The organism is Armatimonadota bacterium (genome assembly GCA_031460175.1).
Classification (GTDB): Bacteria; Sysuimicrobiota; Sysuimicrobiia; order Sysuimicrobiales; family Sysuimicrobiaceae; genus Sysuimicrobium; species Sysuimicrobium tengchongense.
The window spans coordinates 282,847-395,114 of sequence record JAVKGW010000001.1 but is presented as its reverse complement, the minus strand read 5'-3'; the positions used below and the strand labels follow the sequence as shown (position 1 = coordinate 395,114).

The 112,268-nt window shown below is 69.7% G+C and carries 114 protein-coding genes, 1 tRNA gene and 1 other RNA gene (1 of these 116 running past the window's edge); 54 read left to right on the top strand and 62 right to left on the bottom strand.

Going from position 1 to position 112,268, the window contains the following annotated elements:
* Window positions 1-57: 57 nt before the first annotated feature.
* Window positions 58-960 carry a type II CAAX endopeptidase family protein gene (locus tag QN206_02000; GenBank protein MDR7613580.1) on the top strand — a complete coding sequence of 301 codons (903 nt, stop codon included), beginning with the start codon at window positions 58-60 and terminating at the stop codon, window positions 958-960.
* Between the two features lie 5 nt (window positions 961-965).
* On the opposite strand, the gene ffs is transcribed toward QN206_02000, so the two are convergent.
* The 4 genes from ffs to QN206_01980 form a co-directional block, all read right to left on the bottom strand.
* An RNA gene (ffs, locus tag QN206_01995) (signal recognition particle sRNA large type) lies at window positions 966-1,234 on the bottom strand.
* Window positions 1,235-1,271: 37 nt separating this feature from the next.
* Window positions 1,272-2,252 (bottom strand): DUF402 domain-containing protein, encoded by a 981-nt coding sequence (locus QN206_01990; GenBank protein MDR7613579.1) that lies wholly within the window; start codon window positions 2,250-2,252, stop codon window positions 1,272-1,274.
* Window positions 2,191-3,231, bottom strand: a complete 1,041-nt coding sequence (gene rtcA / locus QN206_01985) for an RNA 3'-terminal phosphate cyclase (GenBank protein ID MDR7613578.1) — start codon at window positions 3,229-3,231, stop codon at window positions 2,191-2,193. The genes QN206_01990 and rtcA overlap by 62 nt, the downstream gene beginning before the upstream one ends.
* An 81-nt stretch (window positions 3,232-3,312) precedes the next feature.
* Window positions 3,313-3,408 (bottom strand) — tRNA-Ser (locus QN206_01980).
* A 186-nt stretch (window positions 3,409-3,594) separates the two neighbouring features.
* Here QN206_01980 and QN206_01975 point away from each other — a divergent pair.
* The 9 genes from QN206_01975 to QN206_01935 are packed head-to-tail and all read left to right on the top strand — an operon-like array spanning window position 3,595 to window position 12,719.
* Window positions 3,595-4,974 (top strand): MmgE/PrpD family protein, encoded by a 1,380-nt coding sequence (locus tag QN206_01975; GenBank protein ID MDR7613577.1) that lies wholly within the window; start codon window positions 3,595-3,597, stop codon window positions 4,972-4,974.
* Window positions 4,975-4,981: 7 nt separating this feature from the next.
* Window positions 4,982-5,875, top strand: coding sequence for a methylisocitrate lyase (gene prpB / locus QN206_01970; protein MDR7613576.1), 894 nt, complete (start codon window positions 4,982-4,984; stop codon window positions 5,873-5,875).
* A complete protein-coding gene (locus QN206_01965) occupies window positions 5,872-7,020 on the top strand; it encodes a citrate/2-methylcitrate synthase (protein ID MDR7613575.1) in 1,149 nt (382 codons plus the stop codon). The genes prpB and QN206_01965 overlap by 4 nt, the downstream gene beginning before the upstream one ends.
* 24 nt (window positions 7,021-7,044) lie before the next feature.
* The gene (locus QN206_01960) at window positions 7,045-8,133 is read left to right on the top strand and encodes a D-alanine--D-alanine ligase family protein (protein ID MDR7613574.1); all 1,089 of its coding nucleotides are present in this window, start codon (window positions 7,045-7,047) and stop codon (window positions 8,131-8,133) included.
* Window positions 8,130-8,984, top strand: coding sequence for a diaminopimelate epimerase (dapF, locus tag QN206_01955; protein ID MDR7613573.1), 855 nt, complete (start codon window positions 8,130-8,132; stop codon window positions 8,982-8,984). Before QN206_01960 ends, dapF begins: the two co-directional genes overlap by 4 nt.
* Window positions 8,981-9,796: an HAD-IIA family hydrolase gene (locus QN206_01950; protein MDR7613572.1), complete on the top strand. Its 816-nt coding sequence runs from the start codon at window positions 8,981-8,983 to the stop codon at window positions 9,794-9,796. The genes dapF and QN206_01950 overlap by 4 nt, the downstream gene beginning before the upstream one ends.
* Window positions 9,797-9,815: 19 nt before the next feature.
* The gene (locus QN206_01945; GenBank protein MDR7613571.1) at window positions 9,816-11,075 is read left to right on the top strand and encodes an alkaline phosphatase family protein; all 1,260 of its coding nucleotides are present in this window, start codon (window positions 9,816-9,818) and stop codon (window positions 11,073-11,075) included.
* A gap of 16 nt (window positions 11,076-11,091) precedes the next feature.
* Complete coding sequence (locus tag QN206_01940; protein ID MDR7613570.1) at window positions 11,092-11,760, top strand: lysophospholipid acyltransferase family protein; 669 nt, start codon at window positions 11,092-11,094, stop codon at window positions 11,758-11,760.
* Window positions 11,757-12,719 carry a TIGR01777 family oxidoreductase gene (locus QN206_01935; GenBank protein MDR7613569.1) on the top strand — a complete coding sequence of 321 codons (963 nt, stop codon included), beginning with the start codon at window positions 11,757-11,759 and terminating at the stop codon, window positions 12,717-12,719. The genes QN206_01940 and QN206_01935 overlap by 4 nt, the downstream gene beginning before the upstream one ends.
* Here QN206_01935 and QN206_01930 read toward each other — a convergent pair.
* The 4 genes from QN206_01930 to QN206_01915 are packed head-to-tail and all read right to left on the bottom strand — an operon-like array spanning window position 12,716 to window position 15,163.
* The gene (locus QN206_01930; GenBank protein ID MDR7613568.1) at window positions 12,716-13,771 is read right to left on the bottom strand and encodes a hypothetical protein; all 1,056 of its coding nucleotides are present in this window, start codon (window positions 13,769-13,771) and stop codon (window positions 12,716-12,718) included. The two genes, QN206_01935 and QN206_01930, sit on opposite strands and share 4 nt — an antisense overlap.
* A complete protein-coding gene (locus tag QN206_01925; protein ID MDR7613567.1) occupies window positions 13,759-14,205 on the bottom strand; it encodes a zf-HC2 domain-containing protein in 447 nt (148 codons plus the stop codon). Before QN206_01925 ends, QN206_01930 begins: the two co-directional genes overlap by 13 nt.
* Window positions 14,202-14,765, bottom strand: coding sequence for a sigma-70 family RNA polymerase sigma factor (locus QN206_01920; protein ID MDR7613566.1), 564 nt, complete (start codon window positions 14,763-14,765; stop codon window positions 14,202-14,204). The genes QN206_01925 and QN206_01920 overlap by 4 nt, the downstream gene beginning before the upstream one ends.
* 14 nt (window positions 14,766-14,779) lie before the next feature.
* Window positions 14,780-15,163: a hypothetical protein gene (locus QN206_01915; protein ID MDR7613565.1), complete on the bottom strand. Its 384-nt coding sequence runs from the start codon at window positions 15,161-15,163 to the stop codon at window positions 14,780-14,782.
* A 120-nt stretch (window positions 15,164-15,283) separates the two neighbouring features.
* On the opposite strand from QN206_01915, the gene tatA reads away from it, so the two are divergent.
* Window positions 15,284-15,460, top strand: a complete 177-nt coding sequence (gene tatA, locus QN206_01910; protein MDR7613564.1) for a twin-arginine translocase TatA/TatE family subunit — start codon at window positions 15,284-15,286, stop codon at window positions 15,458-15,460.
* Here the strand turns inward: tatA and QN206_01905 are convergent.
* From QN206_01905 to QN206_01895, 3 genes are read right to left on the bottom strand one after another with little or no spacing between them, the layout of a single operon-like run.
* Window positions 15,433-16,749, bottom strand: coding sequence for a nitrate/sulfonate/bicarbonate ABC transporter ATP-binding protein (locus tag QN206_01905; GenBank protein ID MDR7613563.1), 1,317 nt, complete (start codon window positions 16,747-16,749; stop codon window positions 15,433-15,435). The two genes, tatA and QN206_01905, sit on opposite strands and share 28 nt — an antisense overlap.
* A gap of 12 nt (window positions 16,750-16,761) precedes the next feature.
* Complete coding sequence (locus tag QN206_01900; GenBank protein ID MDR7613562.1) at window positions 16,762-18,483, bottom strand: ABC transporter permease subunit; 1,722 nt, start codon at window positions 18,481-18,483, stop codon at window positions 16,762-16,764.
* Between the two features lie 30 nt (window positions 18,484-18,513).
* On the bottom strand, window positions 18,514-19,056 hold the full coding sequence (locus QN206_01895; GenBank protein MDR7613561.1) for a DUF1003 domain-containing protein: 543 nt from the start codon (window positions 19,054-19,056) through the stop codon (window positions 18,514-18,516).
* Between the two features lie 334 nt (window positions 19,057-19,390).
* On the opposite strand from QN206_01895, the gene QN206_01890 reads away from it, so the two are divergent.
* Window positions 19,391-20,527 carry a YncE family protein gene (locus QN206_01890; protein ID MDR7613560.1) on the top strand — a complete coding sequence of 379 codons (1,137 nt, stop codon included), beginning with the start codon at window positions 19,391-19,393 and terminating at the stop codon, window positions 20,525-20,527.
* 179 nt (window positions 20,528-20,706) lie between these two features.
* Entirely contained in the window at window positions 20,707-21,771 is a 1,065-nt protein-coding gene (locus QN206_01885) for an AI-2E family transporter (protein MDR7613559.1), read from the top strand.
* A 26-nt stretch (window positions 21,772-21,797) separates the two neighbouring features.
* On the opposite strand, the gene QN206_01880 is transcribed toward QN206_01885, so the two are convergent.
* The 20 genes from QN206_01880 to QN206_01785 all read right to left on the bottom strand — a co-directional run bounded on the left by QN206_01880 (window position 21,798) and on the right by QN206_01785 (window position 36,964).
* Entirely contained in the window at window positions 21,798-23,864 is a 2,067-nt protein-coding gene (locus tag QN206_01880; protein ID MDR7613558.1) for an HD domain-containing phosphohydrolase, read from the bottom strand.
* A gap of 423 nt (window positions 23,865-24,287) precedes the next feature.
* The gene (locus QN206_01875) at window positions 24,288-24,599 is read right to left on the bottom strand and encodes a hypothetical protein (GenBank protein ID MDR7613557.1); all 312 of its coding nucleotides are present in this window, start codon (window positions 24,597-24,599) and stop codon (window positions 24,288-24,290) included.
* Between the two features lie 3 nt (window positions 24,600-24,602).
* Window positions 24,603-24,980, bottom strand: coding sequence for a flagellar export chaperone FliS (fliS, locus tag QN206_01870; protein MDR7613556.1), 378 nt, complete (start codon window positions 24,978-24,980; stop codon window positions 24,603-24,605).
* Complete coding sequence (fliD, locus tag QN206_01865; GenBank protein ID MDR7613555.1) at window positions 24,977-26,317, bottom strand: flagellar filament capping protein FliD; 1,341 nt, start codon at window positions 26,315-26,317, stop codon at window positions 24,977-24,979. The genes fliS and fliD overlap by 4 nt, the downstream gene beginning before the upstream one ends.
* A gap of 12 nt (window positions 26,318-26,329) precedes the next feature.
* Window positions 26,330-26,617 carry a flagellar protein FlaG gene (locus QN206_01860; GenBank protein ID MDR7613554.1) on the bottom strand — a complete coding sequence of 96 codons (288 nt, stop codon included), beginning with the start codon at window positions 26,615-26,617 and terminating at the stop codon, window positions 26,330-26,332.
* Window positions 26,618-26,677: 60 nt separating this feature from the next.
* Window positions 26,678-27,850, bottom strand: a complete 1,173-nt coding sequence (locus QN206_01855; protein MDR7613553.1) for a flagellin — start codon at window positions 27,848-27,850, stop codon at window positions 26,678-26,680.
* Window positions 27,851-28,032: 182 nt separating this feature from the next.
* Window positions 28,033-28,266: a carbon storage regulator CsrA gene (gene csrA, locus QN206_01850; protein ID MDR7613552.1), complete on the bottom strand. Its 234-nt coding sequence runs from the start codon at window positions 28,264-28,266 to the stop codon at window positions 28,033-28,035.
* 8 nt (window positions 28,267-28,274) lie between these two features.
* A complete protein-coding gene (gene fliW, locus QN206_01845) occupies window positions 28,275-28,697 on the bottom strand; it encodes a flagellar assembly protein FliW (protein ID MDR7613551.1) in 423 nt (140 codons plus the stop codon).
* Between the two features lie 2 nt (window positions 28,698-28,699).
* Complete coding sequence (gene flgL, locus QN206_01840; GenBank protein ID MDR7613550.1) at window positions 28,700-29,566, bottom strand: flagellar hook-associated protein FlgL; 867 nt, start codon at window positions 29,564-29,566, stop codon at window positions 28,700-28,702.
* Window positions 29,566-30,942: a flagellar hook-associated protein FlgK gene (gene flgK / locus QN206_01835; protein ID MDR7613549.1), complete on the bottom strand. Its 1,377-nt coding sequence runs from the start codon at window positions 30,940-30,942 to the stop codon at window positions 29,566-29,568. The genes flgL and flgK overlap by 1 nt, the downstream gene beginning before the upstream one ends.
* 9 nt (window positions 30,943-30,951) lie before the next feature.
* Window positions 30,952-31,410: a flagellar protein FlgN gene (locus QN206_01830; protein MDR7613548.1), complete on the bottom strand. Its 459-nt coding sequence runs from the start codon at window positions 31,408-31,410 to the stop codon at window positions 30,952-30,954.
* Window positions 31,394-31,657, bottom strand: coding sequence for a hypothetical protein (locus QN206_01825; protein ID MDR7613547.1), 264 nt, complete (start codon window positions 31,655-31,657; stop codon window positions 31,394-31,396). The genes QN206_01830 and QN206_01825 overlap by 17 nt, the downstream gene beginning before the upstream one ends.
* A gap of 61 nt (window positions 31,658-31,718) precedes the next feature.
* Window positions 31,719-32,135: a hypothetical protein gene (locus QN206_01820; GenBank protein ID MDR7613546.1), complete on the bottom strand. Its 417-nt coding sequence runs from the start codon at window positions 32,133-32,135 to the stop codon at window positions 31,719-31,721.
* On the bottom strand, window positions 32,132-32,395 hold the full coding sequence (locus QN206_01815) for a rod-binding protein (GenBank protein ID MDR7613545.1): 264 nt from the start codon (window positions 32,393-32,395) through the stop codon (window positions 32,132-32,134). Before QN206_01815 ends, QN206_01820 begins: the two co-directional genes overlap by 4 nt.
* Complete coding sequence (locus QN206_01810) at window positions 32,395-33,507, bottom strand: flagellar basal body P-ring protein FlgI (protein ID MDR7613544.1); 1,113 nt, start codon at window positions 33,505-33,507, stop codon at window positions 32,395-32,397. The genes QN206_01815 and QN206_01810 overlap by 1 nt, the downstream gene beginning before the upstream one ends.
* A 9-nt stretch (window positions 33,508-33,516) precedes the next feature.
* Window positions 33,517-34,134, bottom strand: coding sequence for a flagellar basal body L-ring protein FlgH (locus QN206_01805; protein MDR7613543.1), 618 nt, complete (start codon window positions 34,132-34,134; stop codon window positions 33,517-33,519).
* Window positions 34,097-34,597, bottom strand: coding sequence for a flagella basal body P-ring formation protein FlgA (locus QN206_01800; protein ID MDR7613542.1), 501 nt, complete (start codon window positions 34,595-34,597; stop codon window positions 34,097-34,099). The genes QN206_01805 and QN206_01800 overlap by 38 nt, the downstream gene beginning before the upstream one ends.
* 2 nt (window positions 34,598-34,599) lie before the next feature.
* Window positions 34,600-35,388: a flagellar basal-body rod protein FlgG gene (gene flgG / locus QN206_01795; protein ID MDR7613541.1), complete on the bottom strand. Its 789-nt coding sequence runs from the start codon at window positions 35,386-35,388 to the stop codon at window positions 34,600-34,602.
* Between the two features lie 14 nt (window positions 35,389-35,402).
* Entirely contained in the window at window positions 35,403-36,110 is a 708-nt protein-coding gene (locus tag QN206_01790) for a flagellar basal body rod C-terminal domain-containing protein (GenBank protein MDR7613540.1), read from the bottom strand.
* Between the two features lie 62 nt (window positions 36,111-36,172).
* Window positions 36,173-36,964 carry a J domain-containing protein gene (locus QN206_01785; GenBank protein ID MDR7613539.1) on the bottom strand — a complete coding sequence of 264 codons (792 nt, stop codon included), beginning with the start codon at window positions 36,962-36,964 and terminating at the stop codon, window positions 36,173-36,175.
* A gap of 106 nt (window positions 36,965-37,070) precedes the next feature.
* Between QN206_01785 and trxB the strand changes: the two genes are divergently transcribed.
* Entirely contained in the window at window positions 37,071-37,994 is a 924-nt protein-coding gene (trxB, locus tag QN206_01780) for a thioredoxin-disulfide reductase (protein MDR7613538.1), read from the top strand.
* Between the two features lie 29 nt (window positions 37,995-38,023).
* A complete protein-coding gene (locus tag QN206_01775) occupies window positions 38,024-38,332 on the top strand; it encodes a DUF4282 domain-containing protein (protein MDR7613537.1) in 309 nt (102 codons plus the stop codon).
* A 4-nt stretch (window positions 38,333-38,336) separates the two neighbouring features.
* Here the strand turns inward: QN206_01775 and trxA are convergent, their stop codons facing one another.
* Window positions 38,337-38,675: a thioredoxin gene (gene trxA, locus QN206_01770; GenBank protein ID MDR7613536.1), complete on the bottom strand. Its 339-nt coding sequence runs from the start codon at window positions 38,673-38,675 to the stop codon at window positions 38,337-38,339.
* Window positions 38,676-38,789: 114 nt separating this feature from the next.
* On the opposite strand from trxA, the gene QN206_01765 reads away from it, so the two are divergent.
* The 4 genes from QN206_01765 to QN206_01750 all read left to right on the top strand — a co-directional run bounded on the left by QN206_01765 (window position 38,790) and on the right by QN206_01750 (window position 45,101).
* Window positions 38,790-39,905, top strand: a complete 1,116-nt coding sequence (locus QN206_01765; GenBank protein MDR7613535.1) for a site-2 protease family protein — start codon at window positions 38,790-38,792, stop codon at window positions 39,903-39,905.
* A gap of 249 nt (window positions 39,906-40,154) precedes the next feature.
* Window positions 40,155-41,195 (top strand): TAXI family TRAP transporter solute-binding subunit, encoded by a 1,041-nt coding sequence (locus QN206_01760; GenBank protein ID MDR7613534.1) that lies wholly within the window; start codon window positions 40,155-40,157, stop codon window positions 41,193-41,195.
* 1,033 nt (window positions 41,196-42,228) lie between these two features.
* Complete coding sequence (locus QN206_01755; protein MDR7613533.1) at window positions 42,229-43,086, top strand: amidohydrolase family protein; 858 nt, start codon at window positions 42,229-42,231, stop codon at window positions 43,084-43,086.
* Window positions 43,087-43,142: 56 nt separating this feature from the next.
* On the top strand, window positions 43,143-45,101 hold the full coding sequence (locus QN206_01750) for a TRAP transporter fused permease subunit (protein ID MDR7613532.1): 1,959 nt from the start codon (window positions 43,143-43,145) through the stop codon (window positions 45,099-45,101).
* A 51-nt stretch (window positions 45,102-45,152) separates the two neighbouring features.
* Here QN206_01750 and QN206_01745 read toward each other — a convergent pair whose 3' ends face one another.
* From QN206_01745 to QN206_01715, 7 genes are all read right to left on the bottom strand, one after another.
* Window positions 45,153-45,662, bottom strand: coding sequence for a tetratricopeptide repeat protein (locus tag QN206_01745; protein ID MDR7613531.1), 510 nt, complete (start codon window positions 45,660-45,662; stop codon window positions 45,153-45,155).
* 7 nt (window positions 45,663-45,669) lie between these two features.
* Window positions 45,670-46,938, bottom strand: a complete 1,269-nt coding sequence (gene serS, locus QN206_01740) for a serine--tRNA ligase (GenBank protein ID MDR7613530.1) — start codon at window positions 46,936-46,938, stop codon at window positions 45,670-45,672.
* A gap of 9 nt (window positions 46,939-46,947) precedes the next feature.
* Complete coding sequence (gene serA / locus QN206_01735) at window positions 46,948-48,534, bottom strand: phosphoglycerate dehydrogenase (GenBank protein MDR7613529.1); 1,587 nt, start codon at window positions 48,532-48,534, stop codon at window positions 46,948-46,950.
* Between the two features lie 2 nt (window positions 48,535-48,536).
* Window positions 48,537-49,688, bottom strand: coding sequence for an alanine--glyoxylate aminotransferase family protein (locus tag QN206_01730; GenBank protein ID MDR7613528.1), 1,152 nt, complete (start codon window positions 49,686-49,688; stop codon window positions 48,537-48,539).
* A 370-nt stretch (window positions 49,689-50,058) separates the two neighbouring features.
* Complete coding sequence (locus QN206_01725; GenBank protein ID MDR7613527.1) at window positions 50,059-51,033, bottom strand: kelch repeat-containing protein; 975 nt, start codon at window positions 51,031-51,033, stop codon at window positions 50,059-50,061.
* A gap of 46 nt (window positions 51,034-51,079) precedes the next feature.
* The gene (locus QN206_01720; protein ID MDR7613526.1) at window positions 51,080-51,493 is read right to left on the bottom strand and encodes an archease; all 414 of its coding nucleotides are present in this window, start codon (window positions 51,491-51,493) and stop codon (window positions 51,080-51,082) included.
* The gene (locus QN206_01715) at window positions 51,494-52,426 is read right to left on the bottom strand and encodes a LysR family transcriptional regulator (GenBank protein ID MDR7613525.1); all 933 of its coding nucleotides are present in this window, start codon (window positions 52,424-52,426) and stop codon (window positions 51,494-51,496) included. It abuts the gene before it with no gap.
* A 111-nt stretch (window positions 52,427-52,537) separates the two neighbouring features.
* Between QN206_01715 and selD the strand changes: the two genes are divergently transcribed.
* The 3 genes from selD to QN206_01700 all read left to right on the top strand — a co-directional run bounded on the left by selD (window position 52,538) and on the right by QN206_01700 (window position 54,815).
* Entirely contained in the window at window positions 52,538-53,587 is a 1,050-nt protein-coding gene (gene selD, locus QN206_01710; protein MDR7613524.1) for a selenide, water dikinase SelD, read from the top strand.
* Between the two features lie 155 nt (window positions 53,588-53,742).
* Window positions 53,743-54,009: a hypothetical protein gene (locus tag QN206_01705; GenBank protein MDR7613523.1), complete on the top strand. Its 267-nt coding sequence runs from the start codon at window positions 53,743-53,745 to the stop codon at window positions 54,007-54,009.
* Complete coding sequence (locus QN206_01700) at window positions 53,973-54,815, top strand: ParB/RepB/Spo0J family partition protein (protein MDR7613522.1); 843 nt, start codon at window positions 53,973-53,975, stop codon at window positions 54,813-54,815. Before QN206_01705 ends, QN206_01700 begins: the two co-directional genes overlap by 37 nt.
* Here the strand turns inward: QN206_01700 and QN206_01695 are convergent.
* On the bottom strand, window positions 54,812-56,245 hold the full coding sequence (locus tag QN206_01695; protein ID MDR7613521.1) for a BON domain-containing protein: 1,434 nt from the start codon (window positions 56,243-56,245) through the stop codon (window positions 54,812-54,814). The genes QN206_01700 and QN206_01695 overlap by 4 nt on opposite strands.
* Window positions 56,246-56,289: 44 nt before the next feature.
* On the opposite strand from QN206_01695, the gene QN206_01690 reads away from it, so the two are divergent.
* The gene (locus QN206_01690) at window positions 56,290-57,147 is read left to right on the top strand and encodes a hypothetical protein (GenBank protein ID MDR7613520.1); all 858 of its coding nucleotides are present in this window, start codon (window positions 56,290-56,292) and stop codon (window positions 57,145-57,147) included.
* A gap of 2 nt (window positions 57,148-57,149) precedes the next feature.
* Here the strand turns inward: QN206_01690 and QN206_01685 are convergent, their stop codons facing one another.
* Both QN206_01685 and rsgA read right to left on the bottom strand, forming a co-directional pair.
* Entirely contained in the window at window positions 57,150-57,794 is a 645-nt protein-coding gene (locus tag QN206_01685) for a histidine phosphatase family protein (protein ID MDR7613519.1), read from the bottom strand.
* Window positions 57,791-58,708 (bottom strand): ribosome small subunit-dependent GTPase A, encoded by a 918-nt coding sequence (rsgA, locus tag QN206_01680; GenBank protein ID MDR7613518.1) that lies wholly within the window; start codon window positions 58,706-58,708, stop codon window positions 57,791-57,793. The genes QN206_01685 and rsgA overlap by 4 nt, the downstream gene beginning before the upstream one ends.
* 163 nt (window positions 58,709-58,871) lie before the next feature.
* Here rsgA and QN206_01675 point away from each other — a divergent pair, with 163 nt between their 5' ends.
* The gene (locus QN206_01675) at window positions 58,872-59,792 is read left to right on the top strand and encodes an ABC transporter ATP-binding protein (GenBank protein MDR7613517.1); all 921 of its coding nucleotides are present in this window, start codon (window positions 58,872-58,874) and stop codon (window positions 59,790-59,792) included.
* Entirely contained in the window at window positions 59,792-60,553 is a 762-nt protein-coding gene (locus tag QN206_01670) for an ABC transporter permease (protein MDR7613516.1), read from the top strand. The genes QN206_01675 and QN206_01670 overlap by 1 nt, the downstream gene beginning before the upstream one ends.
* 347 nt (window positions 60,554-60,900) lie before the next feature.
* Here QN206_01670 and QN206_01665 read toward each other — a convergent pair whose 3' ends face one another.
* Window positions 60,901-61,881: a site-specific DNA-methyltransferase gene (locus tag QN206_01665; protein MDR7613515.1), complete on the bottom strand. Its 981-nt coding sequence runs from the start codon at window positions 61,879-61,881 to the stop codon at window positions 60,901-60,903.
* Window positions 61,882-61,983: 102 nt separating this feature from the next.
* On the opposite strand from QN206_01665, the gene QN206_01660 reads away from it, so the two are divergent.
* Window positions 61,984-63,231 (top strand): FAD-dependent oxidoreductase, encoded by a 1,248-nt coding sequence (locus tag QN206_01660; GenBank protein MDR7613514.1) that lies wholly within the window; start codon window positions 61,984-61,986, stop codon window positions 63,229-63,231.
* A gap of 3 nt (window positions 63,232-63,234) precedes the next feature.
* Here QN206_01660 and QN206_01655 read toward each other — a convergent pair whose 3' ends face one another.
* From QN206_01655 to QN206_01600, 12 genes are all read right to left on the bottom strand, one after another.
* Window positions 63,235-63,492, bottom strand: coding sequence for a hypothetical protein (locus QN206_01655; GenBank protein ID MDR7613513.1), 258 nt, complete (start codon window positions 63,490-63,492; stop codon window positions 63,235-63,237).
* Between the two features lie 69 nt (window positions 63,493-63,561).
* Entirely contained in the window at window positions 63,562-64,017 is a 456-nt protein-coding gene (locus QN206_01650; GenBank protein ID MDR7613512.1) for a DinB family protein, read from the bottom strand.
* Between the two features lie 150 nt (window positions 64,018-64,167).
* A complete protein-coding gene (locus QN206_01645) occupies window positions 64,168-64,455 on the bottom strand; it encodes an HU family DNA-binding protein (GenBank protein ID MDR7613511.1) in 288 nt (95 codons plus the stop codon).
* 94 nt (window positions 64,456-64,549) lie between these two features.
* On the bottom strand, window positions 64,550-66,979 hold the full coding sequence (gene gyrA / locus QN206_01640) for a DNA gyrase subunit A (protein MDR7613510.1): 2,430 nt from the start codon (window positions 66,977-66,979) through the stop codon (window positions 64,550-64,552).
* A gap of 16 nt (window positions 66,980-66,995) precedes the next feature.
* Complete coding sequence (gene gyrB, locus QN206_01635; GenBank protein ID MDR7613509.1) at window positions 66,996-68,891, bottom strand: DNA topoisomerase (ATP-hydrolyzing) subunit B; 1,896 nt, start codon at window positions 68,889-68,891, stop codon at window positions 66,996-66,998.
* A gap of 119 nt (window positions 68,892-69,010) precedes the next feature.
* Window positions 69,011-69,268, bottom strand: coding sequence for a DUF370 domain-containing protein (locus QN206_01630; protein MDR7613508.1), 258 nt, complete (start codon window positions 69,266-69,268; stop codon window positions 69,011-69,013).
* A gap of 11 nt (window positions 69,269-69,279) precedes the next feature.
* Window positions 69,280-69,573 carry a DciA family protein gene (locus QN206_01625; GenBank protein MDR7613507.1) on the bottom strand — a complete coding sequence of 98 codons (294 nt, stop codon included), beginning with the start codon at window positions 69,571-69,573 and terminating at the stop codon, window positions 69,280-69,282.
* Entirely contained in the window at window positions 69,570-70,625 is a 1,056-nt protein-coding gene (locus tag QN206_01620; GenBank protein ID MDR7613506.1) for a DNA replication/repair protein RecF, read from the bottom strand. Before QN206_01620 ends, QN206_01625 begins: the two co-directional genes overlap by 4 nt.
* The gene (locus tag QN206_01615; GenBank protein ID MDR7613505.1) at window positions 70,597-70,830 is read right to left on the bottom strand and encodes an RNA-binding S4 domain-containing protein; all 234 of its coding nucleotides are present in this window, start codon (window positions 70,828-70,830) and stop codon (window positions 70,597-70,599) included. Before QN206_01615 ends, QN206_01620 begins: the two co-directional genes overlap by 29 nt.
* Before the next feature lie 13 nt (window positions 70,831-70,843).
* Window positions 70,844-71,950 (bottom strand): DNA polymerase III subunit beta, encoded by a 1,107-nt coding sequence (dnaN, locus tag QN206_01610; protein MDR7613504.1) that lies wholly within the window; start codon window positions 71,948-71,950, stop codon window positions 70,844-70,846.
* A gap of 216 nt (window positions 71,951-72,166) precedes the next feature.
* Window positions 72,167-73,531 carry a chromosomal replication initiator protein DnaA gene (gene dnaA, locus QN206_01605; GenBank protein ID MDR7613503.1) on the bottom strand — a complete coding sequence of 455 codons (1,365 nt, stop codon included), beginning with the start codon at window positions 73,529-73,531 and terminating at the stop codon, window positions 72,167-72,169.
* Window positions 73,528-74,310, bottom strand: coding sequence for an ATP-binding protein (locus tag QN206_01600; GenBank protein ID MDR7613502.1), 783 nt, complete (start codon window positions 74,308-74,310; stop codon window positions 73,528-73,530). Before QN206_01600 ends, dnaA begins: the two co-directional genes overlap by 4 nt.
* A 468-nt stretch (window positions 74,311-74,778) precedes the next feature.
* Here QN206_01600 and rpmH point away from each other — a divergent pair, with 468 nt between their 5' ends.
* From rpmH to QN206_01550, 10 genes are read left to right on the top strand one after another with little or no spacing between them, the layout of a single operon-like run.
* Entirely contained in the window at window positions 74,779-74,913 is a 135-nt protein-coding gene (rpmH, locus tag QN206_01595; protein MDR7613501.1) for a 50S ribosomal protein L34, read from the top strand.
* Entirely contained in the window at window positions 74,910-75,293 is a 384-nt protein-coding gene (gene rnpA / locus QN206_01590; GenBank protein ID MDR7613500.1) for a ribonuclease P protein component, read from the top strand. The genes rpmH and rnpA overlap by 4 nt, the downstream gene beginning before the upstream one ends.
* Window positions 75,284-75,502, top strand: a complete 219-nt coding sequence (yidD, locus tag QN206_01585) for a membrane protein insertion efficiency factor YidD (protein ID MDR7613499.1) — start codon at window positions 75,284-75,286, stop codon at window positions 75,500-75,502. Before rnpA ends, yidD begins: the two co-directional genes overlap by 10 nt.
* A 20-nt stretch (window positions 75,503-75,522) precedes the next feature.
* Window positions 75,523-76,278: a YidC/Oxa1 family membrane protein insertase gene (locus QN206_01580; protein MDR7613498.1), complete on the top strand. Its 756-nt coding sequence runs from the start codon at window positions 75,523-75,525 to the stop codon at window positions 76,276-76,278.
* The gene (gene jag / locus QN206_01575; protein MDR7613497.1) at window positions 76,275-76,958 is read left to right on the top strand and encodes an RNA-binding cell elongation regulator Jag/EloR; all 684 of its coding nucleotides are present in this window, start codon (window positions 76,275-76,277) and stop codon (window positions 76,956-76,958) included. Before QN206_01580 ends, jag begins: the two co-directional genes overlap by 4 nt.
* Window positions 76,948-77,559 carry a 16S rRNA (guanine(527)-N(7))-methyltransferase RsmG gene (gene rsmG / locus QN206_01570; GenBank protein MDR7613496.1) on the top strand — a complete coding sequence of 204 codons (612 nt, stop codon included), beginning with the start codon at window positions 76,948-76,950 and terminating at the stop codon, window positions 77,557-77,559. Before jag ends, rsmG begins: the two co-directional genes overlap by 11 nt.
* A complete protein-coding gene (locus tag QN206_01565; GenBank protein ID MDR7613495.1) occupies window positions 77,559-78,341 on the top strand; it encodes a ParA family protein in 783 nt (260 codons plus the stop codon). Before rsmG ends, QN206_01565 begins: the two co-directional genes overlap by 1 nt.
* Window positions 78,334-79,194, top strand: coding sequence for a ParB/RepB/Spo0J family partition protein (locus QN206_01560; GenBank protein MDR7613494.1), 861 nt, complete (start codon window positions 78,334-78,336; stop codon window positions 79,192-79,194). The genes QN206_01565 and QN206_01560 overlap by 8 nt, the downstream gene beginning before the upstream one ends.
* A gap of 33 nt (window positions 79,195-79,227) precedes the next feature.
* Window positions 79,228-80,460 (top strand): Xaa-Pro peptidase family protein, encoded by a 1,233-nt coding sequence (locus QN206_01555; protein MDR7613493.1) that lies wholly within the window; start codon window positions 79,228-79,230, stop codon window positions 80,458-80,460.
* On the top strand, window positions 80,457-81,011 hold the full coding sequence (locus tag QN206_01550) for an HDIG domain-containing protein (protein ID MDR7613492.1): 555 nt from the start codon (window positions 80,457-80,459) through the stop codon (window positions 81,009-81,011). The genes QN206_01555 and QN206_01550 overlap by 4 nt, the downstream gene beginning before the upstream one ends.
* A 5-nt stretch (window positions 81,012-81,016) precedes the next feature.
* Here QN206_01550 and QN206_01545 read toward each other — a convergent pair whose 3' ends face one another.
* The 5 genes from QN206_01545 to QN206_01525 form a co-directional block, all read right to left on the bottom strand.
* On the bottom strand, window positions 81,017-82,369 hold the full coding sequence (locus tag QN206_01545) for an ABC transporter substrate-binding protein (protein MDR7613491.1): 1,353 nt from the start codon (window positions 82,367-82,369) through the stop codon (window positions 81,017-81,019).
* A 177-nt stretch (window positions 82,370-82,546) separates the two neighbouring features.
* The gene (locus tag QN206_01540) at window positions 82,547-84,133 is read right to left on the bottom strand and encodes a CocE/NonD family hydrolase (protein ID MDR7613490.1); all 1,587 of its coding nucleotides are present in this window, start codon (window positions 84,131-84,133) and stop codon (window positions 82,547-82,549) included.
* Between the two features lie 19 nt (window positions 84,134-84,152).
* The gene (locus QN206_01535) at window positions 84,153-86,120 is read right to left on the bottom strand and encodes an acetoacetate--CoA ligase (protein MDR7613489.1); all 1,968 of its coding nucleotides are present in this window, start codon (window positions 86,118-86,120) and stop codon (window positions 84,153-84,155) included.
* A 70-nt stretch (window positions 86,121-86,190) separates the two neighbouring features.
* The gene (locus tag QN206_01530) at window positions 86,191-88,329 is read right to left on the bottom strand and encodes a glycosyltransferase (protein ID MDR7613488.1); all 2,139 of its coding nucleotides are present in this window, start codon (window positions 88,327-88,329) and stop codon (window positions 86,191-86,193) included.
* Between the two features lie 49 nt (window positions 88,330-88,378).
* On the bottom strand, window positions 88,379-89,191 hold the full coding sequence (locus QN206_01525; protein MDR7613487.1) for a dihydropteroate synthase: 813 nt from the start codon (window positions 89,189-89,191) through the stop codon (window positions 88,379-88,381).
* 193 nt (window positions 89,192-89,384) lie between these two features.
* On the opposite strand from QN206_01525, the gene QN206_01520 reads away from it, so the two are divergent.
* Entirely contained in the window at window positions 89,385-90,035 is a 651-nt protein-coding gene (locus QN206_01520) for a cobalamin-dependent protein (GenBank protein MDR7613486.1), read from the top strand.
* Window positions 90,035-91,381: a uroporphyrinogen decarboxylase family protein gene (locus QN206_01515; protein ID MDR7613485.1), complete on the top strand. Its 1,347-nt coding sequence runs from the start codon at window positions 90,035-90,037 to the stop codon at window positions 91,379-91,381. Before QN206_01520 ends, QN206_01515 begins: the two co-directional genes overlap by 1 nt.
* Here QN206_01515 and QN206_01510 read toward each other — a convergent pair.
* Window positions 91,378-92,031 carry a hypothetical protein gene (locus QN206_01510; GenBank protein ID MDR7613484.1) on the bottom strand — a complete coding sequence of 218 codons (654 nt, stop codon included), beginning with the start codon at window positions 92,029-92,031 and terminating at the stop codon, window positions 91,378-91,380. The two genes, QN206_01515 and QN206_01510, sit on opposite strands and share 4 nt — an antisense overlap.
* Window positions 92,032-92,138: 107 nt before the next feature.
* Between QN206_01510 and QN206_01505 the strand changes: the two genes are divergently transcribed.
* The 16 genes from QN206_01505 (at window position 92,139) to cpaB (ending at window position 111,097) form a co-directional block, all read left to right on the top strand.
* Window positions 92,139-93,992, top strand: coding sequence for an ASKHA domain-containing protein (locus tag QN206_01505; GenBank protein MDR7613483.1), 1,854 nt, complete (start codon window positions 92,139-92,141; stop codon window positions 93,990-93,992).
* A gap of 75 nt (window positions 93,993-94,067) precedes the next feature.
* On the top strand, window positions 94,068-94,913 hold the full coding sequence (locus QN206_01500) for a sulfite exporter TauE/SafE family protein (protein ID MDR7613482.1): 846 nt from the start codon (window positions 94,068-94,070) through the stop codon (window positions 94,911-94,913).
* The gene (locus tag QN206_01495) at window positions 94,914-95,285 is read left to right on the top strand and encodes a DUF1634 domain-containing protein (protein ID MDR7613481.1); all 372 of its coding nucleotides are present in this window, start codon (window positions 94,914-94,916) and stop codon (window positions 95,283-95,285) included.
* A 101-nt stretch (window positions 95,286-95,386) separates the two neighbouring features.
* Window positions 95,387-96,250 carry an MBL fold metallo-hydrolase gene (locus QN206_01490; protein MDR7613480.1) on the top strand — a complete coding sequence of 288 codons (864 nt, stop codon included), beginning with the start codon at window positions 95,387-95,389 and terminating at the stop codon, window positions 96,248-96,250.
* Window positions 96,251-96,335: 85 nt separating this feature from the next.
* Window positions 96,336-96,704 (top strand): hypothetical protein, encoded by a 369-nt coding sequence (locus QN206_01485; protein MDR7613479.1) that lies wholly within the window; start codon window positions 96,336-96,338, stop codon window positions 96,702-96,704.
* Between the two features lie 99 nt (window positions 96,705-96,803).
* Window positions 96,804-98,894 (top strand): methyl-accepting chemotaxis protein, encoded by a 2,091-nt coding sequence (locus tag QN206_01480; GenBank protein ID MDR7613478.1) that lies wholly within the window; start codon window positions 96,804-96,806, stop codon window positions 98,892-98,894.
* 5 nt (window positions 98,895-98,899) lie between these two features.
* Entirely contained in the window at window positions 98,900-100,642 is a 1,743-nt protein-coding gene (locus QN206_01475; protein ID MDR7613477.1) for a methyl-accepting chemotaxis protein, read from the top strand.
* 80 nt (window positions 100,643-100,722) lie between these two features.
* A complete protein-coding gene (locus tag QN206_01470; GenBank protein MDR7613476.1) occupies window positions 100,723-101,904 on the top strand; it encodes a sigma-54 dependent transcriptional regulator in 1,182 nt (393 codons plus the stop codon).
* Window positions 101,905-101,953: 49 nt separating this feature from the next.
* Window positions 101,954-103,327 carry an HD domain-containing protein gene (locus tag QN206_01465; GenBank protein ID MDR7613475.1) on the top strand — a complete coding sequence of 458 codons (1,374 nt, stop codon included), beginning with the start codon at window positions 101,954-101,956 and terminating at the stop codon, window positions 103,325-103,327.
* 5 nt (window positions 103,328-103,332) lie between these two features.
* Window positions 103,333-103,845, top strand: a complete 513-nt coding sequence (locus tag QN206_01460) for a chemotaxis protein CheW (protein ID MDR7613474.1) — start codon at window positions 103,333-103,335, stop codon at window positions 103,843-103,845.
* Window positions 103,832-105,757 (top strand): chemotaxis protein CheA, encoded by a 1,926-nt coding sequence (locus tag QN206_01455; GenBank protein MDR7613473.1) that lies wholly within the window; start codon window positions 103,832-103,834, stop codon window positions 105,755-105,757. Before QN206_01460 ends, QN206_01455 begins: the two co-directional genes overlap by 14 nt.
* Window positions 105,747-106,109 (top strand): response regulator, encoded by a 363-nt coding sequence (locus tag QN206_01450; GenBank protein MDR7613472.1) that lies wholly within the window; start codon window positions 105,747-105,749, stop codon window positions 106,107-106,109. Before QN206_01455 ends, QN206_01450 begins: the two co-directional genes overlap by 11 nt.
* A gap of 12 nt (window positions 106,110-106,121) precedes the next feature.
* Window positions 106,122-107,513, top strand: coding sequence for an RNA polymerase factor sigma-54 (gene rpoN / locus QN206_01445; GenBank protein ID MDR7613471.1), 1,392 nt, complete (start codon window positions 106,122-106,124; stop codon window positions 107,511-107,513).
* A gap of 83 nt (window positions 107,514-107,596) precedes the next feature.
* The gene (locus QN206_01440; GenBank protein MDR7613470.1) at window positions 107,597-108,601 is read left to right on the top strand and encodes an Ig-like domain-containing protein; all 1,005 of its coding nucleotides are present in this window, start codon (window positions 107,597-107,599) and stop codon (window positions 108,599-108,601) included.
* Window positions 108,602-108,611: 10 nt separating this feature from the next.
* Entirely contained in the window at window positions 108,612-110,063 is a 1,452-nt protein-coding gene (locus QN206_01435) for a hypothetical protein (GenBank protein MDR7613469.1), read from the top strand.
* A gap of 38 nt (window positions 110,064-110,101) precedes the next feature.
* Window positions 110,102-111,097 carry a Flp pilus assembly protein CpaB gene (cpaB, locus tag QN206_01430; GenBank protein ID MDR7613468.1) on the top strand — a complete coding sequence of 332 codons (996 nt, stop codon included), beginning with the start codon at window positions 110,102-110,104 and terminating at the stop codon, window positions 111,095-111,097.
* Here the strand turns inward: cpaB and QN206_01425 are convergent.
* On the bottom strand, window positions 111,030-112,268 hold the 3' portion of the coding sequence (locus QN206_01425) for a diguanylate cyclase (protein MDR7613467.1). Its footprint extends 720 nt past the window's final position; only the last 1,239 of its 1,959 coding nucleotides appear in the window; its start codon lies beyond the right edge, outside the window; its stop codon occupies window positions 111,030-111,032. The genes cpaB and QN206_01425 overlap by 68 nt on opposite strands.

Below are 112,268 nucleotides of genomic sequence, written 5' to 3'. Positions count from 1 at the left end.
GAGGCCCCAAACACTGTTATTCTACCTGGAGAACGACCGCGGCTTCCGGGGGCTTTGATGGAGGGGGTTTTCCGGCTGGGCTTCGTGGCCCTCCTCGCGGCGGGAGCGGCCGCGGGGGCGGTGTGGGTGTACCGGGACGGACGGCGGCGGGGCATGGGAACCGCTGCCCTTGCCTGGGCCCTGGCCACGGCCGCACTTTTCCCTGCCCTCTTCCCGATCTACGCCCTCCGCGTCCGGCCCCGCCGCGCGGAGGAGCGGACCTGGGACCTGCTGGAGGTGTTCGGGATCGCCTGCCTCGTGATTGTGGCGCTGCCGCTCCTGGTGAGCCTTACCGGAGGCCTTGCGCTCGACTTCCCGTCCCTGGCGGGGGCGGTGGTGGTGCAGAGCGCGGTGTTCCTCGGTGGCTGCGCGTACGTGGCCCGTGTCCGCTACGATCTTCCCCTCCGGGCCCTGGGGTACGAGGTGGCCCGCTGGCCCGCCCAGCTCCGCACGGGCCTCCTCCTGGCGGCGGCGGTGATCCCCGCGGTGCACTACGTGGTGCAGCCCGCGTCCATATACCTCCTGGGACTTCTCATCGGGCACGACCAAGCGCGGTGGCTCGCGGAGCAGGAGGAGGCCGCCAATCCCATCCTCCAGGCCCTGCCCCCCCTCTCGGATCCCGGCCGGGTGGTGGGGTTCGCGCTCCTGGTGGCGGTCCTGGTGCCCGTGGCGGAGGAGACCTTCTTCCGGGGGTTCGTGTACCCTCCCTTGCGGCGGCACTACGGGGCGCGATCCGCGGCCCTGCTCTCCGCCGCCTTCTTCGCCGCCGTGCACCTTCAGGTGGTGAACTTCCTCCCCATCCTGCTGCTCGGGTGGACCCTAGCGGAGGTGTATGAACGGACGGGCTCCCTCCTCCCGTCCGTGGTGATCCACGCGGCCAACAACCTGGTGGCCCTGGTCTCCGCGTACGCGGGACGGTAGCGCGGCCGTGCACCCGCCCTCGACGGACGCACCCGCGGCGGTTTCCGCAGGGCGCGGCTCCGGCCAGGTGCCCCTGCGGCACACGGGAGGGACTGCTTACCGTTGCTTCCTTCCGGACCTGGCGGGGTTCACAGGCTCCCGTTGCGCAGGACCCAGCCCTCCTCACCGTCCGCGCGGGCCGGAACCCGTAGGCACGCCGCCTCAGGTCGGGATTTCCGCCCCCCTGTGGCGGGTTGGGGGTTACAGGGAACCGCCAGCTCCCCGCCTAGCACGGCCGCGCACCCCAGTATACCACCGGAAAACGGCAGCAGCTAGCGACTCCCCGCGAGCCGGAGGGCGATGTCCTGAGCTTCGTGGAGGGCGAGGTGGGCCAGGGCCCGGGGAAGTACCCCCTGGCGAACCCGGACTTCCAGTTCCTCCGTGTCCACGATCTCCACCCGTCCGTCGGGGAACCGGACCACGTCCACCTCCAGGTCCACGTAGGCGGCGAACTCCGGGTAGATCTCCACGGGCGTGTTCACGTTGTAGATCTCGCCGAACTCCTCTCCCCCCTCCCGGAAATACCGGCGCCGCGTCCACCACGCGCCCTGCTCCAGCTCCACGAGTCCCCAGTCCCCCACGCGTTTTTCCGCGCCCAAGCTGTCGTAGGTGCCGCCGGGGCGGAAGGTGCGGCGCATCACTATCCTGCCCGGCTCCACGCGCTCCACGGTGCCCCGCAGCACCAGGGTACGGGCTCCGGGCTTGCGGTGGTGGATCCGGTACGGAGCGCCGGGGACCAAGCGGTCCCAGATCAGCGCGCGCTCCAGGGCTTGAGCCCGATCCGCGCCTCCACCCAGGGCCTCCGCCTCCCGCAGCCGGCCATCGTCGCAGGTCCGCAACCGGTGGTGTCCGGGGAGGGTCGGGGCGTGACGGGCCCGCACCTGGTCCAGGAACGCCTTCACGGGCGCGGGGAAGTCCACGGTGCAGATCAATCCCTCAAGTCGGGATCTCCTCCGGACCACCACGAGCGGGAGCGCCCGGCGCAGGGCCTGCACCACCGCCCGGGCCGCCTCCGGGGAGCCCATCACGAGGATCCCCTGGCGGTCTCCTTGGTCGCTGATGCGCACCTCCGGCAAAACGGGGTCTTCGGGAAGGCGGAACCGCTGCCGGATGACGGGAGAAGGATCCGCGATGCGGAAGCCGTTCTGCAGCAGCAGGGACGTGAGGGCGGTGGTGTAGATGCCGCGGACCCTAACGCCGATACCCGATCCCCCGGATGCGCACCCGTCGGTGGTCGAGGGAGACCTCCGCATGCGCGATCTCCTGCGCCAGCCACAGGTTGGTGGTCACGTGGTCGGTGACCTCCGGCACGACGAACTCCGTGGTCCCCTCCGCGAGGGCCGCGTACACCACCAGCTGGTCCGCGAGGTGGCGGTCCACGGTCGCACCGCTCCGCAGGTCCAGAAGCAACATCCGGGCCACCTCGTCCGCGATGGCCTCCGAGGGCCGTCCGCTCACCCCCGCACGGTCCGCGCCCAGGCGGCATCCCGTGCTGGTCTCCGCAAAGACCGCGAGCGCGGCTCCCGGCTGGAGGGCCGTGCGGTCGTAGATCACCTCGATCTCCGGCCACAGGCCCGCTCTCCTGAGCTTCGCCGCGCACCGCTCCGCCATCCGCTCGCTCACCCGCCGCTGCTGGAGGTGGGAGGAGAGGGCGATCCCCCAGACCCGGGTGACCTGCCCCTGCTCCAGGAGCCGCAGGGGGCGCAAGGCCCCTTCCACCGGCTCCACCCGCACCTCGAGGATCCCTCCCCCTTTCGGCACGTACCCGGGCCGGAGGATCTCCACTTCTGCCCGGAGGCCCATGCGCCGGAGGGTGGGGAGCACCACGTGCTGCAGGTGGAAGGCGGAGGGCGCGAAGTCCTGAAAGAGCCCCCCTTCGATGCGGAATACGCTGGGTTCTGAGGCGAACGCGGCGACGGGGAGCACCGTCAGGGCCAGCAGGGTGGTGGAGCCCGCGCTCCCGATGTCCCAGTGGTAGCGGCCACCCTCCGGACGCCGCGCCGCGTGGAGGGTGAACTCCCGGGAGCCCACCCGGGCCCCATCGAGCCGTGCCGCGCACAGCTCCGCCACCGCCTCCAGGGCCCGCAGATGTTGGGGGCGCAGGCCCGGCTCTTCCCGCCGGGCCCGGACGTTGGTCACGCGCAGGTCCTGTCCCAGCAGGACCGCGAGCGCCGCGGCGGTGCGCACGATGGTCCCGCTCCCGCTTCGCTGGGCCCCGTCCACCTCCACCATCCCGTCCCCACCATACGGAGGTCCCGGCCCGGAGGCAAACGGAGAGGGGAAACCGCCCTGAAATGCCCCTGTGGCCGTGCCTGGCGGAGGGGGTGGGATTTGAACCCACGAGGCAGGTTTTGGCCTGCCTACGCGCTCTCCAGGCGCGCCGGATCAACCAGGCTCCCGCACCCCTCCACGTCGCATTTCCTAGCATACCAGAGCGGGCCGGGGGGAGGCACCCATGACCGAACTGGCCGCCGAACGGCAAGCCCAGGGCGAGCTCTCAAGAGCAGACCGGCGCCACGGGCGGGCTTCCCCAGGAGAGTCCCGGATCGTACCATAGTCCTGGCCGCACCCACGCAACCCTTGCGGAGGAATTCGGTGTCGGACCGCTACAGCCGCCTCCTGGCAGAATACACCGCATCCGTCCGGTGGGAACGCCTGAGCCCGGAGGTGGTGCACGAGGTGAAGCGCCGGGTGCTCGACAGCCTCGGCGTGGCCCTGGCGGCCTTCGCGGAGGACGCGCCGAAGGCGGCGCGGGCGTACGCCTACGAGCTGTCCACCCCGAACGGCGCCACCCTGTGGGGGACCCCCGTGAAGGCCTCGCCCGGCACGGCGGCGTTCGCCAACGCGGTGATGGTGCGCTACCTGGACTTCAACGACACCTACCTCTCCCGGGAACCCCTCCACCCCAGCGACATGATCCCTGCCCTCTTCGCCCTCGCGGAGTGGCGGAGGTGTCACCCGCGCGATCTCATCGCGGCCATCGCCCTGGCGTACGAGGTGGGGGTGTGCCTGTGCGACGCGGCCAGCCTGCGGGCGCACGGGTGGGATCACGTGAACTACACGGCTCTGGGGACCGCGTGTGGAGCCGCTTACCTCCTCGGGCTGACGCCGCCGCAGACCGAGCACGCCCTGGCCATCACCGCCGTGCCGCACGCGGCCATGCGCCAGACCCGGGCCGGGGAGCTCTCCATGTGGAAGGGCGCGGCGGCGGCAGAGGCCACGCGCAATGCCCTGGAGGCGGCGCTCCTGGCCGCCTGCGGGATGACGGGGCCATCCCGGCCCTTCGAGGGCGAGATGGGGATTTTCGCGCAGCTCCTGCGGGGAGAGCGGTTCGACGAGGCGGCCCTGAGACCCCTTGCCGAGCAGGCACCGCCTTCCCGCATCCGGGACACGTACATCAAGTTCTGGCCTGTGGAGTACCACGCCCAGAGCGCGGTGGACGCGGCCCTGCGGCTGCGGCAGCGGATCCAGGATCCCGCCCGCATCGCCTCCGTCCACATCGAAACCTTCCGGGCCGCCTACGAGATCATCGCCAAGGACCCGGAGAAGTGGGAACCGAAGACGCGGGAGACCGCGGACCACTCCCTCCCCTACATCGTGGCCGTGACCCTGCTGGACGGCGAGGTGAACCGGTCCTCCTTTATCCCGGCCCGGTTCCGGGATCCGGACCTCCGGGCGTTCCTCAAGGACCGGGTGACCCTCCAGGAGGATCCCGCGCTCACCCGTGGCTACCCGGAGGGGATTCCCAACCGCATCACGGTCCGTACCCAGGATGGGGCCACGTACGAGGAGGAGGTGCGGTTCCCCCGGGGGCATGCCCGCAACCCCATGACGGACGAGGAGGTGATGGAGAAGTTCCGCCGGAACGTGGCGGAGGTGTGGACCCCGGCCCAGGCGGAGCGGGTCGCGGAATGGGTGTGGCGGCTAGAGGCCCAGGAGGACCTAGAGGAGCTCGTGCGGCTCCTGTACGTGTGAGGCTTCCATGACGTGGCTGGTGCAACCACCGACCGAGGAGCATCCCGCCCTGCGGCTGCGGGCGCTCCTCAAGACCCGGGAGGTCCTGGCCGTTCCCGGCGTGTTCAACGCGTTGGTGGCGCTCCTCGCACAGAAAGCGGGGTTTGAGGTCCTGTACTTCTCCGGGGCCGCCTACAGCGCAAGCCTCGCCCTCCCGGATCTGGGGCTCGTGACCCTGCCCGAGGTGGTGGAGGCGGTCCGGTGGGTGGTGCGGGCCACGCGGCTTCCCGTGATCGTGGACGCGGATGTGGGCTTCGGGGAGGCCCTGAACGTGGTGCGCACGGTCCGGGAGCTGGAGGCCGTGGGCGCGGCCGCGGTGCAGATCGAGGACCAGGTGATGCCCAAGCGGTGCGGCCACCTCGGCGGCAAGGAGGTGATCCCCGCGGAGGCCATGGCGGAGAAGGTCGCGGCCGCGGTTCAGGCGCGCCGGCATGTCCTGGTCGTGGCCCGCACGGACGCCCGGGCCACCCACGGGCTCGCGGAGGTGATCCGACGGGGCCGGCTGTACGCGGAGGCGGGGGCGGATGTCTTCTTCCCGGAAGCCCTCGAAAGCCCCGAGGAGTTCCGGGCGGTGGCGGAGGCGGTGCAGGTGCCGCTCCTCGCCAACATGACGGAGTTCGGCCGCACCCCGCTCCTCCCGGTGGAGACGTTTCGTCGTCTCGGCTACCGCCTCGTGATCTTCCCCGTGACGGCCTTGCGGGTGGCCATGCGGGCGGTGGAGGCGCTGTTCGAGGACCTGCGGGAGAAAGGCAGCCAGGCGGACTGGATCCCCCGCATGCAGACCCGGCAGGCCCTCTACGAGCTCATCCGGTACGAGGAGTATGAGGCCCTGGATCGCAGGCTGGCCGGAGGTGAAGCATGACGGAGATCCCCTACAGTCCCGGACTGGAAGGCGTCATCGCCACCGTCACCCGGATCAGCTACCTCGACACGGACCACGAGAGGATCCTGGTACGGGGCTACGACCTCATCGAGCTGGCGCGGCACCGCACGTACGTGGACGCCGCCTACCTCCTGTTCTACGGGGAACTGCCCACGCCCGAGCAGGCATCGGAATTCGAGCGGAGGCTCTGCGAGGCGGCGGAGGTCCCGGCAGAGGCGTACCAGATGCTGGCCCTCCTGCCCCGCGCCACCTCCGTGATGGACGCCCTGCGCACCGGGATCTCGTTCCTGGCGGGGTACGAGGACCCCGCGGTCCTGGAGGATCCCAGCCCGCAGGCGAACCGCGAAAAAGGTCTGCGCCTGCTGGCGAAAGCCCCCACCCTCGCGGCGAACGCCTACCGGATCCTGAACGGACAGCAGCCCGTGCGACCGGACCGGGAGGCGGGGTTCGTGGGCGGGTTCCTCCGGATGATCCTGGGGGATCAACCGGATCCCACCGCCCTCCGGGTCTTCGACGCCATCCTCACCTGCTACATCGAGCACGAGATGCCGAACTCCACCTTCGCGGCCCGGGTGATCTCCAGCACCCTATCGGACCTCTACGGCGCGGTGACGGGAGCCGCGGCCTCCCTGAAGGGACCCCTCCACGGGGGGGCCAACGAGGCCGCCATGCACATGCTCCTGGAGATCCTGGAACAGGGTGGGGCCGCCCGGGCGGAGGCGTACGTGATGGAGAGGCTGCAGCGGGGGGCACGCATCATGGGGTTCGGGCATCGGGTGTACATGCGGCGCCACGACCCCCGGGCCGTACTGCTCCAGCGGTATCTCCCGCAGCTCGCGGACCGCCGTCCCGAAGGCCGGGAGCTCGCTGCCATCTACCGCGTCGTGGAGGAGGTCATGGCCCGGGAGAAGGGCATCTACCCCAACGTGGACTACCCCATCGGGCTGTTGCTGTACCTCCTGGGAGTTCCCATCCCCCTGTACACGCCCATCTTCCTCTGCGCCCGGATCGCGGGGCTGGTGGCGCACGTCACCGAACAGCACGAGGACAACCGCCTGTTCCGACCCCGGGTGCGGTACGAGGGACCGTCCTATCGCCCGGTCCCGGCGTCCTCGGGCGTCTAGGGCGCCCTCCCCGGAGGCGGCCGCGTGGCGGAGACGGAACGGATCCGGCTTGGGGTGGTCTACGGGGGGAGGAGCGGGGAGCACGAGGTATCCTGTATCTCCGCCCGCAACGTGATCCGGGCCGCGGATCCCGAGCGCTTCTCCGTGGTGGAGATCTTCATCGGCCGGGACGGTTCCTGGTTCGTGGCGGGCCAGCCCGCGGCCCTTCGGTTGGACCGACCCGGACGGGCGGTCTTCCTGGTACCGGGAGGGGAGGTGGTCTGCGACGTCCTGTTCCCGGTTCTGCATGGCCCGTACGGGGAGGACGGCACGGTTCAAGGGCTGTTCGAGCTTCTGAACGTCCCGTACGTGGGCGCAGACGTGCTGGGATCCGCGGTGGGCATGGACAAAGGGGTGCAGAAGACCCTGCTTCGGGCCGCGGGCCTTCCCGTGGTGGACTTCCAGATGTTCCCCGCGAGCCGGTGGCGGAGGGATCCGGAGGGCGTGCGGCGGAAGATCCGGGAGCGGATCGGCTATCCCTGCTTTGTCAAGCCCACCCGGTTGGGCTCCTCCGTGGGCATCCACCGGGTGGAGGCGGAGGAGGAACTCGGGAAGGCGGTGGAGGACGCCCTCCAGTACGACCTCGCGGTGCTGGTGGAGCGGGCAGTCCCGCAGCCCTTGGAGGTGGAGGTGAGCGTGCTCGGGAACGACGACCCCATCGCATCCGTCCCGGGGGAGATCCGGCCGACCCATGCCTTCTACACGTATGAGGCGAAATACCTGGATCCGCACGGCGCGGAGCTGGTGATCCCCGCGGCCCTCCCGCGGGAGCTCGCGGAGCGCGTACGGCTCCTGGCCCTGGAGGCCTACCGGGTCCTCCAGCTGTGCGGGATGGCCCGGGTGGATTTCCTGGTGGAGCGGGGGGGTGCTGCCTACGTGAGCGAGGTGAACACCATCCCCGGCTTCACCCCCATCAGCATGTACCCGAAGCTGTGGGAGGCTTCCGGGATTCCCTACCGGGAGCTCATCTCGCGGCTCGTGGACCTCGCCCTGGAACGGTGGCGGCAGAAAAGCGCACTGCGGACCACCTACGCGGGCGGAGAGATCCTCGCCCGGAAGGAAGGGATGAGATGAGCCGGTTCGTGAAGGCCCACGCGCTGGGCAACGACTACCTCGTGGTGGAATCCCAGGCCCTCCCCTTCCCCCTCACCCCGGAAGCGATCCGACGGATCTGTGACCGGCACCTCGGCGTGGGCTCGGACGGGATGCTGGTCCACGTGGCCAGCCACCGCGCGGACTTCGGGCTGCGCATCTACAACCCAGACGGCAGCGAGGCGGAGAAGAGCGGGAACGGGCTGCGGATCTTCGCGAAATACCTGTACGACCACGGGTTCACCCGGAGCACCCGCTTCACCGTGGAGACGCCCGGGGGGATCGTCACGTGCGAACTGGAAGTGGTGGGCGGCCGGGTCGGGCAGATCACCGTGGACATGGGCGAGGCGAGCTTCTGGAGCCCCCACATCCCCATGGTGGGTCCTCCCCGGGAGGTGGTGGACGAGCCGGTGGAGGTCGAGGGCGAAGCGGTGCGGATCACCGCCCTGACGGTGGGGAACCCGCACTGCGTGGTGTTCGTGGAGGACCTGGAAGGAGTGGACCTCCGGCGGTTGGGGCCGGCCCTCGAGCGGCACCCCGCGTTCCCCCAACGCACGAACGTGCAGTTCGCGCAGGTGGTGGGCCGGGGCGAGGTGCGGATCCGCATCTGGGAGCGGGGAGCCGGGGAGACCCTGGCCTCCGGATCCAGCGCGTGCGCGGTGGCCGCGGCCTGCGTGCGCTGTGGGTTCACAGGGCGGGACGTGACCGTGGAGATGCCGGGGGGAACTCTGCAGATTCACGTGGGGGAGGGTTTCCTCCTGCGGATGACGGGTCCCGCCACGGAGGTTTACCGGGGCGAGTTCTCCCCGGAGTTCGTGGAGGCGCTGCGGTGAGGAATCCCGTTCCGTGGCTCGGAACCATCCGGGGCGTGGTGCTGGACCTGGACGGGGTGGTGTATCGGGGGGAGACGGTGTTGCCGGGAGCCGCGGAGTTCCTGGATCACCTGCGGCGTCTTGGGCTGCCCTTCGTCTTCGCCACCAACAACGCCACGCAGACCCCGGAGCAGTACGCGGAGCGGTTGCGCCGCATGGGGATCTCCGTGGCACCGGACCGGATCGTAACCTCCGCCCAGGTGGCCGCGGAGTACCTGCGGGCCCGGGCCCGGCCGGGGACCCCGGTGTACGCCATCGGTGGGGAGGGCCTGCGGAGCGCGCTCCGGGAGGCGGAGATGGAGCTCTCGGAGGACCCAGAAGCGGCGGCGTTCGTGGTGGTGGGGCTCGATGTGGAGTTCACCTACCCGAAGCTTCGGGCCGCCTGCCGGGCCATCCGGCGGGGAGCGGAGTTCGTCGCCACCAATCGGGACCCCGTGCTCCCCGTGGGGGAGGAACTGTGGCCGGGCGCGGGGGCCCTCGTGGCCGCCATCGAGGTGGCCACGGGCAAAACCCCCGTGGTGGTGGGCAAACCCGAGCGCCCCCTCTTGGAGGCCGCCCTGCGGCGGCTCGGCGTCCCGGCCGCGGAGGCCCTCATGATCGGGGACCAGGTCGGAACGGACATCGCGGGAGGGGTTCGCATGGGCATGCGGACGGTGCTGGTGCTTTCCGGGGTCTCGCGGGAAACCGGGGAGGGAGGAGCGCCCCCGGACCTCGTGGTGCGTGACCTCCCGGACCTCATCGCCCGATGGCCTAAGCCTGAGAGCCCTCCGTGAGCAGAAGGGGAGGTATACGGTGGCCAAGATCCTCTACGTGATCCTCGACGGACTCGGGGACCGCCCCATCCCCGCGCTCGGAAACCGAACCCCGCTGGAGGCGGCCCACACCCCCCACCTGGATGCCCTGGCCGGACAGGGGCAGCAGGGGCTGGTGGTGACCGTGGGAGAAGGAATCGCGCCGGAGTCGGACGTGGCGGTCTTCGCCGTCCTCGGTTACGACCCCCACCGGTACCATGCGGGGCGGGGAGTGCTGGAGGCCCTGGGGTTGGACCTGCCGTTTCGGGACGGGGATCTCGCCCTCCGCGGGAACTTCGCCACCGCAGAGGGGGACCGCATCGTGGACCGGCGGGTGGGGCGGGATCTCACGAGCGCGGAGGCCCGGGCCCTGGCGGAGGCCGTCCAGCAGGAGGTGCGACTTGAGGGTGCCCGCTTCCGGTTCGCGGCGAGCGTCGGGCACCGGTGCGTGCTCGTGCTCTCGGATCCGGAGATCCGGCTTTCCGCGCAGATCAGCAACACGGATCCCGCCTACGCCCGGGTGGGCGGACTCGGGGTTGCCCGGGCGGTGGCAGGGAACACGGTGGAGACCTGCGTGCCCCTCGTGGATGCCCCGCAGGCCCGGCGGGCGGCGGACCTCGTGAACGAGTTCACCCGGCGCAGCCGCACGGTCCTGGAACGCCATCCCGTAAACCAACGGCGCCGGGCAGAGGGGAAACTTCCGGCCAACCTTATCCTGCTCCGGGACGCGAGCGATCACCTCCCGCGGGTGCCCGGGATCGCGGAGCGGTTCGGGGTACGGCTCGGGTGCTTTGTGGAGATGCCCGTGGAGCGGGGCATCGCCCGGGTGCTCGGGATGGGCGAGGTTCCCGTGCCCCCGAGCCACGGGGACCCCACGATCTACACCGCCTGGGCACAGAAGGCCCTCGAGGCCCTGGCGGACTGGGATGGGTTGTACATCCACCTCAAGGGACCGGACGAGCCCGGGCACGACGGGGACTGGGAGGCCAAGCGCGCGGTGATCGAGCGGATCGACGTCCACTTCTTCGGCCCCCTGCGCCCGGCCCTCCACGGGGCGGTGATCGCGGTCACCGCGGACCACGCCACCCCCTGCCCGGTCCGTGCGCACACGGACGACCCCGTGCCGCTCCTGGTGGTGGGTCCTGGGATCCAGCCGGACGGGGCGGGACCCTTTAGCGAACGCAGCGGGAGCCGCGGAGCCCTCGGTCGGCTCCGAGGGACAGACCTCCTCCCGCTCCTCGTGCGCCTGAGCCGGGGGTGAACCTCCCGCGATCCGCATGACCCCTGGTTACCGCACGGCCTGGTGGGCGGCCCGTGTTCTCCTGTGGGGGATTTTCGGCTTCCGCGTGGCGGGCGGAGAGCACTGCCCCCGCACGGGGCCCGTGCTGGTGGCCGCCAACCATCGGTCGTGGCTGGACCCCATCGTGCTGGGGGCCGCGCTTCCCCGGCAGGCCGTCTTCCTCGGGGCGGAGGACCTCCTGGGGGAGCGGGTCAGCGAGGGATTCGTACCGTGGAAGGGGCTTTTGCGGGTGATCGCACCCCTCGTGCGGTGGTTCGGGATGATCCCCGTGCGCCGCACGGAGGTGGAGCCGGGGGCCTACACCGGCGCCGCCCTCCGCGCGGCGCTGCGGGTCCTGCGGGGAGGCGGGGTTCTCGCGGTGTTCGCGGAAGGGGGCGTCAACCGTACCGGGGAGCCCCTCGCGCCCCTGAAACCGGGGGTGGCCCTGCTGGGGGCCCGCGCGGGAGCCCCCATCCTTCCCGCCTGGATCTTCGGGACCGACCGGGCCCTGCCGCTGGGGGAGGTGATCCCCCGTCTGGCCCCCGTGGGAGTCCGGTTCGGGCCACCGCTCCCTCCGCCCGGGGATCCCTCGGCCGCGGAGGTCTCCGCGGCCCTGGAGCGGCTGCGGGAGGCGCTGCTGGGGCTTCACGCGCAGGGCCCCCCGTGACGGCGGGGGGAATTCCGCGGGGGACGCCGAAGATCAGCCTGAGCATGCGCATCGCCATCACGGGGGCTTCCGGACTGCTGGGTACCGCGCTCGCGGAGCGCTTCCGATCCGCGGGGCACGAAGTGGTGCCCCTGAGCCGTAACCCGCGGATCACCGCGGAAGGCGGCATTTTGTGGGACCCCGCCGGGGGGGTGCTCGACGCGGAACGGCTGGAGGGATGCGAGGCGGTGATCAACCTCGCGGGCGCCCGCATCGCACCGGCCCGCTGGACTCCCGCTTACAAGGCCCTGATCTACAGCAGCCGCGTGGAGGCCACCCGGTTCCTCTGTGAGGCTCTGGCACGCCTGGATCGAAAGCCCCGGGTGCTGCTCTCGGCCTCCGCGGTGGGCTACTACGGCAACCGGGACCCGCGCCAGGTGCTGGACGAGGAAAGCCCTCCCGGGGAAGGGTTTCTCGCCCGGGTGTGCGTGGCGTGGGAGGCGGCCACGGAACCCGCCCGGGCGAGCGGGATCCGCACGGTTCTGATGCGCACGGGCACGGTGCTCACCCTGCGGGGAGGGTTCTTGCCGCCTCTCGTGCGGCTCTTCCGATTGGGGCTCGGGGGACAGATGGGAAACGGGCGGCAGGTCCTGAGCTGGATCGCGCTCCAGGACTACGTGCGAGCGGTGGAGTTCCTCCTGGATCACCCGGACCTCGCCGGACCCGTGAACCTCACGGCCCCGCATCCCGTGACCAACGCGGAGTTCACCTCGACCCTGGCCCGGGTCCTGCGCCGGCCTGCGCCCTTCCGGGCGCCCGCTCCTGCCCTCCGGCTGGCCTTCGGCCGGGAGATGGTGGAAGAGGTCCTGCTGGGCGGGCAGCGGGTGGTTCCACGGCGACTTTTGGAGGTCGGCTTCCGGTTCGATCTCCCGGAGCTTGAGGGTGCCCTCCGGGCTGTCCTGGCGGAACGGAGCCACTAGATCGGGAGACCCAGGGACCGAAGCCAGGCGAGGAGGTGGTCCACAAGCCGTGGACCCGGATCCACCCCTGTGGCCTCCGCGATCCGCAGGAGGGCCTCCGGCGCCAGATCTCCCGTAGCGGTCAGGAGCCATCCCCCGCGCGACCAGTGCACCACCGTCCGGGTCCCCGCCCGCTGCACCCACACCGGCCCGCCCGCCCGCTGCACCATGCGGCTTCCAGCAGCCGGACGTGGGATGCTCCCCCGCCGCTGGTGCACCACGAGCACGCTCAGCCCGTCGGAGTACACCCGCTGGACCATCACTTCCCGCCCCGGCACCAGGAGGTCTACCACGTGATGGAACCCGGGGGGAGGGGGGAAGGTGACCGGCCGGACGCCAAGCCGGGCGGCCAGCTCCTCCTCCCGCACCACGTGCGGGACGGGGTCCACGATGAGCCGGGCGCCCCGCGGAACCGAGAGGTTCCGACGCCAGCCGGGTGGCCGGGGCTCAAAGGTCAGAAAGGCGGTGAGGTCTCCCAGATGTCCATCCGGGGTGAACCGCTCGGACCGCAGGAAGACTCCGGTCTCCAGGTCAATCTCGAACCGGGCGCGGGGACGGTCCGTGAACCTCGGGATCAGTTCCAGGCGCAGGGTAGGCCGGCCCAGCGTCCTGCCTGGACTCGCCCGAATCCGGTAGTTTTCCTGGAGCCAGGCGAGGTGGTCCTCCAAGGGGAAGGCTTCCCAGCGGGGGAGGGTGGAGCGCCGGGCGAGGCCACGTCGAGGATCGTAGGTGAACTGGGTGGTCCCCCGCTGAAAGACCACGAACCGCCCCCGGGCCCCCACCGGACGGTACACGAGCCGGGTCCATCCCACAGGATCCCGCTCCACCCGCACCACCAGGGTCCGCACCGGCCCCGTGTCCCGGGTGACGATGAGCTGCCTCCCGGCGTAGGCCGCCCGGGCCCGGGCCCGCAAGAGCTTTTGCAGCTGGTCGGTGGGATCTGCGGCTCCCGCGGGCGCGGTCAGGAGCAGCGCGGCCGCGGTGGCTCCCAGGACGCGGGCTAGCGATCCCACGGCTCCTCCGGGAAGAGATCCGGGAAGGGGACGGCGAGAAAGGCGTTGAGCGCGGCATCCGCGAGAGGGTGCGTGAGGGTGATCCGGGCGTGGTGCTGGAGGTGCGTGGTCCGATCGATGCCCGGGGGGACGAAGGGCCAGGGGAGGTACAGGAGCAGGGCGAGGGCGGAGGCAGCGAGGAGGACCGGGAGGAGGCGGCGGATCCGTGGCGCCGGGGAGGCCTTTCCTTCAAGCCGCCGGAGGGTGCCGGCCAGGGCCCCAGGGCGTGGGTGGGGTTGCGGTACCTGACGGAGGAGGGCCCGTACGGCCAGAAGATCCTCCACCACCTCCCGGCAGGAGGCACAGACCGCGAGGTGGGCCGCGAGCCGGGTTGCCTCTTCCGCAGAGAGGGCTCCGTCCACGTAGGCGCTCAGCAGGTCTTGCGGGTGTCTCATCCCAGCGCACCTCGCCGGAGGGCGTCCACGTACGGCTTCAGCCACTCCCGGAGGGCAAGCCGGCCCCGGTGAAGCCGACTGCGCACGGTCCCCACCGGACACCGCAGCACCTCCGCGGCCTCCTCGTACGAATAGCCCAACAGGTCCACCAGCACAACCGCGCTGCGGTACTCCGGGGAGAGGGCGTTGAGCGCCCGCTGCACCGGGCCGTCCAGGGTGGCCTCCACCAGGGCCTCCGGATCGGACCAGCTCCCCGCCACCAGGCGACCGGCGGGGAGCTGGTCCAGGGAAAACAGGGACCGCCGCCGCGCGCGACGGACGGCGTCCACGAAGGTATGGTAAACGATGCGCAGGAACCACCGGTCAAACCGGGTGCCCGGCTGGAACCGGTGGAAGGACCGAAAGGCTTCCTCCGCCGCTTGCTGGAGGAGTTCCTCCGCCTGATCGGGGTCTCCGCACAGCCGGTAGACGAAGTGGTAGGCGCGGGGCCAGTGCTCCGCGAGGAGTCGGCCGAACTGCGAGGCCGCATCCTCCGACCTCCCCGCATCCTCCACCGCCACCACGCCTTCCGGTGTCATGGCGACTGCAGGATGGTGACCTGGGTCGCCCGGTAGGCCACGCGCTTCCCTGGGCGCAGGATGGTTCCCAGAACCCGTACGGTCTCCCCGGCCTTGAGCGCCTTCGAACTCGTGGCCTTCCCGGCCTGGGTGAACCTGGTGCGGGCGGTGTACTGGATCTGCAACCGGGCGCCCTTCCGGAGGTTGCCCTGCCGCACCTCCGTCACCGAGAGGGAAAACCCGCCCTTTGAAACGCCCATCACCTTCCCCTCCACCTCAAACGAGGCCGGGGATCCCGAAGACGCCTGCTTCACCGGAGGGGCGCTCGTCGCCCCCCACCCTACCGGTGCAAGGGTCAGGGCCAGCAAGGCGCTGACGAGCAGCACGGTCCAGGTCCGCATGGATCTCCCTCCTTTCTGCGGTGTGATTTCACCCTACAAGCGTCTCTCCGCGTCCTGGGGTTCCCAAGTACGTTGGAACCGATCCAGGACTGCGATACGCTTATAAAGGAGGGGTGCGCGATGGGACTCGGGAGCATCGGAACCGGAGAGCTCGTGGTCATCCTCCTGATCGCCCTGCTGATCTTCGGACCTGCGCGTCTGGCGGACATCGGTCACTCGCTCGGCAAGGCCATCCGGGACTTCCGGAGGAGCCTGCAGGAGGAGGACGATCACGGGACCATGTCCGGCTCCAGGTAGAACTCCCCCGTGGCCTCGTCATAGGCAAAGGCTTCCGCATACCGGCCCCAGTCGATGAGCACGCCCAGCTGGCGGCGGGCTTCCTCCCCGCTGAAGTGCCGCTCCAGGAGGTCCAGGAGGAACTCCGCGGAGATGCGGGGCGGCCGTCGTCGTCGCAGGGTCCCCAGGACCTCCTGGGCGGTCCGTACCCGGCTTAGGAGGGCCTTGCGGAACACCTCCTTCTTGCCCTGCACGGAGGCTTCCGCGAGAGCCCTCCCCTCCTCCGTGAGCACGAGAGCCTCCTCCTCGGAACTCAGAAATCCCAGGAGCTCCGCGGCCTCCACCCCGGGGAGGAGGTCTTCGATGTCCATCCGCAGCTCCGCCGCGAGCTCGGGAAGGTCCACCCGGCCATCCGCGTCGTGTACCCGCTCCACGAGCCCCGTGATGAGCCCCACGGGTGCCGGAGGAAGCCGGGGGATGAGGGGGCGGGCGTGTACCAGCCGCCGCTGGCGGTCCCCGGCGAGTAGCTCGTAGATCTCCTCCACCCGCTGTCGGAACTCCGGGGCTTCCCGATCCCGCCAGTGCGGAAGTTCGGGGCGCACCTCTCCGAGGATGCGGGCGGGAGTGGTGCTCAGGACCACCACCCGGTCGCTGAGGAAGACGGCCTCCTCGATGTTGTGGGTAACCAGGGCCATGGCCCGGGTGGGGATGCGGCGCCCGAGCCACAGCTCCAGGAGGTCCGTGCGGAGGTTTTCGGCGGTGAGGGCATCCAGGGCGGAAAACGGCTCGTCCATCAGGAGCACGTCCGGCTCCGCCACCAGGGCCCGGGCAAAGGCTACCCGCTGCCGCATCCCGCCCGACAGCGCCTTGGGATAGGCGGACTCGAACCCATCCAACCCGATGAGGTCGATGGCCGCAAGCGCCCGGCGCCGCCGCTCGGCAGGAGGCACGCCTTGGGCCCGGAGCCCCAGCTCTACGTTCTCCAGCACCGTCATCCACGGAAAAAGGGCAAACGTCTGGAACACCATGGCGATCCCCGGACGGGGACCGCGCACCACCTCCCCCCGGTAGCGCACCTCTCCCTGGGTGGGCGGAAGCAGCCCGGCCATAACCCGCAGCAGGGTGGACTTGCCGCAGCCGCTCGGCCCTACAATGGCCAGGATCTCCATGTCCCGGAGGGCCAGGGAGATCCGGTCCAGCACCACGGCCCGAGTGCCCCCGGGCCGCTCGAAGGCGATGGTGACCTCCCGAGCCTCCAGCAGGACCACGGGTGGGGGGAGTTGGGCAAGGAAGGCTTCGGGATGCTGCACGGGACATCCTCCTCATACGTGGTAGCGGGTCTCAGCAAGATGCGCCAGCCGCCGCCACACCAGCCGGTTCAGCCCCACCACCACCGCGGCCATGGCCACGGTAGAAGCCGCCAGCAGCGGCATATCGCCTTGCGTGGCTGCGGAGGCGATGAGCGCCCCAAGCCCCGTGGTCCGCAGCGTTCGGCCTCCGAAGGTGATGAACTCCGAGACGATGCTGGCGTTCCAGGCTCCGCCCTGCGCCGAAAGCCCGCCAGTGACAAGGTAGGGAAAGAGGGCGGGAAGGAGAACCTTCCGCCACCACAGCCATCCCCGAAGCCGCAGCACCTGAGCGGCCTCGAGGAGGTCCCGGGGAAGAGCCATGGTTCCGGCGATCACGTTGAAGAGAATGTACCACTGGGTGCCGAGCAGCATCAGGGCCACGGAGGCCACCTCTAGCCCTCCACCAAGCCGCAACAACAGGAGCAGCACCACCGGAAACAGCGCGGTGGCCGGTACGGAGGCGGCCATCTGCGCGAGGGGCTGCACGACGCGGGCCACCCGTGGCCGGAGCCCTACGGTCACCCCCACCGGGATGGCCCACGCGCCGGCGAGGAGAAGGGCGATCGCGACCCGCAGGGTGGTGGCCCCGGCACCCAGCGCGATGTTCTGCCACTGCACCGATGGAACGCGGGCGATCAGCTGCGTCAGCAGAACGGCTCCTCCCGCGGCGAGACCGACGATCAGGACGCCTGCGATGGTCCGGGGCAGAGACCTCCGTCGGGACGGAGACCGAGAGAGCACCGTTTGCGATTCTCCGGGAAAGCGCATGGACCGATCCAGCGCTCCCGTAAGGAGCACCCACAGCCGCGCGTGGACCCATCGCACCACGGTGGAGTGCCGGAGGAGGTCCAGAAACCAGGAGCGGGGCGGGAGCAGGTCCTCGGTGAGTTCCAGTTTAAACTTCTGGCTCCACGCCACCAGCGGCCGCCACACCAGCTGATCCAGGGCAACGATGACCGACAACAGGGCGAGGAGTCCCCAACCCACCGCGCGTAGGTCCCCGCGGCTGCTGGCCTCTGCCAAGTAGCTACCGAGCCCGGGGAGGGTAAAGGAACGATGCACCAGGGTAAAGTTCTCGCACGCCATCAGGAAAAACCACCCACCCGCCCAGGACATCATGCTGTTCCACACAAGTCCGATGGCTGCCGCGGGGAGCTCCAGGCGGGTGAATCGCTGCCACCAGGAGAGTCGCAGCATCCGGGCCGCCTCCAAGAGATCCTCGGGAATCGTCAGGAGAGCGTGATAGAAGTGAAAGGTCATGTTCCAGACCATCCCGGTGAAGAGCAAGAGGACGCTGGCAAGTTCCAGGCCGAGGATGCGGCCCGGAAAGAGGGCGATCATGGCCAGGAGGACCGCGGGCAGAAAAGAGAGCACGGGGATGGACTGGAGGATGTCCAGGACGGGGATCAGGATCCGCTCCGCGGCGGGGTTGCGGGCTGCCGCATAGCCCACGATCAGGGTGAAGACCAGGGAGAGGGTGTAGGCGACGGCCATGCGCAGCAGGGAGAGCCCGGCGTATCCCGGAAGGGCCTGGGGACGCAGGTCGAGGGCCGCCGAGGGGGCCACTTGCCGCAGCTCCGCGGGAGCCAGGGCCACGAGCCCCCACAGCAGGCCGGCGCCCAGCACCAGCACCACGAGGTCCGCGAGGCGGGGTCGTGGCAGGCGCAGCAGCCGGAGAACAAGAAGCCAAGACATCCCACCGCTCCGGGCCCGAAAAAGCGGCCTTCAGGAGAGGATCTGCGGCTCCAAGTGCCGCAGGATCCGGAGGATGAGCTCGTTCTGGTGCTCGATGGCCGCGGTCTGGTGCTCCAGGTGCAGGAGGATCGCCTCCACTTCCCGCTCCGCCTTCTGGTTGATCTCGAAGTCTGCCTCTGCCCGCAGCTCCGCGTGACGGCTGAGCAGGTTCTGACCCACCATGATCAGCGGCATCAGGAGGATCTGGATCATGTTGGAGATGAACAGCCACAGCACGAAGGCAGGGGCCGGATCGAACCGCAGGTGCCTGGGCCCTACGGTGTTCCAGAACAGCCATACGACGGTCCACGTGGCGATGAGGAGGAAGAACCCCGGGCTGCCCACCCGGGTGGTGACCATCAGGGCCAGCCGCTCCAACAGGGTGAAGCTCTGCTGGAACTCCTGGTTCACGTCCCGCACGGGGGGATGGACGTGCTTCCAGTGCGGGACGAGTCGGCGAGCTCCGTCCGCAAGCACGTGCTCCACGAGCTCCACCTCATTCTGAAACCGCCGCAGAAAATCTTCCCAGATCATCACGCACCTCCCGCTGTGTGTCTGAAATCTTACCAGCGCGCAGGGCCTGGGCGAATACGCCAACGTACGCGCGGCCGTAAGTGGGCCCGGGACCACGACGGCACGAGCTGGGGGACCCTGCTGGGCGCCTCCGAGGCCCTGGAGAGAACGATCACGGCTCCTGAAGGTCTGGTACACGAACGAGGAGACGGCCTACCGGAGCCGATGCGCCACGCCCCTCCATCGACTCGGCCCCTGAAACCCGGTACACTTCCGTCCGACGGATAGCCCGGGGGAGCGGCCGTCTTCCTCCTCGGGAACCCGCCGGAGGCTGCGAACGATCGAGGCGCTTGAGATGGAACGGTGGAAACACTGCATACTCTTGGGGGCGGCCCTGCTGCTCGCTGCGGCGTGCAGGCCCATGGTGGGCCCGCCGCCTTCCGGAGCCCGGCCCCATTCTTCGGCAGGGAATCTCACGAGCGTCTATCGCGAAACCACGGCCGTACACCTTCGGCCGGATCTCGCTCAACTTCCTCCGAGGGTGTACGTCCCCAACAGTCTCTCGGATACCGTGAGCGTCATCGATCCCCTCCGGTTCCGGGTGATCGCTACGTTCCCGGTAGGCAAAAGCCCTCAGCACGTCGCCCCCGCCTACGACCTGCGCACCCTCTGGGTGAACAACAACGGCGGAGGGAGCCTCACTCCCATCGATCCGCTCACCGGGCGTCCCGGCCACGCCGTGCCCGTGGAAGATCCCTACAACCTGTACTTCACGCCCGACGGGAGGTTTGCGGTGGTCGTGGCGGAGGCCCTGCGCCGCCTGGATTTCCGGGACCCCCACAGCTGGCGCCTCGTGGAAGCCGTCCGGGTGGATTGTCTTGGCCCCAACCATCTGGACTTCTCCGCGGACGGACGGGTCTTCCTCCTCTCCTGCGAGTTCAGCGGGGACCTGCTTCAGGTGGATACGTCCAGCCGCCGTGTGGTGGCCAGGCGGCATGTGGGCGGCATGCCTCAGGACGTGCGGCTCTCGCCGGATGGCCGCCGGTTCTTCGTGGCGGACATGGTTCAGGACGGCCTCCACGTAGTGGAGGCCCAGACCCTGCGGGAGGTGGCGTTCCTGCGGACGGGGAAAGGGGCACATGGGATCACGGTGGGCCGGGACGGACGGCTCCTGTACGTAGCGAACCGAGGATGGCATACGCCGAACGGGGGGCCGCGCGGTCCTGGGAGCGTATCCGTGGTGGATCCGGTGACCCTGCGGGTCCTCACCACCTGGCCCGTTCCCGGGGGTGGCAGCCCCGATATGGGCAACCTTTCCACCGACGGCCGCGAGCTGTGGCTTAGCGGCCGGTACGACCGAGAGGTCTATGTCTTCGACACCCGCACCGGAACGCTTCTCGCCCGCATCCCGGCGGGGGCTGGACCTCACGGCCTCACCTACTGGCCTCAACCTGGCCGCTATTCTCTTGGTCACACGGGGAACATGCGGTAGCGTGGGAGAAGCGTCCGCCCGCTCCCCCTTCACCGCCAGGGCACGCGCCGGAGCTGCACGGGGACCAGGAATCGCACCCGTGGCCGATGTTCGGGTCTCGAGACGCTTTGGGAAGGCTACACCTGGAAGCAGGACCCCACGGATCCGAGGTACAAATGAGTCCAAATGAGCCGGAGCGAATGCGGGAAGGCGCGGCGGTGCGGTGGAGCCGAGGGGACCGGGTCGTGGACTGGATCGTGGCGACGGGGGCCGCGCTGTGGGGCCTACGCCAGGTCCGATCCGCGGCCCTCGTGCTCCTCGCGGGGGTGCTGGTGGCGGTGGTGCTCGCGCCGGTGGCGGACTGGGCCACCCGGTGGAGTGGAGGCCGGCGGGCCGTCGGCGCGCTGTTCGCGGTGGGGGTGCTGGTGGGCGTGGTGCTCGTTGGCGCCCTGTCCCTTGGCCTTCCGCTCGTGCGGGAGACCTCACGCCTCCTGGCGGCGCTCCCCGAGTACCTGCGGCTGGCCGCCCAGGAGTTGGAGCGGCTTGAGGCGGCCTGGTTCCCCTTCCTGGCCTCCGGAGAGGGCGGAACGGCGCGCGTCTTGACTTCCTTTGCCGTGGGCGTGCTCCAGCAATTGGTGGGCCGGTCCGTGGCGGTAGGGGCCCACGCTTACGTGGTGATCGTGGTACCCTTTCTTGCCTTTTACTTCATGAAGGACACGGAGATCCTGCGCGCTTCCGTACTCCGGCGGCTCCCGACTACCTGGCGGGAGCCGGCCCGCCGCGCGGGCGCGGTCGCCGCCTGGGCCCTGCGCCGGTACCTGGGGGGGTTGGTGGTGATCGCCCTCGTGGGGACCGCCCTGCTGTGGATGGGACTGGTGGCGGTGGGAATGCCCAATGCCTTCGGATGGTCCGTGCTCGTGGGTCTGGCGGAGACCGTACCGTACCTGGGCCCTGCCTTTGGCGTGCTGACGTTGGGCAGCGTGGCCCTCATGCGGGGGGTGGGGACCGCGGTGGTGGTCGTGGGGATCCTGCTCGGGATTCGGGCGGTGATCGACGTGATCCTGGCCCCTCTCGTGCTCCGCAACCTCCTTCGGTTGCACCCCGTGGTGATCCTGGGCGCCATCCTGATGGGCGCGGACCTCTTCGGGCTCGCGGGCGTGTTCCTGGCCGCCCCCCTGGCCACCACCATCGCCATGATGCTGCGGGCCTCCGAACACCCCGATGGGGGATCTCCCACAGGGGAAGGAGGTCCCTCCTTCCCCTGAACCCGCGACCCTCTCCTCGAGTTTTTTCAACTTTTTTCGGTTCCCTCCTCGAGGACCTGGAGGAAGGCTTCCACCACCCTGGGATCGAACTGCCTTCCGGCCTGTTCCCGGAGGTAGGCCACGGCCTGCTCGTGGCTCCACGCCCGGCGGTACGGGCGGTCCGAGGTGAGGGCGTCGTACACATCCACCACCGCGAAGATCCGGGCCGCGAGCGGGATCTCCTCCCCCCGCAGTCCCCGCGGATACCCGCTCCCGTCCCACCGCTCGTGGTGGCCGTAGGGGATCTCCAGGGCTGGCCGCAGGTACTCGATGGGGGAGAGGAGTTCGTACGCGTACTCCGGGTGCCGCCGCATCACCGCCCACTCCTCCTCCGTGAGGGGCCCGGGCTTGAGGAGGATGTGGTCGGGGACCGCGATCTTCCCGATGTCGTGCAGGATGGCGCCCCGGCGGAGATGGACGATCTCGTGCTCCGGCACCCCGAGCTTGCGGGCCACCTGCACCGTGAGGTCCGCCACCCGCTGGGTATGGGCGCCCGTCTCCCGCTCCCGCAGCTCCAGGGCCCGGGCCCACCCCTCGATGGTGGCTTCGTACGCCATCCGCAGTTGGAGGTTAGACCGCTCCAGGTCGTCGAACAGCCGGGCGTTGTCCACCGCGATGGCCGCCTGGCCTGCCAGGGCTTCCAGCATCTCCAGCCAGTCCCCGTCCGCCTCCACCTCCGCCCGGTGGTAGGTCTCCAGAACCCCCAGCACCCTTCCCCGGGAGATCATGGGGGCCGCGTAGTACGCCCGGATCCCTTCCTCCTCGAAGATCCGGCGCCGCAGGGGGTCCTCGGGTCCGGGGAGATCCGCAAAGGTGTAGATGCGGCGCTCCAGGGCCGCCCGGCCGGCGTAGCACCGGCCCACCTTCAGCCGGACCCGTTCCAGGAGGGGGGTGCGGAATCCCCGATGGGCCGCGCACTCCAGCTCCAGCGTGTCGGGGCTCAGCAAGAGCACCGCGGCCGCGTCCACCCCCAGCTGGGCGGTGACCTGCTCCAGGAGCACCTGCATGGTGACCCGGGGGTCGAGGCTCGCGGTGATGGCGAGGTCGATGTTGCGCAGGGCCTGCACCTGCCGCAACCTCCGCGCGGTCTCCTCCGCCGCTCGCCGGATCTCCCGGTCCCGTTGCTCCACAGCCTCGGCCATCTCGTCAAAGGCCTGCCCGAGCACCTCCAACTCCCGCAGGGGGCTTACCAGGGCCGCGCGGGCGGAGAGGTCTCCGGCGCTGATCCGGCGGGCCGCCCGCGCCACCGCCTCCACGTGCCGGCCGATCAGCCTCCGGCTCGCTCCCCAGCCCACGGCCAGGGCGAGCGCCACCGCCAGCCCCAACGCCACCAGGTGGTCCCGGAGAGCGGAGCGGGAGAGGGCGTACGCCTCCGAGGTCCGGATGGCCACCACCGCGTACCCCGCCGGCCCTCCCGCAAGCACCGGGGCAAAGGCCGCCAGGCGGAGCACCCCGTCCGGCCCTGTCCCCTCCACGATCCCGGAAAGTTCCCGTGTGAATCGCCCCCGCACGAGGGGAGCCGAGCGGAGGTCCTGTCCTGTCCATGCCCTGGCCTCCCGGGTGCCCGCCAGCACCACCCCTCGTGGGTCCACGAGAAACGCCACGCCGCCCTCGGGCAGGGGCAGACGGTCCAGGAAAGCGTTGAGCCACCGCAGGTCCACGGCCGCGGCGAGGATGCGCTCGAGGCGACCGCGGCCGTCCACCACGGGATACGCGAAGGTGGCGATGGGCCGCCGCATCACCCGCCCCCACACGAAGCGGCCCGGCACGAACCGGCGGGTCCGCGCCGCCGCCCGGAACCACTCCCGGTCCGCGTAGGAGATCGGGCCCGGGGAAGGGCGCGCACTGCACCGGAGGTTCCCGGAGGGGTCTACCACCACGAGGTTTGCGTAGAGGGGGTGTTCCCGGATCAGACTTCCCAGAAGGTCGGAGCACGCCTTGGAATCGTTTCCGGAAAGAGCGGGGACGTGGGCGAGGCCCGCGAGGAGCTGGCGGGTGGTCTCGGCCACGAGCTCCTTCTCATGGGCCACGAACCGGGCCAGCCGCTCCGCCATGCCGCGGACTTCCTGATCAGCAACTCTGCGTGCATGCAGGGCGTGGAGAAGCCCGATGCCTACGGTGGGAAGAGTTGCCAGAAAGACGAGGAGGGTCAGGCGGGACTGGAGCGTGCGGAACACGGGCCTCATGGGAGCGGACAGAAGAGCTCACCCAGAGTCTGTTGGAGAAGCGGGAGCCGTGCCGCTCCGAAGGTACCCCCCCCCGGGGGGGGGGGGGGGGGGGACGCATATACGAGTGCGGGCCGCCTTCGCATCTCCACCGCCTGCGGCGCCACGTCCATCTTCACCCAAGCCCCCCGCGCCATCCCAGCCGCCTCGTCCGGGATATGCAAGAGGCGTGCCACATGATGGGACCGTCCAGCAGGCTGAGCTCCTGTGTGCGCCTCAGGTCCTGCACTCGGTGTTGTACCGCAGGGCCCGTTAGCCCCGGGTATCCACGAACCGGCTCGTACCCCCCATGAGGATTCGGGCCAGCCGTGCCCGGCGGGCTGCGAGGAGGGCGATGATCCCGTGGTTGATCCGAAGGGCCGCTTCCAGGAGCGGCAGGGCTTCCTCCCGCAACCGTGCGCGTTCCCCAAGGTCCGGCGGGGGGAGGGACTCCACGACCCCCATGAGCTCCTGCCGGCGGCGCAGGCACTCCACGAGGCGCCCGGTATCCCCCTGCTCCGCCGCGGTCGCGGCCCCCTCCGTCCAACGGAGGATCTCCCGGTAGGCCTCGCGGTGAGCTTCCATGGGTCAGTGCACCCCTGTCCGGAGTTTGTGCTCCGCCTGAGCCCACGCCTCCCGCAGCTCCCCGAACCACCCCCGCAGACGCTCGAGCTCCACGGGATCCCGGTTGCGCCGGGCCTCGCCCAGCCGTTCGAAAAGGTACCGGTAGAGGCTCAGGAGCCGCTGCGCGAGCTCGTACCGGAGGTCAAGACAGGCCATGAGCTCCAGCACCACCTGCTCCGCCCGAACCACCGCCTGGTGGGCGGCCGCCTCGTCGCCCGAGCGGTAGGCGCGGATGGCCTCGTCCAGAAACCGCAGGGCGCCGTCGTAGAGCATCACCACGAGCTCGCCGGGCGTGGCGGTGGAGGCGTGCGAAGCTTTGTAGGCGAGCGCGGCGGACCTCATCGGTTGCTTCCTCCCAGATTTCGGATCTGTTGAGCGAGCCAGTCTCCCTGGCTGCGCAGCTGGCCCAGGGCCTTTTCGAGCTCCGTGAACATCCGTACGAGCTGCTCCCGCTTGCGCTCCACCCGGTCCTCCCACCGCGTGATCTGCTGGTCGTAGCCGCGGATGCGGCTGTTCAGGGCGTCGATGGCCAGCCACACGGGCCCGTTCACCTTGGTCAGGTTGTCCGCCACATCCCGCAGCCTGCCGCCCGCGGCCTCCAGGACCCGCCGGGCTTCGGACAGCCGGCCCTGCAGGGCGTCGGCGAGCTTCGACTCGTCCAGGGTGAGCTTCCCGTCCCTTCCCATCCGCACCCCGAGGTCGCTCAGGCGCTTGAGGGCCTGGCCGGTGACCTCGGTGCGCAGGACCGCGTCCGGGAGCTCGGCTTGGATCCGCTGGAGGGTCCCGTCGCCCTGCAGGGCCCCGCGCTGCTTCGTCTCCGGGTTGTACCGCCCGTACTGGGCGAGGCTGTCGGCCACGTCGTTGTAGGCGGCCACGAAGTCCCGCACCGCTTTCTTCACGGCCTCCAGGTCCTGCTCCACGGTCACGGTGACCGTGCCGGTAGCCGCCAGGGCGAGGGTGACCCCGGGCAGCAGGTCCGTGACCACGTTCGAAGGCCTGTGCACGACCACGGCTCCCGCACCGCTGCCCAGCACCACCTCCGCGTCCTGGGCCGGGCTCAGCTCGTGGGGGAAGCTCAGGACCTCGCTTCCGCCCACCAGCCCGCTCGTGTCCACGGAGATGGCACCCGCCGCCCCGGACGTGCGGGAGGTGAGCACGAGCCTGTAGCCGCCGTCCACCTGCATCACCGCCGCGTACACGCCGGCGCCGGAGGCGTTGAGGGCCGCGGCGATCCCGCTCAGGGAGTTCTGACCGTCCGCGATGGCCACGTCCGTGGAAACCCCGTTCACCGTGATGGTGACCGTCCCTGTCCCGAACACCTGAGCGTCCTTGTCCGCATACGTGTCGGTGCTGAGCTGGTGGGTGGATACGAGGTGGTTGACCGTCAGGGTGTACGTCCCGGGGACCGCGCCGACCGCGGCGGAGGCCACGGCCACCTTCGGGTCGCTCGTGGTGGCCTTCGCGGCCTGGTAGGTCGAAGACAGGGCCAGGGCCCCGGCCCGCTCTTCCAGGGTCGTCAGCTTCGTGTTGAGCGTCCGCCAGGCGGAAAGCCTCAGGTTGGCCTCGCTCTTGCGGGCCTCCAGCTTCTGGATCGGCGCCCGCTCGATCTCCAGGAGCTTGTTGATGACCTCCGTGGTGTTCAGGCCCGAGATCAGGCCGTCGATGCTGAAGGTGGACACGCCCCCTGCCTCCTACACCCGCACATCAAAGCCGCCGGACCCCAGCAGGAACTCCACCACTTGACTTGGGGGGATGGTCCGGATGGTCTCCCCGGTGCGCGTGTCGTAGATGCGCACCAGCACCCGGCCCGTGCGGTCGTCCACGATGAACTGTGCGGCCACGTCCAGGGCCGAAGGCGGCGCCTTCGATCGCCCGCTTTCCTGCCCGTTCCCACCCTGGACCTTTCGCTCCTCCGTGGGTTTCGGCTCCGGCCGCTCGGGTTTCCTCGGGCTTCCCGGACCCGGCGGAGGGACCTGCATCCTCACCACCTCCCCGCCCGGGGGCGGGGCCTACCCGGCCCCGCCCCCGAACCCTCCGCGCTACCGCAGCAGCTGCAGGACCACCTGCGGCGCGGCGTTCGCCTGCGCCAGCATGGCGGTGCCGGCCTGCAGCAGGATCTGGTTGCGGGTGAACTGCACCATCTCCTGCGCCATGTCCACGTCCCGGATCCGCGACTCCGCCGCGCTCATGTTCTCCTGCGCCACGCCCAGGCTCGCCACGGTGTGCTCCAGCCGGTTCTGGGCCGCTCCGTACTTCCCCCGCTGCGTGGACACCGTGTTCACGGCCGCGTCCAGAGCCGTCACCAGCGCCTGTGCGTTGGCCACGCTCTGGGTCGTGTTGAAGTTGTCCAACGCGGTGGTCAACCCGAGGGCCGCCACGTCCACCTTCGCGAACGACACGCTGATGGAGTCGCCTGCCGCCGGCCCCACCTGGAAGTTGGCGCTCCCCGACCCTGCGGCCGTCGTGATGGTGTCGTTCGCCGTGTTGGTCAGCGCCGTCACCAAGTTGGCTCCCGTAATCCCGCCGCTTGAGGCCACCGTGATCTTCACGCCCAGCTGGCTGAAGTCCAGGACCTGACTCCCACCCGCGCTGATTCCACTCACGGTGATGGTCTGCGCGACCCCATCCGCCCGGGTCAGGGTGAGGGAGGTGCCGCTGCCCGTCAGCGTGTAGGTGGTTCCAGGCCTGGCCGCACTCACGTCCACTTTGGTCACAAACGCGGACTCCGTGCCGCCCGTGATCGCTAGGTTGTCCCGAAGTTCGCTGGAGGCGTTCAGGGATGTGACCAGGGAGCCGTCCAGCAGCTTCTTGCCGTTGAAGGTGGTCCGGCTACTGACGTTATCGATCTCCGCACGTAGCTGCTGGATCTCCTGGTTGATGGCGGCCCGGTCCTCGTTCGAGAGGGTGTCGTTGGCGGCCTGCAGTGCCAGCTCCCGCATGCGCTGGAGCATGGCGTGGACCTCGTTCAAGGCTCCTTCCGCGGTCTGGATCATGGAGATGCCGTCCTGGGCGTTCCGGATGGCCTGCGCGAGCCCCCGCACCTGGGCCCGCAGCTTCTCCGAGATGGCGAGCCCTGCTGCGTCGTCCGCGGCGCGGTTGATGCGGAAGCCGCTGCTGAGCCTCTCCAGCGACTTGCTCAACGCGTTGTCCGTGGCCACCAGGTTCCGGTGGGCGTTGAGCGCGGCGATGTTCTGATTGATCCTGAGTCCCATGACCTCGTTCCTCCTTGAACTGGGTTTTCCGGGCCTCCCTGCCCGGAGTTTTTGGGTGCCGGCTCAACGGACGGCGGGCCGGCGCCGCCCTTTCGGGTCTTCCTCCTCCACCGTCTCCCCTGCTCTCACCCGCCTTTCCTTCCGCGTCTCCACCTACGGGTATCGGCGGGTGAGGGAGAACCTTAAGGGTCGGGGGCCGCAGCTCGTAGGGCCGTGCGCAGGGCCTCTGGTGCAGTCTGCGCGGCCTCGCGGTTTTCGAGCTGGATCTCCCGGTACACTTCCTCCCGGTGCACGGGGATCCAGCGGGGCGCCTGGATGCCCAACCTCACCTGCCCCCCCTCGATGCCCAGCACCCGGACCTCCACCTCCGCTCCGATGCGGACGGCCTCGTTCAGCTTCCGGGTGAGCACGAGCACAGGACGCCTCAGCCGAGAGGAATGGGCTCGCGCACCGAGTACGAGGCGTGCGCCAGGATCTTCTGGCGGCCGATCCGGGAGGCGGCGTTGATCAGGAGAGGAGCCGCGAGGTTTGCGGTGGCCTGGAGGGGATCTGTGCGCACGGTGATCACCACCAGCACCGCCACCTCCCGGGGATCCGAGACTCCGAGGGTCTCCACGTCTTCCTCCTCCAGGGGGACCTCGTAGTCCACGAAGAGACGGAAGGGATCGGTCACGGGCAACGCCACCTCCGGATCGTCCACCGCCTGCAGCCACAGGAAGGCGCTCCCCTCCTCCCCCAGGAGCACGAACCGCCGACAGTGCGGAAAGCCCGGGATCCCTTCCGGGAAGCGGATCACCCGGTCCTCCGCGACCTCCTGCAGTCCCCAGTGGCGGGTCCGGATCTCCACGACTACCTCAGGAAGTCCACGAGGGAGGGCTGGATCAAGCGCGCACCCGCGGCCAGGGCCGCCCGGTAGACGTTCTCCTCCGTCTGCAACCGAACCACCACCTCCGCGATGTCCACGTCCTCCCGCACGCTCAGCAGTTCTCGCAGCCCGACTTCCAGCTCCTCCATGCGCGACTGCACCACCTCTACCCGGTTCGCCCGGGCACCCAGCTCCGCCAGGGCCGCGAGGAGCTGATCCAGGGCGCCGTCGAGCCCTGAGAGCGTGGCCCGCACCGCATCGTGTTCTCCGGACTCCAGGGCGCTCTGCAGGGCCTCCGCCGCGGAGAGGGCCTGCGAGAAGGCGAGGTCTCCCGGCACCGTGGCCTCGATCTCGATCCCCCGATCCACCTCCCGGCGGACCCGGTCGCTGTTCCCCAGGTAATTCCCGCCCGCGTCGAAGGGCGGCTGGGTGGTGCGGGTGCCGCCGAAGAGGTACTTCCCGGCCACCTGCGTGTTGCCCAACGCCACGAGCTCCTCCCGGAGCTCTCTGACCTCTTTGGCGAGGGCCTGCATGTCCGGGGCCGACAGGGTACCGTTCGCGCCCTGGATCGCGAGCTCCCGGAGCCGGTGCACTCCCTGGACCGCGTCCTGAAGGGCCCGCTGGCCCGCATCGAGGAGGGTCTTGGTGTCCTGGAGGTTGCGGCCGTACTGCTGCACCGCGTTGAGGGCATCCCGCATGCCCAGGACGGGTGGGAGGTTGGGGGGGTCGTCGGAGGGGCGGTGCATGCGCTTGCCGGTGGCGAGCTGCTCCTGAAGCTTCAGGAGCCGCTCCAGGTCCGCGTTCAGGTTGCGCAAAAAGTTCAGGGTGAGGCTATGGAGCGTGACCCGCATCAGCCGCCCACCATCCCCAGCAGGGTCCGGATCATCTCGTCCACGGTCCGCACCATGCGGGCCGCGGCCTCATATGCGTGCTGGTAGCGCAGCATGTTGGTCATCTCCTCATCCAGGGAGACGCCGCTCGTGGCCTCGCGCCGCAGCCGCAGCTGGTCCGTCAGCAGGTCCCGGTAGGCCACCTGGCGGTCCGATTCCTGGGCCCGCACGCCCACTTCCGTCACCAGCATCCGGTAAAGCCCGTCGAGGTCCTCGCTGCCCCGCAGCTGCGCGATCCGGAGGGCGACCCCGCCGTTGCCAGGTTCGCCGTCCCCGGTCCAGGTGCTGGCGGCCGCGATTCTCCGGGGATCCTCCCGGATGGCATCCGCCACCCGGATGGTGCCGGCGTCGGAGCCCTCGAAGAAGGGCCCTCCGGGGAGACCGTCCAGGTCAAACCCGTCGTCGTGCAGGTCGTTCACCCGCTCGATGAGGTTACGGGCCAACTGATCGAGCCGTTCGCGGAGCGTCCCGATGTCCCCGTCCCTCGCCTGCAGCACCGCAGCCAGGGTCCCGCGGCGGACCGCCAGCGCCTCCCCGTCCGGCCACCGGAACCCGTGCACCCCGCCGGGCGGCGGAGGCTCGATTCCGATCTCCGTGGCCCGGCCACCGGGCCCCACGAGCTCCCGCCCCTGCAGGTACACCAGGAGCTCTCCGGTCTCCGTCTCCGTGTAGGTGACGTCCACGAGCTCCTCCAATTCCGCCAGGAGCTGGTCCCGGTGGTCCCGCAGGTCCAGGGCCCGCTGGCCGGAAAGTTCCAGACGGCTGATCTGGGTGTTGAGGTTCGCGAGCTCCCGGCCGATCTGGTTTACGCGTTGGACGTGGCCCGTGGCCACCGCGTCCAGATGCTGGCGGAGTTCCACGAGGCGCTGCGCGGACTGCCGCAGGGCATCCGCCAGCATCTGGGCCTGCTGCGCGAGGGAGGTGCGGGCCGCGAGCGACTCCGGATTCAGGCTCACCTCCTGCCACGCGTTCCAGAACCGGCTCAGAAGCTCTCCGAGGCCGCTGTCGGAAGGCTCCGGGAAGATCGCTTCCACTTGAGACCAGAAGTCCGCCCGGGCCTTCCATTCCGCGGAGCTCTGCTGGGCCCCGCGCAGCTGCCGGTCCAAGAACGCATCCCGGGCCTGCCGGAGGGCCGCCACCCGGACCCCGCCTCCCACCAGGAGGGTGGCCCCGAATCGGGACAGGCCACCGGGAGGCGGCTGGCTACTCAGCACGACCTCCTGCCGCGTGTAGCCCGGGGTGTTCACGTTGGCGATGTTGTGGCCGGTGACGTCCATGGCCTGCTGCTGGGCCGCAAGGGCCCGCCGCAGCAGCTCCAGGGTGGCAAAGGACGTCACGGACCCCTCCTAGACCACCTGGTCCACCCGGAGGCTCACGGGGCCATCGTGGGTGCCCGCGAGCAGGGAAACCACGGTCCGCACGTACTGCAGGTGGGAGGAGATGAGGAGCGCGTTCGCCTTGTTTACGTCCGCGAGTTCCCGCAACAGCTGCGCCAGCACCGCCCGTTGGTGCTCGAACCGCCGGGCCACCTCCGGCGGGCTGAGGCGGGCGAGCTCCGCGAGGGTGAGCTCCCGCACGGGCCGCCCTTCCCGGTCCGCCAGCAGCTCCAGGAGCTGCAGCCGGGCCCGCTCCAGGCTCCGGATCTCCGCGCTCAACCGCTCCTGCTCCGCCACGAGCCTTCCCACGGCCTCCGCATCCCCCCGCACCAGGGCCCGCTGCTCCGCCCGCGCGAGCTCCAGCAGCCTCCGGTGGGCCTCGATCTCCTCGTCCAGCAGCCCGACCACGGTCTCAAACGGATCGTTCATGGCGGCCCCCGGTGGCGGCGCGGAGGATGGCCCGGGCGATGGCGTCCTCCGGGAGGTGGTAGCGGCCCTGGAGGATGGCCTCCCGCAGGGCCTCCAACCGCACCTTCCGGCCATCCACGGTCCGGCCCGGATCCCCGCCCAGCTCCAGCCGGTCCTGGGGCTCCCGGGCGGCCTCCCGCGGACCCGTGCTCTTCGGCCTCCCTCCTCCGGGCGGGACTCCCGGCGGACCTACCGGATGGATCTCCACGTTCTCCTCCGCGCGCGCATCCTTCCGAAAGTCTTATCGGCGCCTCTCCCGCTCCCTTGAGCTACCGCAAGTCGAACCGCTCCGGGACCCTCTCCCTCCGGATCCTCCTCCGCCTGGGGGGTGGCGCGCTCTCCCGCAGCCGCTCCAGGGCCGAGCGCAGCTCACGGAGGGCCACGAGGAACTCCGCGCGGCACCCCGGACAGAGCACGCCCAGAGCGACCCGCCGGCCGCACCGCCGGCACCGCATCTCCGCCTCCGCCACCATGAGCCTCCCCTCCCGGAGCCACCGGAGGATCCGGTCCAGGGGGATGCCCGTCTCTTGGGCGAGCTCCTCCGCGGGGAGCGGACCGTGCTCGTTGAGGTAGGCCCGCAATTGCCGCAGCTGCGCGTGCTCCTCCTCCACGCACGCGGGACACTGCCCCCGCAGCAGGAAGGCCGCCAGCCGGCCGCAGCGGGGGCAGTTCACCGCGGGCATCATCGCCTCCGCAGGGCCTCCTCGAGGATTCGGGCGAGGCCCAGTCCTCCCGCCTGAGCCAAAGCGAGGGCGAAGGACTCGTCCAGCAGCTCCTGCCAGGTGCTCCGGCCCGCGAAGGGCTCGTGCGAACCGAGGCTTTCCGCGGCCCGGCGCATGGTCCGCAGCATGTGGGTGAGCAGCACCGCCTCGAACTCCTGGGTGACCCGCCGGAGCCGCACCAGCTTCTGATCCTCCCCCGTTGCATACACCGGTTCGGCGCGCATCACTGGATCACCAGCTCCCCCTGGAGTGCGCCCGCGGCCTTCAGGGCCTGCAGGATGGCGATCAAATCCCGGGGGGTCACCCCGAGGGCGTTGAGGGCCCGGGCGAGATCCTGCACGGAGTTGGTGCCGGGGATGGGCACCAGAGCTCCGGGCTCCGGGGTCACGGTGACCCGGGTCCGGGGGACCACCCGGGTCTCGCCCCGGGAGAGGGGCGGTGGCTGGGACACCTGAGGCTCGGACTGCACCTCGATGCGCAGGTTGCCGTGGGCGATCACCACGGGCAGGATGCGCACCGCGCCGCCGATCACCACGGTGCCCGTGCGCTCGTTCACCACCACCCGGGCGCTCACGTCTGGCCGCACCCGTAAGGACTCCACCCGGGCCACGAAGGCCGCAAGCCCACCGGGGTAGTCCGGCGGGACGCTCACGTCCACTCGGGCCGCATCCACCGCGGTGGCCAGGTTCCGCCCCAGCCCCCGGTTGATGGCCTCCGCGACCCGCACCGCGGTGGAGAAGTCCGGCTGCAGGAGCACCACGCTCACCACGTGGTTCTCGGCCACGGCGCTCAAAACCGCCCGCTCCACCACGGCTCCGCCCGGCACCCGACCCACGGTGAGGTGGTTGATCTGGGCCTTGCTGCCGCCCGCGCTCTCCCCGGCCCCGCCCACGGCCACCGGGCCCTGGGCCACCGCGTAGACGTTCCCGTCCGCGGCCTGCAGAGGCGTCTGCAGCAGCACCCCGCCCACGAGACTGCGGGCGTCCCCGATGGAGGAGAGGGTGACGTCCAGGCGGTCTCCCTCCCGGGCGAAGGGGGGCAGCTCCGCGGTGGCCATGACCGCGGCCACGTTCCGCACCCGCAGCCGGGAGGGTGGGACCACGATGCCGAGCCGGTTCAGCATGTTGGCCACGGACTGCACGGTGAAAAAGGCCCCGCTCGTGTCCCCGGTGCCCGCGAGCCCCACCACCAGCCCGTAGCCGAAGAGCTGGTTGGCGCGCACTCCGCTCAGCCGCGCGATGTCCTTGATGCGCACCTCCGGCTCCTGCCCGGCCCCCGGAACGCCCAGGGCCACCGCCCCGAGGAGCGCGCACAGCAAAATCCAACCGCGCCGCATAGACCCCTCCTACTCCAGCCAGCTGAACAGGAACCGCAGGAGTGCCCCGAACCCGTCGAGGACCCACTGCAGCGGGTTGTTGCCCGAAAAGGGACGCCGCGGCCCTTCCAGCACGATGCGCACGTCCGAGAGCCGGTCTGAAGGGACGGTGTTGTCGCCCTGGATGTCCACCCGCCGCACGAACCCCGTGATCCGCAACCGATATGGCTCATCCCGCAGCAGAAGTTCCCGCTCTCCCGCGAGCCGCAGCACGCCCTGGGGCAGCACCTCCACCACCCGCAGGGTGATCCGGGCCTGCACGCCCACGGTGCTCCCCACCGCCCGGCTGCTGCTCGCGCCTTGCCCGGATTCGAACCCCGCCGCGGGAAAGAGGCTCAACGCCCCGCTCCCGCCGCCCAGATCCAGGGAGACGGACCGGGAGGTGTTGGTGCGGCTCTGGGTCTGGACGGAGATGCCCTCCGTCACCACCACGGTCACGAGATCCCCCACCGCTCCGGCCCGCGGGTCCGTGAAGAGAGAGGGGCTGTCCGAAGGCCACAGGGAGCGCGCGGAGGCGGGTGCGGCCAGCAGCGCCACGAGGCATGCGATCTCAGAACACCACCGCCACCTGCTCCGCCTGCACCACACGGGCCGCCACCTCCTTCCGCGTGGGAATCACCCGAACCCGGATCACCTGTCCCAGGTCCCCGCTCTCCAGGGCCACGCCGGGCGCGCTTACCCGAACGAGGCCCACCGCGGCCACCACCCGCACCGCGCTCCCCCGACGCACCGCGGCGGACCGGTCCGTGCGTCGCACCACCACCTCCCGGGCCCCCGTGAGGCGGAGGCGGGTGGTGTCAAACCCCGCCTGCGCGAGGGCGTCCAGGATCTCGCGGGCGGAGATCCGCAGGAGTTGTCCGGGCCGGAGGTCTGTGCGCACCACCATCCGCTCCAGAGCCCGCACCATGCGCTCCGGGCCCGAGAGGGCGGCGAGTTCTCCCAGGGTGACCTCCGGGCTTTCCACCACGGCGCTTCCCCGCAACCGCACCGTGACGGTGGCCGGAGGTGTGGCCAGGGCCAGGAGGAGACCTGCAAGGGCGAGGGGCTTCACGGCTACCTCCGCATGTTGTTGGCTTGGGCCATCATCTCGTCCGCGGTGCTCACGACCTTGCTGATGGCCTCATACGCCCGCTGGGCCGCGATCATCCGCACCATCTCCTCCACCACCTGCACGTTGCTGGACTCCAGAAACCCCTGGGCCAGGGTCCCCATCCCCTCCGCGCCGGGCTGGCCCGTAATGGGATCCCCGCTCGCGGGCGTGGGGACGAAGAGGTTGCGGCCGATGGCCTCAAGCCCCGCGGGATTTGCAAACCGCGCCATCTCGATCCGGCCGATCTCCGTGGGTGCGGATTCACCGGGCAGCACCGCGGAGACGATGCCGTTTGCGCTGATGGTGATCTTGGAGGCGCCCGGGGGGATGGTGAGGTTGGGCTCGAGGAGCAGGCCGTCGCTGGTGACGAGCCTCCCCTCCGCGTCCAGCTTGAACGTGCCATCCCGGGTGTAGGCGAGGGTGCCATCGGGGAGCCGAACCTGGAAGAACCCATCGCCCTCGATGGCGAGGTCGAGGGGGTTTCCCGTGTACTGGAAGTCACCCTGGGCGAACAGCCGCTGCACCGCGGAAACGCGGGTTCCGAGCCCCACCTGGGCCGCGGTGGGCACCACCGCGGCGTTATCCGCGGGGGCTCCCGCGGCCCGGAAGCCCAGGGACATGAGGTCCTGGAACTCCGCCCGGGCCTTCTTGAAGCCCGGAGTGCTCACGTTGGCGAGGTTGTGGGCGATCACGTCGATCTCCGCCTGCTTGGCCATCATCCCCGTCGCGGAGGTCCACAGCGCGCGGATCATGTGACATCACCTCCCTATAGGCGCAGGACTTCCGATAACCGGCCCATGGTCTCGTCCGCCACCTGCACGCACTTCGCCGCGGCCTCGTACGCCCGCAGGCCCGCGAGGAGCTGCACGAGCTCCTGGACAGGATTCATCGCGGGCTGCTCCTGGAAGGCCGTGCGCACCGCGCTCGAGACCTCCTGCAGGGATGCGGGCGGCGCCTGGTACAGCGAGGATCCGGCCGGGGAGAGGGAGGCGGTGCGGACCACCCGCAACCGGCCCACCACCCGGCCCTCCACCGCCACGGCTCCGTCGGACCGCACCGTAAAGGCCGCGCTTCCCACCCGGATGGGCCCTTCCCGCCCCTCCACCCGGATCCCCCGAAGGGTGAGGTAGCCCTCCGTGTCCACCCCGAGCCGGCCACTGCTCGCCAGTCGGCCGCCTTCGAGCACCACGAACCCGTCTCCCTCCACCGCGAGGTCCCGGGGATCCCCCGTGGGCACCAGCACTCCGGGCCGCGGATCCACCGCGGCCTGCGGCGCTGGCGGCGCTCCGGCGAGGGAACCGAGCCCGATGCCCGTGTCCCGGCGGTGGAGGACCGCCTCCTGTCCGGGCCGCACAGCCACCACCAGCCGGTGGAAGCCAGAGGTTTGCGCGTTGGCGAGGTTGTGAGCGATCAGGTCCGTCCGCACCTGCTCCGCGGTCATGGCAGCGGCCGCGGATTGCAACACGCGCAGCATGCACACCTCCCGGGCCGGTTGGCTCCGGCCTAAGGGCTTGCAACTTCGGTGCCGCAACCGCGCTAGAGGGGATAGGGCACGAGGGTGAGGGTGGTGTGGTCCGGGGTCCGGGTGACCGATATCAGCCACAACCCGAAGGCCCGGGTCCGGCGGCGGCGTTCCCCCTGATCCAGGTACTCCACCGCCTGGAGAAGCCGGGACACCTCCTTGGGGTCCACGGATCCCCCCGTGACCTCGTTGAGGAGGGTGGTGAGCAGGCCCTCCTCCGAGACGGCCTGCCGGGGGCCGGAGAGCATCCCGCCTCCCACCACGCCCCCCGAACAGACCAGCAGGAGCCACAGCCCGCGGTCCGGCTGGCTGTAGGTGCGGAGCTCCAGTCCTTCCCAGACCCGATCCTCCGTGCGCACGGCGCCTGTGAACCGGAACCGGTAGCCCTGGATGAGGGGGCCCACCTCCACCACCCCCACCTGGGTCCGGCAGAAGGGGGGAGGGGTTTTCCGCGGCGGCCAGGCGCTCAGGGTTCGGAGGGCATCCGTGAGCTCCGCGAGCAGCTCCGCGTGAACCGCGGGGGTCTCCACGGTGGTCGTGACCGTCTGACCTTGACCCGGCAGCTCCGTGCGGATCCCCGCCTCCGCCCGGAACCGGTCGTAGGCCGCCCGTCGGACGGGGTCCGAGAGCACCCGGTAGGCTTCGTTGATGAGCTGGGCCGTCCGCACGTCCCCGCCCAGGTCCGGATGGTGCCGCAGGTCCCGCATGAGCACGTGGTACACCTTCTGGATCACCAGCGGGTGGGCCCGCGGGTGCACCTGCAGCACCTCGTAGTAGTCCACGTCCTTCCGGAACTCCTCTGCCATCCCTTGCCAGGAATCCGTCGGGGAAAGCAAAATTCCTGCCAGTGGGAATCGCCGGGTCCGGCCCGGCGTTTCCGGCGGGTGAACAAACCGCGACGAGGAGGACCCCATGCGGAACGTAATCATCCTGGGGAGCGGGCCTGCGGGGCTCACCGCAGCCATCTACACGGCCCGCGCGAACCTCAAGCCGCTCGTGATCGAGGGGAGCGCCCCGGGGGGACAACTCATGCTCACCACGGAGGTGGAGAACTTCCCGGGCTTCGCGGATCCCATCCTGGGGCCGGAGCTCATGCAGCGGATGCGCCAGCAGGCGGAGCGGGTGGGTGCGGAGTTCGTCCCGGACGACGCGGTGGCCGTGGACTTCTCCCGGCGACCCTTCCGCGTCACCGTGGGGAACGGGGAGACGTACGAGGCCCGGGCGGTCATCGTGGCCACGGGCGCCCGGCCCCGGATGTTGGGATTGCCTTCCGAGCAGGAGTACCTGGGCTACGGAGTTTCCACCTGTGCCACCTGCGACGGCTACTTCTTCCGCGGCAAGCCCGTGCTGGTGGTGGGCGGTGGGGACACGGCCATGGAGGAGGCCCTGTACCTAGCGAACCTGGCAAGCTCCGTCACCGTGGTGCACCGCCGGGCGGAGCTCCGGGCCAGCAAGATCCTGCAGGACCGGGCCTTCCGCAACCCGAAGATCTCCTTCGTCTGGAACCACGTGGTGGAGGAGATCCTGGGGAAGGACGGCCGCGTGACCGGCGTTCGTCTGCGCCACGTGCAGACGGGCGAGACACGGGTGGTGGAGGTGGAGGGGGTCTTCGTGGCCATCGGCCACATCCCGAACACGGAGCTGTTCCGGGACCAGCTGGAGCTGGATGAGGCGGGCTACATCGTGCTCAAGCAGGGCATGATGACCAGCGTGGAGGGGGTGTTCGCCGCGGGGGACGTGCACGACCGGACCTACCGGCAGGCGGTGACGGCCGCGGGTTACGGATGCCAGGCGGCCATCGAGGCGGAGCGTTGGCTCAGCGCTCAGGCGACGTAAGCCCAGACCTCAGCCGAGGAGGCAGAGCAATGCACACGGAACCCCGGGGGTTCTTCGAGGCCCTCTTCGATTTCTCGTTCACCTCCCTCGTCACCACCCGGCTCGTCCGGGTCCTCTACATCCTCACCGTGGTCCTCACGGGCATCTGGAGCCTGCTCTTCCTTCTGGCAGGCCTGGCCCGGGGCGGCGGCGCCGGGTTGTTGAGCCTCGTGCTCGCCCTTCTCGGGTTTCTCGTGGCGGTGACCTATACCCGCGTCCTCCTGGAGGTGCTCGTGGTGATCTTCCGGATCCACGAGCACGTCCAGGAGCTGGCCGCCCGCGGCCGCGCGGGCCAGTAGGGGCCTACACCGCGGCCCCCACCGCGGCCTCGATGCGCCGGCGGAGCTCCGCCTTGGGCATGTAGCCGATGAGCCGGCCGACCATCTCCCCGCCCCGGAAGACACCCAGGGTGGGGATGGACATCACGTTGTACCGGACGGCCAGATTCGGGTTGCGGTCCACATCCACCTTCACGAACTTGATGCGGCCCTCGTACTCCGCCGCGAGTTCCTCCACGATGGGCGCGATCATGCGGCAGGGCCCGCACCACACCGCCCAGAAGTCCACCACCACGGGGATCTCGGACTGCAGCACTTCCTGCTCGAAGGTCGCCTCCGTGACCTCCACCGGCTTTGCGGCCATGCGCGTACCCTCCTGTGCGTGGTTCTACGGCAGAGAACGCGGAATGCCCCGGGAGAATTCCCCCGGGACGGACCCGCGTCGGCTTTCTATCGTACCATAGGGCCGGAGGCCCGGGTGGGCGGATCCATTCGGCTCGGGAAGATCCTGGGGATCACCGTTCAGGTGCATTACACCTGGTTCGTGGCCCTCTGGGCCCTCTCCTTCTCCCTGGCCCGCGGGGTGTTCCCGGAGCAGATCCCGGGGCAACCGCCCGAGACGTACTGGACCATGGGGGTGGTGGGTGCGGTGCTGCTCTTCACCTCCGTGCTGGTGCACGAACTGGGACATGCCCTCGTGGCCCGTCTCTATCAGATCCCCACCCGCAGCATCACCCTCTTCCTCTTCGGAGGAGTGGCCCACATCGCCCGGGAACCGGAGCGGCCCACGCACGAGTTCTCGGTGGCCATCGCGGGACCCGTCACCTCCCTCGGCCTCGCTGGGATCTTCTGGGCGCTCACCCCCCGCGGGGAGCCCGTGCCCGCCACCGCCCTCATGGGGTACCTGGCGTGGGCCAACCTCCTGCTTGCGGCCTTCAACATGCTCCCCGCCTTTCCCCTGGACGGGGGGCGGGTGCTGCGGGCGGTCCTGTGGGCCTTCTACGGATACGAACGGGCCACGAGGATCGTCACCCTTCTGGGGCAGGTCACCGCGGGTGCCTTCATCCTCCTCGGCGTGGTGGGCGTGTTCACGGGCCGCGTGCTCAACGGGCTGTGGCTCATCCTCATCGGGTGGTTCCTGGAGCAGGCGGCCTCCGCCTCCTACCAGCAGGCGGTCCTGCGGAGGATCCTGGGCGGGATCCGGGTGGCGGACATCATGACCCGGGAGGTGCGGGTGATGCCCGCGGAGCTCACCCTGGAGGAGGCGGTACACGACTACTTTCTCCCCCACAAGCACGGCGGATACCCGGTGGTGTACGGAGACCGGCTCGTGGGCATCCTCACCCTCCACGATCTCCGACGGGTGCCCCGGGAGCGGTGGCGCACCGCCCGGGTGCGGGAGGTCATGACGCCCATCGCGCAGGCGAAGGCGGTGCGACCGGATCTCAGCGCCTACGAGGCCCTGGCCCGCATGCTGCAGGACGGGGTGGGACGCCTCCTGGTGCTGGACGAGGGCGGGGAGCTGGTGGGACTGGTGACCCGCAGCGACCTCATGCACCTGATCCGGGTGCGCACGGAGTTGGGCGGAGAGTAAGCACGGCGGAGTCCAATTTCCAGCACTTCCGTTTGCTCCTACGCTTTTAGGGCATCCTTCCCATCTCCGGACCAGCCGGACCGCCTCCTCCCCAGGGCAAGGGGGCCTGCTTCTCGGCATCGTGGACTCCTCTCCGAGGCCGTCCACGAAACCGGGACAAGTCCACTTCCTCTGCTCCCTCTTGACTTGACGGAACCTGTGTGATTGTATATACATTTGTCAAGAAGACAGAAAAAGGGGGAGTCCGCAATGGTTCGGGGTGTGGGCATATTTATAATGTTCGTTGTATCCCTGACGCTTCCCGAAACTCCCTTAGCTCTCGGAGCGCCAAGAAGTCCAGTGACTCTCACCATCGGAACCAATCCACCAGGTACCCTCTTCTACGCCATCGGGAGTGGGATCGCCCGGGTGCTCTCTGACTATGCGGGGGTTCGGGCGGTGGTGCAGCCCTATAGTGGAAGCAGCACCTTCCTTCCTCTTCTAAATTCCGGGGAGCTCCAGCTGGGTGTGGTCAACGCTGTGGATTTAGCCATGGCCTACCGGGGTCCAGACCGCCTCAAGATCGGCGGAAGGAACCCCTATCAGAGTTCTCCGCACCTGCGACTGGTGGTGCGGGGTGGACCGATTTACGTCGTGGAGGGCGTTCGCCGAGATAGCCCCTTCAGGACCATTGCAGATCTTCGTGGGAGACGTGTAACAGGCGTTTACTCTGCACACTTCGCCGTCTGGCTGGATCAGTATGCCCTTTTGACCACCTGCGGTCTAAGCTGGGAGGACGTTCAAGTCGTTCCTGTTTCTACCTCCAATGAAGGATTGGATGCCCTGCTGCAGGGAAGAGCAGAGGCCGCTCCCTACGCACTTGGGAGCGCTCGCTCCTTGGAGATTCACGCTGCCATCGGCCTTCGCGGCCTCTCCGCCTGTTCCGACGAACCAGCCCGCAGGCGCCTTCAGGAGCGGATTTCAGGGTACTACCTTGCCCTGCTCAGGGCCGGCCGCTCTCCCGAAATCACTCAGGACACCTGGGTGGTCGCTAAGGATATCTATCTCGTCACCCACAAGGATCTACCGGAAGAAGTGGCGTACCGAGTAACCAGAACCCTGTGGGAGCAGAACCGCAGGCTGTGGCCCTTGCACTCCTCCTTCGAGGAGTGGGCCACGCGGCGCTACGTGGATCCCGGGGTCACAATCCCCTATCATCCAGGCGCCATCCGCCTGTACCGGGAAAAGGGGGCATGGACCCCACAGATGGAGCAGGCGCAGGCCCGCCTGCTCCAAGAAGTTGCCCGATAAACCAGGAGCCGGGAGGGAAGAGGTCGTGAGCCACCAAGAGGACTACATCGTGGGTCCTCTGGAAGACCTTCCTCTACAAAGAGCCCTCCTGGTCCAAATTGGCGGCCAGCGGATCGGGGTATACCGAATAGGCGAGTCCGTACGGGCTTATGAGAACGTCTGTCCTCACATGGGCGGCCCGGTATGCCAGGGAGAAGTTGTGGAATGGGTAGAGGAAGTGGTGGATCCAGAAGGCCTCGTCATAGAGCAGCGCGTTGTGCCAGGCCGCTGGCACCTGGCTTGTCCCTGGCATGGCCTTGAGTTCGATCTTTCGTCTGGAAAGTGCATCGCAGATCCTCGCCTTCGCTTGCGCCAGTACCCATGCTGGGTAGAGAATGGCGTTGTGTATATCCGTGTAACCCCGGAATAACGGCAATGAAAGAGGAGCACCTCCCCCGCCTTCTCGCACAGCTTCAGGAGCTCTGTCGCGCATGGGAATCCAAGGAGGTTTTTGACTCGTGGGAGGTAGAATTTGCTCAACAAATTTTTGCCTATGCCATGCGTCTGTACCTTTCTGCCGTAGCGCATAGGGCTGAAGACCATGAGGTTCCCCCGCCCCTGCCACTTACCGCCTCCTTCACCGCCACCGATTGTCTTATCGTTGCCAACGAATTGCTTAAATATGCAGATATAGATATTTTTGAACTTGGTCTATTCCGCCAGTATGGTGTGTATTGAGGTGCATGAGGATATGGGTAAAATTCGAACCGCACCACGAGTCTCAGAGGCTTCCCTGCTTGACAACGCGGAACGCGAGGTTCAAGCCCGCCAGTTGCACCGGCTCACCGTTGTGGATGTAGATGCGCATCATTTCGAGCAGGAGTCCTGGCAGGAAATTGCCTCATACGTGGATAGGCCACTTCTGCGTAGGGTCATTCAAGAGCCAGGGAGTCTGGATCAGGTGCTGCCGGGGCAAGTGGGCGTACGACGGTTAGGGGGCCGGATCAAGCGGGATGTTCCGACAGAGCCCGGCGTTGATGCAGAGACACCCCTTGTGCGGAAGGTGGTGTGGGCCAACCGGAAGCTGGGGATCCACTACTGCATTTTGTTCCCGACAGCGATGCTTACCCTAGGTGTCCATCCCTCCACAGAGGTAGAGGTCGCGGTAGCCCGTGCGTATGCACGTTGGATGACAGAGCGAATTCTTCCCGATGGTTACCGATACGGAATCCGCAGTATGCTCTACCTTCCTGTAGGAGACCCGGAAGAAAGTCTTCAAATTGTCGAAGAATTTGCCGGGCGAAAGGGAATTGTAGGCGTCATGATTACCGGGGTGCGCTACACACCCCTTATGCAGCGACATTTCCTAAAGGTGCTGCGGGCCATCGAGGAGCGAGGGCTTCCCGTTGCTCTCCATCCGGTGGCGTACTGGCAGGAACGGGCTTTTGAGCAACTTAACCGTTTTCTTGGGGTGCATGCGCTCGGATTCCCCTTTTACAACATGATTCATATGACGAACATACTCGTCAATGGCCTCCCCGAGCGCTTCCCCGGTCTCCGTTGGATCTTTTTGGAATGCGGTCTTACATACCTCGTTTTTCTCCGGTACCGGCTGGACAGCGAGTATCTCATGCGGGTCTCCGAGGCTCCCCTGCTCAGGAAGCTGCCTAGTCAGTATATGGCAGAATTTTACTACAGCACGCAGCCTTTAGAGATGTTCGAAGACGAGGCAGCCCTGCGATGGGTAGTTGATCGGATTGGAGGCCCCAGCCGGCTTCTATACTCCTCTGATTACCCGCACTGGGATTTTGACCCTCCCTGGCGGATTTGGGACCTTCGGTGCTTCACGGAGGAAGAGAAACGGGCAATTCTTGGAGAGAACGCCTTGCGGGTTTTCCGGCTTACTGAATAACAAAACCTCCAAGGGGCAGCCCGCTAGGAACACGTCTGCGCACAGGTAGAGACCAAATGGGTGAAGGAGAACTCGGACCGGTCCGTCGACTTCAAGGGGTCAGCCGTCGGGTCCAACGGGCGATCCTGGTGGCCATCCCGGTAGCAGGTGTACTGTTCATCTTTCAGGTTCCCTCCTACTTTAAGGTGGCCGTGTTCCGCGAGCAGTACATGGGCCTTGTGCTGGCTCTCAGTCTGGGTGCTACCTTTCTGGGAGTCCCGGCTTCCCCCTCCCAGGCCGGACGTATTCCCTGGTACGACTGGCTTCTCTTCGCTGCTGGCCTTGCCGTAGGCGGTTACGTGGCCGTTTACTTTCCCCTCATCGCAGACCGCCTAGCGGTGCTCAGCCCAGAAAGATGGGCACTGGGCGGGGTGGCGGTGCTCCTCTTCCTGGAGGCCACCCGCCGTCTAGCGGGCCCATCGGTGGCCCTCTTGGGGCTCGCGTTCGTATTGTACGGCCGGTTTGCAGACCTGTTCCCGGAGCCTCTGGCGGGCACGCCCGCCCGGTGGGAGCGTTTGTTTACCTACCTCTACCTGGACCTCAACGGAGTCCTCGGCACTCCGCTCGGAGTGGCATCCACGGTGGTGCTGAGCTTCGTCCTCATGGGACAGGTCCTGGCGGCTACGGGCGGTGCGGCTTTCCTGGGAGACTTCGCTCTGGCGACGGTGGGACGTTTCCGGGGTGGACCCGCGAAGATGGCTGTGGTGGCGTCGTCCTTGTTCGGCAACATCTCGGGAAGTGCGGTGGCCAACGTAGCCGTGGACGGCCCCATCACCATCCCCCTAATGAAGCGGGCAGGCTATCCCCCTCCCGTGGCCGCCGCGGTGGAGGCGGTAGCTTCCACGGGCGGACAGATCATGCCGCCGGTGATGGGGGCTGCGGCCTTCCTCATGGCGGAGTTCCTGGGCATCCGGTACGCGGAGGTGGCGGCCGCGGCCCTTCTGCCTGCACTGCTGTACTACGTGTGCCTGTTTTTCCAGGTAGACCTGGAGGCCGCGAAGCGCGGGTTACGAGGTCTTCCTCCTGACCAGCTCCCGCGGCTGCGAGAGGTCCTCCCACAGGGCAGCGTCTTCGGAGTGGCATTGGGGGCGGTGGTGTTCGGCCTGTACGGGCTGAAGTGGCAGGCGGAGCATGTGGGTGTGGTGGCTGCGGCGCTGGCCGCCCTGGTGGCCGTAGTCCTGAGAGTGCGGGGCTGGAGCGTCCTGGGTGTGCTCGAGCAGACGGGGCGCTCCTTACTGGGCTTGGTGGCGGTTACCGCGGTGGCGGGAATCGTCATCGGGGTGCTGCAGTACACGGGTCTAGGCTTCCGACTGGCCTTACTGCTTACGGAGGTAGCAGGCCGCAACTTGCCTTTGCTCCTGCTGCTCACCGCCGCAGCAGCCATGCTGCTGGGCATGGGTATGCCTACGGTGGCGGTGTACGTGCTCTTGGCTACCCTGGTAGCGCCCGCCCTCGTACAGCTGGGAGTGCCCCCTTTGGCTGCCCACCTGTTCGTCTTTTACTTCGGGATGCTCTCCATGATCACTCCGCCCGTGTGTCTGGCCACGTATACCGCGGCCACAATCGGAGGCTGCAACTTCTGGCAGGCGGGGTGGGCAGGTATGCGTCTTGCAGCGGTATCGTACATAGTGCCCTTCCTGTTCGCCCTGGACCCCGCCCTGATCGGGAAAGCGGATCCCTTGCGGGTAGGGACGGCGTTCGTCACGGCCGCGCTGGGTGCCTACCTTCTGGCGGTAGCCCTGGTGGGCTACTGGTTCGCTCCCTTGGGGCCGGTGGAGCGCTTACTGGTGGCCGTCACCGGTTTGGCGGTGCTCACACCGGAGGGGGGGGCAGGGTGGATGTTCTCCTGGGTTGTGGAGGGCGTTGGGCTGGGAGGAGCGGTGGTGCTGGGACTACGCAGCTGGCGCCGCCGCTTTGAGCCTACGCCCGAGCTGGTCTCCACACTCCCTCCCGGGCAACAACAGGAATTCAGGTAACCATCCCACCGTGCCGCTGGAGGTATTCCTGGACAATGCGTCGGGCGTGGACTAGCCCGTGGCCCGTCGGCCCAGAAAGGCCAGTACGACCAGGAGGACCACGGGAAGGCAACCCGCCCGGCCTTCGGGGCTCTGGGTGCGGGCCATGAGGCGGGTGGCCTGCTTCATGTGCCGCAAAAACGCCCCGTAATCCCCGAGTCGCTTATAGAGGGCCGCGAGGTTCTGGTGGGTCACCCAGTACTCGGGGTCCAGTTCCAGGGCCTTCCGGTAGGCCTGGAGGGCCTCCTCCAGGCGCCCCTGCTCGTGGTAGACGGCCCCCAGGTTGGTGTAGGCGGGCGCGTAGCGGGGATCCAGCTCCACGGCGCGGTGAAAGGCCGCCACGGCCTCCTCGTACCTTCCCTGCTGCGCGAGCGCGGCTCCTAGCTTGCTGTGCGCCCGGGCGGAGCGGGGCTCCTGCGCCACCGCCTCCCGAAGGGCCGCCTCCGCCTCCCGGAGCGCTCCCGCCTCCAGGAGCCGCTCTCCGCGGGCCAGGAGTTCCTCGAATCCTCCCTCCCCACCCATACGGTCTTCAGCGCACCGGGCGCAGGACCTCAAACCCGGTGTAGGGCACCAGGGCCTGTGGGATCCGCACGCTCCCGTCCGGTTGCTGGTAGTTCTCCAGGAGAGCGAGGAGGGTGCGGGTCATGGCGAGGGCGGTGCCGTTTAAGGTGTGGACGTAGTCCGTGCGACCTCCCTCCCGGAACCGGATACCGAGCCTGCGGGCCTGGAAGTCCGTGCAGTTGCTGCAGGAGTGGGTCTCCCCGTAGTCCCCGCGGCCCGGCATCCAGACCTCCAGGTCGTACTTCTTCGCCGCGGGATCCCCCAGGTCCCCGCCGCAGATGAGGACCACCCGGTAATGCAGACCGAGCCGCTGCACCAAGCGCTCCTCCAGGCTCACCAGGTACTCGTGCTCCTCCCAGGACCGGTCGGGGTGCGCGAAGGAGACCATCTCCACCTTCTCGAACTGATGCACCCGATACAGCCCCCGGCTCTCCCGGCCGTAGGTGCCCGCCTCCCGGCGGTAGCAGGTGGAGAGTCCGACATACCGCAGGGGAAGCCGCCCGGCATCCAGCACCTCGTCCATGTGCATGGCCACGAGGGGATGCTCCGAGGTCCCGATGAGGCACAGGTCGTCCTGGGCCACCCGGTAGACCATCTGCTCGTCGAGCTCCGCTCCCCCCATGGCGCCCAGCACCACTCTGGAGCGCACCAGCGTGGGCGGGTAGACGGGCACGAACCCCTCCGAGACGAGGAAGTCCATGGCGAAGTGGGTGAGGGCCAGCTGCAGCCGTACCCCGTCGCCCCGGAGGAAGTAGAAGCGGGTGCCGCTCGTGGCGCTGGCCCGCTCGAAGTCCAGGATTCCAAGCGCGAGGCCGAGCTCGATGTGGTCCCTGGGCGGGAAATCGAACTGGGGCTTCTCGCCCCAGTACCGGACCGGCACGTTGTCGCGCTCGTCCGCGCCCGCGGGGACCGAGGGGTGAGGGGGATTGGGGAGCTGCAGGAGGAGCCGGTCCAGCTCCTCCCGCCGCGTCCTGGCCTCCTGCTCCGCCGCCCGGATGGACGCCGCGAGCTCCCGCAGCTGCTGGATGCGGCGCTGCCTTTCCGCCTCCCCCAGACGCGGAACCTCCTCGCTCAGGCGGTTCTGCTGGGCCCGCAGCTCGTCTACCCGATGCTGGGCGGCGCGCCAGGCGCGGTCCAGCTCCAGCACCCGATCCACAAGGCCGGGGTCACGGTTCTTGTGCCGCAGCGCCCAGCGGAAGAACTCCGGATCCTCCCGCAGCTTCCTGAGGTCAATCATGGGGCTCCCCTACAGCTGCACGGGCTGGACGCCGTAGATCCCATCCACCCGCCGGATCTCCTCTACGGCCTCTGGGGGCGTGGGCTGGTCCGTGGTGAGTACCATCACCGCCACCCCGCCCGGCGCGGCCCGGCCCAGGTACATCCCCGCGATGTTCACCGCGTGCCGGCCCAGGATGGTGCCCACCTTACCGATCATGCCCGGCCGGTCCAGGTTCCACACGAAGAGCATGTGGGTGGCCGGCGCGAGATCGATGGTGTGCTCGTTGATGCGCACGATCCGGGGCTCCCGCCGGCCGAACAGGGTCCCGCCCAGCACCCAGGTGCCCTCGTCCGTGTGCGTGGTGGCCAGCATGAGGCTGCTGAAGTCCTCCGCCTGTTCCTGCCGCACCTCCACCACCCGTAGCCCCCGCTCCGTGGCCACCACGTGGGCGTTCACCAGGTTCACGGTACGCTCCACCACCCCTTCCAGCAGCCCCACCAGGAAGGAGGCGCTGAGGAGCTGTCCCTCCACGCGGCTCAGCTCCCCCTCCAGTCGCACCTCCACGGAGCGGATCCGACCCCGGGCGAGTTGACGGCTGAGGGCTCCGAGGATGCGAGCCAACTCCAGGTGCGGGGCGACGCGCTCCCAGGATTCCGTGCGGTACGCGGCCACGTTCACCGCGCCCCGGGGCAGCCGACCCGCCAGGGCCTCCAGCACCTGCTCCGCCACCTCCAACCCGATGGCCTCCTGGGCTTCCCGGGTGGAGGCTCCCAGGTGGGGGGTTGCCACCACCCGGGGGTGGCGCACCAGGCGCAGATCGCGAGGCGGCTCCGTCTCGAAGACGTCCAGGGCCGCTCCCGCCACGTGCCCTTCCTCGAGGGCGCCCAGCAGGGCCTCCTCGTCCACGAGCCCGCCCCGGGCGCAGTTCACGATCCGCACCCCCCGCTTTGTCTTCCGAAGGGCCTCCGCGTTCAGCATCCCGCGGGTCTGCGGGTTGAGGGGGACGTGCAGGGTGATGAGGTCGGCCTCCCGCAACAGGACCTCGAACGGGACCAGGGTCACGCCCAGCTGAGCTGCCCGTTCGTCGCTGAGATAGGGGTCGTGGGCGATGACGCGCATGCCGAAGGCCTGCGCCCGCCTGGCCACCTCGCTCCCGATCCGGCCAAGCCCCACGATGCCCAGGGTCTTCCCGTACAGCTCCGTGCCCACGAACCGCTCCCGCGCCCACTCCCCTTCCCGGAGCGCCGCGTTGGCCTGGGGGATGTTCCGGCACAGGGCCAGGAGGAGGGCCAGGGTATGCTCCGCGGTGGCCCGCACGCTGGCCTCCGGGGTGTTGAGCACCAGAACACCCGCCCGGGTGGCGGCCTCCACGTCCACGTTGTCGGTCCCGACCCCGGCCCGCGCCACCACCCGCAACCGGTCCGCGGCCTGGAAGATGGAGGCGGTGACCCGGGTGGCGCTGCGCACGATGAGGGCGTCCACGCCCCGAATGCGATCCCTGAGGGCCGCCTCGTCCAGGCCCCGGTACACTTCGACCTCCGCGGCCTCCCGCAGCCTGCGCAACCCCGCCTCGCTGAGGCCGTCCGCCACCAGGATCTTTGGCCGCGCCTCCACGGCTAGACCGCCACCTCCTGCAGGGCCTCCTCCGCGGCCTGCACGCCCGAGCCCCGCTCAAGGGGCACGCCGAGGAGGGCGAGCACGTCCTCCAGAGCTTCCATGCAACGGAGGACGTCCTCCGGCCGTACGTAGCCGAGGTGCCCGATCCGGAAGATCCTGCCGCTGAGTTTCCCTTGGCCTCCTGCGAGCACGATGCGGTGGCGCTCGTACACGGCATCCACCAGGGCCCGGGCGCTCACGCCCTCCGGAACCCACACCGCGGTGACCGCGCTGCTGGCGTGGGCAGGATCCGCCACGGGGCGAAGCCCCAGCGCCTCAACCCCGGCCCGCACCGCCCGGGCGAGCCGGCGGTGGCGGGCGAAGCTGGCCTCCAACCCTTCTTCCCGCAGCAACCGCAGCCCCTCCTGAAGGGCGTAGAAAACGGAGATGGCGGGGGTGAAGGGCGTCTCCGGGATCTCCCGCTCGAGAGAAGCCCGGAGCAGGGTGAAGTCCCAGTAGAAGCGGGGCATGCGGGCCGTCCGGTGGGCCTCCCAGGCCCGCCCATTCGCGGCCACGAAGGCCACCCCCGGGGGACACATCAGGGCCTTCTGAGAGGCGGTCACCACCACATCCAGACCCCATGCGTCCATCTCCAGAGGCATGGCGCCCAGGGAGGAGACCGCGTCTACCAGCAGGAGCGCCGGGTGGTCACCCCGCGCCCGCGCGATGGCCTCGAGGTCGTTGGCGATGCCCGTGGAGGTCTCGTTGTGGGTCACCAGCACCGCCCGGACATCCGGGCGGCGGCGCAGCTGCTCCGCCACCATCTCCGGCGGAACCGCGCTCCCCCACTCCACCTCGACCCGGGTGACGTGGGCTCCGTAGATCTCCGCGATCCGCGCGAACCGTTCGCCGAAGGCCCCGCACACCAGGGCCAGCACGGGGTCCCCGGGGGAGAGGGTGTTCACCACCGCGGCCTCCAGAACCCCGGTCCCGGAGGAGGCGTACGGGAGCACCGGGGCACGCGTACGGTACACCCACCGCATCCCCTCCAGCACCTCCTGCAGGATGCGGGCGAAGGCCGGGCTCCGGTGGTTCACCATGGGGCGGGCGGAGGCCTCCCGCACGGACGGCGGAACCGGGGTGGGTCCCGGAATCAGCAGCAGATCCTCCATGGCATCCTCCCTACCAAAATGAAAAATCCTCCGCGCCTGCCAGAGACGGGAGGAGCATCCCGCGGTGCCACTCTGCTTCCGGCGCGCCTGCGCCGGCCCTTGATCCGCGGTATCGGGCGCTCCCGGCGGCCTTCGACCACAAGGCGGTCTCGGCCGCGGCTCCGGAGCTGGAGAAGCACCGCACCCGCCGGCCGGATTCCACCCTTCCCGGCTCGCTGGACCGTGGCGGGCGCGGGGCCGGCTCCGTCCTCGCCGCTTCCCTAAAGTACGATAGGACCAACCGCCCCGGCCGTCAAATTCCCCCGCAGCCCACCACCGGGTCCCGGAGGCCCCTACTCAGTTCTGGAAGAGCACATGCTCGCCTGTGGTCTCAATCCGGCCGGAAGGCCTCGTGAACCGCAGAGGGGCGGCTTCCGCCCACGGTGAGGCCACCGCCGGGGACGTAGATCCACTCCCCCACCGCGGCGGCCCCTGTGCCATGCCGGGGAGTGGGCATGGGGGCCACGGGAACCCACCGGTCCTGCTCGGGATCGTAGGCGTCAGCGTCCGCGAACACCCGACCCACCTCCTCGCCGCCGAACACGTAGATGCGATCCCTCAAAACCGCCGCCGCGACCCCGCTACGCGGGTGGGGAAGAGGTGCGAGGCGCTCCCACCGGTCGCGCGATGGATCGTACACGTGGTGGCTGGCGAGATTCCGAGCGAAGGTGTTGAACCGGCCACCGATGGCGTGGATCCGCCCTCTGAGCACCACAAGCCCCATGTGGTCTCGCGGATCCGGCAACGGCGCCCGGACCTCCCAACGGTCCCGCTGAGGATCGTACACCTCGTGGGTGCCCACGCTCTGCACGTCTCTTCCACCCACCACGTGGATCACCCCGCCGAGGGCAGCCGCAGAAGCGGCCCCCCGCTTGCCGGGGAGGGGAGCGATGCGCTCCCACCGGTTTTCCCGCGGGTCGTACACGTAGGCGTCTTCTACCGCGCTGCGGTTCTGCTCCACGAAGCCCCCAAAGGCATAGATCCGACCCTGAAAACCCACCACGGCGACGTGGTTCAAGCCCCGGGGCATCGGGGTGAGGTCGCTCCAGGTGTCGGTGCCCGGATCGTACACCTGGTTCAGGGGCTGGTCCACCCGGCCGAGCGCATACCCGCCGATCACGTACACCTTTCCGTCCAGGGCAGCCACGCTGACCTCGGTCCGGGGAAAGGGGAGAGGCGCCCGCGACGCCCACCGCCCCCGTGCAGGGGCTGAGTGGACCACGCCCGGCCACAGGCTCTCCAGGAACGCGCCCGCAAGCCCCGCGACGGCTCGCCCAAGGAAGATCCGACGGCTCAGTCGCTCCATCCTACGGACTTCCCGGCCCTGACGCCTTTGGCATGGGAGCGGGGATTCACACGTCTACGTACACCACCGCCACCCACCGATCCCCCTCCCGCTCGACCCGGGCCTGGTGGTAAGTGGCGGCCTTCACCTCGATGCCCCGGGGGTGGCGCTTCGGATCGAAAGGTTCCCCGTGCAGGCGGGCCCGCAGGCGACCATCGGACACCTCCAGGACCTCCGCCCCGTGGGCCACCATGCCGTCCCGGGCGTTGAGGTAAAGGAGCTCGTTGAGCCACTCCACAGCCAGGGCCACCCGGTCCGGTGCCTCCACGGTCACCTCCCACGTACGCTCCGGGCGCACCGCGGAGGGATCCGTGATGAGGGAAAACAGGCCCGCACACAGGTCCCGGAACACGCCCTCCAGGCTCTCCGCCTCCACCCGCAGACCCACTTCCGCGGTGTGCTCCAGGACCTCGAACGGCATCTACGAGACCGCCGCCTCGCTCGTGGAAGTGTCCTCCGAGGTCTGCGGCACCTGCGTGCTCGTGAGCAGGTCGAGGAAGGTGCGCAGCAAAGCCGTCAGCCGCTTCTCCCCGTGCCGGACCGCCCACAGGGCACGCACGGGACGGAAGTCAGGAACCTCCAGGACCACCACCTGCCCCGCCCGGATCGCCCCCTCCGCCGCGATCCGGGAGACGATGCCTACCCCAAGGTTCGCGGCCACGGCCTGGATCACCGCTTCCGTGCTGGGCAGCTCCATGGCGGGGTTGACGGGGAGGCCCAGGTTGCGGAAGGCCTGCTCCGTGGCCTCCCGGGTACCGCTCCCCCGCTCCCGGAGGATGAGCCGCTCCCGGGCGAGCTCCGCGGGGCTGAGCCCCCCCCGCCGCGCCGCGGGGCTGTCCGGAGCCGCGATGGGAACCAGCTCGTCCATGCGGTAGGGGATGTAGACCAGGGCCTCGTGGCGGAGGCTGGGGCCCACGATGCCGCAGTCCAGCTCGTTGCGGAGGATCCTTTCCTGGATCTGGCGTGCCCCCTGGATCTCCAGGGTGATCACGGCCTCCGGGAACCGGGCCCGCACCTCCCGGAGGACGGGGGGGAGCAGGTAAGTGCCCGCGGTGGACTCCGCGCCCACCCGCAGGGTGCCCCCCGAGGAACCCCGGACCTCCCGGACCGCCTCCTCCGCCTCCTCCAGCAGGCTCAGGATGCGGGAGGCGTACTCCTCCAGGACCTTCCCCGCCTCCGTGAGGAAGGTGCGCTTGCCGATCTGCTCAAAGAGCTCTACCCCCAACGCGCGCTCCAGGTCCCGAACCTGGATGCTCACGGAGGGCTGGGTGATCCCCAGGGCTTCCGCGGCACGGGAGAAGGACCCCGCCCGGGCCACCGTGTGGAAGATCTTGAGCTGGTGGACGTTCAGCATCCCCTACCTGCACTATACGCGAGGGAATTCCATCTCCACCAGGGGGGATCCACGCGCGTTCGCGGGATTTCGGGGGATAATGGGGAAGGATTCATCCCTTTGGAGGGGTCCTTGACCGAGCGGGAGAGGGTACGGCTCACCAGCCTCGTGGACTGCGCGGGTTGAGCGTCCAAGCTGGGTCCGGAGGACCTGGAACAGATCCTGGCGTGGATCCCGCCGACCCCGGACCCCAACCTCCTGGTGGGGCTGGAGGCCCGGGACGACGCCGCGGTCTACCGGCTCGATGCCCAACGGGCCCTCGTCCTTACCATGGACGTGTTCACGCCGGTGGTGGACGACCCGTACGCCTACGGGGCCATCGCGGCCGCGAACAGCCTCTCGGACCTCTACGCCATGGGCGCCCGGCCGTTTCTGGCCCTCAACCTCCTCGCCTACCCCCAGGGCCGGCTCCCCCGGGAGGTGGTGGCGGAGATCGTCCGGGGAGGGACGGAAAAGATGCGGGAGGCGGGGGTGGTGGTGGCGGGCGGGCACTCCCTGGACGACCCGCAACCCAAGTTCGGGTACGCGGCGGCAGGGTTCGTGCACCCGGAACGGGTGATCACGAACGCCGGCGCCCGGCCCGGGGACCGGCTCCTCCTCACCAAGCCCTTGGGGATCGGGGTAATCACCACGGGGATCAAGCGGGAGCGGGCAAGTCCGGAGGCGGCGGAGGCCGCGACCCGGGTGATGCTGGAGTTGAACCGGGCCGCCTCGGAGGCCATGGTGGAGGTCGGTGTGCACGCGTGCACCGACGTGACCGGCTACGGACTCGTGGGCCACCTCCACGAGCTCGCGGCGGCCTCGGGCGTGGACGTGCGCCTCTACGCCTCCCGGGTCCCGGTGCTGGAGGAGGCTTGGGATCTCGCCCGGGAGGGCGTTTTCCCCGGCGGCACCCACCGAAACCGGCGTGCGGCCTCCCGGTACACGCGGTGGCATCCCGAAGTCGAGGAGATCTGCCAGCTCCTCCTGTGCGACGCCCAGACGAGCGGCGGGCTCCTCCTCGCGGTCGGCCCGGATCGGATGGCAGCCCTGCGGGATGCCCTCACGGCCCGGGGCGTGCGGGCCGCGGAGGTCGGGGAGGTCCTGGGGAAGGGGGAGGGACGGATCGAGGTGGTGCCATGAGGCGAACGCCTGAGCGGGTTGACGGAACGGAGCCCGCGTGGAAGCTGGAGGTGCGCCGCCCCTCGGCGAGCAACGGGTGTCGGATCCCCTCCTCGTCGTCGCGCACCCGCCCTCCTACAGCCCCTCACCGGCGCGTGTACCGCGGAGGTCCGCCCGTGCGGCAGCACCGTCCGGCCATGGATCCGCGGCTTCTCCAGGACGAGCGGTTCGCGCGCCTGAGCGCCGCGGCAAAGCTCCTGTGGTATCACCTCGCGTTCTCGTGCCCGCACGTGGGGCTCTCCCTGGAGGAGATCTGTCAGGGACTCGCGGAGCTGGGAGATCCGGAGCTCCTGGGGCACCTATGCCGGTACGCCACACCCCCCAACCTTGTCGAGGAGGTGGCCCCGTGGCCAAGCGGAGGACGGCGGCGTCGGGCGCGGTAGCGCCCCCGAAGGCCTTTCCCTTTGTGGATCCCCACCGGGGTCAGGAGCTCCTGTTCACCGTGGTGCCCGTGGATCGGCTGGAGGTCATCGCCCACCAGCGCAAGCCCAGCACGGGACTCGTGCGTCGCCTGGTGACCTCCATCGAGCGGCTGGGGTTCCTCGTGCCGGTGGTGGCGGTGCCCAAAGCCCTCCGCCAGGGGGAGTATTTGATCATCGACGGCCAGCACCGGTTCCTGGCGGCCAAGGAGCTGGGGCTCCGGGAGCTCCCCGTGGTCGTGGTGCCCCCCGCCCTGGCGGAGCGCATGATGAACCTCAACATCGAGAAGGAGCCCAACGTCCGGGAGAAGGCGCAGGTGGCCCTGGCCATCTACCGCCAGCACCTCCAGGCCCGGCCGGAGCTTCCCGAGAGCGATCCCGAGATCGTGGACACCCTGGAGCACCCGTACTTCGTGACCCTGGGGATCGCCTACGAGCAGAACGAGAAGCTACTGGGCAGCGCCTTCGAGCAGCTCCTGCGAAGGTGCGACGGGTTTGTCCCGGACCCCCTCCGCACCGCCTACGAGATCCGGAGAAGCCGGGCCACAAAGCTCCTGGAGGCGGACCGGCTCGTGCACGCGGTGGCGGCCCAACTGCGGGAGGCGGGCACCTGGCATCCCTACGTCTACCACCAGATCATCAACGCCGCAAACCCGCATCGCCGCAAGCGCACGCCCGTGGCCTTCGACGTCCTCTTCGACGCGCTCCTCCAGCGGCTCCGGGAACTCGAGCGGGACCCGCAGCGGGTGTTCGGGGAGGAAAGGGGTTAGGTCCGCTCCGGCATCAACCGCACGTCCCCCTCACGGTAGGGAAACGGGGGCGTCCAGTCCGGAGGCGGAGGGGGGTACCGCTCCGGATCCAGGTCCGGGTTCTCCGCGGCGGCGCCCGCGTGCACGTTGAGGAACACCCCGCCCAGGGTCACCCGCTCAACCTGCTCCAGCGGGATCACCACGCTCCGCTCCCACAGCGGACCCGCGGCGTCCGGAGGGGCACCCGCATCCGGGAACTCGCCGTGCACCACCACCCCCACCACCCGGCGGCTCGCGGGATCGAGGACCACCGCCTCCACCCGGCCCACCTCCACGTCCGTGGCGAATACGGGCTGGCCCACCTCCGGCTGCACCACCCACGCCCAGCGCTCCGGGATCCCGGGTGCGGCGAGGCGGTTGCTGACCGCCCGCACGCCCGGAAGCGCTGCCACGGTGCGCTCCACCTCCCGGGCGTCCTCCAGGGTGGGAGCGGAGCCCGTGAGCTCCACGATGCCTTCCCGAACCCGCACGTGCACGGGGAGGTGCCGCACCTTCGGGTTGGCCACCAGCGCCGCGGAGACCTGCTGGAGGAGCTCGAGGTCTACCACGAGCCGGTTCTCCACGCCCAGGACGCCCGGGACGGAACGCGTCAGTTCCTCCGCGCGGGCCGCGAGCGCCCGGTTGTGCACGTGCCCCAGCAGGTGCACGACCCCGTCCTCCACCTCCACGCGGATGGGAAGCCCCAGAACCCGCAACAGCTCGTCCCGGTGCAGGGCCTCCTCCACGTCCCGCCGCAGCTCGTCGTCCGGACGGTACAGGGGGAGGTGCGCCACCGCCTCCCGGGAAGCCTCCAGGATCACCGCGTCCGGGGTGATGGTGCTCACCCAGTCCGCGGGCACCGCCACGTCCCGGGAAAACAGCCATCCCCGGCGGATCACCAGGTGCTGGACCTTCCCGGTCTGCGCGTCCACCAGCACCATGTCCACCTGCCCGATGGGGCCGTCGTGACACAGCACCCGCTGCCCTCGGCGGATGGTGGCGAAGGACTCGTCGGGCCGGGCTTCGGCCTCCGCCTCCACCCGCCGCTCCACCCCCTCCATCCGGCGCAACGAGCCCGGAAGCCGCAACAGGGCCCCGTCCGAGCGCAACCCTTTCCAGCCGGGCCACGCAAGGCTCGCGGGCGCGTGATCCCCGGCCCGATACGGCTCCAGCCGATCGAGGTCCGACAGCCGCAGGGCCAGCCGGACTTCCTCCTCCGTGGCGTCCGCCACCCGATCCGCGGGGACGAGGACCTCCCGACCCTGGGGATCTCGGACCACGAGGGCCCGGATGCGTCGCTCCCGCGGGCTCACCACCACCCGCGTGACCTGCCCCACAGGCCCGTCCGCGGTCTCCACCCGGGCACCGAGCCGGATCTCCAACCGACGGGTCTCGGGATCTCGCGTCCCCATGCTATCCTCTTCGTGAATCCCCGCAGGGAGTCTCGGTGAGCGCGATGACCGTCCTCGATGTACTCTGGCTGTTCTTTATCATATCTGCGCTGCAGCCCGTGGTTCAACGCCGGTGGCTCGAGGCGGCCCGCATGCGGCTGATGCGGGAGCTGGAGCGCAAGCGCTCCAGCCGCGTCATCGCCCTCATCCACCGGCAGGAGACCATGAGCCTTTTGGGCTTCCCCCTCATGCGGTACATCGACATCCATGACTCCGAGGAGGTCCTACGGGCCATCCGGCTCACTCCGCCGGAGATGCCCATTGACCTCATCCTGCACACACCCGGAGGGCTCGTGCTGGCCGCGGAGCAGATCGCCCGGGCGTTGCGGGAGCGGCCCGGGAAGGTGACGGTGTTCGTCCCGCACTACGCCATGTCCGGCGGGACGCTGATCGCCCTGGCCGCGGACGAGATCGTGATGGACCCCCACGCGGTCCTAGGGCCCGTGGACCCGCAGCTGGGCCAGTTCCCCGCGGCCAGCATCCTGCGGGTGCTGCAGACCAAGAACCTCAACGAGGTGGAAGACCAGACCATCATCCTCGCGGACATCGCGGAGAAGGCCCTGCGGCAGGTCCGGGAGACGGTCCGGGATCTCCTGTCCGACAAGCTCCCGCCCGAGCGGGCGGAGGAGGTGGCGGAGCAGCTGTCCTCGGGCCGGTGGACCCACGACTACCCCATCACCGTGGAGGAGGTGCGGGGCCTAGGGCTGCGGGTCTCCACGGAAATGCCGCGGGAGATCTACGCCCTCATGGACCTCTACCCGCAGGCCCCCCAGCGTCGGCCCTCCGTGGAGTACATCCCCGTCCCCTATCGCCCTCCCGCGCCCGTCCGCACCCCGGGAGGGGCCGAGCGGCGGGAGGCCTGAGGCTACTCCTGCCCGATCAGCCCTGGGTCCTCCGAGGGGAGCTTGAGGTAGCAGGTGTCGTTGAGGGTGACGATGCGCGCCTCCTCCCCGGAGGCCTCGATGAGGTTGATGGCGCCGTTGTGCTGCTGCAGGCGGAAGTAGGCACTGAGGGGTGCACCGAGCAGGGTGAGGAGGATCAGACGGTTGATGCCCGCGTGGGAAACCACCACCACGGTCCCGTTAGGATGCTCCGCCACGATGCGTCCAAAGGCCCGCATGGCCCGGGCCCGGGCCTCCTCCAGAGTCTCCCCGCCCGGCAGGCGCACCCGGGCCGGATCCCGCCACCACCGGCGCACGAGTTCCCCCACCTCCGCCTCCATCTCCTCCACCCGCAAGCCGTCGAGGATCCCGTGGTTCAGCTCCACCAGATCCGGCTCCGGGATGGGTTCTAGCCCGTGCACGGCCGCGATGCGCTCCGCGCCCCACCGGCACCGACCGAGGGGGCTCGTATACACCGCGGCCACGGGCTCCTGAGCGAGGGCCGCGGCGAGCCGACGCATCTGATCCTGCCCGAGGGGCGTGAGGGGAGAGTCGGAGCGGCCCTGATAGCGGCGCTGGGCGTTCCACTCCGTCTGCCCGTGGCGCACCAGGAACACCCGGGTGGTCATGCGTACCGCTCCCGCTCCGCCTCCTCCGCCTCCTCCAACATGCGCAGGTAGCTCTCGTACCGGCTGAGGGGGATCTCCCCCGCCGCGATGGCCTCCCGGACCGCGCAACCCGGCTCCGCACGGTGCAGGCAGTCCCCGAACGCACACCCCCTTGCCCGCTCCCGGATTTCCGGAAAACACCGAGCGATCTCCTCGGGCCGCAGGTGCACGAACTCCAGGACCTGAACCCCCGGGGTATCCACCACGAAGGCGTCCTCCCCCACCGTCACCAGCTCCGCGGCGGTGGTGGTGTGCCGGCCCCGCCCGGTCCGGGGGCTCACCTCCCCCACCCGGAGGCGGTGGGTACGCAGCAGGGCGTTGAGGAGGCTGCTTTTGCCCACCCCGCTGGGCCCCACGATCACCGTGAGGTGGCCGCGCAGGGTCTCCCGCAGGGTCTCCAGGCCCTCGCCGGTGAGGGCGCTCGTGCGCAGCACGGGATAGCCGATGCGTCCGTACAGGTGCGCGAGCTCCCCGGGCTCGCCCAGGTCCACCTTGTTAAAGCAGAGGAAGGGCCGGAGCCCGCTCCCCTCCGCCAAGGCCAGGAAGCGGTCGATGGCGTGCGGGTCGGGGTCTGGCCGGCGGCTCGCGAAGACCACGCAGGCCTGGTCCACGTTCGCGGCGATGACCTGGAGGCGGTGGGGATCCGCGGCCGCGGGCTTTGCCAGCTGGTGGGTCCGCGGCAGCACCTCCTCGATGACGCCCTCCTCCCCGGAGAGGAGCCCAAACCGGACCCGGTCCCCGGGCACGATGCGACCGGGACCCTCCCCCTCCGCCATCCGGCGGCGCAGCTTGCCCCGGGCCACGCACCGATACGTGCGGCCTCCGTGGTGCACGAAGAAGAACCCGCCCACGGCCTTGGTGACGATTCCCTCCATCATGCGCCATCCTAGGAAGTTGGCGACGGAGGTGGAAATCCCTTCACCCCGGACTTCAGTCCGGGGCTTGCCGGACACTTAGACCGTCATGGTCTAGCGCCGGGTCACTTCCTCGCCTCTTCCCCGGGCTTCGGTCCGGGGTTTCCGGCGCGGGAGGGATCATATGACCGTGGTGGAAGCCAAAAAGCTCTCCAAGCGGTTCGGAACGGTCCTCGCGGTGGACGGGATCTCCTTCGAGGTCCGCGCGGGCGAGTGTTTCGGGTTCCTGGGCCCCAACGGCGCGGGCAAGACCACCACCATGAAGATGATCTACGGCGCGGCCCGGCCCACGGAAGGCGTCCTGCGGGTCTTCGGCCTGGACGTGCGGCACCACCCCCGGCGCATCAAGCAGCGGATCGGCGTCGTCCACCAGGCCACCACCCTGGACGAGGCCCTGACGGTCCGGGAGAACCTCCTGGTGTACGGCCGGTACTACGGGTTGAGCTGGGCGGAGGCGGCCCGGCGGGCGGAGGAGCTGTTGCGGTTCGTGGAGCTCCAAAATCGGGCCCACGAGCGCATCCCGCGCCTCAGCGGCGGAATGCAGCGTCGGCTGATGATCGCCCGGGCCCTCATCAGCGACCCCCGCCTGCTGATCCTGGACGAGCCCACCACGGGGCTCGATCCGCAGGCCCGGCACGCGGTGTGGGAGCGGCTGCGCCAGCTTAAGCGGGCCGGCATCACCCAGATCCTCACCACCCACTACATGGAGGAGGCGGAGCAGCTGTGCGACCGGGTGGCCATCGTGGACGGTGGCCGAATCGTGGCGGAGGGCCCGCCCCGGGAACTCGTGGAGCGCTACGTGGGGCGGGAGGTGGTGGAGGTCCAGCTCGCGCCGGACGGCCCCGCGGCCGCGGTGGAGCGGCTGCGCGCCCTGGCGGAGGCCCACGAGGTGACGGGGGACCGGGTCCTGCTCCACACCCGGGACGGGGAGCGGCTGGTGCACCAGGTGCGAAGTCTGGACCTCCCCATCGAGGGCGTGGCCTTGCGGCGGGCCACCTTGGAGGACGTGTTCCTGCGACTCACGGGAAGGAGGCTACGGGAGTGATGGACCTTTCGTTGCGGGGTGCGTTCCGGTTCTGGCAGCGCAACCTCCTCATCTTCCGACGGATCTTCCTCACCGCGCTCCCGGAGAACTTCCTGGAGCCCGTGCTGTACCTCGTGGCCCTGGGGGTGGGGCTGGGAAGCTACCTGCGGGAGGTGGACGGGGTTCCGTACATGGCCTTCGTGGCCACGGGGCTCGCGGCCTCCGCGGCCATGTACGGGGCGACCTTCGAGTGTACCTACAACGCCTACGTGCAGTTCGCCTACGAGCGCGCCTACGAGGCCATCATCACCACGCCGCTTTCCGCGGAGGACCTAGCGGTGGGGGAGGTGCTCTGGGGGGCGACCCGCAGCGTGATCTACGGGAGCGCCTTTTCGGCCGTGGCGGCCCTGTTCGGCGCGGTGCAGTCCTGGTGGAGCCTCCTTCTTCCCGCGGTGTTCTTCGTCGCAGGACTGGTGTTCTCCGCACTCGGCCTCGCCTTCACCGCCCTCACCCCCTCCATCGACCTCTTCACGTACTACTTCTCCCTGTGGATCACCCCCCAGTTCATGTTCAGCGGGATCTTCTTCCCGCTGGAGGCCCTCCCCGACTGGGTGCAGCGGGCTGCCTGGTTTGCACCCCTGTACCACGCGGTGCGCGCCTCCCGGGCCTTCGCCTTCGGGGATCCCGCCGCGGCTTGGGGGGACCTCCTCTGGCTCCTTCTCGTGGCGGCCGTCCTCCTCCCCGTCCCCGCGGTGCTGTTGCGGCGCCGCCTCGTCCAGTGAGGCGGAGGTAGCGGCGGTAGTACCGTTCCACGGTGCGCCGGTTGATGACGAACGATCGGGACCGCTCGGGCCGCAGGCCTCCGCTGAAGGTTGAGGGGATGTGCAGCAACTCGTGGAGGATCACCCGGTCCTGCTCGTCCGGCGGGAGGCGTCCGAACCCGGGCTCCAGGAACTCGATGACGTAGGCGGGACCGATGCCAAAAGCCTCCTGGAAGATGCGGGGAAGCCCCCAGATGCGGGCCCAGGCGTTGGCCCTCCCTCCGTAGGCCCGCACGCAGCGCACCCGGTCGAGCCGGACGTGATGGAACCCCAGGGCCTCCACGAACTCCGCCAGGCGCGCGTGCAGGTCAGGAGCGGGGATCCATCGGATGGGCATGCGAAGTCCGCAGCTCCAGCTGCGCATCAGCCGGTGCCTCCCCCCGTCCGCTCCACCCTCCCCCCACAGGGGAAAAGACGCCAACCGCCCGGAACTCCACCACCAGTTGCTTTCGCCTTACCCGAAGCGGCTCGGATAACCTGCCGTAGGCGTAGGTCACGTATTGAGGAACGATGTCGTAGCCCACCGCGTGACGCCCGAGGTGCAGGGCCACCTTCGCCACCTGACCCGAGCCCAGAAACGGATCCAGAACAACCTCATCGGGATAAGAGTAGAGCTGGATCAGGCGGTAAGGAATTTCCTCGGGGAACGGACACGGGTGGTCCAGGGTACCGGGAGGGACCGGAGCGATATGCCAAACGTTGTTGGCCACGTCCCGGGTGAATACGTCTGTGACCGGCACCCGAGCATTCCGTCGCTCAGACTCCGTCCTCTCCCTGTAAATGGGAGGCCCGGGCTTCCTGAAAACCAGGATGTACTCGGTCATGATGTTCGGGTGGTAATACCCCGGATACGGTTTCTGGATGAAGACCCCGGCCCTGCGGACTCCCGCCGTGGTCTTGTGCCAGATAATGTCCTGCTCGAATTCCCACCCGCTCCGGGACAACCGACTCACCAGGTCCTGCGGCACCGGGTAATGCCGACCCTGAAAAAGGACGGTACCGACGACCACACAGAGATAACCACCGGGTTTGGTGACACGGTAGACCTCCCCGAAGGCACGCACCAGCCAATTTAAGAAACTTTCGTAGTCCTCGTGACCGTAGGAACGGGTTCGGTACCACTGGCCGGGATCCTGAGCGTGGCGATCGTAGTCAATGGAATTCCAGTAAGGAGGAGAGGTGACGGTCAACGCGATTTCCTCGTCCCGAAGCTCGGGCATGGAGAGGCTATCGCCCTCATACAGGCGGGCGGTGCACCGTCCTCTGCTGTATATGTAGGGAGTCCTCATTTCGGCTCCTCGATCCGTCGTGAACGCATAGCGTACAGGCGTTCCCCCTGAATTGGTTCTCGGCAGGGTTGGAAACTCCTCCCCTGGGAGTACAATCCTCGTGTGCCGGACGCGTTTGCCTTTCGACCCGTCGGTTCCACCGCAGGCCCCACCGTCTCCCTGTGGCTGGACGAGCCGTATGAGCCCCGACCTCCGCTACGGGGCAACCTCCACCTCCCGGTAGCCGTGGTGGGAGGCGGGATCACGGGGATCTCGGTGGCCTACTGGCTGAGCCGGGAGGGGGCGGCCTGCTGCGTGCTGGAGCGGGGCGTGGTGGCGGGCGGAGCCACCGGCCGGAACGGTGGGTTCGTCCAGGAAGGCACGACTCCGGGGTATGCGGACCTCATCGCCCGGTTCGGTCGGGGTGAGGCCAAGGCGCTCTGGGCCTTCACCGTGGAGAACCGGGAGCGGATGCTGCAGGCCTGCGGGGAGGAGGGGATCGAGGCGGAGGTGGATCCCTGCGGGAGCGTAGCCCTCGCCTCGGATCGCCAGGAGCTCGAGGAGCTCGCCCGGGAGGTGGCCCTGCTCTCCGAGGACGGGTTCCCGGTCCGGCTCCTCGAGGCGGAGGAGGTGGCGGAGCGGCTCGGGGGACGTCCCGGGTTCGCGGGCGGGATGCTCAACCCCCGGGACATCGGCATCCACCCCGTCCGGTTCACCCGGGGGCTCGCGGCGGTGGCGGAGCGCCGCGGGGTCCGGATCTTCGAGGGCACTCCCGTGGTGGGCATCGAGCGGGCAGGAGCGGGGTGGAAGGCGGTAACCCCTTCCGGAACGGTCCAGGCGGACCGGCTGGTCCTTGCCCTGGATGCCTACACGGAGAACCTGGAGGCCCCCTGGGCGAGGTGGGTCCGGGCGGTGCGGGGTCAGGTGCTCGCCACGGCCCCGCTTCCCCGGCGGTTGTTTGCGCACCTGTTTTACGCGAACGACGGGCTTGAGTACTGGCGGCAGACCCCCACGGGCTGCGTGGTGCTGGGCGGACTGCGCCGGCTGTACGCCCAGGAAGAAGTGGGGACGGAGGACCGGCTGCATCCGGGCGTCCAGGGGGCCCTGGAGGCATACCTACGGGGCCTGGGCGTTCCACCGCCCCTCCCCGTCACCCACCGGTGGAGCGGGGCCATCGGCATCAGCAGGGATCACCTGCCTCTCCTTGGGCCGGTTCCGGGCGAATCTGGTCTCCTGCTCGCGGCCGGCTACACCGGGCAGGGGCTCGCCTTCGCCTTCCTCGCAGGTCGCATGATCGCGGAGATCCTGGTGACGGGATCCACCCGGTACCCGCAATCCCTCTTTCCGGGACGTCTGGCCCCCAGGACCTGACCCCTAACCGCCGAACCGCAGCCAGTCCGGGCCGAAGAGCAGCGTCACGAGGCCCAGGAGGGTCCAAAGGCCGCTCTTGACGCCCTCGGTCCGCTGGCCCTCCCGGAACTCCCGCACCGCTGCCACCAGGGGGATGAGGGTCAGGAGGAGTGCGAACCACGGACCCACCGCGTAGAAGGCGTCGGGAAGCGTCCCGGAGATCCGGCGATACCCCTCCGCGATGGCGGCGAGGATCCACAGGAAGGCAAGTCCCACCCGCATCCGCGCACCTCGTCCCCCGGAGTGACGCCCCTCCCCCCAGGCGATCCTCGGATGACTCGGGACCGGGCTTCAGGAGGCTAGGAGCCTCGCGTAGATGCGCAGCTGCCCCAGGTGGTAGCTGTAATGGGAAATCGTGTGGAGGATGGCGTACCGCTTCGTGGCCATGTCCGTGCGATCTCCCCGCTGGACCTCCACCACGTCCTCCAGGGCCTCGTCCGGGAGGTGCTGGAGGATCCGCCGCGTGTGCTCTCCCACCCTTCGGATCGCTTCCAGGACCTCGTCCTTGCGCACCGGCACCTCCAGGGAGAACTCCGCCTCCCGGTCACGCTGGAACGCCTCCCCGCCCACGGTCCGGTGGATCCAGTACCGCTCCGAACCCGCAAGGTGCCGCAGGAGGATTCCCGGGGTGTTCAGCAGTCCCGGAGGCCTTCGGTTGAGCTGGTCCTCCCTCAGGGGTTCCACGGTCCTGAGCACCGCCTCCCGGATCTCATCGAGGTACGCCCCGAGCCGCTGGGCCTCTCCCATGACTCCCTCCTGTGCTCTCCCCTCCCTCAGTTTATCGAAGGGCCCTCAGGCCGGCCCACTCCCGGGTCGGCCTGGCCCGCCCGAGAGGTCTCCGAGGGCAAAAAACGCCCGGGGGTTCCCCGGGCGTCCTCGGTTCGCGCGGCCGCGCGCTCAACGGCGGCGGGCGCCGGCCACCGCGGTCCGGAGTTCCTTACCTGCGGTGAACGCGGGCACCTTGCGGGCGGGGATCCGGATCTTCTCTCCCGTCTGCGGGTTCCGGCCCTCCCGGGCCCTCCGCTCCCGCACCTGGAAGGTCCCGAACCCCACCAGGGTGACCTTCTCCCCGCGTCGCAAGGCCGTCCTGATGGCGTCCAGCGCCGCGTCCAGCGCCGCGTTCGCGTCCTTCTTGCTGAGGCCGGCGACCTGCGCGATCCGCTCCACGAGCTGCTCCTTGTTCATCTCCTCCCTCCTCCCGCTGCAGTGTGCTTCCGGCCGGCAAATTTCTACAACCCGCGTCCCGACTCCTTTCTAGCCTCCAAGGGGATTTTAAAAATCATCCCTGCGGCGGCTCCACCACGGCCACCGCGCTCACCCGGTCGCCCGGGCCGAGCCGCATCACCCGCACGCCCTGGGCCCCCCTGCCCACCGTGCGGATCTCCCGCACCGACGTCCGGAGGATCTGCCCACCCTCCGAGACCAGGAGGAGCTCGTCCTCCGGCCCCACGCCCCGGATGGCCACCACCTGCCCGTTCTTTGGGCCCACCCGCACGTTGCGGACCCCTGCCCCGCCCCGCGCCTGCAGCCGATACTCCTCCACCCGGGTACGGGTGGCAAACCCTTGGTCCGTCACCGTGAGGATCTCCGGCTTCTCACCGGCCACCGCGGCCCCCACCACCTCATCCCCCGGCCGCAACCGGATGCCGAGGACGCCTCCCGCGGCCCGGCCCATCTCCCGCACCCCCCCCTCCCGGAACCGGATGCACTGCCCCTGCCGGGTTCCCAGGATCACCTCCCGCCTGCCGTCCGTGAGCCGCACGGCCACGAGCTCGTCCCCGGGCTTGAGGGTGATGGCCACGAGCCCCGCCCTCCGGGTCCCCAGGAACTCCAACAGGCCCGTCTTCTTCACGAGGCCCTGCTTGGTCACCATGAGGAGATACCCCCCGTCCTCGAAAGACCGCACGGGGATCACCGCGGTGACCCGCTCCGCGGGCCCCAGGTTCACCAGGTTCATGAGTCCCGTTCCGCGGGCGGTGCGGCCCGATTCCGGTACGTCAAAGGCCCGAAGCCGGTACACCTTGCCCCGGTTGGTGAAGAAGAGGAGGTAGGTGTGGTTGGTGGTGACCAAGAGGTGCTCCACGAAGTCCTCCTCCCGGGCCGCGGCGCCCACCACCCCGCGGCCGCCCCGGCGCTGGGCCCGGTAGGTCTCGAGCGGCACCCGCTTGATAAAGCCGTCCCGGGTGAGGGTGATCACCACCTCCGTGTCGGGGATGAGGTCCTCCTCCTCAAAGGTGGCCTCCTCCGCGGCGGTGATCCTCGTGCGCCGCGGATCCCCGTACTTTTCCTTGATCTCCAGGATCTCCTCCCGGAGGATGCCATCCACCTTCCGGGGATCCCGCAGCACGTCTTCGTAGTACGCGATGGTCTTGAGGAGCTCCCGGTACTCCTCCTCCACCTTGCCCCGCTCCAGGCCGGTGAGGCGCTGCAGCCGCATCTCCAGGATGGCCTCCGCCTGCCGCTCGGTGAGTCCGAAGGTCCTCATGAGCCCCTCCCGGGCCGTGGGGACGTCCTTGCTCGCCCGGATCAGGGCGATCACCTGGTCCAGGTGGTCCAGGGCCACCTTTAACCCCTCCAGGATGTGGGCCCGCTCCTCCGCGCGGGCCAGTTCAAACCGCACCCGGCGGGTGGTCACGCTGCGCCGGTGCTCCAGGTAGTGCCACAGCAGCTCCCGGAGGGTGAGCAGGCGGGGGACTCCGCCCACCAAGGCCAGGAGGATGGCTCCGAAGTTCGTCTGCATCTGGGTATGCTTGTAGAGCTGGTTTAAGACCACCTGAGGATTCGCCTCCCGCCGAAGCTCCATGACCACCCGGATGCCCTCCCGGTCGGACTCGTCCCGGAGGTCTCCGATGCCCTGGATCTTCTTCTCCCGCACGAGCTCCGCGATGCGGCTGATGAGGGCGGCCTTGTTCACCATGTAGGGGAGCTCCGTGACCACGATGGCCCGCCTGCCGCCCCGCAGCTCCTCGATGTGGGCCTTGGCCCGCATCACGATGGTGCCCCGACCCTTGGTGTACGTCTCCCGGATCCCCTCCCGGCCCAGGATCAGGCCGCCCGTGGGGAAATCAGGGCCCCGGACGATCTTCATGAGGTCCTCGGTGGAACGGTTGGGATCCTCGAGCAGGGCCACGAGGGCGTCGCAGATCTCCCGGAGGTTGTGGGGGGGGATGTTGGTGGCCATGCCCACCGCGATCCCGCTCGCCCCGTTCACGAGGAGGTTTGGGAAGCGGGCAGGCAGGACCGTGGGCTCCTGGCGGCTCTGGTCGAAGTTGGGGACGAAGTCCACGGTGTCCTTGTCGAGATCCGCCAGCATCTCTTGCGCCACGGCCGTGAGCCGGGCCTCCGTGTAGCGCATCTGAGCCGGGGGATCGTCGTCGATGCTCCCGAAGTTCCCCTGCCCGTCCACGAGGGGGTAGCGCATCACCCACGCCTGGGCCATGCGCACCAGGGTGGGGTAGATGACTCCCTCCCCGTGGGGGTGGTAGTTGCCGGAGGTGTCCCCGCAGATCTTCGCGCACTTCCGGTAAGGGCGGTTCGGCGCCAGGCCCAGGTCATGCATGGCCACGAGAATCCGCCGCTGCACGGGCTTGAGCCCGTCCCGCACGTCCGGAAGCGCCCGGGACACGATGACGGACATGGCGTAGTCCAGGTACGCCTCCTGCATCTCGCGCTCCACGGGCTTGGGCAGGACTCGTTCGTCGATGGCCATGGCCTTCCCTCAGATGTTAAATGTCCAGGTTGCGCACCTCCCGGGCGTAGCGCACGATGAACTGCCGGCGGGGCTCCACCGCCTCCCCCATGAGGGTGCTGAAGATGCGGTCCGCCGCTTCCGCGTCCTCAATCTCCACCCGGATGAGGGTCCGGGTGCGGGGATCCATGGTGGTCTCCCACAGCTGATCCGGGTTCATCTCGCCCAGCCCCTTGTACCGCTGCACCTCCACCTGCCCCTTCCACTCCTTGAGGACGGCCGCGAGCTCCTCGTCGGAGTATGCGTACCGCTTCCGGGGACCGTTGCGGACCAGGTACAGGGGAGGCACGGCCACGTACACCTTCCCGTGCTCGATGAGGGGCCTCATGTACCGGTAGAAGAAGGTCAGCAGCAGGGTGCGAATGTGGGCACCGTCCACGTCCGCGTCCGTCATGACGATCACCTTGTCGTACCGGCGCTTGTTGAGGTCGAACTCCGGGCCGATCCCCGTTCCCAGGGCCGTGATGATGGCCCGGATCTCCTCGTGGTTGAGCATCTTATCCAGGCGCGCCTTCTCCACGTTGAGGATCTTGCCCTGGATGGGGAGGATGGCCTGGAACCGCCGATCTCGGCCCTGCTTGGCAGACCCCCCTGCGGAATCGCCCTCCACGATGAAGAGCTCCGCCCGCAGGGGATCCCGCTCGGAGCAGTCCGCGAGCTTGCCGGGAAGCGTACTCACCTCCAGGGCACTCTTGCGGCGCACCAACTCCCGGGCCTGCCGGGCCGCCTCCCGGGCCCGCATGGCCTGGATGGCCTTCGCCACGATCCGCCGGGCCTCCGTGGGATGGGTCTCCAGGTAGTCCGCCCACGCCTCCCCGAGCAGCGACTCCACGATCCCCTTGACCTCGGTGTTCCCGAGCTTGGTCTTGGTCTGGCCTTCGAACTGGGGGTCGGGCATCTTGAGGCTGAGGACCGCGCTCAGCCCCTCCCGCACATCCTCCCCCACCAGGGACTCCTCTCCCTCCTTCAGCATCCCGGTGCGGCGGGCGTAGTCGTTGGCCACGCGGGTCAGGGCGGAGCGGAAGCCCGCGAGGTGCGTGCCGCCCTCCGTGGTGGGGATGGTGTTCACGAAGGAGAGGACGTGCTCCACGTATCCCTCGTTGTACTGGATGGCCACCTCCACCTCCACCCGCTCCCGCTCCCGCCGGAGGTAGAAAGGGGGGTCGTTGAGGACCTTTTTGTGCCGGTTCAGGGAACGCACGAGCTCCGCGATCCCGCCCTCGTAGCAGAACTCCTCCCGCCTGCCCGTGCGCTCGTCCGTGAGCACAAGCCGCAGGCCCGCGTTGAGGTAGGCGAGCTCCTCCAGCCGCTCCCGCACCACCTCGTACTGGAACTCCGTCTCCACGAAAATCTGCGGGTCGGGCTTGAAGGTCACCCGGGTCCCCGTGCCCCGGGCCTCCCCCACCGCCTCAAGCGGCGTGGTGGGCTTTCCCCGGCTGTACCGCTGCCGCCAGCGCTTCCCTCCCCGCCGGACTTCCACCTCCAGCCACTCCGAGAGGGCGTTCACTACGGATACCCCCACCCCGTGCAGCCCACCGGACACCTTGTAGGCCCCGCTCCCGAACTTGGCGCCCGCGTGAAGCAGGGTGAGCACGGTCTCCACCGTGCTCTTCTTGGTCTGGGGATGGATCTCCACCGGGATTCCGCCGCCGTCGTCGGTCACCGTGGCGCTCCCGTCCTGGTGGAGCACCACGTCGATCCGGGTGCACCTCCCCGCCAGGGCCTCGTCCACGCTGTTGTCCACCACCTCCCACAGGAGGTGGTGCAGACCACGGCTTCCGGTGCTCCCGATGTACATCCCGGGACGCCGGCGGACCGCCTCCAGGCCCTCCAGGACCTCGATCTGATGTGCCTCGTATGTCAGTTCGGACATCCCTCGGCCTCCGGTTCCGCGGCGTAACGGTCTGGAGAGATCGCATTAACAGATGAAAGGATACTGGAAAGTGTGGAGGCCGTCAACGTCCCAAACCCTTCTGGCAAGCGGGTTTCAGGCTAGGAATCCCGCTTCCACCAGCCCGTCTGGGCCCTCCGGGCGAGGGTCTTGGGAGAGACGGGACTCGCGTACAGTCCCCGGACGGTCACCACCAGGGCCCGGGCGCGGCTGAGCTCGGTGCCGGAGAGCCGGCCCGCCTCCGCGGCCCGGCGCAGGAAAGTCTGGTTCACCTCCGAGGCCCGGAGGAACCGGAGGTCCAGGATGGCCACGATCTCCCGGAAGGGGACCACGAGATCCCCGCCCAAGTGCAGGTACATGCGGCAACCCCTTAATCCCTGATTCCCTGCACCACCCGGATGGCTCGGACCACGGTCCGTCCCAGGCGCCGGTTGAGCTCCGCTTGGAGGGAGGCCCGCCGGAGGCTTGCCTCCTGTGCTGCGGCCGCGTTCCGGGCCGCGAGGATCAAGGTGCCGGCCCGGAAGCCCTCCGCCCGGACGTCCCCTTCTGATCCGTACAAGGCCTCCCAGGCGGCGAGGACCTCCGCCTCCTCGAGGGCGCCTGCCACCCCCAGCTGTGCCGCGTGCTTCCTCAAAAGATCCCCCAGGCGTACCGGACCCTTCATCGGGCCCCCAGCTGCAGCACGTGAACCTCCCGGACCGGGAGGAGGGAGCGGTCCGTAGCGGTGAAGATGGCCTGAGGGCCCTCGGAGAGCAACCGCAGCAGCTCCTGGGTCCGCCGGGCGTCCAGCTCTGCTCCGGCGTCGTCCAGAAGCATGACGGGATCCTCCCCCATCTCCGCCCGGACCACCTCCCGCTCTGCAAGCCGGAGGCTAAGGACCGCGGCCCGCTGCTGGCCCCGGGACCCGTATGCCCGCAGGGGAACCCCGTCGAGGGTGATCTCCAGCTCGTCCCGGTGCGGCCCCGAGAGGGTCATCCCCCTGCGGTACTCCTCCCGGCGCTGCCGCGTCAGCACCGCCTGGGCCCGCTCCCGGAGCCCTTCCCCGGGCTCCCAGGAAGGCCGGTAGGCGACCCGGAGATCCCCGCCGACCATCCGCCTCCCCGCCTCGCGCACCAGGGGCTCTAGCCGCGCCACGAGTTCGGCCCGCCGTTCCGTGATGGCGCACCCCACCTCCACCATCTGCTCGTCCCAGACCTCAAGCAGGTGCGGGGGGGCCTGGGCCCGGAGGAGGCGGTTGCGCTGCTGCACCACCCGGCTGTACCGCAGGAGGTTGTGGTAGTACGAGGGGCTCAACTGGCACAGGAGCCCATCCAGCAGCCTCCGGCGGTACACGGAGGGTCCGTGTACCACCTCCGCGTCGTCCGGCCCTGCCAGGACCCGCACCGCGCGGCCCAGGAGATCCCCCCGGTGCACCCGGTTCCCCTGCACCCGGATGGTCTTTAACCCCACCCGCTCGAGCCGGACCTCCACCATGTGAGTCCCGTGGCGTCGCTCCAACGTGGCCCGTACCAGGGCCCACGGCGAACCGAACCGGATGGCGTCCGCCTCCCGGACCACCCGGTGGCTGCGGCCCGTGACCACGAGATCGATGGCTTCCAGCACGTTGGTCTTCCCCGCGCCGTTCGGTCCCACCAGGAGGTTGAGTCCGGGCGCGAACTCCAGCTCCGCCCGCTCGTAGTTCCGGAAGTCAAGGAGAAAGAGGGTCCGCACCAGCATCCCGGCCCGCCTGCACCACGAGTACCCGCCCCTCCACCTCCACCACGTCGCCTGGCCGGAGTACCCTTCCCCTCCGCCTCTCCACCTCTCCGTTCACCCGGACCCGTCCGGCCTGGATCCAGTGCTTCGCCTCCCCCCCGCTGCGCACCACCCGGGCCCACTTGAGGAAAGCCCCGAGGGGGATGGCGGGCGTCCGGATGGGCACCTCCTCCGGCATGCTAACCGTAAACCCTCACCGGTGCCACCACGTACACGTACTCCTCGCTCCCCACGGGCCGCAGGGCACCTGGGGAAAGGGGGCCCGTGAGCTCCAGGACCACCTCTCCGGTCTCCATCACAGCCAGGGCATCCAGGAGGTACCGGGCGTTGAAGGCCACCTCCAGGGGCTCTCCCTCTTGCGCCACCTCCAGCTCCTCGTACGCGGAGCCCACCTCCGGGGTGTTGGACTCCAGCCGCAAGATCCCATCGGACACCCGGAACCGCACCACGCTCGCGGAGTCCCGCGCGGTGATGGCCACCCGCCGGACCGCCCCCCGGAGCGCCTCGGTCCCCACCCGCACCCGCAGCCTCCACTCCTTGGGGATCACCTGCTCGTAGGCGGGGAAGGTCCCGGAGATGAGGCGGGAGGTGAGGCGGAGGTGGGGGAGGGTCACCACCATCTGAGCCGGGCCCAACCCGATCTGGACTTCCTCCTCCAGCCCCCCCAGAGCCCGGTCCAGCTCCCGCATGGCCTTCGCGGGCACGATGGCGCTCATCTCCCCTGCCCCTGAAGTGAGCTGCGCCCGCCGCAGCGCAAGCCGCCCGCCGTCCGTGGCTACGGCCCGGATCTCTCGTCCCGTGATGACCACGTACACCCCCGTGAGGAACGGACGCGTCTCGTCCGTGCTGGCCGCGAAGAGGGTGGAGCGGATGAGGGTCCGCAGGAGGGGAGCCGGCACGGACCAACTGGACCCCTCCGGCTCCTGCGGGGTCGAGGGGAATTCGGAGGCCGGAAGGCCGAGGATCTCGAATCCCGAGCGCCCACACCGGATCCGCGCGTTCACCTCCCCCTCTGGGACCTCCAGTTCCACGGGCGCGGGAGGGAGGTTGCTCACGATCTCCGAGAGGAGGCGGGCCGGGAGCGCGATGCTTCCCGGACGCTCCACCCGGGCCGGGATCCGGGTGCGCATCCCGATCTCCAGATCCGTGGCCGCGATCTCCAGGGACTGGTCGAGGGCCTCGAACAGCAAGTAGGACAGGATGGGCATGGTGGTCCGGGTGCTCACCGCCCGTTGCACGAGGTGCACGCCCTGCTCAAGCACTCCCTGGTCGCAGGAAACCCTCATCGTTCCACATCCTCCAGGCTTGAGCTTTACATCCACGAGCTGTTATTGGTCGTCGTAATCGTCGCCCCTGTGGATGGTGGGGAAAAGCGCCAGAACCATTGTACGACGTGGGGACGGGATGGGGCCGCGCCTGTGGACCGGGAGCGGGACGGCTTGTGGACACCGGGAGCGCGGGGGACGGGAGGGGTGGAAGCCTGTGGAAAACGCAAGGGCCGCTCACAGCTTTTGCACAGGCCGCGGGGGATTGCGCAGCTGTTGCACGATGCGATCCACCTGGGCGGCGAGGTACGGGTCCTTCCGGAGCTCCTCCCGCACCCGCTCGCACGCGTGAAGGACGGTGGTGTGGTCACGGCCTCCGAACTCCTCGCCGATGCGGGGCAGGGAGGAATCCGTGAGCTCCCGGGCCAGGTACATGGCGATCTGACGGGGGAAGGCGACCCCCTTGGTCCGCCGCCGCGCCTTCATGTCCTCGAACCGGATGCCGAACTGCTCCGCCACCACCCGCTGGATGGCCTCGATGGTGATGGGCTGGGGCCGATCGTCGGGAAGGATGTCCCGGAGGACCTCCCGGGCGAGGGGGAGAGTGACGGGTACCCGGGTGAGGGTGGCATAGGCCACCACCCGCACCAGGGCTCCCTCCAGCTCCCGGATGTTGGAGGTGAAGTGCTGGGCGATGAACTCCGTGACCTCGTCCGGGACGCTCATCCGTTCCAGTTCCGCCTTCTTGCGGAGGATGGCCACGCGGGTCTCGTAGTCGGGGGGCTGCACGTCCGCGATCAGGCCCCAGCTGAACCGGCTTCGGAGCCGTTCCTCGAGGGTGGGGATGTCCTTGGGAGGCCGGTCCGAGGTGAGGATGATCTGCTTGCCGGCCTCGTGCAGGGCGTTGAAGGTGTGGAAGAACTCCTCCTGGGTGCTGGGTTTGCCCGCGATGAACTGGATGTCGTCGATGAGCAACACGTCCACGCTCCGGTAGCGCCGGCGGAGATCCTCCGTGCGGCCTCCCTGGATGGCGCCGATGACCTCGTTGGTGAACTTCTCCCCCGTGCAGTAGAACACCCGGATCTCGCGGTCGCTGCGGAGGAGGTGGTGGGCGATGGCCTGCAGGAGATGCGTCTTGCCGAGCCCCACCCCGCCGTAGATGAACAGGGGGTTGTAGGCCCGGGCAGGGGCCTCCGCCACCGCCAGGGCAGCCGCGTGGGCGAACCGGTTCCCGGAGCCCACCACGAAGGTCTCGAAGGTGTATCGGGGGGAGAGGGGCATGCCCTCAAACCGGGCCCGACTGGGGGCCACAGGCCGGGGCTCTTCCACCTGCCCGTCCTCCGCGATCACGAGCCGGATCCCCAGGCGGCGGCCCACCAGCCGGGAGAGCTCCTCCTCGAGGAAGGGCTGGTAGCGCTCCTCCACCCACTGCTTGGCGAGGAGGTTGGGCACGCCCAGCAGGAGCGCGTCCTCCTCGAGGGCCAGGGGTCTGGCGCTCTTCAAGAACAGCTCCAACCCGGGCCCCGGCCGCGCGATCCGCTCCTGGAGGCGCCCGAGGGCCTCCTGCCAGAGATGGCGCGCGTGATCCTCCCTTGCCCTCATGTTCCTCCTCCGGCCTTGAAGACCTTATCGAGGTACCGGACACCCTCCTCCGTGAGGGTGCGCCGGCCGCCCGCGTGGGACTGCACCAGGCCCATCTCCTCGAGGGCCGCGAGTTCCCGGTACGCGGTGCTCAGGCTGATGTCCAGTTCCCGGGCCACGGTGGTCGGCCCCGCGCTCCCGAACTCCGCCACCAGCAGCAGCACCCGGCCCTGGCGCTCCGTGAGCCTCGGCTCGGCCCGCTCGCCCGGCCGGGAGGCCGGCGCAGGCGGGTTCATCTGAAGGGTCACCACGGTCCCGCCGTTCAGGTTGTCCTCGATGGAGATCATCCCGCCCAGAAAGCTGAGCTGTTCCCGGGCGATGGGGAGCCCGCTCCCAACCCCCCGGATGTACTTCCGCATGGTGGCCGTGGCCGTGGTGAACCCGGGCTGCATGGCCTTCTCCTTGTCCCGGATTCCCGGGCCCTGGTCCGAAATCCGGATGGTGTTGCCGTCCTCGCTGATGGTGATCACCGCGTTCTTGAAGTGGGCGTGGATCAGGTTCTCCACGATCTCCCGGATCACCACGAAGGGGATCCGGCTCCCCCGCCGCTGCGCGTGCTCGTAGGTGGCGGCCGCGAGCTTCCCCACCAGCTCGTGGAAGTCGTCGCTGGAGAGGGAGATCACCCGGGGCTCCGCGAGGGGGGAGTCGTAAATGGCGAGGCGCACCTCCGGAACCCCCTCGGGCTCCGCTCTCCCCTCCTGCTCTCGGATGATCCGATCCAGCAACTCCCGCAGGGACATCTGCTCACCCCGGTGGCGAGTGGGATCAATTGCACGGCCCCGGGCCGATTCCTCCTCCCGGACTCCCCCAGCCATCCCTTTCGCCCCTTTCCACCGGGATTCTTCCCGTGTTGGGGAAGGCTGTCAAAAGACCCCGGAAACCGTGCCAGGTCGGCAGGAAAACCCGGGCTTTCATCCCCGCACCACCGCCCGCAACCGCTATGGTACCGCGGGTGTCGGAAGTTATCCACAGACCGTGAAAAACCTGTTGATAATTCTCCCGGCCCCACCCCCTCCCGGGAAGCCGAACCCGGTCCGATGCCGGGAGGGCCACCCTTTCCCCCACGGGTACGGGTCGGGGGATCGGAAAAGTTGTGGAAAACCGAGGGGTTGTCCACACCCTGTCCACAGACCATGGGGCCTGGGGATGCTATACTATGCGGGGCCCGCGTGGGGTGGGAGGTATGAAGCCGGAGGAGGAGGGAGTCCTTGAAGCGGACGTACCAGCCGAAGCGTCGGAAGCGCAAGCGGACCCACGGGTTCCTGGTGCGGATGCGGACGCCCGGGGGACGGAACGTCCTCAAGCGGAGGCGGCAGAAGGGTCGCAAGCGGCTGTCTGTCTGAAGACCCCTCCCCGCGGCCGGTTAAGCCCGTGGCCCACCCTGCGGAAACCCCGGGAGTTCCAGGCGGTGTACGCGGAAGGGAGGCGGTTCGCGGGAAACCTGGTGGTCGTCTACCGGCGGGTGCGGCCCGGGCCCACGCGGGTGGGGATCTCCGTGGGACGAAAGGTTGGGAAGGCGGTGGTGCGCAACCGGCTCCGGCGCAGGATCCGGGAGATCCTGAGGCTCCTGCCCCTGCGGCCCGACCAGGAGGTGGTGGTGGTGGCCCGCAGCCAGGCCGCCCAGGCCAGTTGGGAAGGGCTGCGGGCGGAGCTGACCAAGCTGCTGGGCTCGGGCGGGGCCTTGGAACCCGCCGGCCTGAGAGAGGGTGCACGGTGCGGCTAGTGGGGAACTTGCTCATCCTCGGGATCCGGGCCTACCAGCGCCTCATTTCCCCGCTCCTGCCCCGCACATGCCGGTTCGTGCCCTCTTGCTCGGAGTACGCGGCGCAGGCCATCCAGGCCCACGGCCCCCTTCGGGGCGCCTGGCTCGCCCTCCGCCGGCTCAGCCGCTGCCACCCCTTTCATCCCGGGGGATACGACCCGGTGCCCTAGCACCGGGCAGGAGGAGAACGGTGTTCGCTTGGCTCGTGGCACAGCTGAACCATGCCCTGCAGTTCTTCTACGGGATCACGGGCTCCTACGGGTGGGCCATCATCCTCCTTACCCTCGCGGTGAAGCTGGTCCTGCACCCCCTCACCCGCAAGCAGCTGCGCTCCATGAAGGAGATGCAGAAGCTCCAGCCCCACATCCAGGCCCTCCAGCGGAAGTACCGGGACGACCCCCAGCGCCTCAACCGGGAGATGATGGATCTGTACCGGGCCCATGGGGTCAACCCCTTCGGGGGGTGTCTACCCATGCTCCTCCAGATGCCCGTGCTGTTTGCCCTGTATCGGGTGCTCAGCGACCCCGCCCACTTCATCTCCCGGACGGGGGAGGCCCTCAAGACCGTGCCCTTCGGGCCGTGGGACCTGCTGGTGCACCCCATCACCGTGTTGGGGGACCCGGGAAAGTACGGGATCCCCGCGGTGGTGGCCTATGCCCTCGTGCCCGTGCTCATCGGCGCCAGCACCTACTTCCAGCAGCGGGTCTCCGTGACGGATCCCCAGCAATCCCGCATGTTCCTGTTCATGCCCTTCCTCATCGGGTACTTCAGTCTGAACTTCCCCGTGGGGCTCTCCCTGTACTGGTTCGTGTCCACGGTGGCCTACGTAGCCGAGTACGTCTCCGTGGTGGGGCTCCCGAAGCCGCAGAAAAAGCCCCAGGGAGAGGCCCCCGCGGGGGGTCGCCGGAGACGGAAGAGCACGGAAGCGGAGGCGAGGGGAGCGTGAGGGAGTTCATCGGATCGGGTCGCACCGTGGAGGAGGCCATCGAGGCCGCGCTGCGCCTGTCCGGGCTTTCCCGGGAGGAGGCGGAGATCGAGATCCTGGACGAGGGCTCCAGGGGATTCCTGGGGCTTGGAGGCAGGGAGGCGCGGGTTCGGTTGGTGCCGAAGAGCACCAACCCCGAGGTGGATCGGGCCGCGGAGATCGCCCAGACCCTCTTGCGGCACATGGGGCTGGATGGCACGGTACGCGCCCGACAGGTGGACCAGGGGGTGACCGTAGAGGTGGAGGGGGAGGACCTAGCGGCCCTCATCGGTCGCCACGGAAGGGGGCTGCAGGCCTTCGAGACGGTGCTCTCCCTCCTGGTGCATCGGGCGGTGGGTCGGGCGGTGCCCGTGGAGGTGGACGCGGCAGGGTATCGGGAGCGCCGCCGGTCCTCTCTACTGGCCATGGCGCAGCGGGCCGCCCAGCGGGCGGTCCGGGAGGGCCGGGCCGTCCACCTCCCGCCCATGGATCCCAGGGAGCGCAGGATCGTGCACACGGCCCTGGCCTCCCACCCGGAGGTGACCACCCACAGCGAGGGGGAGGGCAGGGATCGCCACGTGGTGGTGGAGCCCCGGAAGCGGACCCGTCCAGGAGGAAGGCGATCGGCCCGGAGACCCCGAGCCACGCCCCATGACGCCTGAGGAGGCCGCGACTGCCCTGGGCCTCGCGTTGGACCCGGCGCAGCTGCAGAAGCTGGAGAGACACCTGGATCTGGTGATGGCGTGGAACGTGCGGGTGGACCTGGTGGCTCCCGCGCCCCGGGAGGACCTGGTGGAACGCCACCTGCTCGATAGCCTCCTCCTCCTCGCCATGGCAGATCCCCCCTACGGGTCCCAGGTGGCGGACGTGGGCAGCGGCGCGGGATTCCCGGGACTTGTGTGGGCCATGGCCCGGCCGGATCTCTGGTTAACCCTCTTAGAGCCCAGGCAGAAACGGGCTGCCTTCCTCGAACGGGCGGTGCTGGAGCTGGGCGTGCCCAACGCGGAGGTGTTGGCCCGGACCGCGGAGGAGGCGGGCCGGATGCCCGAGCACCACCACCGATACGACCTCGTGGTGGCCAGGGCCGTGGCCCCTCCCCCGGTGGTCCGCAAGCTCGCGCAAGGCCTCGTGCGGCCGGGCGGCCGCATCTTCGTCCCCCTCGCACCGGAGGCGGAGACCCCGGAGGGGACGTGGGTGGTAGAGCGGGCGATCCCCTGGGCTCCGGGAAAGGTCCGGCGGGCCGCGGTATTTCCCGGGAAATAATGGCGGTGGTGCTGGCGGTGGTGAACCAGAAAGGGGGGGTGGGGAAGTCCACCACTGCCCTCAACCTCTCCGCGGCCCTGGCCCGCAGGGGTCGCAAGGTCCTGCTGGTGGACATGGACCCCCAGGGGAATGCCACGAGCGGCCTCGGCATCCCCAAGGACCGGCTCCGGGCCTCCGTCTACGACGTCCTCCTCCGGCGCCTTCCCCTCCGGGCCGTCCTCCTGCCCACCGCGGTGGGAGGGCTGGAGGTGGCTCCCAGCACCGTGGAGCTCGCGGGCGCGGAGGTGGAGCTCGCGGTGGAGGAGGACCGCGCGGAGAGGCTCCGGGAGGCCCTGGAAGGTCTGCGGGACCGCTACGACCTCGTGGTGGTGGATTGCCCCCCCTCCCTGGGACTTCTGACCCTCAACGCCCTGGTGGCCGCGGACCGGGCCCTACTGCCCATCCAGTGCGAGTACTACGCCCTCGAGGGCCTCTCCTTGCTCCTGCGCACCCTGGAGCTTGTCCGGGGATCCCTGAACCCCCAGCTCCGCCTGGGAGGGGTGGTGCTCACCATGTACGACCCGCGCACAAACCTCAGCGAGCAGGTAGCCCGGGAGGTCCGGGCCTTCTTCGGGGAGGAGGTCTTCCGAACCGTGATCCCTCGCACGGTGCGGCTCGCGGAGGCTCCAAGCCACGGGCAGCCCATCTTCCTGTACGATCCGCATTCCCGGGGTGCCCTGGCCTATGAGGCCCTGGCGGAGGAGGTGGCGTGGCGGCTTTGGAGGGAGGAGAGGGATGGCTGAGCGGCAGAAAAGGGGGCTCGGGAGAGGGCTTGGGGCCCTGATCCCGGGGGCCGGAGGGGGCGATCGTGGGGAGCCCGTGGAGCTTTTGCCCGTGGATCGGATCCGGCCGAGCCGGATCCAGCCCCGTCGGGAGATCGCCCAGGAATCCCTGGAAGACCTCGTGGCCTCCGTCCGGGCGCACGGCGTCCTGCAGCCCGTGCTCGTGCGGCCCGTGGGAGGGGAGTACGAGCTCGTGGCCGGGGAGCGGCGGTGGCGGGCCGCGGTCCTGGCAGGCCTGAAGCAGATCCCGGCCCTGGTGCGTCCCCTCTCGGACGCCCAGGCCCTCCAGGTGGCCCTCGTGGAGAACCTCCAGCGGGAGGATCTGAACCCCGTGGAGCGGGCCCGAGCCTTTCACCGGCTGCTGAACGAGTTCGGGCTCACCCAGCGGCAGGTGGCGGAGGCGGTGGGCCTGAGCCAGCCCGCGGTGGCCAATGCCCTGCGGCTGCTGACCCTCCCCGAGCCCGTGCTCCGCAGCCTCGAGGAGGGAAGGCTCACGGAGGCCCACGGCCGGCTGCTCCTGACGGTAGAGGATCCCGTGGTCCGGGAGCGGTTGTGGCGGGCTGCCCTAGAGGAGGGGCTGTCGGTGCGGGCCCTTCAAGAGCGCATCGCCCGGGAGGACCGAAGGCGCTCCAAGGCCCCCAGAGCCAGTCGCCTGGACCCCGACCTGGAGGCGGTACTGGAGGCCTTGCGGGAAAAGCTAGGGACCCAGGTGCGGCTCCGGCAGGGACGCCGCAAGGGGGTCTTGGAGATCGAGTTCTACTCCGAGGAGGACCTGGCCCGGCTCTGCGACCTCCTCCTGGGAGGATCCGGCTAGGGTATTTCTCGAGAAATATTTTCGGAGGCGGATGTGCGATCGGACCTCGAACGGCTCATGGCGGAGCGGGGGTACGAGGCCCTGGTGGGGATGGGCGGGGATGAGGACCCGAATCTGTTCTACCTGATGCGGGGGGCGCCCATCCACGCGGGGGCCATCTACATCCACCGGCGGGGAGGGTCACCGGTCCTGTGCCACGGCACCATGGAACGCGGGGAGGCGGAAAAGACGGGACTAAGGACCCGCAATCTCGGCCTCTACAATTTCAAGCAGCTGCTGGAGGAGGCGGGCGGGGATCTCCTGCGGGCCCAGGTGGCCCTGCTGCGGAGGGTCTTTGAAGAGGAGGGGGTCAAGGGCCGGGTCCTCTTCTTCGGGCAGATGGATCGGGGAGCCGCCTACCTGCTGCTCCGGGCCATCGCGGAAGGGATCCCGGAGATCGAGGTGGTGGGGGAGTACGATCGGCCCCTTGTGACCGTGGCCCGCATGACCAAGGAGCCAGAGGAGGTGGAGGCCATCCGTCGCACCGGGCAAGCCACCCAACGGGTAGTGCGGAAGGTAGAGGACCTCCTCCGCACCCTCCGGCCGAGCGGGGAGCGGCTGGTGGGGTCCCATGGGGAGCCCGTGACCATCGGGGAGGTGAAGCGCCGGATCCAGGTGTGGCTCGCGGAGGAGGGACTTGTGGACACCGGGACCATCCTCTCCCAGGGGCGGGAGGCGGGGTTACCGCACTCCCGAGGGGAAGACGACCAGTTCCTCCGGCCCGGAGAGCCCATCGTGCTGGACATCTTCCCCAGGCCCGCGGGAGGCGGGTACTGCTTTGACATGACCCGCACCTGGGTGGTGGGAGAACCCTCCGAGCGGCTGCGGCGGGTGTACCGGGACGTGCTGGACTGTTACCGGGCGGTGGTGGAGGCCCTGCGCCCTGGGATTCCCTGCCGGGAACTGCAGCAGCGGGCGTGTGCCTTCTTCGAAGAGAGGGGGCATCCCACCGTGGGATCGGATCCCACCACGCAGGTGGGTTACGTCCACTCCCTGGGCCACGGGGTTGGGCTCGAGGTCCACGAACTCCCCCGGCTTGCGGACTACCCGGGGAACGAGGACGTCCTGGAGCCGGGGATGGTGTTCACCCTGGAGCCCGGGCTGTACTACCCCGAGGAGGGCATCGGGGTCCGGCTGGAGGATACCTGGGCATTGGATCAGGAGGGCCGACCCGTGAACCTCTGCGGATATCCCATGGAGCTCGTGATCTCCGGAGGGGGCGCGTGAACCGGGAAGAGGCGTGGGAGCTCGTGTGCGCGTGGGTGCAGAGTCCGAACCTGCGTAAGCACCTCCTCGCGGTGGAAGCCGCCATGCGGGCATACGCCCGGAGGTTCGGGGAGGATGATGAGGCTTGGGGAATCGTGGGCCTCCTCCACGACCTCGACTACGAGCGCCACCCCTCCCTGCAGGAGCACCCCTTCGTGGCCGCGGAGGAGCTGCGGCGGAGGGGAGTCCCGGAGGCGTGGGTGCGGGCCGTTCTGGCCCACGGAGACCACACCGGGGTAAGGCGGGAGACCCTCATGGAGCGGGCCCTGTTTGCCTGCGACGAGATGGTGGGGTTCGTGATCGCGGTGGCCCTGGTGAAGGGGAAGTCCTTGGCGAACGTAGACCCGGAGTCCGTGCGCCGGAAGATGAAGGATCGGGCCTTCGCCCGGGGGGTGCGGCGGGAGGACCTGGTGCGGGGTGCGGAGGAGCTGGGGATTCCCCTCGAGGAGCACATCGCCATGGTGGTGGAGGCCCTCCGGCCCATCGCCCAGGAGCTGGGGCTAGAGGGGTAACCTCGTCACCGGTCCAGCCAGGCCTCTGAGGGCCGCCACAGCAGCCCCTTCCACTGGAGGTGGTAGGTGTCCCGGACGTACCGCTGCAGCACGTACATGGCGCCGGAGTGCACCACGGGGATCAGGTCCGCCTCCCGGGTGAGCAACCGGTTGAGCCGTCGCATCTTCGCCACCTCCGGAGCCCGGGTCTTCCGGGCTTCCCGGTAGGCCTGTTCTAGGCCCGCAGGCCGCTTCCAGCTGGCGAAGGCGAAGGGGCCGAAGAAGTGAGTGCCGAGGGTGTCGATGAGGTCGGCCTGGTACACGAGGGCGTAGGCGAGAAGCCCGTTCCACCCCCGCTGGATCCGCTCCACGTACCCGCCCGGGGAGAGGGGCCGGAGCTCTACCCGGATCCCCACCTGTCCCAGCTGGTGCTGGATGGCGGCCATCACGTCCGGCATGCGGCCTGTGGGATAGGTGAGCTCGGTCCGGAACCCCTGTGAGTATCCCGCCTCCGCGAGCATACGCCTCGCCTGCTCCGGGTCGTGCTTCGGCCCCTGGATCGCGGGGTCGTACTCCCGGGATGGAAACGCCGCGACCTGGTACTCCGCCCGGTAGCGTCCGTAGCCCAGGGCCCGGGCAATCCCCTCCCGGTCCAGGGCAAGCCAGGTGGCCATGCGCACCCGCGGATCCGCGAAGGGGCTTGAGGGATTTGCGCTGTCGGGGAGGAGGAGGTTGGGGGAGACCCGGCCGGTGATGGAGGGATACCCCATCTGCACGAGGGAGTAGCCGATATCCGGGATGGGTCCCACGTTGATCACGTCCAGCCGGCCCGCGAGGAAAGCGGCCCGTACCGTCTGAAGGTCCTCGATGAAGGCGTACTCGATCTCGTCCAGGTAGGGTTTCCCGGGCTGCCAGTACCCCTCGAACCGGCGGTACCGCATCCCTACCCCGCGCTCGAACCGCACGAGCCGGAAGGGCCCCGTGCCCACCGGGTTCCACCGGGCTCCCTCCACCCCCTGCCGCTCCACGGAGGCGGGCGAGACCACAAGCCCCTCCGGCCCCGAGAGGGCGCTGAGGATGCGGTTGTCCCACTCCGCGAGCTCCAGCCGCACCCGATACCGGTCCACGGCCCGCACCGCCCGCACCCAGGGCAGCCGCTTTGCCTGGATCTGGCGTTCCAGGTTCCACCGGACCGCCTCCGCGTTGAACTCCGTCCCGTCGTGGAACCGCACCCCCCTTCGGAGGAAGAGGGTGAGGCTGGAGAGATCCGGGCTGATCTCCCACCGCTCCGCAAGCCCCGGGTGAACCCTTCCGAGCCGGTCCACCCACACCAGAGGCTCCAGGACGGGCATCACGGAGGGCATGGAGACCGTGGACATCTCCCACGGGAGGAAGGGAGTGTTCGGGATGGCATCGGAGACCCTGAGAATCCCTCCCCGCTTAGGACCTGCAGGAGCGGTCTGTCCCCAGCTGCCAGGGACCCCGACCACCAGGAAGATGAGGTGGATCGCCCAAAGCGCCCTTAGCGCGCGGCTCCGCACGTCCTCACCCCCTCGCTAGGCTTCCCGGGTGATGGGCACGAGCAGGTACGCCTCCCACTTTCCTCCCAGGTAGAGGCTGTGCCGCCCCCGGTTCACCGTCTCCCGGTAGTCCATGAAGATCCCGGGGTCCTCCCCGTTGCGGTAGCGGCCGGAGATCTCCAGGCGAAGGACTTCCCCGGCCCGGAACAAGGTGGCGCTGGGCAGGATGGGGATCTCGCAGTCCACGATGCTGCCCGGCGCCACCTTCGCCTTCCCATCCACCACGGACTTGGGGTACGGCTCCCACGGGGTGGACTTCTCCGGATCCAGCTCCCGGCACGAGAGCCGCAGCCACCCCAGGGCCACCGGCCAGCGCTCGGGCGCGAGGTCGCTGTCGAACCATACCTCCCGCCCCTCCCGGTCCAACTTCCGCACGGTCACGAAGAGGTCCATGTCGTCCGCGTCCCTGGGGCTCACCCACAACCGCAGCTTCATGTACCCCACCACCTCCGTGTCCCGCTCAAACCGGTGGTCGAACCGAGCACACCCGGAGGCCGCCTCGTAGGTGACCTCCGCCTCCTCCGCGGGCCGCTCGGGCTGCAGGGTCCCGTTGCCCGTGAGGTAGAAGGGGCGGTAGAGGGTCCCGGGGATCGGGAAGTCCCGCTCGTACCGCACGAAGTACCGGTGGAGGTCCTCCCGCACCTCCAGACGCACGGGTGGAGTCTCCAGGATCCGGCGGTCCGTGCCCTTGAGGAAGCAGTCGAAGAAGAGGAGACGGGTAGCCGTGGCCTCCACGGTGTAGAAGGTGGCCCACTTCTGCCGGCCGTGGGTATACAGCCACTTATGGGGGGAGCGGATCTTCCGGAAGGCCCGGAAGGATCCCCGGGTGTGCGCCCCGTGGTCCGCCCAGGTCCCGCAGATGAGGGCGGGAACCGTGATCCGGGCCAGGAAGTCGTCCTCCTCCATGGGCATGGGGGCCGGCGGGTCCTCGTGCTCCGGGGCGGGCCAAGCGGGGGAAGGCTCGGGCCCCCGGTATCCCCGACGGGTGAACCGGGTCTCGGGGATCCCTCCCGGGTACATCACGTCCCGGTACACGTCCGTCATGGCCTCCCACGGGCAGATGGCCTTGAGGTGCGGCGGAGCCATGGCGGCCACCCGCCACTGGCTGAACCCGAGGATGGAGACCCCGCTGAGGCCCACCTTTCCGTTGCTCCACGGCTGCTGGCCAGCCCACTGGACGGCGTCATACATGTCCCGGGCCCACAGCCCGTCCCGGACCACGCCCACCGCGGTCCCGCCTGCGCTCTCCGCCGCCGCCCTCCGGCCCGGGGATCGGCCGAATCCCCGGGGATCCACGATCACGAGGGCGTACCCGTTGCGCACCCAGAACTCTGGGTCCTCCGCCTCGAAGGCGGTGGTGCCGGTGAGGGTCGCGGACCAGGGCTCGTAGGCCACGCCCCAGAGGGGATCGTGGGGTCCCCACATCCGGTCCTTCCCGAAGCTCGTGAAGGCCATGATCACGGGGTAGGAGCCCTCCCGGTCCGGGAGGTAGACGTTGGCCGCCAAATTCAGCCCGTCCCGCATGGGGACGGGGACGTCCCGCAGCTGCCGGATTCCCAGCATGCCCCCACCTCCCTGGTGCTTACCGGTTCAGCTCCTCCCGGGCGAGGCGTTCGTAAACGGAGAGCACCTCGGGGTTCGCCAAGGCCCCCCGCAGCTGGGGAGGGACCTCTCCGCCGTTCACGATCCGCCACACGGCCCCCTCCGCCCGCTTGAGGTTCAGGGTGTAGGGAATGTCGGGGACCTCAAGGATCCTGGCAGGGACGTGGCGGGGGCTTGCCTCCTGGCGGAGCTTGGTGCGGATGCGCTCCGCGAGTTCCTCCGTGAGCCGGAGGCCTTCCCGCGGGGCCACGAACAGCACGATGCGCTCGTCCCCCCTCCACTTCTGCCCTACCACGAGGCAGTCCCGCACCTCCGGGATCCGCGCGAGCACGGAGTAGATCTCCGCGGGCCCGATGCGGACCCCGGAGGGCTTGAGGACGAAGTCGCTGCGGCCGAGGGGGATGAAGCCGCCCGTGGCGGGATCCTTCTGGACGTAGTCCCCGTGCCGCCAGACCCCCGGGTACTTGCCAAAATAGGTGGCCCGGAACCGCTCCCCGTTCTCGTCTCCCCAAAGGCCCAGGGGGACGCTGGGGAAGGGCCGCTCCACCACGAGTTCCCCGGGCTCGCCCATCACGGGCCTCCCCTCCTCGTCGTAGACGTTCGCCTTCACGCCCAGGGCCGGCCCCGCGATCTGCCCCGCGTACACCGGTTGCCACGGGGTTCCTTCCAGGATCCCCATCTGCACGTCCGTCCCCCCGAGCCCCGAGTTGAAGAAGAGATCCTCCTTGAGGTGCTCGTACACGTACTGGAAGCCCTCCGCGGGGAGAGCAGATCCGCTCTGGAACATGGACCGCAGGGTCGTGAGCCGACAGGTTCGGCGGGGGCTCGCGCCGGCCTCCATGCACGCGAGGAGGAAGGTGGCCCCGCAGCCCAGCAGGTTCACCCCCTCCCGATCCACCAGGCGCCAGATCACCTCCGCGTCCGGATGGAGGGGTGCTCCGTCGTAGAGGACCACGGTGGCCCCCAGGATGAGGCTACTCGGTTGCACGTTCCACACCATCCACGTGGGGCTCGAGAGGAACAGCACCCGGTCTCCGGCCCGGGTGTCCAGCTGGAGGCCGAGGGTCTTGAGGTGGGCGGAGAGGGTTCCGGCCACGCTGTGGATCACGCACTTGGGCCGGCCCGTGACCCCGGAGGTAAACAGGACGATGTGGGGGTGAGAGGCCTCCACGGGCCGGAAAGCGAAGGGCACCCGGGGTGTTCGTCCGAGGAACTCCGACCACGGGACCGCCTTCTCTGGGAGGAGCCGGGGCAGGGTTTCCCCGGCGTAGGGAACCACCACGATCCGGCGGAGGGAGGGAAGCGCCTTGCCGAGTTCCGCCACCCGCTCGAGGTTGTCGTAGACCTTCCCGCGGTAGACGTAACGATCCACGGTGAAGAGGATCTTGGGATCCAACTGCCCCAGCCGGTCCAGGGTGGCGGGCACCCCGAGGTCTGTACCGCACACGCACCACACCGCGCCGATCGCGGAGGCGGCGAGGAGGGCCAGGACCCCCTCGGGGATGTTGGGGAGGTAGCCGGCCACCACGTCCCCCTCCCCGATCCCCTCTTCCGCGAGGCTTGCGGCAAGGGCTTCTGCCGTTTGGGCGGCTTCGTGGAAGGTGTAGGTACGGGTGTCCCCCTGCTCGCTGTGGAACACCAAGGCGGGCTTCCCGTCGCGGCGGCGCAGGGCGTTCTCCGCGTAGTTCAACCGGGATCCCACGAACCACCGGGCTCCTGGGAACCGGTGGAAGTCCTCCACCACCGCTCGGTGCGGGGTGTGCTCCCGGATCCCGTAGAACCCCCAGATCCCCCCCCAGAACTCCTCGGGGAAGTCCACGGACCACGCGTGGAGTTCCTCGAAGGTCCTCAGATCCCGCCCGTACCGCTCCCCGATCCATCGCGCAAATCGGGTGAGCTCCGCCTGGGCCCTGCGCTCCGCGGAGGGCTCCCACAGTCGCTGCGCCACCTTCGGGCACCCCCTCTCCCCGGTGAAGATGCAGCCTGAAGCTTAGCAGATCCCGCTCTGAGGGGAAACGCTAGCTCGCCCGGGCCGCGGCCAAAAGACCCGGTGCAGCCCGCTCCACCCGTGCCCGGAAGAGGCTGTGGCCCACGAGCTCATCCGCGAGCGGGATGGCCTGGATTTCCACCACCCGGGCGAGCTCCCCAACTCCCCGCGCCCACGGCCGGATTCGGACCACGGTTCCCACGGCAGGGAGGTACGGGGCCCACAGGTTCCACCCCCATGGCCGCTCCCATCCCACGGCCCAGACCTCCTTGGCGTTCCACGCGAGGGCGGAGGCGGAGGGACGCGGCTCCCGGGGCTCCCGGAGGGCCCTCCACTCGGGCCGTTCGCCCCACCCCGCGGGCCCCGGGTGGGCCGCGAGGAAGGCCCGGTGGGTTACCAGGAGGATGGTGGAGAGAAACCTCCCGGAGAGGGCCGTCTCCTCTTCGAACCGGACGCCCAGAACCGTTCCCTCCGGGGTACGGCGGATCCAAACCGGCCTGCCGAGAAGCTCCATTGAGGAGGCGGGCCATCCCTCCGCGAGGCGGATCCGGATCCGGCCGTCCCGGGCGGGGACCGCCACGGGCTCGGGGAGAAGGAGAGAAGCCCCTGCCTCGTGGCAGTCCAGAAGCACCCCGATCACTTCCTTCTCCCCCAACCGGCATCGCACGGGCAGGTTTGCGGTGAGCCGGTAGTGGGTGCGGCGCTCGCGGTGGGACCACAGGTGGGCGATGGCCCAGGCCGCGAGGGCGGTGTGCACGGCCGCCCAAAGGGCGTTCACCGCGTACGCGAGGGGAAGACTCCCGCCGTTCCAAGATCCGACCGCGCCGAGGAGGAGCCCCGCGGCGTTGATGGCGAGTACGCCCGCCTGGGGCAGGAGGATCCAGGCGGAGAGGGATTCTGCCCGTCCCTTCGGGGTCACCTCGAACTCCGGCGGGCGGCGGGAGAGGAGGGCGAAGGTGGCCCGGATGTAAGTGGCGAACCGGGCCATGGCGAACTTCTCCGCTCGGAGGAGGGAGCCATAGCCCCGGCTTGCCAGGCGGAAGGCCACCGCCATGGCCCCGTGGTACCCCGTCCAGAGTAGGAGGAAGGGGAGGTCGAGGGTGCGGATGGGCAGGACGCCCGTGAGGAGGAAGACGGGCGGGCAGAGGTAGTACACCAACTTGCGCCACCCTTCGAACCAGGTGATGAGGGAAGCGAGGTAACTCAGTCGCTGGGAGAGGGTAAGCCCAGGGCCCAAAAGGGGGTTGTCCAGGCGGAGGACCTGCATGGCCCCTTGTCCCCATCGGAGCCGCTGCCGCAGGTAGGCGCGGCCGGAGGCGGGCGCGACCCCGTAGGCCAGGGTCTCGTTGTGGTAGACGGACTTCCAGCCTCGGCGGTGCAGGCGCAGGGAGGTGAGGATGTCCTCCGTCACGGACTCCACCGCGAACCCCCCGACCTCCTCGAGCGCCCTGCGCCGCAGCACCGCGGGCGATCCGCAGTAGAAGGCGGAGTTGAGCCGGTCCTTCCCCGGCTGGATCACCCGGAAGAACAAGGCCTGCTCGTGCCAGGTGAGGCCGGTCCGCGGGTCCACCCAGTGCTGGTAGGAATCCACATTGTAGAACTCCTGCGGAGCCTGTACGAAGGCCACCCGCTCGTCCGTGAAGTAGCCCAGGAGCCGGTCCAGGAACTCCGGCACCGGGACGTGGTCCGCGTCCAGCACCGCGATGAACTCTCCTCGGGAGTGCCGGAGGCCGTAATTGAGGTTTCCCGCCTTGGCGTGCTCGCGCGTGGGACGGGCGAAGTAGCGACACCCCAGCTCCCGGGCCAGCTCCGCCACCTCCGGACGGCTCCCGTCGTCCAGCACGTAGGTCTCGTGGGGGTAGCGGATGCCCTTCACGCCCAGGAGCGTGCGGCGCAGCAGCCAGAGAGGTTCGTCGTAGGTGGGCACGAAGACGTCCACGGAAAGCCCCGGAGGCGCCGGAGGCAGATCTTTCCGGTCCGTGAGCCGCCATGCCATGAAGAAGAACAGGGCCATCTCCACCCACCCCGAGACCTCCGCAGCCCACAGGGGCAGGGAGAACCACAGGGCTTGGGGATTGAACGTGTACAAAGCCCGCCACGTAAGGTAGACCACCCCGCCGAAGGCGGCGAGGAGCATCGTAAGCCGTGCAAGATGTTCCCGAGCCGTCATCGCCAAGTCCCCGGGATGGGATCTGCTTTAGAGCAAGAACGATGCCATTCTAGCGAGAGGAGGGGGAGAGATCCAGGCGGCCCTCCCGGGCCGCGCTCAAGTAGCGGCGGCAGTAGGGGTCCTGGCCGAGGAGGGCCTGGGCCGCGAGGAGGTGGGCCATGAGCCGGCGGTCGAGAGGGTTGAGGATGAAGGCGTCCATTCCGTGCGCGAGGCAGAGGACGAAGAACACCTGGTTCAGCAGGGGCCGGTGCGGGAGCCCGAAGGAGACGTTGCTGAGCCCGCAGATGAGGTGCACCTGCGGGAACCGCGCCCGGATGAGGTCTACGGCCCGCAGGAACTCCCGGCCCGCGTTCGGGTCCGTGGCCACGGGGAGCAGCAGGGGATCCACGTAGATGTCCTCCGGAGGAATCCCGGCCTCCAGCAACCCCTCCACCAAGCGGACCGCGAGCTCGAACTTCCGCTCCGCGGTCTTCGCCACGCCCGCATCGTCGATGCAGGTGGCCACCACCTCGGGCCGGTACTCCTGGAGGAGAGGGAGGAGGCTCCGCCACCGGTCCCGCTCCAGGTTGATGGCGTTCACCACCGCCCGGCCCTGATGGACCTCCAGCCCCTGTCGGATGGCCTCCGGGTTCGGGCTGTCGAGGCTGATGCGGACCGGGAGGGCATTCTGGAGGGTGCGTACCGCCCACGCCATGCACGCCCCTTCATCCTCCAGCAGGGTGGCGCAGTTCACGTCCAGGATGGGGGTCCCGGCCTCCATCTGGCGGCGCCCGAGCGCCACCAGGGCGGCCTCGTCCCGGGATCGGAGGACGGGTTCCACCTGCTTGCGGGTGGAGTTGATGAGCTCGCCGATCAGGACCATGATGCCCTCGTGAGAAAGGTTTCCTGCATTATAGATCCCCGTCCCGGTCCGCCAAAAATCGGATGTGCACCGGATACCGGCTCCTCCCCGCGCACCATAGAGTGCGCTTGGGAGCGGGGTTTCCGCCCGCGAGGGCAAACGCGGATTTGCGAATACCCGTTTGACATGCGCAAACCTGTGGGAGGTGAAGGGGATGGCGGTAACTAAGCAGGAGCTCGTGGAAGCCATCGCGCAGCTGCGGGAGCAGGAGGCCGTACAGGCGGCCCGGGAGCTCTTGGAGGGAGGGGCCTCCCCCACGGAGATCTTCGAGGCGTGCCGGCAGGGCGTGGAGGTGATCGGCCAGCAGTACGAGAAGGGGCTGTGTTTCCTGCCGGAGCTGTTGCTGGCGGGGGAGATCCTCACGCAGATCTCCCGGATGGTGCGGGAGCGGTACCCCGCGCAGGCGGAGATGCGGCCCGCGGGCACGAAGGTGGTGCTCGGCACGGTTCAGGGGGACATCCACGACATCGGCAAGAACATGGTGGCCTTCTTGCTGGAGGCGAACGGCTTCCAGGTGGTGGATCTCGGGGTGGACGTGCCGCCGGAAGCCTTCGTGGAGGCCATCCGACGGGAGCAGGCAAGGGTGGTGGGGATGAGCTGCCTGCTGACCGTGGGGCATCAGTCCATGAAGCGCACCGTCCAGGCCCTGGCAGACGCCGGGGTCCGGGAGCGGGTCCGGGTCATGATCGGTGGGGCGGCCACCAATGAGCAGGTTCGCACCTACGTGGGCGCGGACGCCTGGGGCAAGAACGCCGCGGACGCGGTGCGTCTTGCCCGGGAGTGGCTGGGGGGAGGGGAGTCCTGATGCTGCCGGAAGGATGGAAAGCCCGTTCCAGCGAGGAGAAGTTCACTTTGCGCTTCTCCGCGTGGAAGGAGGGGACGGGGATCCCCTTCGTCTCGGAGGAAGCCAGAAGGGCCTATCAAGAGCGGGTCCAGCGGTTCTGGGACGTGGTGGAGCTGCGCCGGCCGGACCGGGTGCCGATCAGCTTGGTGGTGGGGTTCTACCCGGCGAAGTACGCGGGGATCACCGCCTACGAAGCCATGTACGACTACGACAAGCTCGGGATGGCCTGGCGCAAGTTTAACGAGGATTTCCCCGCGGACAGTCTCACCTCGTGTCTGCTCATCACCTCCGGCCGGGTGGCGGAGATCCTGGACCTGCGGTTCTATCGCTGGCCCGGGCACGGGGTTCCGGAGGACGTCTCGTACCAGTACGTGGAGCGGGAGTACATGCGGGAGGACGAGTACGACTGGTTCATCGAGGACCCCACGGACTATCTCATGCGGGCCTGGATGCCCCGGGTGGTGGGCGCCCTGGAGGGGTTCGGCCGGTTGTTGCCCGTGACCCCGTGGTTGGAGTGGCCCTTTGTGGGGCCGTACCTGGTGCGCTTGGGGCTCCCGGAGGTCCAGCGGACCCTGCACGCCCTGCTGGAGGCAGCCCAAGCCACCCTGGAGTGGGTCCAGAAGGCCGCGGCCATCGACCAGGAAACTTCCGGGAGGCTGGGGCTTCCCAGCGTCTGGGGTGGGTTCAGCAAAGCCCCCTTCGACGCCCTGGCGGACACCCTGCGGGGCACGCGGGGGATCATGCTGGACATCTACCGCCGGCCGGACCGGCTCCTGCGGGCCCTGGAACGGATGGTGCCCCTCATGGTGCGGATGGGAGTAGAGAGCGCGGGGTTCGGAGCTGGCCCCTTCGTCTTCATCCCCCTGCACAAGGGCGCGGACGGATTCATGTCCCGGGAGACCTTCCTGCGGTTCTACTGGCCGTCCCTGAAGGCGGTGCTGTTGGGCCTCATCGAGGAGGGCCTGGTGCCCTGGCTGTTCGTGGAAGGGAGCTACAACGAGCGGATCGACCTGTTGGCGGATCCCGACCTCCCCCGAGGCCGCACCTTCTGGCACTTCGATCAGACGGACATGCGGCGGGTGAAGGAGGTGCTGGGCGGAAAAGCCGCCTTCGGCGGGAACGTCCCCGCATCCTTGCTGCACCTGGGCACCCGGGAGGAGGTCCGGGGGTACGTACGGGAGCTCCTCGAGGCCGTGGCCCAAGATGGAGGCTTTGTGCTCCTCAACGGCGCGGTCCTCGAGGACGCCAAGGCGGAGAATGTCCGGGCCATGGTGGAGGCGGGTCTGGAGTACGGGCGCTATGCCTAACGGGACTTGAGGGGCAGGAATCCGAAGATACCCGTGACGGACTTGCGGGGAAGGAGCGCGCCCCCGGGCGTGGCCCGCACGGGGAGGGTGCAGGGCGCAAACGCCCGGAGGAGCAATACGTTCTCGCCCACGTCCCAGTCCAGGAAGCCCGGTGCCATCCTCGGGGAGAGGCGACATCCCCGGGCGGCGGCCTCCCGCCGGAGCAGCCCCCGCACCTGGAGGAGCCCGGTCTCCAGGGCGGCCCAGGCCGCGGTGTCTAGAAGCATGGCCTCCACCGGGCGCCCTTCCCGGAAGCACCGGCCCACCAGCGCCTCCACTTCCTCCCCGAGGGTGAGCACGAAGAGGGCTCCCTCCCGGGCTCCTTGCAGGATCCGGGCGAGGGCCCGGCTGCGGAAGAGGAGGTCCAGCCCCCAGCGCACCTCCCCTGCCTTGGGATCGAGGACCTCCACGGGGCCGAGCCGCACCCAGGCTTGAGGACGGATGCGGGAGGTGGCGAGTCCCGCCATCTCCACCGCGAGGTCTCGGATCCGGGATCGCACCCGCCGGGCTTTGCCCGCGTGCAGGAGCTTGAGGAGGAGGAGGGGATCCACCCGCACCTCCAGCGGGAGTTCCCGGGGCGCGTCGGGGCCATCGGCGCAGGCGGAGGGCATGAAGGCTCCCATTGGGGATTCGCGAGAGGGCAGCCCGTCCCCTACGCGTTGTGCTCCATCCGCGGAGCCCTGTCGTATGATGTCGGGAGAATCCGTGGGGACGCAGGATGGCTGAGTCCAGGACCGTGCACGTGACCTTCGAGGGGAAACTGCCCCGTCGCGTGGCGGTTCCCCCGGGGACCACCCTCCTGGAGGCCGCGCACGCGGCCGGGGTGTCCATCGAGGCCACGTGCGGTGGACGCGGCCGGTGCCGCAGTTGCCGGGTCCAGATCCGCGGAGGCCCCGCTCCCCCTCCCACCCTCGCGGATCGCCTCCAGCTGGGCGAGGACGAGATCCACGAGCGGTTTCGCCTGGCTTGCCAGGCCGCGGTGTGGGAGGACGTGGTGGTGGCGGTGGCGCCTCCCCGGGAGGAGAGGGCCTTCCAGATCCTCACGGAGGCCCGGAGGACGGCGCCGGAGGTGGTGGATCCGGGGGTGCGGAAGGTCCTCGTGCGCGGGTTCTCAGGCGCCCGGGCGGAGACCGCGGGAGCCCGGATGGAGGAACTCCTGCGGGCGCTCCCCGAGCCCGTGAAGGGGGTGGAGGTGGAGGCCATCCGCAGCGGATCGCTCCTCCTGCGCGCACCGCCGGAGGTGGTGACCGCGGTCCTCTACGAGGGCCGCCTCCTCCAGGTGGAGGCCGGGGATACCACCCAGGAGCTGTTCGGGTTCGCGGTGGATGTGGGCACCACCACGGTCGTGGGTTACCTTCTGGATTTGCGGGAGGGGGAGGTGCGGGCCACCGTGGCCGCGTTGAATCCCCAGTCCAGCTACGGCGGGGATCTCATGTCCCGCATCTCCTTCGCCCAGCAGGATCCGGGCAACGTCCGCAGGCTCCAGGCCCGGGCGATCCAGTGCGTGAACGGGCTCCTCGAGGAGGCGTGCGAGAAGGCGGGCACGAGTCGGGACCGGATCTACAAGGTCGTGGTGGTCGGGAACACCGTCATGCACCACCTCTTCCTCGGTTTGGATCCCAGCTCCGTGGGGCAGGCACCGTACCTCCCCGTCGTGCGGACGCCCGTGCGGGTGCGGGCCCAGGAAGTTGGCCTCCGGCTTCCTCCTCAAACCCCCGTGCTCCTGCTGCCCCTGGTGGCTGGGTTCGTGGGCGCGGACGCGGTGGGGATGGTCCTCGCGACCCGGGTCTTCGAGAGCCCGCAGGTGCGGCTTGCGGTAGACATCGGCACCAACGCGGAGGTGGTCATCGGGTCCCGCGCGCGCATCGCCGCGTGCTCCGCCCCGGCCGGTCCGGCCCTGGAGGGTGCCCAGATCCGGTGGGGGATGCGGGCCGCCCAGGGCGCGGTGGATCGGGTCTGGATCGAGGCGGATGTCCGGTACCACGTCATCGGAGGAGGAGCACCCACGGGCATCTGCGGGTCCGGGCTCGTGGACGCGGTGGCGGGGCTCTTGGAGGCGGGGATCCTCGAGCCTTCGGGCCGACTCCTCGTGGATCCTCCGACACGCGTACCGGGATCGGTGCGACGGCGGATCACGGTCCTCCCGGACGGACAGCCCGCCTTCGTGCTGGTGCCCAGGGAGGAAAGCGGCGTGGGGGAGGACATCGTGGTGACCCAGACGGACATCCGCCAGGTGCAGCTCGCCAAGGGCGCCATCCGCAGCGGGATCACGGTGGTGGAGCGATACCTGGACCTGGAGGACCGGGACCTCGCAGGGGTGCTGCTCGCGGGGGCCTTCGGGAACTACCTGCACCTCCCGAGCGCCATCCGCATCGGTCTCGTCCCGCCACTCCCGCAAGAACGCATCGTCTACGTGGGGAACGCCGCGGGGATGGGGGCCCAACTCGTCCTGCTCTCGGAGCGGGAGGGGCGACGTGCGGAGGAGCTGGCGCGGCGCATCGAGTACGTGCCCCTGGCGGCCCAGCCGGATTTTCAGGAGGTTTTCCTCCGGTCCGTTCGGTTCCCGGAGTAGCGCTCCCCTCCGGGAATCGTTGGGCAGCTCAGCGGCTGCAGGGTACATACTGAAAGCCGGCAGAGGAGCGTTCCGGTGTTCGGCGTGGCCTCCTTTTTGGGAGCGATCTTTTTGGCCTCCGCGTTGGCCGGGCTGCTCGGCTCCCTCGTGGGCCTGGGGGGCGGGGTGCTCCTCATCCCCCTGCTCACCGTGGGGTTCGGGATGGATTTCCGGCTCGCGGTGGGGACGAGCATCGTCTCCGTCATCGCCACGAGCAGCGGGGCTGCAGCCGCCTACCTCCGGGACCGGCTCACCAACCTCCGGGTGGGCGTGCTCCTGGAACTCGCCACCACCCTGGGGGCCATCAGCGGCGCCCTGGTGGCGCCGCACGTGCGGGAAGGGGTGCTGTTCGTGCTCTTCGGGCTTCTCCTCCTCCTCTCCGTGGTGCCCACGGCCGCGAGGCTCGGCGAGGAAGTCCCCCAGGGCGTTGTTCCGGACGCCCTGGCCGAGCGGCTCCGCCTCGCCTCCTCCTACCCGGATTCCGCCACGGGTCGCCCGATCCCCTACCAGGTCACCCGCGTCCCGCTCGGGATGGCGATGATGTACGGCGCGGGGGTGGCCTCGGGACTGCTGGGAATCGGTTCCGGAGCGCTCAAGGTCCTCGCCATGGACACCGCCATGCGCCTTCCCATGAAGGTGAGCACCGCCACCAGCAACTTCATGATCGGGGTCACCGCGGCCGCGAGCGCGGGGATCTACTTCTGGCGCGGGGAGATCCCCCCTCTCGTCGCGGCGCCCGTGGCCCTGGGGGTGCTCGGGGGGGCCACCGTGGGCGCGAAGTTGCTCGCACAGCTCAGCAACCGGGCGGTGCGGGGAGTTTTCGTACCGGTCCTGGGGCTCGTGGCGGTGGAGATGATCCTGCGCGGGCTGGGGAGGATGTAGGTGCGGGGCCGGTCCGTGGAGGAGCGCATCGGTCTTCTCCTCCGGGTGGGGGTCGCGGTGGCCGGGGCCGTCCTGGCCCTGGGCCTTGCGGGCTTCTTCCTGCACGGCCCGCAGGGAAGTTCCCTCCCACCTGAGCTCCTCCGGCACGGTACCCCTCCCACCCCCCTTCACATCCTCCGCGGTCTCGCCCGAGGGGATCCCGTAGCCGTCCTTCACCTGGGTCTTCTCCTGCTCATCCTGACCCCCATCCTCCGGGTGGCCGTGACCCTAATGCTGTTCGCCGCGGAGCGCGACTGGGTCTTCGTCGGCATCACCGCGGTGGTCCTGGGGATCCTGCTCCTGGGGACTGGGGGAGGGGGGTTGGGGCGATAACGCGAATCCCTCGTATCGGAGGTGCTTTCCATGCCTTCGGAGCGCAACGTGATCTTGGTGGTCTCGGACACGCTCCGGCTGTGAGCGGGGGAAGCGGATCCATGTCCGCGGAGGTCGTGCTTCTGGGGACAGGGGTGATCCGTCCGGATCTGGAGCGATCCGGCCCCGCGACCCTCCTCCGGTTCGGCGAGGAACTCCTCCTCGTGGATTGCGCGGAGGGCACGACCCTGCAGCTCGTGCGGGCGGGAATTCCGCCCCAGCGGGTCCAGACGGTGTTCTTCACCCACCTCCACGCGGACCACATCCTCGGGTACCCCTACTTCGTGATCGCGGGCTGGAGCGACGGCCGCCGGGCTTTGCGGGTGTACGGCCCTCCGGGGACCGCGCGGATGCACGCCCTGCTCTTCGAGGAGCTCCTCGCGGAGGACCTGGCGTATCGGATCTCCACGGGACGTCCCCCGAACGGGCTGCGGGACATCGCGGCGCACGAGGTCCGTCCTGGCCCGGTGGACTACCCCGGAGAGGTCCGGATCTCCGCCTTCCAGACCGTGCACTCCGCCTACAACCTCGCGTACCGGTTCGAGCACCCGGAGGGCTGCGTGGTGGTTTCCGGGGACACCGCGTACTTCGAACCCCTCGCGGAGTTCGCCCGGGGTGCGGACGTCTTCGTGCTGGAGTGCTCCCTGGTGGAGGGGGCCCGGAGGACCGTTTACCGGGGGCCGGAGGGGGAGCGGGTCTGGCAGTACCTCCAGGGCCAGCACCTCACCGCCCGCCAGGCGGGCCTGCTGGCCCGGTCGGCGGGAGCGAGGCGTTTGGTGCTCCACCACCTCCCCCGGGGCGTGGATCCCGGGGAGATCGCCGCGGAGGTCCGGGCGGTGTACGGTGGCGAGGTGGTCGTGGGGGAGGACCTGCTCGTGGTGCCCCTGCGGGGTCCTGTGGACCGGAAGTCCAGCGGTACACCCTGAGCGGGCCGCTCGGACCGGGGCGGCGGGAAGGCCAGGAAGCAGGAACCCCGCGAGACACCGCGAATCCCTGTTTGGTCAGCTGGCCATGCCGCCCACCGCCATAAACTTGGGGATCACGAGCGCCCAGAGGCTTGTGGCCCTGCTCGTCCTCCACTTCCTCGAGGCCGAATCCGGGCTCAGCGAGGCAGACCTCCTGCGGAGGATCCGGGATCTGGGCGGGGAAGGGTTCTGGGTCCCCAACAAGGGCACGGTCTCCAAGGTGGTCCGGGGCCTCATCGCGGAGGGATATGTGGAGGGACGCTGGGTGAACCCCGAGGGCCGTCGGCGGTGGGCCCTCGCCATCACCGGCGAAGGCCGCATCCACCTGCGGGTGCTGAAGCGGGAGTTTCGGAAGCGCCTGGATGCGGGCCGGCGGTTCTTCGACCAGGCGGTGCGGGAACTGTACGGCGGTTAAGCCCGAACCCCCGTCCAACCACGGCTCCAGGGCCCGCCCGGCACGGAGTTTGCAACGCCTCCTCGTGGGATCACGGATCGCAGAGGAGGGAGGAAGGTGTTGGCAAACCTTCGCGTGCCGGTGAAGCTCGCGATCCTGGGGGCCGCGGGCCTCGTGGTGAGCCTCTTGCTCGGCGCCCTGCGCCTCGCCTACGACGCGTCCGTGCTTCGCACCGCGCGGCGGGAGGCCGCCGGCGCGGAAGCGGTGGAGGCCCTGAGCCACCTCTTCCAGCAGGTGGCCCTGCACCGGGGGCTGTCGGTTCAGCACCTGAGCGGCCGGGACGTGGCCCAGAAGCTCGCGCAGGCCCGGGAGGGGGTGGAGCGGGAGCTGGAGAGGTTGTCCATCCTGGACCGCCGGTCCGGCCAGGAGCTGCGCACCGCGGAGGCCCTCCAGCGCATCCGGGAGGAGTGGAGCCGGATCGCCTCCGAGCTCCCGCGGCTGGGGGCGGAGGAAAGTTTCGAGCGTCACTCCGCCCTCGTCCGGAAGATCCTCGACCTCGTCTACCACGTGGGCGTGACGTCGGGCATCACCCTGGATCCCTACGGGGACGGGCTGTACCTCGGAAACGCGGTGCTGGAGCCGCTCCCGGAGATGATCGAGGCCATGGGACAGCTCCAGGCTCTGGGAGGGGGCATCCTCGCGCGGGGAAAGGCCGATCCGGAGGAGAAAGCCGCCCTACTCAGCCGGATCGAGGCGATCCGGCTGAGTAGGGCGCACGCCGATCGGCAGCTCCGCCTTGCGCAGGAGGCTTCTCCCCGCATCCGGTCCGCCCTGGAGCCGAAGCTGAGGCCGGCCCAGGAGCAGCTGGAGGGTTACCTGCGTACCGTGGAGGAGCAGGTGGTCCGCGCGGGATCTTTCACCCTCACCCCGGATGACTTCTTCGCCCAGGCCAGCCAGGCCATCGACGCCCAGTTCGAGCTGCTGCGGGAGTCCACCCGGGTGCTGCGGGAGGTGTTGGAGACCCGCGCGGCCCAGGCCCGGTCCCGCCTGGTGGGCATGGGCGTCTTGCTGGCAGGACTCCTGCTCGGCACCGCTCTCCTCGCCACCGGGATCAGCCGCAGCATCACCCGGCCCCTGGGCGGATTGGTCTCGGTCCTGGAGCGGGTGGGGAGCGGGGACCTGCAGGTGCGGGTACCGGTGCGGGGGCGGGACGAGATCGCGCAGGTGGCTCAGGCCTTCAACCGCATCGTCGCGTGGCTGCACGAGACCGTGGGCCGGGTGCACGGGGTCTCGAGCACCCTCACCGCCTCCGCGGAGGAGATGGCGGCCACCAGCGAGCAGACGAACCGCAGCGTCTCGGAGATCGCCACCGCGGTACAGGGGGTAAGCCAGGGGGCCGAGGTACAGGCCCGCAAGGTGGGCGAGGTGGTGCAGGCCATCCAGCACATGACCCAGGCCCTGGGCGAGGCAGCCCGGGAAGCCTCGGACGCGGCCCAGGCCGCAGGCCAGGCGCTCTCGGCCGCTTCGCACGGCCGGGAGCAGATGGAGGAGGCCCGGGCCACCATGACGGGGATCCGGGAGGCCGCGGAGGAGATGGGGCAGGTGATCGGTTCGCTGCAGGAGCGGGGGCAGAACATCGGGCGGATCGTGAAGTTGATCACGGAGATTGCGTCGCAGACGAACCTGCTGGCGCTGAACGCGGCCATTGAAGCGGCGCGGGCTGGGGAGCAGGGTCGGGGGTTTGCGGTGGTGGCGGAGGAGGTACGGAAGTTGGCGCAGGAGAGCGCGCAGGCGGCGGAGCAGATCGGGGGGATTTTTGGAGGAGATCCGGTCGGAGACCCAGCGGGCCGTGCGGGCCATGGACCACACGGGCGCAGAGGTCGCCCGGGGCGTGGAGGTGATCGGCCGGGCGGACGAGGCTTTCGGCGAGATCCTGCGCGCCGTGGAGGGGATGGCCCGGCGGGTGGAGCACGTGCGGGGTTTCCTGGAAGAACTCTCTGGGGCGGCCCGGCAGGTGGACGCGGCCGCGGGGGACCTCGCGGGCATCAGCGAGGAGAACAGCGCCTCCGCCCAGCAGGTGAGCGCGGCCACGGAGCAGATTTCCGCCAGCAGCCACGAACTCGCCCGGCACGGGCAGTCCCTCGCCCAGCTCGCCACGGACCTCCAGAAGCTCGTGGCCGCCTTCCAGGTTTGATGAGGGGAAGGGGGTGAGGGGGATGAGGCGCGGGCTGCGACGCTGGATGCGCCTTTCCAACTGGCCCATGGGTACGAAACTGCTGGCTCTGGCGGCCATCCCAACGCTCCTGGGGCTCGCGGTGGGCCTGGTGGGGCTGCGGAGCGTGGGCGCGGTGCACCGGGATCTGGAGACATTGGGGAACCGGAGGGCCGCGGCCCTGGCGCTGGTGCTCCAAGCGGACCGGGACCTGTACCGGGCCCTCTCCGCCTTCTACCTTCTGCTGGCCACGCCCACCTGGCAGGCCAGTTACCGGGAGCTCGCCCAAGGGGTGGACGAGAACCTGCGCCGTGCGGTGGAGCGGGCGAACCGGGCCAAGGAGCTCGTCCCCGAACAGGGGATCGTCATGCTGCTGGACGCGTTCGCGGACGGGGTGCACCGGTGGCGGCAGGAGATCACCGCGGTCTGGAAGCTGTACGAGCGAGGAGAGCTGCCGTCCTATACGGCCCAGCAGCGGGCCCGGACCGCGGTGATGAGCACCCTGGAGCCGGCCCGGCAGTACGTGGGGCAGGTGCAGGAAGCCTTTGAGGCCGCCACCCGGGCCGAGATGAGCGCGGCCGCGGCCCGCACCGCGGGGATGCGCGGGGCCCTGTGGGCCCTGCTGGTGTTCGGGTTTGTGGTGGGCAGCGTGCTCGCGGTGTTCTCCGCGCGGGAGATGGCAGGCCAGGTGGCCGCATTCCAGCATGCCCTCTCCGCCCTCGCGGGCGGGGACCTCCGGGTGCGGGTCCCCGTGCGGGGCGAGGACGAGCTCGGTCGGGTGTCCGCGGGCTTCAATCAGACCGCGGAGCGGCTGGCCGGTCTCATCCACCGCATCGCCGCCACCGCCGGGGAAGTGGCGAGCGCCTCCCAGCAGGTGGCCGCAAGCAGCGAGCAGATGAGCCGGAGTGCGGAGGAGATCGCCCGGGCGGTGCAGCAGGTGGCTGGCGGCGCGGAGCAGCAGGTGCGTAGCGTGACGGAGACCACGGAGACCGTGCGGCAGATGAGCCAGAGCCTGGAGGAGGTGGCCCAGAACACGGGGCGTACGGCCGCCCTGGCCCAGCAGGCCAACGAGGCCGCGGCGGAAGGGGCCCTGCGGGTGGAGCGGGCCGTGCAGGCCATGGGGGGGATCCGGGAGGCCACGGAGGAGATGGGGCAGGTGATCGGTTCGCTGCAGGAGCGGGGGCAGAACATCGGGCGGATCGTGAAGTTGATCACGGAGATTGCGTCGCAGACGAACCTGCTGGCGCTGAACGCGGCCATTGAGGCGGCGCGGGCTGGGGAGCAGGGTCGGGGGTTTGCGGTGGTGGCGGAGGAGGTACGGAAGTTGGCGCAGGAGAGCGCGCAGGCGGCGGAGCAGATCGGGGGGATTTTGGAGGAGATCCGGTCGGAGACCCAGCGGGCCGTGCGGGCCATGGAACAGGGCGCCCGGGAGGTGGAGACCGGGGTGCGGCTTGTGGACGAGGCCGGGGAGGCGTTCCAGCGGATCCGCACCAGTGTCCACGACGTCACCATCCGGGTGGAGGGAATCTCCGCGGCCACCCAGCAGCTCGCCGCGAGCGCCCAGCAGATCGAGGGAATCGTGGCGCAGCTTCTGCAGCTCGCTCAGCAGAACAGCACCTCCGCGGAGGAGGTGAGCGCGGCCACGGAGCAGATCTCCAGCAGCACCCAGGAAATCTCCCGGAGTGCCCAACGCCTGGCCCAGGTGGCCGGGGAACTGGAGCGGCTCGTGGCCCAGTTCGCGGTGTAGAGGAGTTGCGGCACGGTTTTTGCATAATGTTCGGACGCGAGTCCCCCTGGGATCCTCGCAACCGGAACGGATTGAGCGCGATGCGGGCTGCCGCCATCACGAGCGCCGCGGAATCCTTCGCAAGCCCCCTCCGGGGCTTAAACGTCCTCTTGGTGGACGGCGGACAGGGCCTGCTGGGAGCCGTGGGGGCCCGGCTCGAGCAGGAGGGGGCGAGCGTCCGGGTGGGCCGGGAGATGGATCCGGGCGGGGCTCACGTGGTGGTCACCGCGGATCCGAAGGCCGTCCCGGAACTGGTGGCCGCCTTCCCGGGTTGCCCGGTGCTCGTGGTGCACCCCACGGGCACCGTGGAGGAGGCGGTCGCCGCGGTGCGCCACGGCGCCCTGGACTTCCTCACGGGGCCCGGGTGGGAGGAGCGGCTTTTCGTCCGGGTGCTGGAGTTGGCGCAGGACCGGCGGCTGCGGGAGGAGCGGGCCCGGTTGCAGGCGGACCTAGCCCGGGCGTACCGGTTCGACGGGGTGGTGGGGACGAGCCCCGCCATGCTGGAGGTCCTGCGGGTGGCCTCCATCGTGGCGCCCACGGACGCCACGGTGCTGCTGGTGGGGGAGAGCGGCACGGGGAAGGAGCTGGTGGCCCGGTCCATCCACCTGCAGAGCCGCCGGGCCAGCGGGCCGCTCGTGGTGATGCACTGCGGCGCCATTCCCGAGACCCTGCTGGAGACGGAGATCTTCGGCCACGAGAAGGGTGCCTACACGCACGCGCTCTCTTCCCGGCCGGGGAAGTTCGAGCAGGCCCACGGGGGCACCATCTTCCTGGACGAGGTGGGCGAGATGTCGCCCCGCATGCAGGTGAAGCTGCTGCGGGTGCTGCAGGAGCGGGTGGTGGAGCGGGTGGGCGGTACCCGGCCCATCAAGGTGGACTGCCGGGTGGTGGCGGCCACCAACCGGGACCTGCACCGGATGGTGCAGGAGGGGATCTTCCGGGAAGATCTGTACTACCGGCTCAACGTGGTGACCCTGCGGCTTCCGCCTCTCCGGGAGCGGATGGAGGACGTGCCCCTGCTCGCGGAGTTCTTCGTGCAGAAGTATCGCAAGCAGACCGGTAAGCCCGTGCGGGGTCTGCGGGAAGCGGCGCTGCGCAAGCTCCTGGAGTATTCGTGGCCCGGCAACGTGCGGGAGCTGGAGGCGGTGATCCACCGGGCCGTCATCCTGACCCAGGACGAGTGGATCGGCGCCGCGGACATCCGGCTGGACGGGGCCGCCTGATCTTCTGGACGGCACGGGAGTTGCAATCCCACGGGTGGGAGGCGTCTGCGTGGAGCCGCTGCGGTGTGTGGCGCTGAGGCCGGATCCCCCGGAGGAGGACGGATCCCCCGTGGCCTTCCGCTGGGTTCCCACCCTGGACGCGGCCCGGGCCGCGCTTCTGAGCGAGGAAGCGGACGCCCTCGCGGTGGACGTGGCGGCCATGGGCGAGGAGGGCCTGGAGGCCCTATCGGTGCTTGCCCGGACGTATCCGCACCTCCCCGTGGTGGCCGTGGCCGCTCCTGAGCAGATGCCCGAGGCGGTGCGGCGCGGCGCGCGGGGATTGCTGGCCCCGCCTGCCACGGGGAGGGCCCTCGCGGAGGAGGTGCTCTCCGCGGTGCGGACGCACCGGGCCTTCCGGGAGGAGGCACAGCTCGCGGTGCTGCGGCCGCTCCAGCAGCTGCGGGACCTCGTGCCCGCGGACGGGAGCCCGGAGGGCGTGCTGCGGCGGTTGGTGGAGATCGCCCGGCACAGTCTGGGCGCGGAACGGGCCGCGGTGGTGACCCTGAGCCCGCAGGCCCAGGACCTGATGGTGGCCACGGTGCAGCGGGCGGGCGGCTCGTGGGCGGAGCAGCTGTGGACGTTCCTGCCCGACCGTCTGACCCACGCGCACCTGCCCGCGGAGGATTCCCAGGAGGTGCTCACCGCGGCCCTCGCCACCGCGGACCGCACCCTGGGCGCCCTCACGGTCTTCCGGACCCGGGAACCCTTCGGCCCCGTGCACCGGGAGCTCCTGAACCTCCTGGGTGTTCTGGGAGCCCTGCCCCTCCTGCAGGTGGATCTCGTGCGGCGGGTCCAGCAGGCGAACCAGAGCCTCGTGAACGCCCTGGCCTACGCCTGCGAGCTCCACGAGGCCACCCTGCGGGGCCACAGCGAGCGGCTCGCGTGCTACGCGGTGGCCGTGGGCCGGCGGCTGGGGTTTTCGGAGTTCGCCCTGCAGGAACTGCGGGTGGCGGGGATGCTGCACGATGTGGGCAAGATCGGCATTAGCGACGCCATCCTCCTCAAGCCCGGGCCCCTCACCCCGGAGGAGTTCGAGCTCGTGAAGCGACACACGGTGATGGGCGCGGAGATCCTCTCCGCGGCGGGATTCGGGGAGGACGTGGTGCGCTGGGTCCTGCACCACCACGAGCGGTGGGACGGCCGCGGATACCCCATGGGGCTTCGGGGAGAGGAGATCCCCGTGGGGGCCCGGGTTCTGGCCGTGGTGGACGCCTTCGAGGTGATGACCGCGGGCCGCATCTACCGGCCCGCGGTGCCCGTGGAGGCGGCGGTGGAGGAGCTGCGGGCCCAGCGGGGGCGGCAGTTTGCTCCGGAAGTCGTGGACGTCTTCGTGGAGGTCCTCCGGAGCGGCGAGGTCCACGTGGAGCTGGAATCGGGGAGGTGAGCGCGGTGGACCGCAAAGCGGCGAGCGAACCCGAGCGGCACCTGGTGGTGGTGCGGCTCGATCGGGAGCGGTACGGCTTCGCCATCGAGCACGTGCACGAGATCATCCGGATGCAGGAGGTGACCCGCATCCCCCGGGCGCCTGCTTTCGTGGAGGGCGTCATCAACCTCCGGGGGCAGGTGATCCCCGTGCTGGACCTGCGGCGGAGGTTCGGGCTTCCCGCGGACCAGAGGGACGGCTCGACCCGCATCGTGGTGGTGGAGATGGACGGGAACCGGGTGGGCGTGGTGGTGGACGCGGTGCTGGAGGTGCTCCGGGTTCCCGAGAGCAGCGTGGTGCCGCCGGAGGACCTGTTGGGCCCCGGCCAGGTGGCGTTCCTCCGGGGGGTCGCCAAGCACGGGGACGGACTCATCCTCCTGCTGGATCTGCCGCGGGTTCTGGAGGTCACGGAGCAACAGGCCCTCCGGGAATTCCAACCCGCCCTCGCGCCCGCGGAGGGAGACGGTGCACCTCGCTAAGCTCCTCCCTACCTTCCTCGCGGAGGCGGACGAGCACCTCCAGGTCCTGGAGGAGGGGGTCCTGCGCCTTGAGCGGGAGGGGGTGGAGGCGGGTCTCGTCCGCGAGCTCTTCCGAAGTGCCCACACGCTCAAGGGGAGCGCGGGAGCCCTCGGGTTCCGGCGGATGGCGGAGCTCACGCACCGCATGGAGGGGGTGCTGGATGCCCTGCGCCGGGGCCGTCAGGACCTAGAGGGGTTGACGGATCTCCTGCTCGCGTGCGTGGATGCGCTTCGGACCCTGCGGCAGGAGGTGGCGGAGGCGGGCGAGGAGCGCACGGAGGTGAAAGACCTCGTGCGGCGGCTGGAGGCTTGGGAGAGGAGGCCCGCGGAGACGCTCCACCCCGTGGAGATCCGGATCCGGATGCGGGAGGACTGCCCCATGCGGGCCGCCCGGGCTCTCGCCCTGCTGCAGGTGCTGCGGCGGGAGGGAGAGGTGGAGCAGGTGGTGCCCTCCGAGGAGGAGATCCGCCGGGGGAACGTGGACCTGGAACTGAGCTGCCGGGCCCGGGTGCGGGAGCCGGAGGCCCTGGCGCAGCTCCTCTCGGGCGCGGACGTGGAGTCCGTGCGGGTCCTGCCCGCCTCGGACGCCCCGAGGGACGAGCGTTGGCTGGACCTGGGCCCGCAAGCGCGGGGCAAACTCTCCGACGATCCGGAGACGACCCGGCGGGCCGCCCTGCGCACCGTGCGGGTGGACGTGGAACGGCTGGATCGGATCATGAACCTCGTGGGGGAACTGGTGGTGGACCGGATCCGGTTCCAGCAGATCGCCCACCGGCTGCGGACGGGCGGGGGAGACCACGCCCTCGCGGAGGAGCTGTTGGACGCCGCGGCCCACCTGGGCCGCGTTGCCACGGACCTCCAGGCCCAGGTGCTCAAGACCCGCATGCTGCCCATCGAGCACCTCTTCAGCCGTTTCCCCCGCTACGTGCGGGACCTGGCCCGGCGGGCCGGTAAGGAGGTGGAGGTGGTGCTGGAGGGGCAGGATGTGGAGCTGGACCGGTCCATCCTCGAGCAGATCGGCGGCCCGCTCATGCACCTCGTGCGCAACGCGGTGGACCACGGCATCGAACCCCCGGAGGAGCGGGAGCGGCTCGGCAAACCGCGGGCGGGCCGGCTGCGCCTAGCGGCCTACCAGGAGGACGGGATCGTGGTGGTGGTGGAGGACGACGGTCGGGGGATTGACACGGATCGGGTACGCCGCCGGGCCGTGGAGCTGCGCATCCTGAGCCCGGAGGCCGCCTCGCGCCTGTCGGACCGGGAGGCGGTGGAGCTCATCTTCCACCCGGGGCTCAGCACCGCGGCCGCGGTCACGGACGTCTCCGGCCGGGGCGTGGGCATGGACGCGGTGCGGGCCGGGGTGCAGGCGGTGGGCGGGAGCCTGGAGGTGGAGACGGAGCGGCAAAAGGGCACCCGGTTCCTCCTGCGCCTCCCCCTTACCCTGGCCATCGTGCGGGCCCTCACGGTGACCTGCGGCGGGGAGCGCTACGCGATCCCCCTCTCCTCCGTGCACGAGATCGTGGAGGTGCCCGCCTTCCGCGTGCACCGGGTGGGATCGTGCCGGACCACGGTGCTGCGGGGTTCGGTGCTGCCCTTGGTGTCCGTGCACGAGATCCTGGAACTACCGGTGCCTCCGGAGCCGGACCGGCTCCTGTGCGTGGTGGTGAGCTCGGGCAGGCGGCGGGTGGGGCTTTGGGTGGACGGGGTGGTGGGCGAGGGGGAGGTGGTGGTGAAGCCCTTGGGGGCCTACCTCGGCGAGGTGCCCGGGGTATCCGGAGCCACCATCCTGGGAGACGGGCGGGTGGCCCTCATCCTGGATCCCGTGCGCCTCGTACGCCTCACGGTACGGGAGGAGGAACTGGCGCATGTCGGTTAGGGTCCTGGTGGTGGACGATGCGGCCTTCATGCGGGCCATGCTCCGGGAGGTCCTCACCAACAGCGGCTTCCAGGTGGTGGGGGAGGCCAGCAACGGCCTGGAGGCCATCGAGCGGTACGAGGAGACGAGACCCGACGTGGTGACCATGGACATCACCATGCCGGAGATGGACGGGGTGCGGGCGGTCCGGGAGATCCTGCGCCGGGACCCCGCGGCCCGCATCGTGATGGTGAGCGCCATGGGGCAGCAGGCCCTGGTGGTGGAGGCCATCCAGGCGGGTGCCCGGGACTTCGTGGTGAAGCCCTTCGATCAGGCGCGCCTGGTGGAGGCCATCCAAAGAGCCCTTCGGTAGTGGGAGGAAAGCATGGTGAGCCTAGAGCTCGCGCCCGTCACGGTGGTCCAGCCCGAGGCCCGGGCCCTACAGGTGGTGCTCGCCGCGAACGCCATCCTGCCCCTCCCCGTGCAGGAGCTGGTGAGCCGGGTGGAGCAGGAGCTCGCGGAGAACCCGGTCCTGGAACGGGTGCCTTGGATCTGCCCGCAGTGCGGTACGGAGGCGGAAGGGGTGGTATGCGGCCGGTGCGGGTACGGCCTGCTGGGCGGATCGGCCCGGTTCCGGTGGGAGCGGGCGGACCCCGGATTCCGGGAGGAGCGCCCCTCCGTCCTGGAGCTCGTCCGGGCTCCCACGAATCTCCTGGACCACCTGGAGGCCCAGCTGCGGGTGAGCGTGCGGGATCCGGGGCTGCTCCGGGTGGCCCTGCACCTCCTGGGCTACCTGGACCCCCGGGGCTACCTGGAGGGCGAGTTGCGGTACGTGGCCGCGGAGCTCGGGGTCCCTGAAGCGCTCGCGGAGCAGGCCCTGCGGGCCGTGCAAGCCCTGGAACCCGCGGGCATCGGAGCCCGGGACGCGCGGGAGTGCCTCCTCTTACAGCTGGAGCGGCTTCCGGACCACCCGCTCCGGGACCTCGCACGGACCCTGGTGACCCACCACCTGGAGGATCTGGCCCGGGGCCGGCACGAGAGGGTGGCCGCCCGGTTGGGAGTGCGGCTGGAAACCGTGCACGAGGTCCTCCGCTACCTGCGGACCCACACCGTGCCCGCGCCCGCGGAGGCCTTCTACGCGGAGTGCGGGGGACGCGAGGTGCGGCCCGAGGAGCTCGCATTCCCAGACGTGGTCCTCACCCGCACGGGGGAGGGCTACCGGGTGGAGCTCGTGGCCAGCAATGCCCTCGCGCTCCGCATCAACCCCCTCGTGCGGCGGGCGCTCCTGGCCGCGGAACTCTCACCAGAGGAACGGGAGCGGCTGCGGGCCCACCTGCGCCGGGGCCGGCTTTTCATCGAGGCGGTGCGCCGCCGCAACACCATGCTCTACCGGTGCACGGAGTTCCTCGCGCACTACCAGCGGGCGTTTCTCGACCACGGCCCCCGGTTCCTCCGCCCCCTCACCCTCACGCAGGTGGCCCGGGAACTGGGGGTCTGCGAGTCCACGGTGAGCCGGGCCCTCGCGGGCAAGTTCGTGCAGATGCCCGACGGCCGGGTGGTCTCCTTCGGGGTATTTTTCGATGGAAGCCTCCCCGTGCGGGAGCGGATCCGGGAGTTCGTGGCCTCAGAGCCTCCGGACCGGCCCCTCACGGACGAGGAGCTGGTTGAACGGCTGCGGGAGGAGGGGATTTTCCTGGCCCGGCGTACGGTGACCAAGTACCGGGAGATGGCGGGAATCCCGTCCGCGCGCGTGCGGCGGCGGATGCGGTCCGCTTGACGCGCGCACGGGATGCTCTTATGATCCGAACGACAGCTTTCAGAAAGTTCACCGCGGGGACTGAGGTGTCCGGAGGGAGCGGGGTGCGCGGCTTCTGGAGGCTTTTGCCGGTTCTCCTCGCGGTTTTCCTGAGCTCGGGGTGCGGTCTCCTGTCCCTTCTCGCGGCGACGAATCCTCCGCCCGCTCCCACGCCGACTCCCACCACCTCCCCGATTTCCCCGGCGCCCCAGCCCTTCCTCCAAGTGGTCTCCACGGTGCCGCGGGACGGGGAGACCGGGGTCTCTCCGCTCACGGAGATCGTGGTGATCTTCAGCGACATCATCCGGCGCACCACCGCCTGCCTCTCCATCACCATCGAGCCCCCTCCCCTCGCGGGCCCGACCTCCTGTACCCTCACCTCCGGGGGAACGGGGGTTCGACTCGGTGGACTGAGGCTCGCGAACAACGCCACCTACACGGTGACCGTGGAGCCCGGGGTGGAGACGGTGGACGGCCGGGTATTGCTGCAGCCGTACACGTGGCGGTTCACCACCCGACCCCCCTCCGCGCCCGTGACCGTGGTTCTTGGGCCCGCGGTGGTGGGGACGGTGTGCAGCAACGGGGCGGTTTCCCCCGTGATGGTGGCGGGGGACGACGAAAGTCCGAATACCGGGCCCTGCAACAACGGCGGGGTCGCCGCCGCCTTCGTGGCCTTCCGGGTCCCCGCGGAACTCGGGGCCCCGGGGGTGAGCGTGGTGAGCGCGGTCTACACGGGCCAGCGGCAGACCGTGCAAGGCAACCCGTGGGGGAGCTGGCCCAACCTCTGGGCCCACGGGGTGGCGTGGCTGGACGACACCTCCCCGGGTATTCTGGCTCCGGACGACTTCTTCAGTTCCCCGCTCGCCTCTGTGGTCGCGGTGTTCGGGGGCAGTCAGGCGTCCACGCCCCTCCCCTTCTCATTCGATGCCACCCCTCTCGTGCGGGCACAGCTCCAGAAGACCCACATCGGGATCCGGTTCGTCTTCACGACCTCCCCTAACGGGGACGGCAACGACGACCTCGAGCAGTTCTTCGCGCCCTCCATCCAGGTGACGTACACCACCCCGTAAGGCGGGCGGCATGGAACGGCGGAGAAACCGGCGCACCGACCTCCGGGCCGCGGCGGTGGTGGGCGTGCTCTTGCTGGCGACCTCCGGGTGGGCCGCCCCTGCGGGGGAACCCCCGGCCCGGCTCAGGCTCACCGTCTCTGCCGGAAAGCGCTATGCCCTGGTGGTCCAGCCAGGCTACACGATGTTTTTGCTTTTTCCGAAGCCCGTGGAGTACATCGCGCTGGGGAACCAGCGGGTGGTGCGGGCGTGGGTGCGAGCCCGGGAGGGGACCGTGGCCCTGTACGCGGTGGGGCGGTCCGGGTCCACGAACCTCCACGTCCGGGTGGGCGGACAACTCCTGGTGTTCTGGGTCGCGGTGGGCCGCCGGCGCACCGCGGACATCGTGGAGGTAATCCCCTCCCGCCCCGCGGCGTCCCGTGCTTCCCCCCAGAAGGCCTCCACTCCTCGGCCCACCCCCCGTCCCCGACCCCGGAGTTCCCCTACACCACCCCCTCCTCCACCTCCCACACCTGTCCCTGAGCCGACCCCACCCCTTCAACCGCCGGCTTCCCCGTCTCCGGCACCGGTTGTGCAAGCCTCCCCCCAGCCGGAGGCCCGGGTGCAGGAGGAGGGGCTCCCTCCGGGTCATGGACTGGGCCTGCCGGTGCGGCTCCGCCTCCGAAACACGGGGACCAACTGGTCGGAGGCCTGGGTGTCCGCCGCGGTCTCGATCTTGCTGATCGGACTCCCTGTGCTTCCGGCCACCCTGATCTACGAGCACGAGGCCACGGTGGAGCTGGCGGGGATGCGGGCGAGCGGGCGGCTGCCCATGCGGCAGAGGTACGTGATGATGGTGAAGCAGGGCGATCCGGAGGGCACCCTGGAGGTGCAGTTGCCCGGGGGGAGGATCGGGCTCCGGGTGTGGGGGGAGGGGGAGAGGCTCCGGGTGGAGTTGGACCCGGCGATCGGGTCCGGGGCCTTTGAGGGCGTCTACGGGAGGGGGGAACTCTACCGGACCGGGCAGGAGGGAGCGTTCGGGGTGTACGAGGGCGTGGTGGCGTTCGGGTGGGAGAGCCGGGCGGCGGCCATCTCGAAGCTCCGCGCGGCCCTGGCGGGCTCGGATCCTGGGCTCGCGGAGGCCGCGAGGCGGGCGGTGGAACAAGCGCCCGTGGTCCCCCTGGGCCGTCTCCCGTCCAGGCAGGCGGGCGGGTCAGGGGAAGGCCCGGGGGAGAGGGTGGTGTGGAGACCTGCAGGCCGCGTCGGAACTGGGGAAGTGGAGCTCGAGGTCAACCGGGCGACCCGGGTGCGGGTGGTGGTGGCGGAGGGAGAGGGCTCCCGGGTACTGCACGAGGCGGAGACCCGGGGCGCGAGCTCCGTGCGGGTACCTGTTTCGTGTTCAGGGCCGTGCGTGGTCCTCGTGTACGTGGACGGGAGGTTAGTCACCCAGATCCGGCCCTGGACGGGCGAGACCGGGGGGCGATGAGGACCGTTCCAGGCAAGGAAAAGCTGGGAGGCGGGGAGGTGAAGCCGGTGCCCAAGGGGGCGGACGGCCTGCTGGTGGACAAGGTGCTGGTGCCCGCGGGGATCGCGCTCTCCGGGTTGGTGCTGGCCCTCTCCGCGGCCGGGGTATGGATGCTGGCCTCGCCGACCCATGAGCCGCCCGCGGAGGCGCAGGTGCTCGTGGCCGCGGTCGGAATCCCGGCCGGCGAGGCCATCCTCCCGCAGGCCGTGCGGGAGGAGACCCTCCCGCGCGATCGGGTGCCCCCGGACGCGGTCTCGAGGTTCGAGGAGGTGGCGGGCATGGTGGCCCGGCGGCCCATCGCGGCTGGCGAGGTCCTCTCCGCGGATGCCCTGCAGCGGCCCGCCCGGGTGGTGGACGTGGCGGGCTCCGTGGAGGAGGGAATGCAGGCCGTCACCGTGGTGGTGCCCGCGAGGGATGCGGTTATGGGCCGGCTCCTCCCGGGCGACCGGGTAGACGTGCTCGGTACCTTCTCACGGCCCTCCCCGATCACCCGGGTTCTGGTCCGGGGAGCCCGGGTGATCCGGGCGGACCGGACCGGGGGTCAGGAGACAGATGCGGCGGGGAACGGGTCCGTGGCGGTAACCTTGGAGGTGCCCGCCCCCTCGGTCCCCAGGGTCGTGCTGGCCCAGCACTCCGGGAGGATCACCCTCGTGGCCCGATCCTCGAGGGATCCGCAGGTCGAGACGAGGGAAGGGGGGGCCGCGGCGGGCCTTCCGGATCTCCTCGGACTGCCGGAGGCCCGGAGGCCTAACCCGAAGCCCTCCCCGAGCCCGAGCCCGGCCACCTTACTCCCCCCGCCTCCCCGGTTCCCGCCGGTCGTGACGGCTCCGCCCCGCCGGGCAGTGCCCCCTCCCTCGGCCGGACCCAGGCCCCGCCCGGCGCGCCCGAAGGAGCCCGGTCCGGCTTTCCGCGGCGGGGAGCCGCAGTTCATCGAGGGGAGTGGCCTTCAGGATGGGGGATTTGCGGCTCAGGGCCCTCCCGGAGCGGGCCGGTGAGGTCAGGGTCCTCCCGAGCGTACACCGCCACGCCGTTCCCACCCCGGGCCTTCACCGCGTACATGGCGGCATCCGCCGCGGTGAGGAGCCCCTCCGCGGTGAGGGCGTGGTCCGGGAAGAGGGCGATGCCGCAACTGCCGGTGATCCGCGCGGAGGCGTCTAGCTCCGCCTCCGCCCACTCCCGTACCGCCTGCACGACCCGCTCCGCCACGGCCCTGGCCCTCGTCCCGTCCGCGGGGTAGAGGAGGATCCCGAACTCGTCCCCGCCCAGCCGGCCCAGGAGATCCGTCTCCCGTAGCCGGGTGCGGATGCGGTGGACTACCGCCCGGAGTACCTCATCCCCGGTCTGGTGCCCGAACCGGTCGTTGACCTCCTTGAACCCGTCCAGGTCCAGGAACAGCAGGGCGCCGCTTTGGGCCGTGGTCCGGCTCATGGAGATCCGGCGCTCCAGGGCCTCCTGGAAGCTGCGGCGGTTGAGGGCGCCCGTGAGCGGGTCGTGGCTCGCGAGGTAGGTGACCTCCAGCTGGTAGCGCTTCTGCTCCGTGATGTCCTCCACGCTCCCCTCGTAGCACACCGGGGCTCCGGAGGCGTCCCGGATGACCCGGGTGCTCTCCCGGATCCAGATCTCCGTGCCGTCGTAGCGGCGCCACCGTACCTCGAACCCCGAAACCACCCCTTGGTCGTCCACGAGCTGCTGCCAGCGCACCCGATCCCTGGGGTCCACATAGAGCTGGGCGGCGTTCGTCCGCAGGAGGGTCTCCCGGTCCGGATACCCCGCGATCCGCACCAGGGCCTCGTTGACGTCCAGGAGCTGCCCTGTGGGCGTGGATCGGTACAGCCCCACGGGCACCCGCTCGAAGAGGAGGCGGTAGCGGAGGTGCTCCTGCACGCGGGCCACGGCCCCCGCAGCGAGGCGGGCGGCGAGCGTGCAGAACCGCAGGACCGGCTCCGGAACCTCCCTCCGGGAGAAGTAGTGGGCCACCAGGACCCCGATGGGTTCCTTCCCGGAGAGCATGGGGAGGAGCAGGACGGTCCGCACCCCGGCCTGGCGCAGCTGCTCCGGAATCCGGTAGGGCGCGGTGTCCAGGTCCACGAGGAGGGGGGAGCCCGTGTGCAGGGCCCACGCCGGGCCGCTGGAGTCCACGGGACGCAGGGGAAGCCGGACGTGCTC

What these genes read in the sequence shown, in the direction of transcription:
- QN206_02000 (MDR7613580.1), top strand. Translation starts at nt 58, where the DNA reads ATGGAGGGGGTTTTCCGGCTGGGCTTCGTGGCCCTCCTCGCGGCGGGA.
- QN206_01990 (MDR7613579.1), bottom strand. Translation starts at nt 2,252, where the DNA reads ATGCGGAGGTCTCCCTCGACCACCGACGGGTGCGCATCCGGGGGATCG.
- rtcA (MDR7613578.1), bottom strand. Translation starts at nt 3,231, where the DNA reads ATGGTGGAGGTGGACGGGGCCCAGCGAAGCGGGAGCGGGACCATCGTG.
- prpB (MDR7613576.1), top strand. Translation starts at nt 4,982, where the DNA reads ATGACGTGGCTGGTGCAACCACCGACCGAGGAGCATCCCGCCCTGCGG.
- QN206_01965 (MDR7613575.1), top strand. Translation starts at nt 5,872, where the DNA reads ATGACGGAGATCCCCTACAGTCCCGGACTGGAAGGCGTCATCGCCACC.
- dapF (MDR7613573.1), top strand. Translation starts at nt 8,130, where the DNA reads ATGAGCCGGTTCGTGAAGGCCCACGCGCTGGGCAACGACTACCTCGTG.
- QN206_01940 (MDR7613570.1), top strand. Translation starts at nt 11,092, where the DNA reads ATGACCCCTGGTTACCGCACGGCCTGGTGGGCGGCCCGTGTTCTCCTG.
- QN206_01925 (MDR7613567.1), bottom strand. Translation starts at nt 14,205, where the DNA reads ATGAGACACCCGCAAGACCTGCTGAGCGCCTACGTGGACGGAGCCCTC.
- QN206_01915 (MDR7613565.1), bottom strand. Translation starts at nt 15,163, where the DNA reads ATGCGGACCTGGACCGTGCTGCTCGTCAGCGCCTTGCTGGCCCTGACC.
- tatA (MDR7613564.1), top strand. Translation starts at nt 15,284, where the DNA reads ATGGGACTCGGGAGCATCGGAACCGGAGAGCTCGTGGTCATCCTCCTG.
- QN206_01900 (MDR7613562.1), bottom strand. Translation starts at nt 18,483, where the DNA reads ATGTCTTGGCTTCTTGTTCTCCGGCTGCTGCGCCTGCCACGACCCCGC.
- QN206_01895 (MDR7613561.1), bottom strand. Translation starts at nt 19,056, where the DNA reads ATGATCTGGGAAGATTTTCTGCGGCGGTTTCAGAATGAGGTGGAGCTC.
- QN206_01890 (MDR7613560.1), top strand. Translation starts at nt 19,391, where the DNA reads ATGGAACGGTGGAAACACTGCATACTCTTGGGGGCGGCCCTGCTGCTC.
- QN206_01885 (MDR7613559.1), top strand. Translation starts at nt 20,707, where the DNA reads ATGCGGGAAGGCGCGGCGGTGCGGTGGAGCCGAGGGGACCGGGTCGTG.
- QN206_01880 (MDR7613558.1), bottom strand. Translation starts at nt 23,864, where the DNA reads ATGGCGGAGCGGCTGGCCCGGTTCGTGGCCCATGAGAAGGAGCTCGTG.
- QN206_01875 (MDR7613557.1), bottom strand. Translation starts at nt 24,599, where the DNA reads ATGGAAGCTCACCGCGAGGCCTACCGGGAGATCCTCCGTTGGACGGAG.
- fliS (MDR7613556.1), bottom strand. Translation starts at nt 24,980, where the DNA reads ATGAGGTCCGCCGCGCTCGCCTACAAAGCTTCGCACGCCTCCACCGCC.
- QN206_01860 (MDR7613554.1), bottom strand. Translation starts at nt 26,617, where the DNA reads ATGCAGGTCCCTCCGCCGGGTCCGGGAAGCCCGAGGAAACCCGAGCGG.
- QN206_01855 (MDR7613553.1), bottom strand. Translation starts at nt 27,850, where the DNA reads ATGGGACTCAGGATCAATCAGAACATCGCCGCGCTCAACGCCCACCGG.
- flgL (MDR7613550.1), bottom strand. Translation starts at nt 29,566, where the DNA reads ATGCGGGTCACGCTCCATAGCCTCACCCTGAACTTTTTGCGCAACCTG.
- QN206_01830 (MDR7613548.1), bottom strand. Translation starts at nt 31,410, where the DNA reads ATGAACGATCCGTTTGAGACCGTGGTCGGGCTGCTGGACGAGGAGATC.
- QN206_01820 (MDR7613546.1), bottom strand. Translation starts at nt 32,135, where the DNA reads ATGATGCCCGCGGTGAACTGCCCCCGCTGCGGCCGGCTGGCGGCCTTC.
- QN206_01815 (MDR7613545.1), bottom strand. Translation starts at nt 32,395, where the DNA reads ATGCGCGCCGAACCGGTGTATGCAACGGGGGAGGATCAGAAGCTGGTG.
- QN206_01810 (MDR7613544.1), bottom strand. Translation starts at nt 33,507, where the DNA reads ATGCGGCGCGGTTGGATTTTGCTGTGCGCGCTCCTCGGGGCGGTGGCC.
- flgG (MDR7613541.1), bottom strand. Translation starts at nt 35,388, where the DNA reads ATGATCCGCGCGCTGTGGACCTCCGCGACGGGGATGATGGCCAAGCAG.
- QN206_01790 (MDR7613540.1), bottom strand. Translation starts at nt 36,110, where the DNA reads ATGCTGCGCGTGTTGCAATCCGCGGCCGCTGCCATGACCGCGGAGCAG.
- QN206_01785 (MDR7613539.1), bottom strand. Translation starts at nt 36,964, where the DNA reads ATGGCAGAGGAGTTCCGGAAGGACGTGGACTACTACGAGGTGCTGCAG.
- trxB (MDR7613538.1), top strand. Translation starts at nt 37,071, where the DNA reads ATGCGGAACGTAATCATCCTGGGGAGCGGGCCTGCGGGGCTCACCGCA.
- QN206_01775 (MDR7613537.1), top strand. Translation starts at nt 38,024, where the DNA reads ATGCACACGGAACCCCGGGGGTTCTTCGAGGCCCTCTTCGATTTCTCG.
- trxA (MDR7613536.1), bottom strand. Translation starts at nt 38,675, where the DNA reads ATGGCCGCAAAGCCGGTGGAGGTCACGGAGGCGACCTTCGAGCAGGAA.
- QN206_01760 (MDR7613534.1), top strand. Translation starts at nt 40,155, where the DNA reads ATGGTTCGGGGTGTGGGCATATTTATAATGTTCGTTGTATCCCTGACG.
- QN206_01750 (MDR7613532.1), top strand. Translation starts at nt 43,143, where the DNA reads ATGGGTGAAGGAGAACTCGGACCGGTCCGTCGACTTCAAGGGGTCAGC.
- QN206_01745 (MDR7613531.1), bottom strand. Translation starts at nt 45,662, where the DNA reads ATGGGTGGGGAGGGAGGATTCGAGGAACTCCTGGCCCGCGGAGAGCGG.
- serS (MDR7613530.1), bottom strand. Translation starts at nt 46,938, where the DNA reads ATGATTGACCTCAGGAAGCTGCGGGAGGATCCGGAGTTCTTCCGCTGG.
- QN206_01730 (MDR7613528.1), bottom strand. Translation starts at nt 49,688, where the DNA reads ATGGAGGATCTGCTGCTGATTCCGGGACCCACCCCGGTTCCGCCGTCC.
- QN206_01725 (MDR7613527.1), bottom strand. Translation starts at nt 51,033, where the DNA reads ATGGAGCGACTGAGCCGTCGGATCTTCCTTGGGCGAGCCGTCGCGGGG.
- QN206_01720 (MDR7613526.1), bottom strand. Translation starts at nt 51,493, where the DNA reads ATGCCGTTCGAGGTCCTGGAGCACACCGCGGAAGTGGGTCTGCGGGTG.
- QN206_01715 (MDR7613525.1), bottom strand. Translation starts at nt 52,426, where the DNA reads ATGCTGAACGTCCACCAGCTCAAGATCTTCCACACGGTGGCCCGGGCG.
- QN206_01695 (MDR7613521.1), bottom strand. Translation starts at nt 56,245, where the DNA reads ATGGGGACGCGAGATCCCGAGACCCGTCGGTTGGAGATCCGGCTCGGT.
- QN206_01690 (MDR7613520.1), top strand. Translation starts at nt 56,290, where the DNA reads ATGACCGTCCTCGATGTACTCTGGCTGTTCTTTATCATATCTGCGCTG.
- QN206_01685 (MDR7613519.1), bottom strand. Translation starts at nt 57,794, where the DNA reads ATGACCACCCGGGTGTTCCTGGTGCGCCACGGGCAGACGGAGTGGAAC.
- rsgA (MDR7613518.1), bottom strand. Translation starts at nt 58,708, where the DNA reads ATGGAGGGAATCGTCACCAAGGCCGTGGGCGGGTTCTTCTTCGTGCAC.
- QN206_01675 (MDR7613517.1), top strand. Translation starts at nt 58,872, where the DNA reads ATGACCGTGGTGGAAGCCAAAAAGCTCTCCAAGCGGTTCGGAACGGTC.
- QN206_01670 (MDR7613516.1), top strand. Translation starts at nt 59,792, where the DNA reads ATGGACCTTTCGTTGCGGGGTGCGTTCCGGTTCTGGCAGCGCAACCTC.
- QN206_01665 (MDR7613515.1), bottom strand. Translation starts at nt 61,881, where the DNA reads ATGAGGACTCCCTACATATACAGCAGAGGACGGTGCACCGCCCGCCTG.
- QN206_01655 (MDR7613513.1), bottom strand. Translation starts at nt 63,492, where the DNA reads ATGCGGGTGGGACTTGCCTTCCTGTGGATCCTCGCCGCCATCGCGGAG.
- QN206_01650 (MDR7613512.1), bottom strand. Translation starts at nt 64,017, where the DNA reads ATGGGAGAGGCCCAGCGGCTCGGGGCGTACCTCGATGAGATCCGGGAG.
- QN206_01645 (MDR7613511.1), bottom strand. Translation starts at nt 64,455, where the DNA reads ATGAACAAGGAGCAGCTCGTGGAGCGGATCGCGCAGGTCGCCGGCCTC.
- gyrA (MDR7613510.1), bottom strand. Translation starts at nt 66,979, where the DNA reads ATGGCCATCGACGAACGAGTCCTGCCCAAGCCCGTGGAGCGCGAGATG.
- gyrB (MDR7613509.1), bottom strand. Translation starts at nt 68,891, where the DNA reads ATGTCCGAACTGACATACGAGGCACATCAGATCGAGGTCCTGGAGGGC.
- QN206_01630 (MDR7613508.1), bottom strand. Translation starts at nt 69,268, where the DNA reads ATGTACCTGCACTTGGGCGGGGATCTCGTGGTCCCCTTCCGGGAGATC.
- QN206_01625 (MDR7613507.1), bottom strand. Translation starts at nt 69,573, where the DNA reads ATGAAGGGTCCGGTACGCCTGGGGGATCTTTTGAGGAAGCACGCGGCA.
- QN206_01620 (MDR7613506.1), bottom strand. Translation starts at nt 70,625, where the DNA reads ATGCTGGTGCGGACCCTCTTTCTCCTTGACTTCCGGAACTACGAGCGG.
- dnaN (MDR7613504.1), bottom strand. Translation starts at nt 71,950, where the DNA reads ATGAGGGTTTCCTGCGACCAGGGAGTGCTTGAGCAGGGCGTGCACCTC.
- dnaA (MDR7613503.1), bottom strand. Translation starts at nt 73,531, where the DNA reads ATGAGGGCAAGGGAGGATCACGCGCGCCATCTCTGGCAGGAGGCCCTC.
- QN206_01600 (MDR7613502.1), bottom strand. Translation starts at nt 74,310, where the DNA reads ATGTCCCTGCGGGAGTTGCTGGATCGGATCATCCGAGAGCAGGAGGGG.
- rsmG (MDR7613496.1), top strand. Translation starts at nt 76,948, where the DNA reads ATGACGCCTGAGGAGGCCGCGACTGCCCTGGGCCTCGCGTTGGACCCG.
- QN206_01565 (MDR7613495.1), top strand. Translation starts at nt 77,559, where the DNA reads ATGGCGGTGGTGCTGGCGGTGGTGAACCAGAAAGGGGGGGTGGGGAAG.
- QN206_01560 (MDR7613494.1), top strand. Translation starts at nt 78,334, where the DNA reads ATGGCTGAGCGGCAGAAAAGGGGGCTCGGGAGAGGGCTTGGGGCCCTG.
- QN206_01545 (MDR7613491.1), bottom strand. Translation starts at nt 82,369, where the DNA reads ATGTCCACGGTCTCCATGCCCTCCGTGATGCCCGTCCTGGAGCCTCTG.
- QN206_01540 (MDR7613490.1), bottom strand. Translation starts at nt 84,133, where the DNA reads ATGCTGGGAATCCGGCAGCTGCGGGACGTCCCCGTCCCCATGCGGGAC.
- QN206_01530 (MDR7613488.1), bottom strand. Translation starts at nt 88,329, where the DNA reads ATGACGGCTCGGGAACATCTTGCACGGCTTACGATGCTCCTCGCCGCC.
- QN206_01525 (MDR7613487.1), bottom strand. Translation starts at nt 89,191, where the DNA reads ATGGTCCTGATCGGCGAGCTCATCAACTCCACCCGCAAGCAGGTGGAA.
- QN206_01520 (MDR7613486.1), top strand. Translation starts at nt 89,385, where the DNA reads ATGGCGGTAACTAAGCAGGAGCTCGTGGAAGCCATCGCGCAGCTGCGG.
- QN206_01515 (MDR7613485.1), top strand. Translation starts at nt 90,035, where the DNA reads ATGCTGCCGGAAGGATGGAAAGCCCGTTCCAGCGAGGAGAAGTTCACT.
- QN206_01510 (MDR7613484.1), bottom strand. Translation starts at nt 92,031, where the DNA reads ATGCCCTCCGCCTGCGCCGATGGCCCCGACGCGCCCCGGGAACTCCCG.
- QN206_01505 (MDR7613483.1), top strand. Translation starts at nt 92,139, where the DNA reads ATGGCTGAGTCCAGGACCGTGCACGTGACCTTCGAGGGGAAACTGCCC.
- QN206_01490 (MDR7613480.1), top strand. Translation starts at nt 95,387, where the DNA reads ATGTCCGCGGAGGTCGTGCTTCTGGGGACAGGGGTGATCCGTCCGGAT.
- QN206_01485 (MDR7613479.1), top strand. Translation starts at nt 96,336, where the DNA reads ATGCCGCCCACCGCCATAAACTTGGGGATCACGAGCGCCCAGAGGCTT.
- QN206_01475 (MDR7613477.1), top strand. Translation starts at nt 98,900, where the DNA reads ATGAGGCGCGGGCTGCGACGCTGGATGCGCCTTTCCAACTGGCCCATG.
- QN206_01470 (MDR7613476.1), top strand. Translation starts at nt 100,723, where the DNA reads ATGCGGGCTGCCGCCATCACGAGCGCCGCGGAATCCTTCGCAAGCCCC.
- QN206_01450 (MDR7613472.1), top strand. Translation starts at nt 105,747, where the DNA reads ATGTCGGTTAGGGTCCTGGTGGTGGACGATGCGGCCTTCATGCGGGCC.
- rpoN (MDR7613471.1), top strand. Translation starts at nt 106,122, where the DNA reads ATGGTGAGCCTAGAGCTCGCGCCCGTCACGGTGGTCCAGCCCGAGGCC.
- QN206_01435 (MDR7613469.1), top strand. Translation starts at nt 108,612, where the DNA reads ATGGAACGGCGGAGAAACCGGCGCACCGACCTCCGGGCCGCGGCGGTG.